Genomic DNA, 115,343 nt, shown 5'->3' on the forward strand with positions numbered 1-115,343 from the left:
GTCCAGGATTTTACCTGGATGTTAAAAGTCGTTAGTAGTCGTTTGTGTTGTATGGTCAAGCGACTAAGCGTATACGGTGGATGCCTTGGCAGCTGGAGGCGATGAAGGACGTAGGAGCCTGCGAAAAGTCTAGGGGAGCTGGCACACAAGCTTTGATCCTAGAATGTCCGAATGGGGAAACCCACTCCTTTTAGGAGTATCCATAACTGAATACATAGGTTATGGAGGCGAACCCGGGGAACTGAAACATCTAAGTACCCGGAGGAAAAGAAATCAACCGAGATTCCCTTAGTAGCGGCGAGCGAACGGGGATTAGCCCTTAAGCTCTTTATGTTTTAGTGGAAGGTTCTGGAAAGTACCGCGATACAGGGTGATAGCCCCGTACACGAAAAGGCATTTAGAGTGAAATCGAGTAGGTCGGGACACGTGTTATCTTGACTGAATATGGGGGGACCATCCTCCAAGGCTAAATACTCCCAGCTGACCGATAGTGAACCAGTACCGTGAGGGAAAGGCGAAAAGAACCCCGGAGAGGGGAGTGAAATAGAACCTGAAACCGTATACGTACAAGCAGTAGGAGCCCTTCGGGGTGACTGCGTACCTTTTGTATAATGGGTCAGCGACTTATTGTCTGTAGCAAGGTTAACCGCTTAGGGGAGCCGTAGAGAAATCGAGTCTTAATAGGGCGTTTAGTTGCAGGCAATAGACCCGAAACCCGGCGATCTATCCATGGGCAGGTTGAAGGTTGAGTAACATCAACTGGAGGACCGAACCCACTAATGTTGAAAAATTAGGGGATGACCTGTGGATCGGAGTGAAAGGCTAATCAAGCCGGGAGATAGCTGGTTCTCCTCGAAAGCTATTTAGGTAGCGCCTCGCGTCTCACCCTCGGGGGTAGAGCACTGTTTGGGCTAGGGGGTCATCCCGACTTACCAACCCCATGCAAACTCCGAATACCGAGGAGTGCAATCGCGGGAGACACACGGCGGGTGCTAACGTCCGTCGTGGAAAGGGAAACAACCCAGACCGCCAGCTAAGGTCCCAAATATCAGTTAAGTGGGAAACGATGTGGGAAGGCCCAGACAGCTAGGAGGTTGGCTTAGAAGCAGCCATCCTTTAAAGAAAGCGTAATAGCTCACTAGTCGAGTCGGCCTGCGCGGAAGATATACCGGGGCTCAAACTGATAACCGAAGCTGCGGATGCTCTTAGGAGCATGGTAGAGGAGCGTTGTGTAAGCCGTTGAAGGTGGATCGGGAGGTCTGCTGGAGGTATCACAAGTGCGAATGCTGACATGAGTAACGATAAGGGAGGTGAAAAACCTCCCCGCCGGAAGACCAAGGGTTCCTGTCCAACGCTAATCGGGACAGGGTTAGTCGACCCCTAAGGCGAGGGCGAAAGCCGTAGTCGATGGGAAACAGGTTAATATTCCTGTACTCGCTATTACTGCGACGGAGTGACGGAGAAGGCTAGGCCAGCATGGCGATTGGTTGTCCATGTTTAAGGTTGTAGGCTGGGGACTTAGGCAAATCCGGGTCCCTAAGGCTGAGAACTGATGACGAAGCCCACTTAGTGGGTGAAGTGGTTGATGCCCTGCTTCCAGGAAAAACTTCTAAGCTTCAGGTAATAGTGAATCGTACTCTAAACCGACACAGGTGGTCAGGTAGAGAATACCAAGGCGCTTGAGAGAACTCTGGTGAAGGAACTAGGCAAAATGGTACCGTAACTTCGGGAGAAGGTACGCCGGTTTTGGTGATGGGACTTGCTCCCTAAGCTGAGGCCGGTCGAAGTGACCAGGTGGCTGCGACTGTTTATTAAAAACATAGCACTCTGCAAACTCGTAAGAGGACGTATAGGGTGTGACGCCTGCCCGGTGCCGGAAGGTTAATTGATGGGGTTAGCTTCGGCGAAGCTCTTGATCGAAGCCCCGGTAAACGGCGGCCGTAACTATAACGGTCCTAAGGTAGCGAAATTCCTTGTCGGGTAAGTTCCGACCTGCACGAATGGCGTAACGATGGCCACGCTGTCTCCACCAGAGACTCAGTGAAATTGAAATCGCTGTTAAGATGCAGTGTACCCGCGGCTAGACGGAAAGACCCCGTGAACCTTTACTACAGCTTTGCACTGAACTTTGAGCCTATTTGTGTAGGATAGGTGGGAGGCTTTGAAGCAGCGACGCTAGTTGTTGTGGAGCCGTCCTTGAAATACCACCCTGGTATGTTTGAGGTTCTAACTCTGGTCCGTTATCCGGATCGAGGACAGTGTATGGTGGGTAGTTTGACTGGGGCGGTCTCCTCCCAAAGAGTAACGGAGGAGTACGAAGGTGCACTCAGCATGGTCGGAAATCATGCAATGAGCATAATGGTATAAGTGCGCTTGACTGCGAGACAGACATGTCGAGCAGGTACGAAAGTAGGTCATAGTGATCCGGTGGTTCTGTATGGAAGGGCCATCGCTCAACGGATAAAAGGTACTCCGGGGATAACAGGCTGATACCGCCCAAGAGTTCACATCGACGGCGGTGTTTGGCACCTCGATGTCGGCTCATCACATCCTGGGGCTGAAGCCGGTCCCAAGGGTATGGCTGTTCGCCATTTAAAGTGGTACGCGAGCTGGGTTTAGAACGTCGTGAGACAGTTCGGTCCCTATCTGCCGTGGGCGTTGGAGATTTGAGAAGAGTTGCTCCTAGTACGAGAGGACCGGAGTGAACGAACCTCTGGTGTTCCGGTTGTCACGCCAGTGGCATTGCCGGGTAGCTATGTTCGGACGGGATAACCGCTGAAAGCATCTAAGCGGGAAGCCTCCTTCAAGATAAGATCTCCCTGAGGCCTTGAGCCTCCTGAAGGGCCGTGGAAGACTACCACGTTGATAGGCTGGGTGTGGAAGCGTTGTGAGGCGTTGAGCTAACCAGTACTAATTGCCCGTGCGGCTTGACCATACAACAGAGATGGTTACTAACGACTAGCTAAGCTAGCGGATTGTGAGTTAGAGACATACGATCGCTTGCGGTGTATTACTACAGATTGTTTTACCGACTTATTTGGGGTTATCGCCGGTCACCAACATGACCGAGGCAAACAGCGATAACGCGGCAGGCCAAGCATATTGCTTATAAGACCAACGTCAACCCAAGCCAGTTTGCCTGACGACAATAGAGTTGTGGAACCACCTGATCCCTTGCCGAACTCAGAAGTGAAACGCAACATCGCCGATGGTAGTGTGGGGCTTCCCCATGTGAGAGTAGGTCATCGTCAGGCTTCTAATCCGAAAGGGCCACCCAATAGGGTGGCCCTTTTTTTATGTTTAAAAAACAAAGGAAATAGAAAATCCCCGCCCACAACGTGCTGAGTTTTGCTCGCTATACAACGTAGATCACGGTACATCCATAACTTATTAAAAACTAAAAAACTCTGACCTGTATCAAGAAAAGTCAGGGAAAAAATTTATAAATCATATTGATCTCTTAGCGAATAATTTTTTATAGAACAATGGTGCAAGATGGGTGTAAAAAACTTGATTTTATTCCATTGATTCTGGATAGTCGCCCGTTGCCTCTTCTTGTTCACTGAGATGATGCTTTTTTAAGCAGCTCTTACGCTAGACACCATAGGTGCAACAGTTGACTTCTGGCTTGGGTGAGTAGTCGACGATAGCTAAAGACGCATTAAGCCGTATCGGGAAAAACTATAAACACCCGATTGGGAGATGATGGCTACTGCCGCTGGGCGCTAAAAATATTGAAGGAAATTTAGATGCACATTCTTACGCTGTACCAATCAATTTTGCGATGGCTTCTATTGATGACCGTTGCTGTCTCACTGGCCGCTTGCGGCGGAGGTGGTAGTGCCGGTGGTGATGATGGCGGTACCCCGCCGGAGCCAGGTACCGATCCCACTTATAGTATTAATGTAGAACTACAAGATTTAGAGACGGGTGAGGTGGTGAAAACCCCGAACCCTGAGGAGCCTGTGCTTGTCCAAGTGACAGTCAAGCTTGACGGAGATCCTGTTGCCTCTAGCAATATTTTGGTTACAACGACTTTGGGTGAGCTGGTGCCTGGCAGTGGAGTTGTGACGACTAATGACAGTGGTGTTGCATCTCTAGAGTTGGACCTTGAAGGAGAAGAGGTCGGGAATGCTGGTGAAATTGTTGTAGCTTATGACGATATCAGTACTGACCAGGATCCATACTCACCGAAGGTATTTACAGTTGGAGAGCCCTCCTTGCAGTTGGGTTATTTGGATGATAACCAACAATTCGTACCTGGTGAGCTGGAAATTACGGCTAGTGAGGACCTTTCCCCTAGAGGCACTACGCCTGTTTATGTCTATGTACAGGGGCCTGATGGCGATCTCTACACTAAGCGGATGCCAGTAGAATTTTCTAGTAATTGCAGCTTAAGCGAACCAGCTGTTGCTACCCTAGACTCTCCGGTAACTACTATCGACGGGAAGGCTACTTCCACCTATGCAGCACTGGGCTGTGAGGGTGAGGATAGTATTACTGCAGTGCTTTCTGCCTACCCAGGTATATCAGCCACTGGTCGTGTTACCGTAATGCCTCTAGTATTCGACTACATTGAGTTTGTGAGCGCTGAACCTGAAGTCATCAATATTCGGGGGACTGGAGGTAAGGAAACATCGGAAGTGCGTTTTAAGGTCCTCAGCGAAGAAGGCCTGCCAGTGAGTGGGGTGGAAGTTAACTTCACTTTGGATGAGGGGGAGGGAAATGTAAGCCTTGCCAGTAGCTCCGAAACAACTGATTCTGAAGGTGAAGTAGTTGCGCTAGTTTCTTCAGGAAGTGTAGCGCTGCCTGTTCGAGTAAAGGCCACGATTACTGATGGTAATGGAGCTACATATAGCGCCGTATCTAGTAGCCTGGTGGTTTCAGCGGGCATTCTTGATCAGAACTCATTTTCTTTGTCTGCTAGCATCTTCAATGTGAATGGTGATGCCTATGATGGAGTCACGTCCGAAATCACTATTAGGGTTGCCGATGGTGACAATACAATTCCTGATGGTACCGCTGTTTCCTTTGAAACGGAGTATGGGCGCATAGCCGGCTACTGCACTACTGTAGATGGGAATTGCTCAGTGGATTGGAATAGCCAGGATCCCCGAGAGCCTTTGGCTTATAAATTCATTGGAGATGATGGTGCGGAGCACTCGCTTCGGACTATTAATAATACGAACTGTCCAGTTACTGGCGAAAGGGGCTATCCATGTCCACAGTCGCTGGGCCAGCCTTATGGCGGCCGCTCTACTATTCTCGCCTATGCACTGGGGCAGGAAAGTTTTACTGATGCGAACAGAAATGGACAATATGATGCCGGCGAAACGTTTGTAGATTTGCCAGAAGCATTCTTAGACCACAACGAAGACGGGGCCTTTGGCAACTCCAACAGTACTGGTAGCTGCTACCCCAATTGCCCAGATGTGGCTGGCGATGAAGAAGTGTTTATCCCTTTAAATGATAATGGCGAGTACGATAGTGGTAACGGTATTTATAATGGACTTAGCTGTTCCGACGCTGCTGAAAATGCGGGAGCTTGCTCTAAAGAGTTAGTTCATGTGCGCGATGAACTCGTAGTTCGCTTAGCGGGAAGTGTGCCCTATGGAATATTTCAAACTTTAGATGGTAATTATGATTCTCAGCCAGAGGTTGAAATTGAATTAGGTAAAGCGACTAACCTTTACTTTTATGTTTCCGACGTCTACAACGGGCGCTTGCCTGTCGGGACGACGGTGGAGGTTGACTCAGAGAATTGCGAAGTAACTCCAGAGTCCACTGAGGTTTCGAATGGCGGGACTGCATCTCCGCTTCCCGACATGTTTAACTTTGGTATCATTGCTGATGCTGATGCTGAGTTAGGATCTGAGTTCGTAAAGGTTGAGGTCCATGTCCCAGCGCCAGGTGATGATTCGGATGGCGGCGTTACGATAACCTTCCCGTTCATATGTACCGTTACTTTACCTAGCGAGAGTTAGGATTTTAGTAGCGATTTTGACTTATAGCGGGCCGCAATAGCGGCCCGCTTTCGTTTGGGAGGTGCAAACTCCCAAATTGGTTGACTTCAAATCTTATTCTGTACTGAAGCTAGTCGTAATTTCCCGGGATTTGACCGGTTCAGGCATTAGAAAGCTCTAACAAGCTTGTCCGAAATCGAGAACCGATAGGTTGCCTTTCTGGGCGCACATGGTGCCTTCCTAAACTATCCTCACTCACCAGTTTTCCCCAGTACCCTTCCCCCCTGTGAGAAATAATTGTTTCTCCAGTTCCTAGATTGTTGGCTCTGGTGCCAAAAAGCATGTCTAGTTCCCATTTTGTGATTGCAGCAGCGACAAATGTCGATGTAAGAGACTGAAATGAGAATTGGGCGGTAAGATTGGTCAAAACCGGTAAAAGGAGAATTGCCAGTGAATGGGCTAGGACGCATTTTAATAATTTTAATGGTTTCCGGGAGTTTGGGTGTAATTAATGGTTGCGCCGAGGACAAGAAAGCGATTGTAGAGGGGAGGGTAGCTGATCAGCATGCTGTCGCTGCGAGAATAGGCGGGAAGGAAGTTACTGTACAAGAACTGGACAGAGATCTTCAGTTTGTTTTGTACGATATCGCGGAGATGGAACACAAGCTGCGCCTGAATAAGCTTCATGAATTTATTTCTGACACCTCAGAGGCTGGTACAGATGTTGAAATTCTTCTGCCTGTTCCTAAGCCGCCGCGTATAGAGCTCTCCTATGAGAACAGGGCTGTACGTGGTAATCCTGAAGCGCCTGTAACAGTAGCCGTTTTTTGTTCTTTTCAGTCTCCTCACTGTAAGTCTTTCCAGCCTGTACTGAGGCAGTTACTAAGTGAATATCCTGGTTGGGTGCGGCAGGTTAATTTTGATTTTCCCTTAAAGTTTCACCGCGAGGGCGTTAGGGCGGCAGTTTCCGCTCGATGTGCTGGGGATCAAGATACTTTCTGGGAGTACCACGATGCCCTTTATGCAAGAACTCCAAATTTAGGAGGTAGCGCATACATTCAGACGGCCAAGCACTTGTCAGTTGATAGCGCTTACTTTGCAAGTTGTGTAGAAGGTGAAAGTTACAGGGCGCTAGTCCTCAAGGATCAAGAAACAGCTTTACAGCTGGGGCTCAAAAACGTACCGGTGGTTTTTATCAATGGGCTCTACTTAAAGGGGAAGCGATCCTTTGAGCAGTATTCTTATTGGGTAGAAAGGGAGTTGGCGAAACTTAATATAGATCAAAAACAAAAGCATACCTGGGAGCAACAGAGAAATAGTAAAAATAGACTTCCCGTAACGAATCTTCCTCTTGCACTATTGGGTATTAGTGAGTCGAGCATAGAAAGTAAGTCTAAAGCTCTAGTAGAAGTAGAGGGGCAGAAGGCTCGATATTATTCCTTGGGACAGCCACTTCTCAAAGATGTTTCCTTGAGAAGTTTGGAGGGTAACTATGCTGTTATTAACAATCAGGGCACACTGGAGCGTTTATTGCTTCAAGGGGAGGAAGGTAATAGGGTGTCTTTAACTTATTCTCGTCAGCACACTGAGGAACTGCGCCAGCGTATTGAACAGCCTCATGGTGAGAAAGGAAAAAAATTAATTGAGCCAGCGGGAGTGTTGACTCTTGGACAAGAGTGGCTATCGAAACAGCTTGAGCAGCGGGAATCCTTAGAGGCCAAATTTACCAAGGCGGAATTAGAAGTTGAAGGGCACCATTTGATACGTCTGGAGGGTGTGGCTGGCAATGAATTTTTTACTGCGTTGGGATTTGAGGATAATGATGTACTATTGAGAGTCAACGATAGTTGGGTTCACAGTGGTCAAAATGGGTTGTGGGGTGCCCTTGCCAGTGGAAAGGTAATAGATGTAGCTTTTATGAGGAAAGGTTTGCCACACCGATTACAGTATGTGGTTGAAGAGCTTGGCTACTTTGAAGAAAAGTCAAAATAGCCAGTTGTACGAGGGGACGTTGGTCATCACTAGGGTTGTATAAATGGTGATAACGTAGCTAGCAGGACAGTTGTTAAAAACAGTTCCGCAAGGCCAATACCCCCTTGTCAGGCAAGTTGGAGTGTTTATTTTGGGGGCTTTGATGTTAAAAGAACCATTCAATTAAAAAGCTGCCTAGTTTATCAATGTTGCAGGCTTAAATTTCAGAAGGGTAGTCTAAAAGCAGTTGCTAACTCAATTTGTGTAATAGTGAAACATTGGCGATGATGGTTGAAATAGTGAGAAAAGCTAGTGGGTACATTTTACGCCAACGTTAAAACTATAAACAAAAGACCTATCGCTATTGCCAAGCTCTTCTTCTAAGGCCGGGTTAAAAATAAACTTACTTTTAAAGAAATCGGGAATTCTTCTCTTTGTAATAAAGTGGCGCATACATAATATACAGTTTTCATTGCCAGCTGAGTGTATTGAGTTTAGTAGGGAAATGAAGTTTTCTTCGTTGAGATAAGCGGAAACGTCAGAAATCGAAAATTTGTCAATCTTGGTTTCTAGTCGATCTAAATATGCTTCCAGTGGTGATGTTACTGTTTCTATGATGGAGTTATTTAATGCATCCTTTATTGCCGGATAATTTTTTTTCTCTAAATATATAGGTAGTCCATGTTCTGGGTTATATTTTCCCGTTAATAAGAAAGTCATAAAGAAATTTTCAAGGATCAGGTGATGCATTAGGGAGTGATCCATCCTGCTTATCAAATACTTGGGAATCGATACTTGTTGAGGAACATGCTGGTAGAATCCGGGGTCTTTCAGGAAAAGCCTGAAGATAGACTCGCTGGTTAGAAAGTGCAAAAAGTGTTTCCAGGCTGGGGTATTCCATTTTTGTTCAACAAATTTACGTTGCTCTTCAATGTTCTTGAATGTGACTAACGTTCTTATCTTGCTTGGGCGAATAGTTTTAATGATGGTACTAATCAATTTAAAGTGTTTCTCAAAGGCTCCTTCGAAGATAGCTCCCCTCTTGATTGTTTTTGTATTTTCTGTCCAAAATGATTCTGCTTCTTTTGAGAGGTGATGTTTTATTTTGTTGTAAGTATGTAATCTTTTATTGCATGGAAGAATCCCTATAAATTTCAGGAAATCCTCATAATTTAACTCCTGTATTCCGGCTTTTTTAAGTTCTAAGAGATGGTTTTGGCAAGGGTTTAGATCGATTGCGGTTATTTTTTTAGGTTTGTCTAACAAGAGGCTTAATACGCGATCTCCGCCGCCAGTAACACATAAAATATTGTCGTTTTCATTTATATTTAAGGCTTTTAATTCGGATCTGGAGTCTTCATTTGGGCCGGAGTAACTGATTCTGTTTGCGTAAGTGGATTGTAATATGTCATTGGGGCTATTCATGATATATTTGATTTGGGGGTTGTTTCAATAACTTGTTTGGTTCAAAAAGTAGTCCACAATCTTGGTTAGGTAGCTATTGCTATTGCGCCATTGGTTTTGTACAGGGTGGCCTAATACTCTTTGGCTATTTTTACTACAAAATCTAAAGTCACTGTTCAAAAAGGGACCGTTTTGCATTCTATTAATGATCTTAAGTAGGCGCTTTTCCAATTCAGACAAGTTATTTAATGCTGTGTGATCATCTTGGAGCTGTCTTAGGTCTAGATTAAAGTAAATCCGATTAAATTGAACAAAATCATCGATTGTCATTGGCTTGGAATCTGCAATGTTAAAATATTGACTTGCTGTGGTTTCATGGTTGTCTGAGATGTTTAATATCGCATCGCAACAAATATCTACAGGGATAATGTTAATGGGTCGACCTGAAAGATACTTTAAATGAATGGGTAGTTTTACATTTTTTTCTTTTAATCGATTTAGCAGCTTCACATATTCATAGTAGCCAGACTGGGAATTTGTATAACCGGTCACTGAGTCACCTAAAACAATCGTAGGCCTGTAAATCGTATACTGTAGGTTTTTGGATGCCGCGATTAAGTTCTCTGCCATATTTTTAGTGTAATCATAGGCGTTAAAAAACTCTTTTGGCTGATAGAGGGTCTCCTCGATTCTCTCCCCGTTGGCGTAGTCTTTACCACCAATAAAGCTAGTCGATATTTGATTGAGTCGACATCTGGTTGTTACCGCGATGTCAATGAGTCGCTTTACACCATTGACGTTAGTATTCATACTTTGCTGCAAATTGTTAAAGCTGTAACGCATATCTGCTGCACAATTCCATATGGAGTCAATGTTTAAGGAGCATAACTGGCTGTAAGATGTAGAAGACAGCCCCAAGCTGGGTTTGTTCAAGTCACCTGATATGATTGTAAGCCGATTGAAGTCATTCTCTGTGAGCTTATAAATAGGATTGACAGCGCTATTTTTTTGCTTGAGTTGTTCGAGTCGATTGTGGATATCACTTCGAGCAATCAAAACTACATTGAAGCCTTTTCTTAATAATCCCCACGTCAAGTATTGGCCTATAAAGCCAAAGCCACCGACAATGAGCTGTATTCTTTTTAATTCTTTTATTTTAGAAAATTTTTTCAAAACATATTGATCTTGATTTATTAAATTATGCGAATCAGTCATGGGGTTGAAGTGGGATTTTTCTATAGGCTAAGTAGTATTGCTCTTCCATTAAATTATTTATGGTTGCTGCTTTTTTTATTAAAAAATACAAAATATGTACTAAAGCAGATTTTTTCACAAGGGCGCCTGTTACTGAAGTAGCGAGATTGTTCATCCGGTTTCAGAGGTTAATAGGCTGTAGGTAAAATTAGAAAGTAGTATTGAGCGGTGGACACAGCACAACGTGATTGTCCATGGTGATAGTTGTACCACTAACTCCAACTATGGAGTTTCAGTTGGGTATCGTAGAATAATTGTAGTAGATCTGAGTAGATCGTTCATATATTGACTGCATATCCATTTGTCCCAGCAGTCGAGATCGAGAATAATTCAGGTGCTTTTCCTTGAGCCTTGAGTGCATTAATTTCTTGTCCCAATTGCTTATGGAAGGCTTGGTGTTTATTGTAAAAGAAACTTTCGCTAAACCGATTTTCATACTTGTTTAATTCGGATAAATAATCTTCTAGGTTCATGATGGCCTGAGTGGTTTGTCGAGGTTGTAGTATGTGCGGGCTAGTAAAATTTGAATAAGCTGGTTTTACGAGATCGCTCTCAATTAGCTTAAGGGACTATTTTCTCTTGTGACAGGAATGGGGTGAGGAGTGCTCTTACCAGTGGAGAAGTAATTGATGTCGCCTTTATGAGAAAGGGTTTGCCGCATAGATTGCAGTATGTGGTTGAAGAGAATGGTTACTTTGATGAGGATTTAGGTAAGTGAATTGATTAGGGCCCGCGGTACTTTATTGCGGGCCCTGAATTTACCGAGCAGTAAAAGTTACTTATTTATCCGGATTTCCTTGCCACAGTAGGTCAGCGACAATATTTTGTCCTTGAATGCTTGGGTGGAAACAGTCTCCACCATCAATATCGTCTTTATTAAACTGAAAAGTCCCGGCATTTAACTCATCCTCACCGGTATATTCAGCAACAACTTCTACCCCATTCATACCGTTGTAACTTTCTGCTTCCTCAACAAGGATTTCGTTATAACGTTGTTGGGCTGCGGCTATTCCGTTATAACGAGTGGCAAAGCTCTCTCCATTCATCGAGCCGCCATTTGTTGCAATTCGGCAGATTCCGAAAGTCGACCAGACACTCTCGCAATCTACGCGGGAATTACCGCTTTGCTTATCCAGACCCGCTGCCCGGAGATCGTGTACTCGCGGTACTGAGCCGAGTACTATCGTTGAGCCGTTAGGGAGTCCATCGACTAATTTGTCCAGTCCAGCTTGAACTGCCGAGCGCCACTCACTATCGGTGTAGAGTGGATCGTTACAGTTGGCTGGATCGACGCAATCCCTGTTACAGATGTCATTACCGCCCAATACTACCTCGACATGATCAGGTAAATTACTTTGGGATAGAATCCGATCGGCTTGAGTGGAGAAATTGTCGCCTCCACTACGCATCTCAGCACCGGATTCCGCTGCGCTTTTATTGGCAGCCATATTGGGGTAGTTAACTTTATATTTATCGTGAACACTCTCCACTGAATTGTCGTCGCCGTCAAACCAGGAATGCTCGGGTTGGTCCCCGCCGAGAAGACAAAACAGGTCCCAGAAATACTTATTGCGGGTACAGTCTGCACCGAATGCCATGGTAATACTGTCACCCGCAGCAACAGACTTGGAGGGGGCTGCCATTGCTGGCTGTATCGACAAGATGCTCAAACAGAGCGTTACTAGAACTCCATATTTATTCAACATTATATTTTCTCCCACACCGACTTTCGCCGTAAGTTGTTATCGTTTTATTCACTGCTCCGGTAAACGAGAAGGAGTGTAGGACGCACTCAGATATTGTGAGTGGTGAATGCTTGAGACCCTTTGGTCAGTTATCAATAAATTGAAGTCTGTTGGAGTTTTGTCGCCGAGAGCATTGATTACTTTATTGGCGTTTCAAAGCTTCAGTTTTTCTGGCACAGTTTTATGCCATCTGTTTTTCTTCTGGTGCTTCCACTATACTGCGCTCTACTTGTCGGAGTGCCTGTGGGCTGAGATCGCTGTTGCGAGATCCGTTGAACCTGATCGGGGTAACCCCCGCGTAGGGAACAAGATCTGAAGTCGCCTGTTTTGTTACAGTTTGGCGTCTTTTCTCTTTGTATGTGCCCTGGATGCTGCGACCTTTAAATTTCCAAGTTTTAAGGTTACGCATGTCTGAGATCATTGAACAATCCGGTAAAGCCGGAAAGTCCTCCCGCGCTACCAGTCGCGATTCCGCTAAAGAATTTCTTGAAAATCTCACGGTTCAATCTTTCCCCAACTCGAGCAAGGTGTATTTGCCCGGTGAAACTCCCGACATTCAGGTTGGTGCTCGTCAGATCTGTTTGGGAGATAGTTTGGTAGGGGGGAATGCAGAGAATCCGGTGTTTGAACCCAATGAGCCCCTCACCATTTACGACACTTCGGGCCCCTATTCCGAGCCCAATTTTAAAGTGGACGTACGGGAAGGGTTGCCCAAATTGCGCCAGGGCTGGATAGAGGCCCGCAGAGATACTGAACTGCTGGACTCTCGCCAAGCGGCCTACAGCCAGAAGCGTATGGCGGACCAGGGGCTGGATCATATCCGCTTTGAAAACCTTCCCAGCCCTCGCCGGGCCAAACCGGGACAGAATGTATCTCAGATGCACTATGCCCGCCGCGGCATTATTACCCCAGAGATGGAATTTATCGCAGTGCGCGAAAATATGGGGCGAGCCAAGTTGGCAGCGGAAATGAGTGAAAGTGAATACCAGAAGGCACGTGATGGTATTTACATCCCCGAGCAAATCACGCCGGAATTTGTGCGCCGGGAAGTTGCAGAAGGGCGGGCAATTATCCCGGCGAATATTAATCACCCGGAAGTGGAGCCGATGATTATCGGGCGCAACTTCCTGTGCAAGGTGAATGCAAATATTGGTAATTCTGCTGTGACTTCTTCCATTGAAGAGGAAGTGGAGAAACTGGTTTGGTCTACCAAGTGGGGCGCGGACACGGTGATGGATCTGTCTACCGGTGCCAATATCCACGAAACCCGCGAGTGGATTCTGCGAAACTCGCCAGTGCCCATCGGTACTGTGCCGATTTACCAGGCGCTGGAGAAAGTAAACGGAATTGCTGAAGATCTTAACTGGGATGTGTTCCGCGACACCTTGATTGAGCAGGCGGAGCAGGGGGTGGATTACTTCACTATTCATGCTGGCGTGCTTTTGCGCTATGTGCCGCTCACTGCCAAACGTATGACCGGGATTGTCTCTCGCGGTGGTTCCATTATGGCCAAATGGTGTCTCGCCCATCACCAAGAGAATTTCCTCTACACCCACTTCGAGGAAATCTGCGAGATTATGAAGGCTTACGATGTGAGCTTTAGTCTCGGTGATGGCCTGCGCCCGGGCTCCATTGCGGATGCTAACGATGAAGCCCAGTTTGGCGAGCTGCACACGCTTGGCGAGCTGACTGAAATTGCCTGGAAGCACGATGTTCAGACGATGATCGAAGGCCCCGGTCATGTGGCTATCCATAAGATCAAAGAAAATATGGATGAGCAGCTGAAGCACTGCCACGGCGCACCTTTCTACACTCTGGGTCCATTGACCACGGATATTGCTCCCGGCTACGACCACATTACTTCCGGCATCGGCGCTGCACTTATCGGCACCTACGGTTGCGCCATGCTCTGCTATGTGACCCCCAAAGAGCACCTGGGTCTACCCAATAAAGAGGATGTTAAAGAGGGCCTTATGGCATATAAGATTGCGGCTCATGCCGCAGACTTGGCCAAAGGGCATCCGCGGGCACAGAAGCGCGATGACGCCCTGTCAAAAGCCCGCTTTGAATTCCGTTGGGAAGATCAGTTCAACCTCGGCTTGGATCCGGAGCGGGCACGCACCTATCACGATGAAACCTTGCCAAAGGAATCCGGCAAGGTAGCTCACTTCTGCTCCATGTGCGGCCCGAAATTCTGCTCCATGAAAATCACCCAGGATGTGCGCGATTATGCGGCCAAGCAGGAAGCGGCACAGGGCATGGAGGAAATGTCGATTAAATTTAAGGACATGGGTAGCGAGATTTATCACAAGGGCTGATGAGTATTTTGGGGGAGAGTCCTCTCCCCCAAGAATCGGATAGCAAAAGTACGGCGAGTGCATAGCGCATATCGCTGGGTGTCGATTTGGATTTGCGAAGATAGGTGGTCTGTGACAAGCGAAACCAAAGCCAAAGTAGCTATTGCCGGTGGCGGCCTGTTAGGTCGCTTACTCGCCTGGCGGCTCTGCCAACGGGAACTGGATATTACCCTGTTTGAAGCGGGTGATCTGTCGGCACCAGTCGGGGGAGCTTGCTGGACGGCAGCGGGAATGATCTCACCACTATCGGAATTGGTGCACAGCGATAAACAGGTTTACAACCTGGGGCTGAAAAGCCTTGAGATTTGGTCTGAGTGGGCTCGGCAGCTGGAGGAGCAGAGCGGGCGGGACGTGGAATACCGCCGAGCGGGCTCAGTCCTGGTTGCTCACGGCAAGGATAAAAGTGAGCTGCTGCAATTCCTGCGGGAGCTGCAGGGCAAGTTGGGCGAGTCTGCCAGGGAGCAGGTGCAGCCCCTCGATTGCAATACTTTAGCGAAATTAGAGCCCTCCTTACACGGCTTTGAGCAGGGGCTTTACCTGCGGGGTGAGGCGGATATCAATAATCACCGCCTACTGCCCGCGTTACTCAGCGTATTGCACCGAGGTGCAGTCACTCTGCGAGAGCAGAGCAAGGTAAATTGCGAAGCCGGGTATATCTCTGTGAACTCGGAGCGCGAACAATTTGATTGCGTGATCGACTGCCGTGGTCTCGGTGCCAAGGGGCAGATTGAAGGCTTACGCGGTGTCCGTGGCGAGGTGATGGTGGTGGAATCCCGGGAAGTGGTTTTGCAGCGTCCAGTGCGACTGCTCCACCCGCGCTATAAGCTCTATGCCGTACCCCGAAGCGATGGACGCACAGTAATCGGCGCTACGGAAATTGAGAGCGAAGACCAGTCGCCCATTTCCGTGCGCTCCAGTATGGAATTGTCTTCCGCGCTTTACTCCCTCAACCCGGCTTTTGCCGAGGCTCGTATTGTTGAGACCCGCGTAAATTGTCGCCCCGCCACTATGGATAATATGCCTTATATCCACAGCGAGGATGGGCTGATTAGGGTGAATGGCCTTTACCGTCACGGTTATCTTTTAGCACCGGCAGTAGTGGAGCAAGTGGAGAATCAAGTGGCACAACAACTGTTACAGGTGGTTTGATGCAGGTACTAATTAATGGGGAAACACAGAGCCTTGAATCCCCGCTAAAACTCTCTGCGCTTTTACAGCAGCTCGGCTATCGCGGAGAAACGTTTGCCGTTGCGATCAACGGTGGATTTATTCCCCGTACGGAATATAGCAATACACAGATAAATAACGGCGATAGCCTGGATATTGTTGCTCCGGTAGTGGGGGGGTAAAAGTGAGCGATCTATTAACACTTTACGGAAAAACATTTAACAGCCGGCTTTTGGTGGGCACCGCCCTGTATCCCTCCCCAGCGATTATGCGCGAATCCGTGCAAGCCTCAGCTTCGGAAATTATTACTTTGTCTCTTCGCCGGCAAAATCCGGCACAGCAGCAGGACAATCGATTTTGGGATTATATTCGCGAGTCCGGTTGTCAGTTGTTGCCCAATACCGCCGGTTGTAAATCGCCGCGAGAAGCGGTGGAGCTGGCAAAAATGTCCCAGGAAATTTTCCAGACCGATTGGCTCAAGCTGGAAGTGATTGGTGATGATTACAATTTGCAGCCAGACCCCTTTGGTCTGGTAGAAGCTGCGCGGGAATTAATTCAGTTAGGCTTCAAGGTTTTGCCTTATTGCACAGATGACCTGGTTCTGTGTCGAAAACTTTTGGATGTGGGTTGCGAGGTATTAATGCCCTGGGGGGCTCCCATCGGTACCGGGCAGGGCCTGCTCAATAAATATAACCTGCAAACACTGCGCGAGCGCCTGAGTGATGTACCGCTTATTATTGACGCCGGAATCGGTGCGCCATCACAGGCGGCAGAAGCGCTGGAGATGGGCTTTGATGCGGTGTTATTGAATACCGCGATTGCAAAAGCCCAGGATCCGGTACTGATGGCTAATGCCTTTAAACTGGCTGTGGAATCCGGGCGCGCCGCCTTTAATGCCGGCTTGATGCTCAGGCGTCAAACTGCCAGCCCCAGCACCCCCACCCTGGATATGCCTTTCTGGCAGCAGGCAGAGAGCATATTGCAGGATTAGTATTTTTATGCGCGATCAACTCCAATTGAAAAAGCCAATTGTCTGGACCATTGCCGGCAGTGACTCCGGCGGTGGCGCCGGCATTCAGGCGGACCTGCTGACTTTTTCCGACCTCGGCTGCCATGGTTGCAGTGCTATCACGGCCAATACTGCACAGAATACGGTGGAAGTTACTGCAATTAATGCAGTTTCCCTAGAGGTCTTGGGTTCTCAGTTGCAGGCTTTACAGCGGGATCTATTTCCTGCCGCAATTAAAATCGGTCTGCTAGCGAATGCTGAACAAGTTGTTGCGGTGGCAGATTTCCTGCGCCAGCTGAAAGCGGTGCAACCGGTTCCGGTTATTTACGACCCGGTTGCTGTTGCTACCAACGGAGCCGGGCTCACCGAAGGGAATATTACCGCAACGGTGTTGGCTCAGTTGATGCCACAGTGTGATCTGGTTACTCCCAATTTACATGAATTGGAATGGCTTACCGGAGCCAGTGTCACGGGTGCGGAATCTATTGTGCAAGCTGCGCGTCAGTTGCACGCCCACGGCGGTACTGCAATTTTAGTTACCGGCGGCCATACGCAATTGCGTGCGGGAGAAGTTTCCGACTTACTGTGGGATGGTGAAAAGGCCGATTGGTTTATTGGTCGGGAAGTGTCCAGTGCAGGCACACATGGCACTGGCTGCACTCTGTCCTCCGCTATTACCGCTTGTCGCGCTTTGGGCTACCCGTTGCGAGATGCCTGCGTTGTGGGTAAAGCCTATGTTCAGCGGGGCTTGCGCCGGGGAAATAATGCACATATCGGCGCTGGTGCTGGACCTGTAGGCCACTGTGGCTGGCCCCTGGATTTAATCGACTTCCCGGAGATTTTGGTGCCGGGAGAAGAGCGTGCGCTGGATTATGGTTTTGGTGCGGCCCAGCCTCTTGTTCAAGGTTTTGCCCAAACAGACTCTCAAGCATTGGGTTTATATCCGGTTGTGGATACAGTGGAGTGGTTGCAGCGCCTGGCTGAGCTGGGGGTGCGTACTTTACAGCTGCGAATAAAGAATCCGGGTGGGGACCTGCGCGCACAGATTGAGAGGGCAGTGGCTATTGGCAGGACATATAACCTGCGCCTGTTTATCAATGATTACTGGCAGTTGGCGATTGAGTGCGGCGCCTACGGCGTGCATTTGGGCCAGGAGGATTTGCAGTCTGCTGATCTGAGGGCAATTCAAGCGGCAGGATTGAAGCTGGGTATCAGTACCCACGGCTTCTATGAATTACTGTTGGCCTACCGTTATCGCCCCAGTTACCTGGCCATTGGTGCAATTTATGCGACCAACACCAAGGATATGTCGGATCAGTTGCAGGGTGTGCAGAAACTTGCGCAAATGGCAGCACTATTGCCCGATTATCCACTCGTGGCAATTGGTGGTATTAATATGCAGCGAGCCAGTGAGGTTATCGCTAGCGGCGTTGGCAGTATCGCCGTGGTCAGCGCTATTACTAAAGCAAAAGATTACAAGCAGGCGGTTGCCGATTTTAATGTCCTGTTGAAAGGTAAGCATGCGGAAGTAGAGCCATGTTAAGTAGTAAGGAATTACAGCGTTACAGTCGCCAGATAATGTTGCCCCAAGTGGGTGAAGAGGGGCAGAAAAAACTGTCTTCTGCGCGAATTCTGATTGTTGGCTTAGGTGGGCTCGGCAGCCCGGCAGCGATGTATCTGGCCGCAGCCGGTATTGGAGAGTTGCACCTGGTGGATGGTGATCATATCGATCTCTCCAATTTACAGCGCCAGGTTTTGTACAAAACCAATCACCAGGGAAAATCCAAAGCCATGGTGGCTGCACAACAATTGGCTGCAGCCAATCCAACTATTCGCATTCACCCCCACAGCCAAATGGCGAATGAATCCTGGCTGCGCGAGCAGGTAAAACAGGTGGATCTGGTGTTGGACTGCACCGATAACCTGGAAATCCGCCATACGATCAACCGGGTTTGTTATCAGGCAGGGTGTCCGGTGGTAATGGCATCGGTGCAGGGGTTTTCCGGCCAGCTGATTAGTTTTGATTTTTCTGAAAGAAAAGGTCCCTGTTATGCCTGCCTGTTTCCGCCCCAGGAGCAGGCTGAAGTCCAGAACTGCTCTACAGCAGGTGTGATCGGTCCGGCGCTGGGTGTGGTTGGTAGCATGCAGGCTCTGGAGGCCATGAAATACCTGATGGATTTGCCGGTATCGAGCTTGAATAAATTGCACTTAATCGAGACGGAAACCTTAGCTCTGCAAACTTTGCAGCTGCCGAGCCATAGTAATTGCCCGGTTTGTAGTGCCTGATTTCTTGTGTTGCCAACAGGGGGCTCGATAAATAGTTTTGTTTGGAGAGTCCCTTATTGGCAATGTCTTGTCGCAAAATTTTCTTCCAATAGCCGGGTTAAAATTCACGCCATTTTTGCACCTTATAAATCTTACTTGTCTATATAAATAAGCTATTGGCTCGATAGCTTGTGAGAAGTGAATAAAGGTACCAAAATGGCCTTATAACCATTTCGGTGACAACAGTTTTTGGAAGAGGGATTTGTATTATGAAAAAAATCGATATTGGTATCAGTGAAAAGGATCGGGAAAAGATTGCTGCCGGCTTGAAACATTTGTTGGCAGATAGCTACACCCTTTACCTGCAAACCCACAACTTCCACTGGAATGTTACTGGGCCTCTGTTCCGCGAATTACATCTGATGTTTGAAGAGCATTACACCGAGCTGGCCACTGCGGTGGATGATATTGCCGAGCGAATTCGTACCCTCGGGGTTTCCGCTCCCGGTACTTACCAAGCGTTTGCCCAGCTCAGCTCCATCAAAGAAGTGGTTGAGGTACCACCGGCGGAAGAAATGGTAAAAATTCTCACTAAAGGGCATGAACAGGTGATCAAAACCTGTCGTGAAGTTTTAAAAGATGCCCAGGCGGGAGAAGATGAATCCACAGTTGCCCTGGTATCTGATCGTATGAGAGTTCACGAGAAAACGGCTTGGATGCTGCGCGCAACCAGCAGTCACTAGTCGCTCAAATAAGTAGAGGCACTTTTATAGACCTCAACCAGTAATCGCGGATAAAAACGCGGTTGCTGGTGCCGACAAGGTGCCTCGGCTCTTTAATAATATCCCCACCTCCTGACTCACTACTGGTGCCGATAGCGGCAGGCATTCCAGCCCATATTCCCGAACCTGTGTTTCGCACAAGCTCGGCACTGCACTAATCCCCATTCCCGCACGTACTAACTGGCCGATTGTGCTTAATTGATTAGCTTCGCAGATATAGTGAACGCCTTTGCCACTTTGCCCGAAGGCCTCATCAGTCCAGCGCCTCACCGCTGAGCCGCGGTTCATAGCAATAAAAGGAAAACTGGTCAGGTCACTCCAGCGCACTTTTCCTTTTTCGCTGAGGGGGTGCTGGGATGGTATGACTGCGATAAAACGATCCCTGTGTAGGGGCACAAACTCAAGCCCGCCTAAATCCTCGGGGCGAAAACTGATGCCCAGCTCCGCCCGGCCATCCTGCACCGCTTGGGTTACTCGTTCCATCACCACATCTTCCAACAGGATATTGATTTGTGGGTGTTGGCGGTGAAAATTGGCTAATAATTGGGGGAGTTGGTTGAGTGCATAGGCGGGAATTACTGCCAGGCGCAACTGCCCACGCTCCAGGCGAAAGGCCTGCTGTACCGCATCCAGGGATTGATCCCAGTTGTGCAGTAGTTGTTCGGCGCGGGAGAGAAATTCTTCGCCCTCCGGGGTGAGAGTGAGTTGGCGGGCTTCTCGACTGAAAAGCGGGCCGCCAGTCGCATCCTCCAGGTTGCGGATGGCAATGGACAGGGCTGGCTGGGAAGTGTGCAACTGAGCGCTGGCCTGGGCCAGGCTGCGGCTGCGGGCCACTGTGACAAAGGCGCGTAGTTGTTTGATCGTGGCACTCACAGCGGCAGGTTCCTGGGGAATTGATAGATTTGGCTATGTTAACTTTTATTTAACAAATCTAAAAAAGATTAAAATAGTTTTAAGTGGTGGGGCAGGGCATGATTGCTCCCCTTGTGCCCGAGAGGGCGATTTGAAAACACAATAATGAGCCACAAGGTCTGTTGAAATGAAGGACAACTCCCAACCGCTCTGGCAACCCAGCGCAGAGGCTATTGCCGCCACTCAGATGGATGAATTTCGTCGCAGGGTCAACCAGCAATACCAGCTGGATCTCAATGATTATGCGGCTTTATACCAGTGGTCAGTAGATAATCGCGAAGCTTTCTGGCGGGAGTTGTGGGATTACACCGGAGTTATTGCTGCAGATAAGGGTGATGAGACACTCGGTAACGATTCCATGCCCGGTGCGCAGTGGTTTCCACAGGCACGCCTGAACTTTGCTGAGAACCTGCTGCGATATCGCGATGACAAGGCTGCCCTGGTCGAGCGCCTGGAGAACGGTAGCCGCCGCGAGCTGAGCTACAAGGAGCTGTACGATCGGGTGGAGCGCCTGTCAGCGGCCCTCGTTGCCCAAGGCGTTGTTGAGGGAGATCGGGTAGCGGGCTTTATGCCCAATGTGATCGATACCGTAGTAGCCATGTTGGCCACCACGAGCCTCGGTGCTATCTGGACCTCCTGCTCACCAGACTTTGGTATCAATGGAGTATTTGACCGCTTTGGCCAGGTGCAGCCGAAAGTGCTATTTGCCTGTGAAGGATACTTCTATAACGGCAAGGTTATTGATTCATTGCCGCGTCTGCGCGAGATCATGCAGCGAATCGAATCCATAGAAACTTTGGTAGTGGTACCGGTTGCGCGCTCAGAAGAGGAAACTGCTCAGGTACTAGCGGCAGAGCCGCTGGGTAAGGCGGTACTACTGCAAGCTTTTGAAGCTGCGGCGCCCGCTCGCGAACTCTCCTTTGTACAAACAGAATTTAATCACCCCCTGTACATCATGTACTCCTCAGGTACTACTGGTGTACCCAAGTGCATCGTCCACGGAGTGGGGGGCACTTTGCTCCAGCACCTGAAGGAGCATCGCTTGCATGGCGATCTGCGCCGTGAGGATACACTTTTCTACTTCACCACCTGTGGCTGGATGATGTGGAACTGGCTGGTGAGTGGCCTGGCTTGTGGGGCGACTCTAGTGCTGTTTGATGGATCACCTTTCTTTCCTTCATCCCAAAGTCTATGGGATATGACAGATGAAGAGGGAATCAGTGTGTTTGGCACCAGTGCCAAATATATTGCTGCGCTGGAGAAGAGTGGCTGCAAACCCCGGGAGACCCACAAACTGGAGAAATTGCGTGCGGTGCTCTCCACAGGCTCTCCGCTGGCCCACGAAGGCTTCCGCTATGTCTACAGAGATATAAAAGCAGATCTCTGCTTATCCTCTATTTCCGGCGGCACCGATATTGTGTCTTGCTTTGCCCTTGGCAACCCAACTCTACCGGTCTATGCCGGTGAATTGCAGTGTCGCGGCTTGGGTATGGCGGTGGAAGTCTGGAATGATACAGGCAGTGCAGTGGTTGAAGAGAAAGGGGAGCTGGTTTGCTCCAAATCCTTCCCCTGTATGCCGATTTGCTTCTGGAACGATCCAGATGGAGCCAAGTACCGCGGTGCTTACTTTGAAAATTGGCCTGGTGTTTGGGCGCATGGGGACTATGCCGAGATTACGGCACACGGTGGTGTTGTGATCTATGGCCGCTCCGATGCAGTACTTAATCCCGGCGGTGTGCGTATCGGAACCGCAGAGATTTACCGCCAGGTGGAGAAAGTCGAGGAGGTGCTCGATAGTATCTGTATCGGCCAGCCTTGGCACGACGATGTACGGGTAGTGCTGTTTGTGGTTTTGCGAGAGGGTGTTGTACTGGACGAGGATCTGACCCAGAAAATCCGCTCCACGATTCGCGCCAATACCACGCCTCGCCATGTACCGGCGAAGGTGATCCAGGTGGCGGATATTCCTAAAACTATCAGCGGTAAGATTGTGGAACTGGCTGTGCGCAATGTGGTGGAGGGTAAACCGGTTAAAAATAAGGAGGCCCTGGCCAACCCTGAAGCCTTATCGCTATTTGAAAAGCTGCCGGAGTTGGCAGAGGAGTAAAGTTTAGTTAGGAGTAAGGGAGCGTAACCCGGCGCCATTTAGTTTGCTGCGGTTCTGCGCTACCCTTCACTTTATAAACACCAATAATTCACGGTAGAAAAACAGTCATGGTTACTTATTTGTACTGGGCAGCGGTGATTGCCCTGGTTATTGCTTCTCTTTTTATCGGCAGTCGCCTGGGCAGCCTTAAGATCGGCGCAATCGTGGCTGCGGTTTTCTTTGTTGGCGGCTGGCTTGCCTACTACTTTCACTATGAGCAGGTTTTCGTGAAGCGTTTTGGCGGGGTCATGCGTATCTCTGTGCCCGATGGGTACCGCCATATCGGCGCCACCTGGAAAGAAGATAATTTGTGGATCGAGAATTATAACCCCAAGACTAACCAGTGTATTTTCACTGAGTATTCCAAAGGAAATATTCTGGAAGGACGGGTGATTATCCAGGATTGTAATCCCTTAATGCCCAGCCAAGGCACTCAGCCATAGAAGTCCCAAACGCCGAATCGGCTTATTGGCTGCTCAATAAGTCGATTTAATTATCCAAGCTGTTGTCATCAGCTGGATATTCCAGCCTACGGAGGGAACGGATACCCGGATTTTTTGCGGAGTAGCCGCTACTGACATTGGATAAAGATCTTGCGAATTCTCTTTGTCTCCCTACTTGTTGCCCTTCTAGCGCTGCCAATGCAGCTGGTAGCAGCAATCCCATTTTTTGATCGTTTGCCGGGTTTTACCCTGCTGGTGCAGGGCGATCCCCAGCTGCAGGAAAAATTGACCTCCGAGCTCAACGAGTTGCGCAAGAACAGTAGTGCGCTGGAAAACTACGAAGATCCGGCAGATATTGCGCACTATGAGCGGGGTAACCTGGAAAAATTACTGCGTGCGCAGGGATATTATGATGCCACTGTGTATGAGTCTGTTTCTGGTAACCAAATTTTCTATAGTGTCACTCCCGGCCCCCAATACCATATCAAGAGCCTGGATATTGATATGCCGGCCGGTTTGCGGGCAGGCTTTAGCGGCTTACCTATCCATGTTGGAGATCCCCTGATTGCCAGCAAGGTACTTGAGGGCGTAGAAAAAATTACCAAGTACCTCAATGAAAATGCCTGTCTGCTGAATGTGGATGTCAGCTACCAGGCAACGGTGATTCACCGGGAAGCTGCTGCGAGACTGGAATATCGGGTGGCCCCCAGCCCCGAAGTCCATGTTGGCCAAGTCCGCATTGAAGGAGTCACCTCTATCGAAGAGGACTACCTGTTGGATAAGGTCAAGATTAAATCCGGGGATTGCTTCAGCCGCAGTAAACTGGATGCTGCGCAGTTGCGTCTGCTGCGCACCAACTTAATTGCCAATGTAAATACTGAAGTTTCTGAACCTTACGATGGGTTGGTGGATGTTACTTTTGTTATTCAGGAGCGCAATCACCGCACCATAACCTTGGGGGTGGGGTACACCTCCGATGAGGGAGCCGGTATTTCAGCAGCCTGGGAACACCGCAATGTTTTCCATCGTGGGGAAAAAATTGAAGTCGAAAGTAAGCTGAACGAGGTAAAGCAAACCCTGGAAGGCAAGCTCACTATTCCCCGTTTCTTCCATGACAAGCAACGCTTGACCGCCAGTATTGCTTTGGAAGGAGAGGATGTTGATTCCTACCGTTCAGAGTCCCTGACATTCAGTGCACTGGTATCGAGAAAAATCAGTAAGCATCGCACGCTGAGTGGTGGCGCCGAGCTGAAATTCAGTGAAGTGGACGAGAAGGTGGAAGGGGCAGTTGAAGCAGATGATCCCGATGAAAACTACACACTGTTAGCTTTCCCCCTGGGCTTTAAATTAAACACGACAGACAAACCCCTGGATGCCCGTCGTGGCGCCACTTCTGCGCTGGAAGTAAAACCCTATATCGATCTTAGAAATACCAATACCACCTTTATTAAAAATACCCTACAGCTCACTGCGTATAAAACAGCCGATGACTGGCGTTATAAGCCCACCTTGGCAATAAGGTTGAAAGCCGGGGCAATTACAGGGGAGTCGAATCTTGAGCTGCCTGCGGATGAGCGCTTTTATGCCGGTGGTGGTGGCTCCGTGCGGGGTTATGGTTACCAGGAGTTGGGTCCGCGACTTATTGAGATTAATGATGAGGGTGAGGAAACCCTCTCCGATGCTATCGGTGGTCGGGGACTCAGCGAGATTTCTTTTGAGGGCCGTTTTCGTTTTACGGATACCTGGGGAGGTGTGATTTTTCTCGATGGCGGCAATGCCTATGAGGACGCAGCGCCCAAGTTTTCCGACCTGTTTTGGGGAACGGGGTTTGGCGTGCGCTATATCACCTCCTTTGCCCCCATCCGCATGGACATCGCCTTTCCCCTCGATCGCCGTGAGGGCATCGATGATCGCTATCAGGTGTATGTGAGCTTGGGGCAGGCATTCTGATGCGCTGGTTGGGCCTGTTTGCGCTGGGCGTTGCCTACTGGGTGGGTGCTTTCCTGCGTGGGCTCTGGCGCTCCCTTGGTGCTGGGGGTTCCCTGGTAACAGGCATTTGTCTGTTCCTCCTGATGTCCGCTATCTATTTCCTCAGCACGGAACCTGGGCGCGTCGGCCTTACTCGCGGGGCTTTTTACGCTGCCGAGCAATTGGTGGACGATCTCGAAATTGAGGCAGAAGGAATTCGCAGTGAAAAATCAGGATTTTGGTTTTTCGAGCGACTGAGAATTGACTATCGAGCTAATACGCTTGCCGAAGCCCAGGACCTGGAAGTCAACCTCAACAGCTTGTCCCGAAATCCCATCGATATTGAGCGAGTGGGGGCCAAAGATTTACTGCTCAACCTGAATATCCTCAATGAACTTCTCTCTGCGCTAGCGGATTCTGGCGAAGAGGAGGTTGAGGTTGTCAGTGAGGAGCAGCCATCGACTACTTGGGAATTATTAGTTCCCGGGTTTCGTTTGGCGCAGCTGGATATAGCTCGCCTACAATTGGTGGACAGCCGGTTGATCGCTATTCCCCCTGTTGCTATTCAAGCTAACGCCCTATATCAATGGCAGGATCAGCCGGCGCAGCTATTTATCGAAGTGAGTGAGCTGAATGGTTCCGAGTTTAATCTCACTGTAAATGGCCGGATGCAGGGCGAGCGCTTTGTAATCAATTTCTCTACTAGTGAGGTGGGCCAGGGGTTTGTCAGCCGACAGCTGCATCTGCCGGAAAATCAGGTATTGGATGCTCGCGGCGAATTATCCCTACGCAAACAGGGCGAAAAACTGCTGCTGGATATTAATTCAATCGCAGCTCCTCTAGCAGAACATCAGCTGGATCTGACAGGGAGTATCGAAGCCGATATTAATCCCTGGCGCTTGTCTTCAACGGGGATTTGGCTGCGAGTGGATGAGCGGCGCAGTACGATTAAAGGCAGTATCAGCACGGACGGTGTCAATGGGACAGTTAATCTCAATCAAATCCCGCTAACACTTTCCCGCCCTTGGCAGGATATCCTGGACAGTGGTTGGCTCAGCGCAGATTTTTCAGTGCAGGGCTCCCTGCAACAGCCGAATATTAATGGCAGCTTACAAGTGGAAAGCAGCTATCGGCAGCAGCCCCTGCAATTGGAAGGCCGGGTCGATACCCAAGCAGGTGTGATTGACTTGCAAGCCTTGTCTTTGCACTTTGCCGGTGCACGGATCGAAGTGCTCGGTAGTGTAGATACGAATTTGAAAGCACTGGATTTGGTAGGAGAGATTGATGAGTTGGGTGTTGAAGAAATTCGCCGGCTTGCAGCTTCGCTACCCCGGGCTGATAGGGTAGATATCCCCACTGCTTTATCCGGCACCTTGCATCAGTTGCGTGTGGAGGCAATCGGCTCATGGAAAAACCCAAACCTCAATTTGTTTCTGAGTGCAGTGAGTGCTTACCACGACTTACAGGGTGAGTTGACGGTGGCGATAAGTGGAAACCTGCACGCGCTGACCATTGATGAAATGGTGTTTACCGGAGAGAAGCTCAATCTGGAAGTGATCGGTCAGCTTGATATTGAACAGAAGCAGTTGGATTTACACGGGCAGATCGATGGCAAAAATATTAGCTTGCGCGATGACCTTGGAGTTGCCGCAGCAGAGGGGGTAAGCTTAGGGGGATCTTCCGAAGTAACGGTCCAGGGGGAGTGGAGTAATCCCCAGGTAAGTATTTTACTGGATTCCAATGGCGTCGCGCAGGATTACCCCTTTAACTTAAAAGGGGAAGCCAGTGGCGATATGGACCTGATAGAGGTCAGTGACCTGCGATTGGAGTTATTTACCAACGGTAATGGCAACCAGTTTGGTTCATCCTCGAGTAGAGGCCCTCAGTCCCCCGTGATTGCCTCAGGTTTTGATAAAGGGGAGCCGGAGCCCCTACAGAGCCAGAGCCGTCTGACAGCTCTCGCTGAAGATGCCCAGCAGTTGGGTCGGGTGGGGGTGGCATTGTTGCAGGCCGATGGCTCCATCGAACCTAGGCAAGACCGATTACAAATTGATATGGGCGCGCGCAATCTACCGCTGTTCCTGGTAGATCTCGTCGGTCTCTCTCTCCCTAACTCGCTTGAAGGGGAGTTGAGCTTGGATGGCAGGATTGATGGGGCTATTTCAAACCCGCAGATTAAAGCCAACCTGATCGCCCAGGGAGAATTTCATCTGGAGCCCTGGCATTTACAGGGTACTTTGGACTATGCAGACAGGAGTCTGGTAACTGATGGTATCGAGCTGCTATGGGCGGGTCGCAACCAATTATCGATACTGGGTAGCTTGAACGCAGAGCGACTGGATTTAGAGTTGCGCGGCCAGGGTGATCTATCGGATCTGGCGAATAGTTTTTCCAGCGGTAGGGCGGGTAATGGAGATGTCAGCCTTTATGCCAGTATTGGTGGAAGCCCCAAGCAGCCTGAATTCCAAGGGGAATTGCGCGCTACTGGAGAAGCCCTGGGGCGAGGGCAGCGCGGAATCCAGGTTCAACCGCTTTCGATAGTATTGGATTGGCAGACAGATAATGGAGAGCTGGACGCATCCCTGATTGCCCAACACGGCGGTAGCAACGCAGTAAATAGCCAAGTAAGTGTCTTGATTGCGCCGATCTTCGAACAATTATTTGCTGATAATAATCAAACTGGTGGCCTGCGAAATGTGCCCTTTCAATTGCAGGGGCGCGGTACGGCCGATTTGTCAGTGATTGCGGAATATATTGATCCCCGTGTCCACCGTATGCGCGGTTTGCTCAGTTTCAATGTTGACGGTACTGGAAATTGGCAGCGTCCTCTATTAACCGGTGATATCGAATTGAGTAATGGTCGCTATGAGCACCGACCGAGCCATACTCGCATTGCGGATATTAATTTCTACGCGCAGCTGTCTCCTGAGGAGTGGCGGATTGTGCGAGGAAGCGCTACCGATGGTGATGGTGGGCGGATAAACCTGGGAGGGGCGGTCTTTTTACCTCCGGATAGCTCGCCCAGTTTTGATATCGTATTAAGTCTCAGTCGGGCCCACTTGCTTAACTCACCGGGAGTACGCGGTGCAATATCCGGCGATGCCCGTTTGTCGGGCTCAACCCAGGATGCAGAAATTACCGGGCGATTCACTTTGAAGCCGCTGGCTGTACAGATTGAGCAATGGATCGGCAGCAGTGTTCCAGAAATCCAGGTGGTGGAAGTTCAGGTCGATGGCCCACAAGTGCAGCGATCTTCTCCCCTGTTTAGCAAAATTGGATTGGATGTAGAGATTGTTTTGGACCAACAATCCTATGTGCGCGGACTTGGCTTAAATTCTCAATTGCGCGGCGTGGTGGATATTCGAGGCACCGCAGATAAGCCAAAAGCCTCCGGCGAATTAACAATTGTTCGCGGCAGCTTTGATTTATTCGGTAAGAAATTTGATCTAGAAGATGGCGAAATTCGCTTCGAGAATAATGAGGTCGCTATCCTGGTTGAAGGTATCTATGAATATAGCGATGGAGAAATAACCGCGCAGATATCAGGCACTGCTGCGGACTTGGATATTACATTTACCTCTGACCCCTCGGCCTCTCAGGATGAAATTCTGGCGCAGTTGCTTTTTGGGAAGTCATTATCAGATATTTCACCTTTACAAGCTGTTCGTTTGGTTAGTGTCGTACGCAGTTTGCAGTCGGGTCGAGCGGTATTGGACCCTATCGCCAAGACACGCGAGCTGTTGCACCTGGATACACTCAATATTGAGCAGGAGGAGGGAGATGAAGGTGATGAGTACGCATTAAGCTTGGGCAAATATATTACCAATCGAATTTATGTGGAATTACAGAGAAGTACCGATCCTCTCAGTCCATGGCAGGCAGAGATGCAAATAGAACTTAGGGATAACCTCAACCTGGAGTTTAAAAGTGCCGATGACGGTGACAGCGGTTCCGGTAGTGTAGAGTTACAGTGGAAAAAAGATTATTAGGGTTTTCGCCACTAACCCCCTATCGTTGTAAGAAGCATCGCTAATATTTGCTGATCAGCATATCCGTTATTTTTAACGTGCAACCTGGCTGGGGTGGATTGTTGACGCCCCAGTTGTCGATCACGATCATCATGGATTCATCAAAAATTGCAGGCCCCTTTTCCCGGTAGGCATGCCAAAGCTGATTTGAATCATCGCACTTAGACGCAGATGCTCCACACACTCTTATATCCCATTGATAGGTTCCACTAGCTTCACCCGAAATGATTTTCCGGGATGTAAAAGTTATATGCTGTTGGGCACCACTCTTCACCTGTAGGGGACCTGTTTGGCTTGTCCACGCCGCCTGTTTGGGAAGCCCTCCCCAATTGGAAGCGAAACCTCCCGGACCATTGGAGCCTATTGTTTCTACAAAATCGACTTCCCGCTGCCCCCCGGCCCAACATCCACCGGGTTGTTCACACCAGGGAAACATATAAACGGCAATCCACTCTTTAGCACCACACTTACCTGGAGGCACGTCAACCTTAAAGTCAATTGCAGAAATATCTTTCATTCTAATCTCGGTATTCCCGCACTTAACCGCAGATGTATAAGCGCAGGAGCCTTTGGTATCGCCATCCATAATAATAACAGCAGATCCTTCCGTATTGCTTGGTTGAAAGCTGATTTTAGTGCAGCGATTGTTCTTGGCCACTTTGTCATCTTGATGATTGAATATGGGCTTACATGTTGTTGCTGATGCCAGATTTAAGGAGGATAGGGCAGCAAAGATCAGGAAGAGTCGGGTTGCTTGTAGCATGGTGTGGAGCTTGCAAACTATAAAACTCAATAAATTATAGTTTGTGTCTTGATGATCAGGCTTTAGTAGAAATGTTTAGCCTGTCAATAAGATCAATTTTGGCTGGTAGCACAAAGGTCACTTTCACTTATCTAGAAGGTAACCTTTTTATAGATGAAATCCAATGATCATTGAGTGCTTACAAATGATTCTGAACGTAACTTAAAACATCTGTTGGAGTGCAATTGTCCATAAATCTATCTTGCAGGCTGTAGGCCATTTTTTCCAGAGGTGCACCGTTGTAGCCGTAGGTCTGAATTTCACTGATATAACGTTTGATAAATGACTCTGCTCCCAAGAGAGACCATTGGTGGACATGGACTAACTCATGGAAATGGAGGGAAATGTCCGCAGCAAAAGGTGTTTTGACAAAGTAGGTATCTTTGTAAGTGATACCGGCTACTTCCATGTCGACAAAGCCACCCAGATCAGCCTGGTAGAGCTCGGGAAACCTCGGTTTTGGAATATTATCAACCACTACAAAGTAGCTTTTGCTAAGAAATTCTTCCGTATAATACCCTGAAAACTTCTCTGTGAACCTCGCGCAAGATTGTCTCTCTTCTTTGAAGTCTATCAGTGTTTGATCAATCCAATGGTCTATTTTTTGCAACATCTATATCGTCCTGATTGGGAGGCAACTCTGGGGCTTTGCTCACCCCAGAACAGAATTTTTAATATGCGAAATAAAGTTGTGCTGAGAGTTATACGTAGGAGTATATCACCGATCCACTTTCTTTTTTCTTTTGAAGATATTTCTTGCAGGGATAGTAAAGTATCGCAATCAGAGCAATCCAGTAGGCATAGGTTCTCAGTAAATTAGGTGTGTAGCCCTCAGGCCATACTTTGGAGCCGTTGAAGAAGTTGGTTGCTACTCCAAACTCTAAGTAGCTCCATAGATGTGCGGACAGATTGATCACTGGGACATGGAGTAAATAGAAGAACAATGAGGCCTGCCCAAAGAGGAGCAATACATCCAGTATTCGGTTTTGCCGATTTTCAACGATAGCCATGATCAAGAAAACTATACTCATTGTCATAAGGATATAGCTGAACGACATTGGGTATTTGGCGGTGTTGATAAAGCCCAGAAGCCCCTGCTGTGAATTCCAATCATTGGGATCGCCAAAGCCTATTAGTCTAACCGCAATAAATATAATCGATAGCGCAGTTGCTGTTGTTATTAGTAGACGCACTCGTTGCTTGTTTGCCATCTCGTAAAGAGGCCCAAATACATAACCAAGGTACATAAGAGCAAAGAGGGGAATAATATTGTAAGCAGCAAAAATCCCGGTGTTAAACTCGAAAAGTCTAAAACTAGTGCGTACATGCGCAAGAATCCAAAGCCATTCATAGCCACCTAATAGCTGGCGCATGAAGTCATCATTCAGGTATCCATGTAAGGATATTACGGCCAGGCAAACGATAGTGGTCCATATCATTGGCAAATAGATTAAGCCCGCCAGTATGATCATGGATACGCCCAGTGCCCAAATTACCTGTACAAAAGCGTAATTATAAGCAAACTGCCAAGAGAGGTTTACCAAAGTTAGTTCGAGGATAACTAGTACTAACCCTCGAAGTATTAAGAATTTTGCCAACTCCGGCTTGGAGTTAAGTTTTTTACCGTGAAAGTAGGCACTCAATCCTGTAAGAAATATAAATCCAGGGGCACATATATGCGTGATCCAACGAGTTAAAAACAAAGCGATGGACGATTGGGATAGGTCCAATGGGTCAAACTGGGTCGAAGTCCAATAATCTCGAGTATGATCGAGGGCCATAATAATTACTAATATACCTCTAGTAATGTCTATTGCTGGATATCGCAATTTGTTATCTCCAAAGTTAGTGGGTTTTATAGCGTTTTCTCTCTAAGGGTTCTTGTTACCTTGAGGTTGGAATGTAGAGGCGGTTAAAGAGAGCTATAAATGATGTCTCTCGGTCTTTGTTTATTGTTGTTTAGGGGCAGGTGGGAGCTGTCTGCCTTGCATATTGTACATATATTCTTCAGGCAACCAATTGCTTTTTAATTGTGTGATATGTAGGTGGAGGGACGATAGTGCAGGCATTTTGGTTCTGGCAAGTCCAAGAAATTTTGCCCACCTAATAATCAATATTATTTAATTTGTTTGGTTTTGCTTTTAGCCTGGGGGCAGCTAGAGGCCGGATCATGGATTTGAAAGTAAGACAAAATCAGTGATCGCGGCCTGTTCCCAGTGAATATATTTTCCTGTGGTTAAAAGAGGGGTTTTGTTAATAACTGCTTCAAAATTATATAGCTACAGGTGGGGCTTATCAGTTTACTTTGATATTACCATGCCTCGCCTGAGTCACTACGGTATACGGCAAAACAACGGTATCAGCGGCTACAGAAAAAACAGCATCTATAGCTACCAGTGGAACACGGTTGATAGTTGATCCTGTATTTACAGTCTGACTGGGTTCGCTATTTAGCAAGCAAAAGGAGTAAGAGGTTCCGCTATAAACTCTTGGAATACTTTCGCAATAGCTTTTGTGGCCTCTATGAGTAATATCTACCTGATTATTCTTAGGGTTAACTGTCTTCACTGTGGCGCATGAGACACAAACTAGAGAGGCTGATACTAAAGAAATAATACGTTTCACAAACTAATCCTTACTGATGTGATCTTTTGCGGGGCTATAGAGTAGTGTTTTCTAAATTGGTTCCAGATTTTGTGTGTACTATAAGTATTATCTGTACTCAATTGGAAGTGAAGAAAGTCAAAATTTTCACATCTGAGGTTTACTTTGTCGCTGCTTGGCGATATCTCAAACTCAGAACATTAGTTTCAAGTAAAGGGCGGACTGATATACGATATTGGTTAGAATTTAAATATTTTTTGCCTGATAGTAATTTTTTAGAGTTATACCCATTTGGCCTCTATGCCTTTTCTTTTGAAATCTTCTAAAATTTCTGGATTTTCTTCATTGTAGAAAAGTATGAGCTTTTTCAGGTTTGGTAGGAGGTTTGTGTCTTCGGTGGAATGGATATCAAAGTCGTCAGTAGTTCCACACCAGAAGGGAATGATTTGTAACCAGATATGGCCACCCCCATCCTGATGAAGGTCAGTAATATCGTTTAGCCATTCTTTCTTAATTGGAATGGACCGGAAGTGGTCGAGAGCTTCGGGGATAGGCTCGTACCCTTCTTCTTCTATATCTATATTTCTTTTGGTGTAACTATCGGCAAACTGAAAAATATCGAATTCAGGCTGTATTACCTTATAATGGTACATTAACTTATCTAGGACTAATAACCTGAAGTTTTCATCCTTGAATTCCACATATTCACTCATTTTTAAGTCTACCTTTACTTTCCATATAAGTATTGTGAGATCCATTTTTTTCATTGTCTACAATATATTTCGTAATAGGGGAAGTTCTTTCGGCTTGAGAGAATAAAAGTAGTTTTTACTAGGTCAATCAAGAATTTTAGGTATATCTTTGGCGGTTAAGTAATGCCGATAAGTTAGAGAATTTGAGTTATCGTACTAATTGCGAATGTTGCTTGTTTCAAATGCCCGCCAAAACTCCCGTTCATAGGCTTGGATTAACCGCACGCGAATGGCAATATCATTTTCTCGAACACCTGAAGCTAGTCCTCTTGCAATTATATCGATAGCCTGTTCCCTAAACCCTTCTGGAAGTTGGCTAAAAGTCATTAAGAAACTGAGCTGTTCATTGGTAAAGCGTTTATTTTGTTTGAGAGCTTTTGCAACGCGCTCAGCATTTTTGCCAAAACTCTGAAAGTTGATTAACAGGGCAGCGGCAATTTCGGCGGGTGTAGCGTAGTTGGCTAGCCAGGTAGTATAGGCTGGATAGGCTTGGGCACCTGCGAGTGGTTGGTATTGGGCGATCTGCTCGGGTGAGATACCCAATGCTTGAATCAGGTTAGGTAACAGGGTATTAGCTTGAATTTCTGCTGTCGTAATTCGAGTAAAAAATGCTCTCGTACTATGTCCCGGTAAGCCACCAAAACGATGCAGAGATAGTGCATTACTTCTCAAGTCCGATAAGTTAATAAGGCGTTGCTCCATTGCAAAAGCCTGTAACTTAGCATCCGGTAGAGTATTTTTTTCCAGCTGTAGAACAAAGACAGGAGTAGGGCCCTTGAGATACAGTTTTTCAAGGCGCTCTATCAGAGCCTTTGCATCCTGTTGATTTGTGGCGATATCTGCTGTGGCCGGTTGAGTCATGGCCAAAAGAACAACCAGTCCCACAAGAGCGAATCTTAAACAATGCGTATTGGCCACTATTCCAACTCCGCTGGTGCACGAAATAAGCATAGCAGGAGGACAGAAACCGGACTGGTAGCGTATTTGTCAGGCCACGGTACTTTTTCCGCGTATTAGTTCGGCGGGATCAATTCGATAGAAATGACTTAACTCCTTATAGAGCTCCGGGTGTAAGGCGTGCATAGCCGTTGGGATCGTATAGAAACTTTCTGTTGCTACAGCAAAGAACTCAGCGGGAGACTGGGCGCCGTATAAATCGAGCACAGAGGGTGTATCACCAGGAAACTCACCGAATTCGGCTCTTTGTCTCAAACGGTGGAATTCCCGGCTCATAACCTCAGCCCAGGTGGCCCCTTCATCACTGCTTTCAAATAGAGGGCGGCCATCAAAGTAACCATCCTCTTCGTCGACTTTGTGGGCGAACTCGTGCAGGGCGACATTGTGGCCCCGTTCAGGCGATTGCAGATCTTTCTCTAGGTCACCCCAGGAGAGGACTACGGGTCCACGATAATGAGCCTCCCCTTCACGGGCACTGTGCCTGGCTGTTTCTATATAGCCTTCCCGACGGGTTTCGTGAGCGACATAGGTGTCCGGGTAGAGCAACAGGCTGTAAAGGTTGGGGTAGCATTCATTCTTGCGGCCCAATAGGAGTAGGCAGGCATGGGCAGCGATGGCCACCTTCATGCGTTCATTGACCTGAAGCCCCTCGCAACCGACAAACTCTTTGCCGTGGAGAAATAGGGCGATATTACTGCATAACTCTTGCTGTTGATTGGAGTTAAGGTAGTGATAGAGAGGAAGATTTTCCCTAATGAGTTGTAGCTGTTCCCGCGTTAAGGGTTGTGAGCGGAGGTAAAAAATGCGCCACTGTCGGTAGAAGTGGGGAACCAGCCATATCGCCAGGGCTAGCAGGATAATTGCGATAAAAGCACTCACAGCTTAAACGCCGGTTGTTTGCGTGAGATATTATCTTCCAGCTTAAATTCTTGGCAGGGAGTCCCCTGGTGAAATTTCATTTGCCACTGCCCTTTACTTCTAACCCAAATAGATGATCGCTTACAAAATCCCTTGTACTCCCCTTGCTGGCCTCGCCGTGCAGATTTATACAACAGCATAATGACTGTGTCAGAGAGAGGAATGCATTCATAGTTTTGGCTGTGAATTTCCCAGCCCGTATTTTCCTCCTGTTGTATTGATCGCACTATTGCCTTGAAATCAAAGGTCCGCCCGGATTTCCCTACCTCTATAAAATCAGGGCTCAGTAGCTTGCTAATGACTTCAGGGTCTTTGCGTATCTCGAATTGATGCAGCTTTGTTTCATTCTCAATCAGAATATCGGAAATCTCATGTATCACTGTTTTACCCGGTATGCCCCAGTTGCGACAAATTACTATTTGCCTGGTTTTAGAATGGGGAGTTTACTGCCGAATTCAAGGTTTCGGATGGATACAGTTATCCGAAAGCGAAGCTTGATAAATGGGGGATGTATGCCAACACTTAGAGCGTCTGGGTGATTTTCCTGTCACTGTGGAGAAGCTTATGCGTTCGCTATTGGCCCTTCTTATTTTGATGTTTGGAGTCTGCACCCAGGTGCTGGCCCAGTCCGGTGAAACCCCGTTAAAAGTGGCGATCGCCGGGGATGCACCGCCCTATGTGATTGACGGTGCGACCAGTGGTTTGGAAATAGATATCGTTCGGCAAGCTCTCCCTGGCTATAAGTTGGAGTTCGTACAGATGGGGTTTGCGGAGACGGCCCCGGCGCTTGAGCAGGGTATGGTTCAGGCAGCGGTGAATGTACTCAAGAAGAATGATGGCCTATTTTACTCGAACAGTATGATCAGCTTTGCCAACTATGCCATTGCTAAAGCCAGTGCAGAAATGAAGATTGGCAGTATTGCAGATCTGGCGGGTAAGAAAGTGATCACTTGGCAGGGCGCTCCCATGGATCTTGGGCCCGAATTTGAAAAAATGTTTGGGCCCAACGGCACCCAGAAACAGAATGTTATGCAGGCGCCAACAGCTCGTGACTTGGTTGCCCAATTCTGGAAAATGCCAGATGCGGTCGCCGTGGTGGATATGGAGCTATTTAAGTACTACAGCAATAAAATGGGTCATACCATGGCTCAGGTTGACCTATTCCAGATATTTCCAATGATGACAGACTTTCGAGTCGGTTTCCGCGATGAAAAAGTGCGGGATGACTTTAATCGCGGGCTGGCAGAGCTGTGCAGCAGTGGCCGCTACAAAGCCCTATTGCAGAAATACGATGTGGTGCAGAAGCAGGATATTTGTAAATGACCCCCTGTTACTGATTACCGATAAGACTGTATTGCATTAGGAGAGCCGAGTTTCCCTCGGCTCTTTTTTACTTGAAGAGTTCAGTGTCAGGTTGCCACGCTTGGCTTTACATTCCACTCAAAGGTCCAGCAGGATTTCTCCTGCTGAAGTACATGAAGGATTTGTCTGGATAAGGCCGCTTGATCGATAAAGTGCTCATTTCCCAGGTCTTCATTCCCAGGAAAATTACGACTTCGAGTATTATCAAGGATACCTTCAATTAATAAGTGAGATACATGTACTCCCTTTGCCCCAAGTTCTGCAGCCAGGGACTGGGACATCATTCGTAGAGCTCCCTTGGCAGCAGCGAAGGAAAAAACATGAGCAAAGCTATCTACCGAAGCTGAAGCGCCAATATTCATAATGGCTAAGGGTGGCTGTCCATCCAGCTTCCATATCGAGAGAACTTCTTGGGTGATATGGAAAGCGGTTTTAAAATTTAGGGTAATCGATCGGTCGAAGTCCTGCTCGCTGATATTGGTTACTGTATCTCCACCTGTCCAGGTTCCGGCATTATTTACCAGTGCAGAGATGCCACCGAATTTGCTGCGAATAGCTGCGACTGCTTCCTTTGTGGCTTTGGGGTTAGTGATATCAACTTGCAAAGCTAGCACTCTTGAGGGATCGTCAAATTGCTCGGAAACTTTCTGAAGGTCCTGTGAATTGCGGGCCAATAGGGCAACGGGGAAGCCTTGTCGGTAAGCCTCTGCAGCGATATCCACTCCCAGCCCACGACTTGCACCGGTAACTATAAGGGCATTTTTTTTCTGGAACATAGTAAAACTCCTAATGTGAATTTCTTTTTTCTTGCGGTTTATACTGGTGAGGAGGCTTCCGCAGTGAATGTGGGATAGTCGATATAGCCTTCAGGGCCATTGGTGTAGTAAGTGGATCTGTTCCCGGTGTTGATTGGCCAGCCATGGCGAAATCGCTCAACCAGATCCGGGTTGGCGATAAAGGGTTTTCCGAAAGAAACAGCATCAGAGCCATCATTGAGAATCATTTGCTTGGCTGAGGCGGCACTGTGACCGCCGTTTGAAATTAGAATGCCGTTATATATCTGACGTAGATTTGGGGTTTGGTAATCGATAGTTTGAATATCATGACCTGAGTCAGGACGAGGTTCGAGTAAGTGCAGATAGGCTAGGTCGAGAGGATTAAGTAGCTCTACTGCTCGCGCGTAGGTGTCCCGGTACTGGCTGTCTTTCACTTGCCAGATCTCATTGCTCGGAGATAGCCGAATACCGACCTTGCCACTTCCGATAGCATCGCAAACAGCGTCAGTAACTTCGCTAAGAAACCGTAGGCGTTTGTCGATAGATCCACCGTATTCATCAGTACGCAGATTGCTGCCATCTCGCGTGAATTGATCGATCAGGAAGCTGTTTGCGGCATGTAGTTCGATGCCGTCGAGCCCTGCAGCAATGGCGTTCTTTGCTGCCTGGGCAAATTCAGTAATTATTTTTCGAATTTCTGTTTTGCTGAGGGAACGTGCTTGCTTGAAAGGGCGGTCGCGCCCAATGGGGGTCGGAAGTGTGCCTTCAAGGGTAATCTGTGAGGCTGAAACCGGTTTGTTCCCGCCAAGAAAATCTGGGTGCACAGCGGCACCCATATGCCATAGCTGTACAAAGATAACTCCTTCATCTCTGTGGACTTCTTCACTGATTTGCTGCCAGCCTGCTATTTGTTCTCGAGTGTAGATACCGGGCCCGTTGATCCAGCCGCGTCCAGTTGGGGATGTTGCTGTAGCCTCAGCGATGATCAGCCCCGCACTCGCTCTCTGCCGATAATACTGAGCAGATATGGGTTGGGGGACGCCATTACTGTTGGCGCGGCTGCGGCTCAGTGGAGCCATGACTACTCGGTTTTTAAGGGTGTAATCACCCAAGGATAAAGGGGTAAACAGGTCGGGCATGGGAGTCTCCTCGCCGTGTTGTATTTGGTACAGCGCAGAGGTTATCCAGCTCAAGTCTGATAATAAATAATCGATTCTTAACAGCCTTTGTGCAAATATGCACAGAAATAAGAAAGAGTGGACGAGAGAAGAGGCAAAATGACTAATTGGGATGATATCCGCTACTTCCTTGCACTTGCGCGCAATGGCACGGTGTCTGCGGCTGCCAAGGTGTTAGATGTTAATCACGCTACGGTTTCCCGGCGTATTCAATCTCTGGAGCAGTCTCATGGTGTGCTTTTATTTCATCGCACGCCGAGGGGCTATGCCCTTACAGAGGCGGCAGAGGCAATTTTGCCGATAGCCGAGAAATTGGAGGTTCAAAACTTAATGCTGGAAGAGCGGATCAGTGGGGCGGATAGCCGCATGGCAGGTCCCCTTGTTCTTACGTTACCCCATGATTTACTCAACCAGTTACTGCTAGAGGATCTGTGCCAGTTCCAGGCTGATCATCCAGACATATCCCTGAGGGTTTTGGCTTCCAGTAGCTTGAAGGACCTGGCAAATATCGAGGCAGACGTCGCTCTAAGATTTACGCCTGAGCCACCTGACCTTCTTACTGGTATTCAGTTTGCCCAGCTGGAAATGGGAGTTTACGCTCATCGTTCACTGGTCATCAGCAATGAAGTTAAAGCAGTACTTTGGTCGGCGGAAGAGCAGTTGCCAAGGTGGTGTGATGATCTTCCCAAGTGCAGTGCGGGATTAAGAGTGGATGACCTGCATGCCATGTTTCTGGCGGTAAAGAATGGATTTGGGGTGGCTCGAATGCCCTGCTGGTTTGTCAATGCGATAGGGCACCCTTCGGTGATTCAGCTTCCCCTACGTCAAACTCCCTCCTCTTGGGCTTTGTGGTTATTAAGTCGCACTGACTCACGGCATATGGTGAGAGCAAATAAGTTAAAAGAATTCCTGCGGGAAAGATTGGAAGAAAAGCGAGCTTTATTTGAAAACCCCTTTCCAGTTCAATCTTAAACCGTTTTGAACTGGCTCCATTCGGGCTTGGATAGGGCTCCAGAAAAATAGAAGAGACTATTTCCTGTGATATAAGGCCTTCTTATGTGGATTGCCCGGGAAAGTTCGAACCTCCAATTGCCTGGCCCGTTGCCAGCAAATTGAAATTTATTGTTTATTAAATTTCAGTGGCGTAACTCGCTGTATTTGTCACTACCTGGGCGTGCCGTTTAGCAGTGAAAAACGCAAATGGATTACTTAGGGTTGGCAAGTTTTTCTGTGCGGGCGTGTTTGCGGGTAGTGGAAAGGTCCGTACTTCGTAAATATTTTTCACTCTATGGTGACTGTTCAAACTGCTACCTGAGTAAACGGTAAATCTCACCAGCATTAGGCTTTAGTTTCTGAGTGCTCATAACCTCTGGCCAGTTTGATAAAAGCGCTCAGGTATTCAACTTCGCTATCGTCTTCACGAGTTCCTAAGAAAATCTGTTTGGCAATACCTTGTCGCCCGAGGCGCACCACCGATAGTGCCAGCTTGGTGGAGTACTCCTCTGCAAGCCAGCGAGGCAGGGCTGCGACCCCGCGGCCGCTGGCCACCATCTGTAGCATGATATCGGTAGTTTCACTGGTCTTGTGGCGCAGTGGCACCACGCCCGCAGGGTTGAGAAACTGGGTATAGATATCCAGGCGGTCCGGCGGCACGGGGTAAGTTAACAACACCTGATCCCGTAGGTCTTCTGCTGTCAGGTACTTTCGCTTTGCCATCGGGTGATCTCGAGGGACTACCAGCACCTGCTCGTAATCAAATACGGGATCGAAGCGCAGTCCGGCTTTATAGAAAGGGTCAGGGGTAACTAGCAGGTCGATCTCGTAACCCAGTAAAGCGCCGAGACCTCCAAACTGAAATTTCTGCTTAACATCCACATCCACGTCCGGCCAATCTTCCAGAAATGGCGACACTACTTTCAGTAACCACTGATAGCAGGGGTGGCATTCCATACCGATACGCAGGGTACCGCGCTCACCTTGAGCCATTTGCTTTAGCTTGCTCTCAGCATGTTCCAGTTGTGGCAGGACACGGTTGGCCAATCCAAGCAGATACTCACCGGTCTGGGTCAAGCGCAAGCTGCGGCCCTCACGCAACCAGATAGGGGCCCCGAGGTTCTGTTCCAACTTGCGCACAGTATGGCTCAGCGCCGACTGGGTTAGGCAGAGGTGCTTGGCCGCTGCGGTTAGCGAACCGTGATGGTCTACGGCCTGGATTATTGTTAAGTGCGTGCGCTCTAGCATAGCTGTAACCGAGCAATCCATGAATAAATTTAATGGATAGTTGAAAATATACCATTTTTGTTCATTTATAAAGAAGCTTATCCTGCCTGGCAATGTCAATCACCAAGCAAAGAACTCAGTTTTTGCCTTAGGAATCAGGATACCAGGCCGCAATGAATAAAGAGTTTGCATTCAGCATCAAGAACTTACGCTTTGATGAAAACTATCGTCCAGCGGATAGCACGCGGATCACCACCAATTTTGCGAACTTGGCGAGAGGGGAGAGCCGTCGGGATAACTTGCTCAACACCTTGAGAATGATTGATCGTCGTTTCAATGCCTTGGCGCATTGGGACAACCCTAGTGCAGATCGTTACTCTGTAGAGCTGGATATTATTTCCGTTGATATTGATATTGAAGGCAACGGAGAAGCCTTTCCTACCATTGAAGTATTGAAGACGAATATTGTTGATCGTAAAAACAATCAACGGATTGAGGGCATAGTAGGAAACAACTTTTCTTCATATGTGCGGGATTATGATTTCAGCGTGTTGTTGTTGGAGCATAACGAGAAGCAAGACAAGTTTAGCCTTCCTGAAGGTTATGGCGATCTTCACGGGAAAATTTTTCAATCGTTCCTGAATTCAAGTGCCTACAAGGATAACTTCAGCAAGCCCCCTGTTATTTGTCTGAGTGTATCGAGCAGTAAGACTTATCATCGAACTGAAAATCAGCACCCCGTACTCGGTGTTGAGTATCGGCAGGACGAATACTCTTTAACTGACGAGTATTTTGAGAAAATGGGTTTGCAGGTTCGCTATTTTATGCCGCCGGATAGTGTTGCCCCTTTGGCTTTTTACTTTCAAGGTGATTTGCTTGGTGATTATACGAATCTTGAGCTTATCGGCACTATCAGCACGATGGAGACCTTCCAAAAGATATATCGGCCTGAAATATACAATGCAAATTCTGTAGCGGGGACCTGCTATCAGCCCAGTTTGAAGCACCAAGATTATTCACTCACTAAAATTGTTTATGACCGGGAAGAGCGTAGCCAGCTGGCTATAAAGCAAGGAAAATTTACTGAAGAACAATTTATCAAGCCATACAGAAGCATCCTTGATCAGTGGGCCGCTAATTACGCGCTTTAATTAACAAATACAGATAAGATTATTTTTCATGAATCGCCTATTGCCAACTTCAAGCGCTGGAAGCTTGCCTAAACCATCCTGGCTCGCAGAGTCCGAAAAACTTTGGTCTCCCTGGAAATTACAGGGGGATCAATTACAAGAAGGTAAACAGGATGCCTTGCGCCTGACATTACAAGAGCAACAACAAGCCGGTATCGATATCGTTAGTGACGGGGAACAGACCCGCCAACATTTTGTGACTACATTTATTGAGCACCTCAACGGCGTTGACTTCGAGAAGCGGGAAACCGTTAAAATCCGCAATCGCTATGAAGCGAGCGTGCCGTCAGTTGTTGGCGAAGTATCTAGGCAACAACCAGTATTTGTTCAAGATGCCAGGTTTTTGCGCAAGCAAACCAGTCAAGCTATTAAGTGGGCATTACCTGGCCCCATGACAATGATTGATACTCTCTACGATAGCCACTACAAAAGCCGCGAAAAGCTCGCCTGGGAATTTGCCAAAATTCTCAATCAGGAAGCGCGTGAGTTAGAGGCTGCGGGTGTTGATATTATTCAATTTGATGAGCCTGCATTTAATGTTTTTTTTGATGAGGTGAATGACTGGGGGATTGCCACTTTAGAAAAAGCCATCGAGGGGCTGAAATGCCAAACTGCCGTACATATTTGCTATGGCTACGGTATCAAAGCCAATACAGACTGGAAGAAAACTCTGGGGTCAGAATGGAGACAATATGAAGAAGCGTTTCCAAAACTGCAAAAATCCAATATCGATCTAATTTCCCTCGAATGCCACAACTCCCATGTTCCAATGGATCTCCTTGAGCTTATTCGTGGTAAAAAAGTGATGGTGGGCGCTATTGATGTGGCAAGCAACACGATTGAAACACCGGAGGAAGTCGCCGATACCTTGCGAAAAACACTCAAGTATGTGGATGCTAAGGATCTCTATCCCTGTACGAACTGTGGTATGGCGCCTCTATCCCGTCAAGTTGCGAACCGTAAGCTCAATGCGTTAAGTGCAGGTGCAGAAATTGTTCGAAGAGAGCTCTCGGTTTAGCTGTCTACAATATTTAGGTGCTCCCATGTCACTTTCCAGTACAGCCATAGAACCGTTGCGCTTTCGCGAGGCACTGGGGCATTACGCTTCCGGTATTACCGTGATCGCATCGCGCCGTGAGGGTGAGCCGATAGGCTTTACCTGCCAGTCGTTTTATAGCGTATCGACGAGCCCGCCACTAGTGTCATTCAGTGTTATGTCGAGTTCGTACAGCTACCCCAAAATTCGCCAGGCAGGCCGATTTTCGGTCAATATCCTGTCGGATGATCAGGTTACGATTTCCAACCAGTTTGCTCGTCAAGGCGCGGACAAATGGAGTGAAGTCGAATGGCAGGAATCGCCGCTGGGGAATCCCATTATCGCCGGCAGCCTGCATTGGCTTGACTGTGAAATTCATGCTGAACACGCCGCCGGAGATCACCTGATTGTGATTGGTGAGGTGAAGGCGTTAAACCTACAAAAAGCTGCTGCAAGGCAGCCACTTCTGTATTTTAAAGGCCAATATCGCAACCTTACTGCGGTGTCCCCAGCCGGGTAATACATGTGAGCAGCGGGTTGCGGACTTGCAACCCCATCGCCTGCTTCCAGAAGAAACCCGCATGAATCAATTCGAGGAATTTATGGAATTTCTACTCTACCTGCTGCTAGGGGCTGTGGCTGGGGTGCTGGCTGGTCTGTTTGGTGTCGGTGGTGGCATCATCATCGTACCTGTGCTTGTATTCAGTTTTACTGCCCAGGGTGTCGATCCGCTTGTGCTGACCCACCTGGCTGTGGGTACTTCGCTAGCGACTATAGTCTTTACTTCGATTAACTCGGTTTTGGAGCATCAACGCAAAGGCGCGGTGCTATGGCCGACTTTTGCCTGGATGAGTCTGGGTATTCTTCTCGGTGCAAGTCTCGGCTCGTTCACAGCGGCAGCTATCCAGGGGCCGGTACTGCAAAAGATTATTGGTGTATTTGCTATTACCATTGCCATTCAAATGGGACTGGAGCTTAAGCCCAAGGCCAGCCGCGCTGTTCCCGGTAAGCTGGGGCTGACAGCGGCCGGCGGGGTAACAGGCTGGGCTTCTGCCATCTTTGGCATCGGTGGCGGCACACTGACGGTACCCTTTCTAACCTGGCGCAGCGTGCCGATGCAGCAAGCAGTGGCAACTTCCTCAGCCTGTGGTTTGCCGATTGCTGCTGTCGGCGCTCTTAGTTTTATGGTTATTGGTTGGCAGCAACCTGAACTGCCGCAGTGGAGTTTTGGTTTTATCTACCTGCCAGCCATGGTCGGTATCGCCATCACCAGCATGTTCTTCGCCCGTTTTGGGGCGCGACTGGCCCACAAGTTATCTCCGCGATTGCTTAAGCGTTTGTTTGCCCTGCTGTTGCTCTGCGTGGGTGGAAGTTTTCTTCTCTGAGGCATCAATGAATTGCAGTCTATCGATTGCTATCTTGGCGTAGGTGCAGCTGCAAAAGTGGAAGGGGGCTTCAATCCTTTTCCAAGTGCGATCGGGCCCAAGTGAAGAGTATTAACTCCTAACTTTCTTTTGTGTGTCGAAATCTCTGGTCGAGCACAGGACCCTAGTGAGATGAAAATGGATTAACGTATCTGGAGGTTGCACAGTTGGTGCAATTGCTCCCGCTGACTGATGTGCGTATATCTATCCGCTGTATGGAACGAATGAAGAGATTGCTTCTAACCCTGTTGGGTCATTCAAGCTGTTTGTGATTGCTTAAAGTGAATAGGAGTTGCTGGGGGGGGGCGAGGCCGCGAAGAATTAATTGTGCAAAGAGCAGTTCGGCACTAGCTGTTCTATAACAAAAAAGGGCTTACGTCGTGAGACATAAGCCCTTTTCTTTGTATGGCGCGCTCGGGAGGATTCGAACCTCCGACCGCCTGGTTCGTAGCCAGGTACTCTATCCAGCTGAGCTACGAGCGCGTCGTTATGGGTGCGAACTATAGAGAGTTGATTCGTTGCCGTCAACCTCTTTTTGGAAAAAATCCTTAAAAATCCGCAACTTATCGAGTTTCTGGGCCCCTCTGGGAGCGGTCGACCAGTCTCGACAGGGCGCGAATTCTGCCGTGCCTCTCCTCAATTTGCAAGCCTTACTTTGAAAAATATGCCTTGGGTACCGATTGCGCCAGTGATCCAGGGGCGGGGCATTAAATTCCTCGGTGTGATTGGCGGCGAACTATACTCATTACTCTACCGGGATTCCGATGATTCGCACCTTTTCCATTGCCCATTGCCAGGTCCGGCCTATCTTCCGGCGGCAGGCTTCTCCAGAGATATAGTGAGAATATATGGCGGACGAGCAGGACCAAGAGCGAAAGCTGCCGCAGGGGGAGTCTCCTTCACCGCCATCGGGAAAGCCGGTTCCGCAAGGGCCGCTGAATTGGCTTCAGTATTTCCTGTGGATTTTCCTTTTAATACTGACTGTACAGTACTGCACTAACGGACAGCTTTCTGGCAAGCGGACTGAGTTAGCTTACAGTGACTTCAAGAAAGAGGTCGCCGAAGGCAAAGTTGCCAGCGTGGTTATCGAGGGGGATAGAGTAAGCGGCACTTTTAAGCCGGAGGCGGGCAAGCTGTCGGAGTCAAACACTGGCGAGAAAGAAAAAAAGGCTCCACAGCCTGAGCACTTCACAACCATTCTACCTTCCGTTCAAGACCCCGAACTGCTGCCCCTGCTGGAAAAGGAGAAAGTGGAAATCCTGGCAGAGTCTCCGGGAGGGGGCTTTATGCAGCGGATGTTGATTCTGCTTCTGCCCTGGATACTGATTATTGGGCTCCTGGTTTGGATGGGGCGGCGAATGCAGGAAAAGATGGCCAGTGGGGCTCCCGGCAGTCCCTTCGGTTTTGCTCGATCACCAGCAAAGCGGTTTGAGCGCAGTGAGTCCCAAGTGACTTTCGATGATGTGGCCGGGTTGGCAAATGCGAAGAAGGACCTGCAAGAAGTGGCGGGGTACCTCAAGAACCCGGAGCACTATCGCAAGCTCGGAGCGAAGATCCCCCGGGGCATTTTGCTAATGGGGCCTCCCGGTACGGGCAAAACCCTGATGGCGAAAGCGCTGGCCGGTGAGAGTGAAGCGCCATTTTTCAGTATTAGTGGCTCTGAATTTATTGAGATGTTTGTAGGAGTGGGTGCTTCCCGTGTGCGGGATATGTTTGCCGAAGCCAAGAAAGATGCTCCTTCAATTATCTTTATCGATGAGATTGACTCCGTCGGCCGGGCGCGGGGGACGGGTGTTGGTGGCGGACACGATGAGCGGGAGCAGACGCTCAATCAGATCCTTGGGGAAATGGATGGCTTTGACCCCCAGGAAGCGGTGGTGGTGGTGGCGGCAACCAACAGGCCCGACGTTCTCGATGCGGCGCTGCTAAGACCGGGGCGCTTTGACCGAAAAATTACTCTGGACCTTCCAGACAAGGCCGCACGCAAGGAAATTCTTGAGATTCATTCCCGCGATGTCCCATTGCACGGCAAGGTGGATCTGGAGCGGCTCGCGGCCCTGACCGCAGGTTTTGCCGGCGCGGATCTGGAAAACCTGATTAATGAGGCTGCACTGTTGGCGGGGCGAGAAGATAAGTCCGCAGTGGATATGGATTGTTTGTTGAGGGCGAGGGATAAAGTGGTTCTCGGTGGCGAGCGCGAAATGGTTATCAGTGAGGAGGACAAGCGGATTATCGCCTATCACGAAGCGGGACACGCGTTGGTAGCAACGCTATTGCCCAATGCAGATCCTTTGGAGAAGGCAACTATTATCCCCAGGGGGCACAGTCTCGGCGCTACCGAGCAGATTCCCACGGAAGAACATCACAGTATGCAGGTCAGTTATCTCCGCGATCGTATCGGCGTAATGCTTGGGGGGAGGGTTGCTGAGCGGGTGGTGTTCAAGGAGGTGAGCACTGGTGCTGAGGCAGATTTAAAGCAGGCGACGCGACTGGCCCGTCACATGGTGACGCATTGGGGGATGAGTGAAAAATTAGGCCCCGTTGCTTTCCGCCGGGGAGAGGAGCATATATTCCTGGGGCGCGAGATGGCCCAGCAGAAGGACTTCAGCGAACACACCTCAGAGATTATTGATGACGAAATTATTGCTTTGATCAGCGGTATTGAGATGAAAGTAGATCAGTTGCTGACAAAAAATCGCAAGAAATTAGATGCATTGGCTGGGGCTCTTTTGGAAAAAGAAACCCTCGATGCAGCGGAAATAAATGAAATACTTTCCCATGTGGCTGCGGGTGGTGATGACACATCTATTGCGCCGAAATAGCTCCTGGCTTTAATGGAAATTTATTTTTCAGGTAGACCCGCTGGTCAAATTTAATGTATTTAAATGTACCAGGTTAATTGAGTTTATTAGTTTTGAATTGCCGTATACCTGAAATATCGAAGGGCACTTTCAGGCTAATCTAAAAGAGCTGAGAGCGCATCAATTTAAAATAGACAAAAAGTTTTGTGTTTTTGGGGTGGTTTAGATACATATTGTCATTGGCTTTTTTGAAAATAATCAATTTTCTAAGTAAAAGGGCAACTTAAGGTATCGCCCTTAAACAGTGCATAATTTTATTTTTTCCATTCCCGTTAATTTTTTTCTTCAAGTTGAAAGAACTTTCCAGACTAATTGAGTTATTTTTACAGACATTTACGTTAAATAGACTTCCACACACGGTTGCGAGCCTGTAACCTGTCCATGTCACAGATTCACAACGAAATCTGTGCATCTTTATCAGCGCGGTCTTGAATCGGAGTTTCACTTAGTCGGAGCCTCTTTATAGAGGTAGAGCGGTGGGGCCAGGCAGTACCGATTGCGATAAGTCCGTTGTTGTACATAAAAAAAATAAAACAATGGAGAGAAAACATGGGAAGTCCGTCAAAACCCAAGCAGCACTCTGCTCTGCTTTCCGCCTGTTCCGTAGCAACTCTTTGGTTAGCCAGTGGTATTAGCCCCAGTTATGCCGCAGAGGGAGCAGTCGGCACCCTTATGGAAGAAGTGCAGGTAACAGCCCGTAAGCGTGCAGACGCAGAATTACTTCAGAATGTTCCGGTAGCGGCTACCGCTTATTCCGGTGACCAGCTGGAGGCTCTGCAAACTAAGGATTTACAAAGCCTTTCTTTCAAAATGCCCAATGTCCAGCTGGAGGATGTGGGTACTGTAAAAAATACGGCAAATTTCACTGTTCGAGGTCTTGGAGTGAATAGCTCTATTCCATCAATTGATCCCACTGTTGGGGTCTTTGTCGATGGTATGTACCTCGGTGTGAATGCGGGTGTTGTTACCGATGTGTTTGATCTGGAGGGTATCGAAGTTCTCCGTGGTCCCCAGGGCCTATTATTTGGCCGTAATGTTACCGGTGGTGCTGTCGTTGTTAAAACAGCGCGCCCAACCGATGAGTTCTCTGCTCGCTTCAAGGTGTCCACAACGGACAATCTGGATGTGGTGACTGCGGGTTCAATCAATGGTGCCATCTCTGACGATGTTAACGGCCGTCTGACCGTTTATTACAACGATGACCGTGGCTGGTTCGAAAATGTTGCCACCGGCAATGATAATGCCGGTGCCTCTGACAGCTGGTTTATTCGCCCAAGCTTTAGTGTTCAACTCAATGAAACGGCAGAACTGCTTGTGCGGATGGAGCACGGGCGCATGGACTCCGATGGAGTGGTTGCGCAAAACCGTGGCAATGAACCTTATGTAGTTGATACTGGAAACGGTTTTATTGCCTATCCCAGCGCGACCCAGATTGCTGAGGCTTACGGTATTCCTGATTGGGACAATAGTGAGGACTCTTTTGAGGTAGCCCAGGACGAAGAGGGTTATCAAAAAGATGAGTGGACCCAGATCATTACTGAGTTTAATAAAGATGTTGAATTCGGTGATGGTACCATCACAAATATCCTGGCTTGGCGTGAATATGAGGCGCGGGGCTTGGGGGATATTGACTCCCTGCCTTTTGTCGGTTTCCATGCAGACTCTAGTGTGGATCAGAGCCAGTTGAGTAACGAGCTGCGCTATGCCGGCCGTTTCGGTCGCACGGCCATCACTGCCGGCGCTTATTGGTTCTCTCAGGATGTAACCTACCTGGAAAATCGTTTATTAGCCGATGGTTATGGTGGCATTATCGATTGGACCGGTGGTGGTGTGCAGGATCACAGTACTTATGGATTCTTTACCCAGGCTGATATCGATTTGGACGAGGCTTGGGTGCTAACACTTGGTGGACGCTACTCGAGTGAGGAGAAAGACGCGAAGATTGCCTCTATTCCCCTGAATCTCTGCACACTGGACGGCTGTGCTGCCTATGACTTTAAAGATAGCGAAAGCTGGAATGCCTTTACTCCCAAGATTGGTTTACAGTGGACTGTCTCAGATGAGACGCAGCTCTACACATTCTGGACCAAGGGTTTCCGCAGTGGAGGGTATAACTTCCGCAACGCAGGCATAGATCCGACCACAGGAATGCCCTACACCCCGCAGGTAACGGACCAGGAAGAGCAAAGCAGCTTTGAAATTGGGGCCAAGGTAGATTGGCTTGATGGCCGCCTGCGCACCAATATGGCTGTATTCCACAACACTATTTATGATATGCAGCGGGAGGAGAACCTCGCCGATGCAGTGACTGGTGTGGCCCAGATTATCCGCAATACCGCTGATGCCACTATTCGCGGTGCGGAATTGGAGGCAATGGCGGCACTGAGTGATAACCTGCTATTTACCTTCAATGTGGGTTATGTGGATGGCGACTACGATAAGGTGCTGGGTGACCTGAATGGTGATGGTGTTGTGGATGATGAAGACCTGGGCCTAGAAATTCCTCGCCTGGCGCCCTGGACTTATGGTGTTGGGTTGGTGCATGACCTGTCCCTGGGCTCCCTCGGAACCCTGACTTCCCGCATCAACTTTAATCATCGCGATGAAGCGCCATATACGGATGATAACAAGGGTATGCTGTCTGAAGTAGAAATGCTCGACTTCAGTATTGGATTTACCCCTGATAGTGGTCAATACACAGTTTCTTTGTTCGGCAAAAATATGCTTGATGAAGTGAATGAGGCCAATGATACCCAGCTACCAGTAAAACTAGGCGGTATCGGTGCCAGCTTTACCCCACTGAATAAAGGTCGCGTTATGGGGGTTGAGTTTCTTTACGAACTGTAACTACAGCTAAAAATTGCTAGCTTAAAGGGTATATTTTTAAGTTAACAAACTTCGAAACGGCCAGTTCCTTTTCACAATTAAAATTTGTGATGGGGCTGGCCGTTTTTTATTGGGTTGCGTGTTGAATAAAAGCTGCTTGATGATTTTTGATACTCTTGTTTTGTTAGCGTGGCAATAAAAGTGAACCTATAAAGGGGAAAAATATGCGGTTTATTGATCTGCCTACATTTGGTGGGCCTGAAGTCATGCAATTGCAGGAGATGGATAAGCCTGCTCCCGGCGCAGACGAAGTCCTTATCCGTGTAGCCGCAGCTGGGGTTAATCGCCCTGATCTTGTGCAGCGCCAAGGGCATTATCCGGCACCTCCCGGAGCATCGCTGGTATTGGGATTGGAAGTGGCTGGTGAGGTTGTTGAAGTCGGGGAAAAAGTTGTGCGCTGGCAGGTGGGGGATACAGTTTGTGCCCTGACCAATGGTGGAGGTTACGCAGAGTTTGCAGTAGCTCCAGAGGGGCAATGCCTCCCGGTCCCCGCAGGCCTTAGTCTTATTGAGGCAGCTGCATTGCCGGAAACTTTTTTCACCGTATGGACTAATGTATTTGACCGCGCCGGTTTAAAACCGGGCGAGGTGATTTTAATCCATGGTGGTTCCTCTGGCATTGGTACCACGGCGATTCAGTTGGCCCATCAATTAGGAGCCAGGGTTTTCACTACTGCGGGAACAGAAGATAAATGCGCAGCCTGTGTGGCTTTGGGAGCGGAGAAGGCGGTCAACTATCGGGATGAGGATTTTGTCTCCGTTGTGCGCGAGATGACAGATGATCACGGAGCTGATGTTATCTTGGATATGGTGGGCGGTAGCTATATCAATAGCAATATTCGTGTGGCCGCTAACGACGGCAGAATAGTGAATATTGCCTACCTGGCAGGCGCTAAAGTAGACGTAAATATGATGCCGGTGATGTTGAAACGGCTTACATTGACCGGCTCAACATTGAGGGCTCGCTCGCCAGAAGTGAAAGCCGGTATTGCGAAATCGCTGGAACAGAAGGTTTGGCCGCTAATTGAAGCGGGTAAAGTGCGGCCGCAACTAGCCGCTGAGTTTCCTCTGCATCAGGCGGTTGAGGCCCATAAATTACTGGAGTCCGGTACTATCACCGGGAAAATCGTTTTAACCTTGTAAGGACTTGTGGCTGCCTAGGGCGAGGAGTAAGTGGGCATCCGCTGAATAACGCCCTCAGGCACATCCCCGGGTTCACAATAGATTTTGCCGGGCAGGCGCTGTAGAGGTGGGCGGACTGTCACATCATCGCTCATCATTTCCACATAGGCTTTGTATAGATTGCTGATATTGCGCACATACTGCACGGGCTCGGAGCCTCTCACATAGCCGTATCTAGCCCGTTTAAAGTACTGGGGCTGGGCCAGTTTCAGCATGGCGACTTCCACATTGTCGAACCACACATTGGGATCCAGTCCCAGTTCTTTAGCCAGCCGCTGGGCATCGAGTAAGTGGCCGTATCCTGCATTGTAGGAAGCGAGAGTAAACCAGAGTTTATTTACGGTTGGCAAAGCGGGATTAAAGCGATCGCGCACCCAATCCATATATTTTACCCCCGCTTTAATACCTCTTTCAGGTTCGAACAGCGGCGGAGGAAATCCCATTTCCTCGGCTGTGGCAGGCATTACCTGCATCAATCCCTGCGCGCCAACTGGAGATACGGCTTTAGGGTTGAAATTGCTTTCCTGCCACATCTGCGCGACGATCATGCGCCAATCAAAATCGTATTTAAAGGCGGATTCCTTCACCAACTCATCGTAAGGAGAGAGGTTTTCTCCCGGTATTACCCGGGAACTTACTCGCTGGGTAAATCGTTTGTTCGGCTCAAAATAAGCCTGGTATTGTTTTTGGTATTGGCTCGTTTTTCTGTAATTTTTCAAAAACTTATTCAAGTTCTGTAACAGGTGCCAATTTTGTCTTAATACCATCCAGCCCTGTGGACGTGGGTCACCGATAAGAGTTCCGAGTACCAGTTGTGGCTGAACGGATGCCTCAATCTTGGCTCGACCGGAGTGGGATATAGTCGCATCTACCAGTCCGTCGGCGATTAATGAGAAGATTTGTGACTGGGAAATATCTGGCGGCGCCACACGAATATCGACATCAATACCTGCTTCTTTCAGTGTTTCAGCGGTTTCAATAAATGATGAATAGGCGCGTAGAGTTAATTTACGGCCATTAAGATCCTGAATCTGGGTAATAGGGGGGCTGCCTTTACCACTGACGATTTGGTCTGTGGATTCGACATAGGGCTTGGTGAATACCATGCCCTGGTCTTCACGGGCACTGGTAATATTGAGTTCAGCCCCGGCAAAGTCACCGCGACCCGCCCTCAACCAATCGGCAAGGTCTTCTTCGTAGGGGACAACAATAACCTGGAGTTGGAGTTTGTGCTTATTGGCAAAAGCCTGGGCAAGATCGTAGTCAAATCCCATTAATACCCCTTTCCATAAGAAATAGGTTGTCGGCCCATTGTAAGTGAGTAGCCTGATTACCCCCGATTTTTTAATACCCTTCCAATCGGTAATACGTTCTTCCTGGGACTTAACCAGGTTGCGGGTCAAAAAATTATCGAGAGTGGTATGTAGGCGTTTGGAGTCTTTGCGTACACCCCAGGCAATATTTTGCACTTCAGATACATCTGCACCAATCCGCATGTCATCGCGGTAATTGCGCAAATCCTGGGCTGAAAAATCCTCCAAAATAGCAACCCGGTTCTTCTGGCCATTGATGATATCCAGCAGGGTATCTCGATTACCATTAATATCAATTTCTCGAATAGTTAGGTTTGAGTTTGGATTTTCGGCAACAAGTTGCTCTGCAGTTTCTTTAATAGAGGAGCCGGCGGGGATAATAAATTCCAGGTCCTTTAATTTGCTCGCATCTGAAATATCTGGACCCTCAGGACCAGTGACGAGTACTAACCGCGAATGGCGAAGAGGAACCGTGAAGTCAATAATTTCTTCACGGGCGTCAGTGACAGTCAGGTTATAGGCGATTACATCTGCCTGGCCATCGATCAGCATTTGCACCGCATCATCGGGCGTTTCAGCTTTTATCCACTTGGGTTCCAGCTTTAACTGTTTGGCCAGTTTGTTGGCAAGTTCGAAGTGACGGAGACTCACCACATCGTCACGAGGTAGCAGGTCCTCGGAAGCGCCGGTTAAATTAACGAACCGAATTGTGCCGTGTTTTCTTATGTCCCTAAGGTCACCGGTTTCGATGTAGTTGACTTGCTGTTCTTTAGCGGGGGTTACTTCAGGCAGTTGCCCTGATCGCTTGTCGGCATCCTGCGCTTCGGCAGCTGACATGGTGACTGATTCGGCTACTCCAGAATCACGCTCTGGTTCCGTGCAGGCTGCAAGGGCAAGCAGTAGTACTGAAAGTAGTATCAAGGTCCACTGGTTGAGGTGGATAGCAGTAGATTCACTATCCATATATTGCTCCGAAGGCACTCTACCTCAACCATTATAGTGTCGCTTGATTTGCGCTCTTTAATTGTTAAAGAAATCAGTTTTCGATGGTATTAACTTTTGCAGTGAAGTTCCCTTTGGCCAGCTTAATATGGACTTGCTGGTCGGTATCCAGTTCTGAACTATCACGAATTGCGCGATTTTCTGAATCCAGAACAATGGCATAGCCTCGCTGCAATACTGCCAGAGGACTGATGTTTTGTAGTAATTGGGCCCCGTGGGAAAGTTTGTCGCTGCCGCGCTGTAATATCAGTTGTATCGCACGCTCTAGGTTTCCCTTGAGTTGGATTAACTGCTTTCGACTGTTGTCGAGTCGGCGTGTCGGTAGGTTGTGGGCAAAAGCTCTGGAGGCGGAATCCAATTGGGATTTGCGACTTTGGATTTGTTGTTGGCAAGCTGCTACCAGGCGCATCTCCAAATGATCCAGGCGCTGGGCTTGGTTGAGGAGCTGCTCCTTGGGATGGCGCAAACGGTTGCGTCGCAATTGAACCTGTTGAGATAAATGTTTTAGCTGGTTGTCCATGGCGCGGTGCAATCTGCGCTGGACCTGGTCAAGCCGCTGTAAAATTTCTGCAGCATTGGCGCTGGCTATTTCCGCCGCGGCAGAGGGGGTGGGTGCGCGCAGGTCTGCGGCTAAATCTGCAATAGTCGTATCGGTTTCGTGGCCGACTGCAGAAATAGTGGGAATAGGGCTTGCGGCCAGTGCGCGGGCGACAATTTCTTCATTAAAAGACCACAGGTCTTCCAGGGAACCTCCGCCGCGACCGACAATTAATAAATCGTGGCGACCACTGCGGCCCGCTTTTTCAATCGCTGCTGCGATTTGCTGAGCGGCATCCTGACCTTGAACGGCTACGGGCCAGATTTCAATTTGTGCAGAAGGGTGTCTCCTGCCCAATACGTGAATCATATCCCGTATTGCCGCGCCTGTCGGCGAAGTGACAATGCCGATATTGGTTGGCAAAAACGGAAGAGAGCGTTTTCTGCTTGTTTCGAACAGGCCCTCAGCATTCAGTTTTGCTTTGAGCTGTTCCAGCTGGCGCATCAGGGCGCCAAAGCCGGCCTCCTCCATATGCTCAACGATTAACTGAAATTCTCCGCGCCCTTCGTACAGGCTCACCCTGGCCCTGATTAAAACCTCGCGACCATTTTGCGGCCGAAAGGCGACACTGCGATTGCGACCGCGAAACATGGCGCAGCGCACCTGGGCCCGCGCATCTTTAAGGCTAAAATACCAGTGCCCGGAGCTGGGTATGGAAAAATTGGAAATCTCCCCACTGATCCATAGAAGGGGCACACTGCTTTCCAGAAGATGTTTAACTTCCCGATTCAGGTCACTTACCGACAGCACGCTGCGCTTGGCATTTTGACTAGGGGGAATTGTCTGCATCGGTGAATCTCGTCGGGCGTATTGGGCGGAGCAATATTGCAGTATCGCCCTTATAGGTAAAGAGCTTTACCGTACAAATCCGTTTTTCTGCAAATTGATGTTTGCGCTTTGGGCGCGTAGAGGTATAATCGCGCCGATACCCAATCCCGCCTATTCGAGGTTTGAGTGTCAACAATGTCTGAATCCAATCTGCGCATCGCGCGCGAAGCCCTCACTTTTGACGACGTCCTACTTGTGCCCGGATATTCCGAGGTCACGGCCAAGGATGTGAGTTTAAAAACCCAACTCTCCCGCAACATTACCCTGAACATCCCCATTGTGTCCGCTGCTATGGATACAGTGACGGAAGCTCGCCTGGCCATTGCGTTGGCCCAGGAAGGGGGTATCGGCATTATTCACAAGAGTATGTCGATAGAAGAGCAAGCTCTTGCCGTTCGCGCGGTGAAGAAGTTTGAAGCCGGTGTTGTAAAAGACCCTATTACTATTGAGTCCGATGCCACTGTGCGCGAGTTGATCGCGCTGACCAGTCACCACAATATTTCCGGTGTACCGGTAATGGATCGTGGCGATTTGGTAGGTATCGTCACCAGCCGCGACGTTCGCTTCTTGACTGATCTCGACGTCAGTGTCGCCAGCATCATGACGCCGAAAGAGCGTCTGGTGACGGCCCACGAAGATGCGAGCCCCGACGAAGTACGCGAACTGCTGCATAAGCACCGTATCGAAAAGGTACTGGTGGTTAACGACAACTTTGAGTTGCGCGGCCTGATCACTGTTAAAGACTTTAACAAAGCAGAGCAGTACCCGAACTCCTGTAAGGATTCCGATGGTCGCCTGCGTGTGGGCGCGTCTGTGGGCACCAGCCCGGACACCGATGATCGCGTAGCTGCATTGGTAGAAGCCGGCGTTGATGTGCTGGTAGTAGATACCGCCCACGGCCACTCCCGCAACGTGATCGAGCGCGTGCGCCGCATTAAGGAAATGCACCCCCAGGTGGATGTGATCGGTGGCAACATCGCTACGGCTGACGCAGCGCGTGCACTGGTTGAGGCCGGTGCGGATGCGGTTAAAGTGGGTATCGGCCCCGGTTCTATCTGTACCACCCGTATCGTAACGGGTATCGGCGTACCCCAGGTGACGGCAATTGCAGAGGTTGCCACAGCCCTTAAAGAATTTGGTGTGCCCATGATCGCCGACGGTGGTATCCGTTACTCCGGCGATATCTCCAAGGCAATTGTTGCCGGCGCCTCATCAGTCATGATGGGTTCCATGTTCGCTGGTACCGAAGAGGCGCCGGGCGAAGTTGAGCTCTATCAGGGCCGTACTTACAAGTCCTATCGTGGGATGGGTTCTCTCGGTGCTATGTCTCGCACCCAGGGTTCTTCCGATCGCTATTTCCAGGATGCGAGCAAGGGCGCTGAAAAACTGGTACCGGAAGGTATCGAAGGTCGAGTGCCTTATAAAGGTCCGCTGTCAGCCATTGTTCACCAGATGATGGGTGGTTTGCGTTCAGCCATGGGTTACACCGGCAGTGTCGATATCGAGACCATGCGCACTCGTCCTGAGTTTGTGCGGGTCACGGCAGCCGGTATGGGTGAGTCCCATGTCCACGACGTTCAAATTACCAAAGAAGCCCCCAACTACCCGGTGGGCCGACGCTAAGCCTTCGACCTTCTCCAGGTGAAAAAATTTAGACGGAACAAGCAGCAAACGGACCTTTAAGGTCCGTTTGCTGTTATTTAATCCAGTTATCGAGTAAGTCATGAGCCAAGATATCCATTCCAGCCGAATACTCATTCTCGACTTCGGGTCCCAGTACACACAATTGATTGCCCGCCGTGTTCGCGAGCTGGGCGTATTTTCTGAAATTCGCGCTTTCGATATGACCGAAGAGGAAATTCGTGAGTATCAGCCCAAGGGCATTATTCTCGCCGGCGGCCCCGAGTCGGTACCGGAGGAGGGCTCCCCGCGCGCGCCGGAAGCGGTTTATAACCTGGGCGTGCCGGTACTGGGCATTTGCTATGGCATGCAGACCATGGCCCATCAGCTTGGAGGTACCGTACAGGGTAGCGATATTCGCGAATTCGGCTATGCCCAGGTAAAAGTTGAAGGCCAATCCAACCTGTTGAGCGATATCAAAGATCATATCGCTGATGATGGCAGTTCCCTACTGGATGTTTGGATGAGTCACGGCGACAAGGTAGTGGCGATGCCTGAGGGCTTTGAACTGCTGGCTTCCACTGATTCCTGCCCAATTGCCGGTATGTACAACGCTGAGAAGAATTTCTTCGGTGTACAGTTCCACCCGGAAGTGACTCATACCCTGCAAGGCATGCGTATTTATGAGCACTTTGTGATTGATATTTGCGGGTGTGAGAAGCTCTGGACTCCCGCGAACATTATTGAAGACTCTATTGCTAAAGTCCGCGATCAGGTGGGCGAGGGCAAGGTGCTGCTCGGTTTATCCGGTGGTGTCGACAGCTCTGTGGTAGCCGCTTTGCTGCACAAGGCTATTGGCGATCAGCTGACCTGCGTATTTGTAGATAATGGCCTTCTGCGTAAAAATGAAGGCGACCAGGTAATGCAGATGTTCGCCGACAATATGGGCGTCCGCGTTATCCGTTCTGATGCGGAAGAGGATTTCCTTGGGCGCCTCCAAGGTGAAAAAGACCCTGAGGCCAAGCGCAAAATCATTGGTAATACCTTTATTGAGATTTTTGATCGCGAAGCTTCCAAGTTACAGGAGGTGAAATTCCTGGCTCAGGGCACTATCTACCCAGACGTTATTGAGTCTGCCGCCGCAAAAACCGGCAAGGCACATGTGATTAAGTCTCACCACAATGTGGGCGGTTTACCGGAGGATATGCAGTTTGAGCTGGTAGAGCCCCTGCGTGAACTGTTCAAAGACGAGGTTCGTAAGATCGGTCTGGAGCTGGGCCTGCCTTACGACATGGTTTACCGTCACCCCTTCCCGGGACCGGGTTTGGGCGTGCGGATTCTCGGTGAGGTAAAGCGGGAATATGCCGATATTCTGAGAGAGGCGGATGCGATCTTTATCGAGGAGCTGCACAACGCCGATTGGTATCACAAAACCAGTCAGGCCTTTGCCGTATTCCTTCCAGTAAAATCTGTGGGTGTTGTCGGTGATGGCCGTCGATATGAATACGTGGTTGCTCTTCGCGCGGTAGAGACCGTGGACTTTATGACAGCGCGCTGGGCGCATCTCCCCTATGAGCTGATTGAGAAGGTCTCCAACCGTATTATCAATGAGATAGAGCACATCTCTCGTGTGGTCTACGACGTTTCCAGCAAGCCTCCCGCGACAATTGAGTGGGAGTAACTGCAGAATCGAGAGGGGGTGCTTAGCACCCCTTTCTTTTTTTGTTTTGGGCTTCGCGTCTCATTTTCCACAACGGCCCCTTCTCTCTATTCGATCTTTAATTGGTACGGATTGTCGCTAAACGCTTAGCTAAGTTTTCTCTAACTCGTTGATTTTTTGAGCGTTTCCCGGGTTGTTTATTTTTTCTTCATATTGTCACAAAGACCAAATGGCGGGCCTTTGCGGCCTACTACTCTAAGTTAGTCACAGAGATATCCACAGAATCTGTGGGTAGTGGATAATCCTGGTTAGATTGGGGTTGAACTCGTGGGATAAGTTGAGGGAGTGGGAGGAGGGTACCTCCCACAAGGGCAGAGTTAGATTTCTCGACGGAAGCTAATTAGCGCGGCCGTGACCGCCACATTCAGGCTTTCTACATCGTTTTGCATGGGGATACGCACCAGTTCATTGCACTGAGCTGCGACGGCATCGCTAACGCCGTGGGTTTCATTGCCCAGCACAAAAATTGTGGAGACTTTACTGGAGACCTCTTTTAAGGTCGTCTGGGCGTGGGATGACAGCCCACAAACCTGAGCCCCCGCTTCGCGGAACTCCCCCAGGGTGGCTGCCAATTTGTCACAGCGCAAAATCTGGGTTTTAAACAGTGTGCCTGTGCTGGCTTTGATAACCAGGGGGTCTATCTGTGCACAGCCTTTCTTTGGCAGGATGATTCCATCGATGCCGCCGGCACAAGCTGAGCGAATAATCATGCCCAGGTTTTGAGGGTTGGTTATGCCATCCAGGGCCAGAAGTTCATAGGTGTTTTTGTGCTCTGGGGCTGCAACCTTATGTAAAAAGTCCTCCGCTCTGCCGTAGTGGGGCAGGGCCAGGTCGAGGGCTACACCTTGGTCCTGACGGGAATTCTTCGAAATCCGGGACAGGCCCTTGCGATCCCAGTAAGCAATTTCAATCTGACGCTCTTCCGCCAGGGTTTCCATTCGCTGGATTAGCTGGTCGCGCCGGTTGCTGCTGGCCAGATGTAATTTATGGACGGGTACAGATAAATCCTCGAGAGCCTCGAGTACAGGCTTGCGCCCATAAATTGTCAGGAGGCTATCGAAGAAGGCTTTCTTTTCCAGGTATTCGGAGGAGTCTTTCACCGCGTTGGCTCACTCAGCAGTTCGATCAATCTGGCTGCGCTCTCAGGTGAGAGCGAGCCGCGCCGCGCCAACTCTACACAGGCGAGGCCCAGATGGCGATAGCAAAGTGCCAGTTGGCTATCTACTGATGCAAGGCTTTCCACCTGGGCTCCAACGGTTTCCACATCCCCCCTGGCAATGGGACCTGTCAGAGACCTCTCTGGTCCCAGCTCCAAATTGTTTTGCAGAGTCTGTGAAACAATCGGCGCCAACAGGCGAAGAGCACTGTCCCGCTCTATGCCAGCGGCTGCAAAGCTTTGTAAGCTCAGGTCCATTAGGGTGGTGAGGTAGTTGGAGGCGATCACTGATCCAGCGTGGTACAGAGACTTGTTTAGGGGATCAATAGCCAGTGTTTCACAGCCAATGGCTGCAAAAGCCACAGAAATAACCTCTACTGCATGGCTATCCCCTTCGACAGCGACGCTGGTTTTGGCAAATGTTTGCAGCGAGGTTTCCGGTTCGGCAAAGCTGTGGACCGGGTGAGCACTGGCAACCAGGGCGGGTCCCAAGGGGGCTAGTTCTTTAGAGCTGAGAGCGCCACTGCAGTGGAATATAATAGTGCGCTCATCGACCAGCCCGCTATCGGCAAGTTTCTGCGCAAATATAGCGATTTCACTATCGATACAACCAATCAGCCATAGGTCTGCTGAAGGCATCTCTGAGAGGGAATCGACAGCATTGCCTGCACCGATAAATCGACAGGCCCTTTGTCCACTTTCGAGACTGCGGTTATAAATTGACTGTATCTCGAATACACCGCTCTCCTGCCACAGCCGCCCCAGGGTTTTGCCAAGGCGGCCCGCGCCAATAATATTGAGGCTTTGCATCAGCTACCAGCGAGGCAGTCGACGTAGGCGTTAACGGCATTCTCCAGGCCCATGCTGATAGCATCGACAGTAAAGGCGTGGCCTATGGAGACTTCCTGCAAGCCCGGTAACGTGCGATAGCGCGGTAGGTTAACCAGGTTGAGGTCATGGCCGGCATTAATCCCCAGTCCCAGCTGATGTGCGTGCTCGGCGGCGGCACAGTGGGCAGAGAAAATTGTTTCCAGCTCTGGGCTCTGTTTGGCTACGGCTTCGGCATAGGGGCCTGTGTAGAGTTCAATACGGTCAGCACCGACCTGTTTGGCCAGGCTGATTTGGTCCAGGTCTGGATCCATAAACAGACTGACACGTATTCCGGCATTTTTAAGTTGATCAATTATCGGAACTAATCGATCGCCATCTTGCTTGAGGTCAAAGCCGTGATCAGACGTGAGCTGATCATTGGTGTCGGGAACCAAAGTGCATTGGTCTGGTTTGGTTTCCAAAACCAGTGGTATGAGGCCGGGGTAGTCCCCCAGGGGAGCGGCGAAGGGGTTACCTTCAACGTTGAACTCTATGTTTTTGCGGCTGGCGCAGAGTTCTGTCAGGTCGCGCACGTCGCCGGGGCGAATATGTCGTTGGTCTGGACGGGGGTGTACGGTCAGCCCCTGGGCTCCGGCGTCGAGGCAAGTGCGCCCGTGGGCGACCACATCGGGAAAGTTGCCTTCGCGGGAATTGCGAATTAAGGCGATTTTATTGAGGTTTACACTGAGAGCTATCACTGCTTATTCTCCCTTGCTGTGTTCAGCGACACTGTTGTCGCTGGAGGTAACTCGTTTTGCTGAAAGTATGCGGATTGGAATGTTGGGGGCCTCTGGGTGTTGGCGATAGAGGCCGCGGGGTTCCTGTTCGATTTTTTCTACGATATCCATACCCTCGATAACCTTGCCAAAAACCGCGTAGCCAGGCTTGTTCTCGCTGGCATCCAGGCGGGTGTTATCGACCAGGTTTATAAAAAACTGAGACGTGGCGCTATCGGGGTTGTTGGTCCGTGCCATGGAGAGAGTGCCGCGCAGGTTTTGCAGCCCGTTAGCTGATTCATTGGCGATAGCGTCGCGAGTTTCTTTCTTCTGGAAGTCGAAAGTGAAGCCCCCAGCCTGCACGACAAATCCTGGCACAACGCGGTGAAAAATAATGCCATCGTAGAAGCCGCTATCGGTATAGGTGAGGAAATTCTCTACTGTGACAGGAGCTTTCTTGGGGAACAGCTCGACGCGAATAATGCCCAAGTCGGTCTTAAGCTCCACCTGAGGGTTTTGAGCAAATATTGGAAGACTGAACAGAGTACAAAAAAGAAAAGTGAGTAACTTACGCATCATCCGTGTCCTTTGAATGTCCGGGGTCAATCGGTTTACTACTGTGTCAGCGTATGGATAAAGAGAAAGGATAAATATTTGGGTATCGCTGCCTGCGGGTTGCTTCTCAGCACTCCCGCAGTCGTATAGTAAGCGATTTTGGTTGTAGCGAGGGAGATCAGTTGGCCCACTCGGAATTGCGTTTGCGCGGGCGCACATGGGGGGCAATCATCGCCAGAATAGCGCCTAATGCAACGGATAGGGCACCATACAATTGCCATTTGCGGGCATCGCTACCGGACAGGCGCTGAATTTCCGCTTCCGCCATGCTTTTTTCCTGTTTCAGCAACTCGTACTGATGCAGAAGCTTTTGATGGCGATCGTTGAGCGAAATTGCATCGGCAGAAAGGGACTTCAGGCTCTTGAGTTCGGCGGCCAATTCCTGGCTCTGCTGCTGGGCAGAGGTCAGGGCGCTATTCAGTTCGCCGTTTTCTGTCTCCAGCCGGCGAACTTCTCCCCCCAGATTACCTTCCATTTTTTCAAAGCGGGCCAGGTTGGCTTCTGCGGTTGCCAGCTTTAGTTTTGCCACGGGCTCACTGACAAGGTATTGGCGTCTGATCCAGCCCTCAGTGCCGTTGGGGGTGCGCACTTTTGCCCAGCCGTCCGAGGCGGCATCTTCGAGCAGGGCCAGTTCGGTACCGCTGGCCAGGCCGCGGTGCAGAATCCGGAATTCATTGCCTTTGCCGGAGCGCATGGGCACGTGAAGTTGGTCGGTAATATAGCGGGTCTCCGCTGCAAGTGCCGCTGGCGCTGAGTTCAACAGCGCTACAGCGAGCACACCGGACAGTAATTTCTTCATTGTGATGCAGCTTGTTAGTTAGAGTTTTTATCAGGGCAGTACAAGCTTGTAGGGCTTGACTGTAACCGATGCATAGACGCCTGCTTCGATATAGGGGTCACTGTCAGCCCAGGCTTTGGCCTCCTCCAAAGAGGGGAATTCAGCAATTACCAGACTGCCGGTAAAGCCGGCTTCACCGGGCTCTTCGCTGTCGATGCTGGGGTTTGGGCCGGCAGCCAGGAGACGACCTTCATCTTTGAGAAGGTTGAGTCGGGCCAAATGACCGGCGCGGGCTTTTTTGCGTAAAGGGAGACTATCGCTAACATCTTCACTGATGATTGCGTACCACATTGTTTTTAATGCTCTTGTTAGTTTTTTTAAGGTGTTATTGCGCGACCATCACTTCTTCCAGTTTCAACCCGGTCAGCTTGCCGATACGGGAGAACAGGAAAAAGAGTGCACCCATCAGAATCAGGGTTGATGGGATCGCAATAACCAGATATCCATAGGCGGTCATTTCGCCAAGTTCGGTGTTATAGGCCTCGGTGCCCGGCGGGCTGGTGACGATCATTTTGGCGAGAATGTAATTCAGTGCCGAGGAGAAAAAGAATGACCCGGCAACGATCCATGAAGTCTGGCGCAAGGTGCGGTCGAAGGCTGGCTGGTTACCATTGGCCTGTAATGACTCGGCGATCTTTGTCGTATTCAGGATTTGATCGTTGTAAAGCAGGGTTTTGACCAGCGGCCAGCGGGTATAAACGGATAGTGCCGTTGCAACACCCAGTAGGCCAGGGATTGCAGCTTCCTTAATCGCAATATACTGCGGGTCCAGCTTGAGCAAGCTGATGCCGCCAGTGAGCAGGATGCCAATAAACCCGAGGGCTGAGAAGAAATTGACCTTGCCCAGGCGCAGCAGGTCGCGAAGGCCATAACCCAGTGGGAAGGCCAGGGCCACTATCAATGCCCAGGTTGGGCCCAACCAGTCATCCCCGGAAAGCTTGGTCAGTATCAATGTCGGAATAATGACATTGAAGGCGATATTGCTGAGAAACCCTTCCTTTTTAGGCTTCTCGGGAGATGTCGTGGTCGAATTCGTTTCGGTCATACTCAATTCCGGTGATAATGCCCGCTGGAAACTGATGGGGTTGATAGCCCGTTCAATTTCCCCGCTGACAAAACTACTGTCAGACTTCGGCCCTGGCGAGTCACCTGTGAGTGACTGCTAGTTCGGGCCTTATCCCTGAAAACGCCGAGTGCCGCATAGACAGCGCAATAGGGCGATTGTTCCTGAAAAGACGGATATGGCGATCTTTTTCATCGTCGAACTGAGTGAGAGCCTGTTGTTGAAGACCCTTTCAGCCGATTTGAATACAGACCTGGTAGATCTGCACTGCCACAGTACCGCGTCTGACGGTATTTTAAGTCCTGCGCAGCTGGTGTCGAGAGCGAAATCCCAAGGTGTGACGATGCTCGCCCTGACCGACCACGATACGGTGGATGGTGTGCCTGAGGCTCAACAGGAAGGTGACTGTTTGGGCGTAGATGTGGTGGCGGGGATTGAGTTCTCCAGTCTTTGGGGGCGCAGACCCGTACATATTGTGGGCCTGAACATCAACCCCGAATCGGGGCCTCTGCAAGAAGCCATTCAACTTCGTAAGCAGTTGCGTGAGGAGCGGGCAGAGCGTATCGCGGAAAAGCTGGAAAAGCGCGGCTTTAGCGGTGCCCTGAAGGGTGGGCGTGCCCTGGCGGGCGACTCGGTACTGGGTAGGCCCCATTTCGCACGATGGCTGGTGGAAGCTGGGCATATAGATGATACCGGTAAGGCATTTAAGCGTTACTTGGGTGCCGGCAAGGTGGGGGATGTGCGGGTCGAGTGGCCCCAGCTGGGAGAGACTATCGCCACTATTCACCAGGCCGGTGGCTGTGCGGTATTGGCTCATCCCCTCAAGTATGGATTGACCCGCACCCAGTTATTGCGATTGTTGGGGGCATTTCTGGAAGAAAAAGGAGATGCTGTCGAATTGTTGTGCGGTCGGCAGAACCCGACACAGACGAGGGAGTTGAGGAAACTACTATTCTCAGCTGCGGAAGCGGCGGGCAAATCAATGCCATATTGCTCTCTTGGCAGCGATTTTCACCAGCCGGAGCAGCCCTGGCGTGAATTGGGTTGTGTCAGGTTGCCCGCAGACGTCGAGCCGGTGTGGAATCTGTGGCACACTCTGCACCGGGAACAGCGGGGTCACGTTTCGCTGCCCTAATTCCGGCTTGTGAATTGGGGGCCATCGTCCGGCTTTAAGCCTGGTGGATGGCAGTGAGGTATTTTCAATCGGTAAGGCTTTTGGGGGGCTTTGTGGCGCAGTTTTTTCAGATTCATCCGGATAATCCTCAAGGCCGCCTGATCACTCAGGCAGCAGAGATCGTCGCCCAAGGGGGCGTTATTGTTTTTCCCACCGATTCAGCTTACGCCATAGGCTGTCGACTGGGAGAGAAGCTGGCGGTTGAGCGCATTCGAGGAGTGCGCCAGCTGGACAAGCAGCACAACTTCACATTGATGTGCCGAGACCTATCGGAGCTGGCGACCTATGCCAAGGTCGACAACCAGATGTTTAGGCTGTTAAAGAATCATACGCCGGGTTCCTATACCTTTATTATGCCGGCGACCGCCGAAGTGCCGCGCAGGTTAATTCATCCGAAGCGCAAGACCATCGGTATTCGCGTGCCGGATAATCCCATCGCCCTGGCCCTGATTGAAGAATTGGGCGAGCCGTTGATGAGCTGTAGCCTGATTATGCCCGGCGAAGAACAACCCCTAACCGAACCTTACGATATCCGCGATACCCTGGAGCACCAGGTGGAGTTGGTTATCGATGGCGGTTTCTGCGGGTTGGAGCCCACCACCGTGATCGACCTGACGGGTGATGAGCCCCAACTGATTCGTCAGGGATGTGGGGCAACTGACGAAATACTCGGCTGAAAGCTGCGGCGCCGTGTATAATCGCGCGTTTGCACGATTGAGGGTGGGGCAGGGTGTCCAGTGATGAGTTACTAGCAGAGGTCGAGGAGCAAGTGCTGGCCGAGGTTGCGGCGAGCGATGATGAAGCTCCTGCCCAGGCTGGCGATGCGGAATCGCAGGGCCAGGACTCGGATGAGGATTCCCCCCTGGCTTTGGTGCAGGGCGAAATCTTTAACGACCTCCCGCAGGATCTCTTTATTCCACCAGATGCTTTGGAAGTTGTTCTGGAGGCTTTCGAGGGGCCTCTGGATCTCCTGCTATACCTGATTCGCCGCCAAAACCTGGATATTCTCGAGATCAACGTCTCCGATATTACCCATCAATATATGGCGTATGTGGAGATGATGACGGCAATTCGCTTTGACTTGGCCGCCGAGTATCTGGTAATGGCCGCTATGTTGGCGGAAATAAAGTCGCGGATGTTGTTGCCGCGACCGCCTGAAGCGGAGGAGGAAGAGGGCGAGGACCCCCGGGCGGCTCTGATTCGCCGGTTGCAGGAGTATGAGCGTTTCAAAACTGCGGCTGAGGATCTCGATGAAATCCCCCGTGTTGGCCGGGATGTCCATCAGGCCAATGCAGAGGCTCCCGATCGCAGTATCACACGCCCCGACCCTGAAATTGACTTGAAAGAAGTCCTGGTCGCCCTGGCTGATGTGCTGCGGCGTGCGGATATGTTTGAGAGCCACCAGGTTGAGCGGGAGAAGTTGTCCACCCGCGAGCGTATGACCCAGGTGCTGGATAAGATCCGCCACGGCCAGTTTGTGCCCTTTGTAAGCCTGTTTACCGTTGAGGAGGGTCGCCTCGGTGTTGTAGTGACCTTCCTGGCAGTGATGGAGCTGGTAAAAGAGTCACTGGTGGAGCTGGTGCAGAATGAAGCTTTTGGCCCGATCCACGTGCGCGCTCGCGCTGCTACCCACAGCAGTGAAAGCGAAGACGGTGCTGACAGCGAGCCTGAGGACCAGATTCTCGAAGAGGTTGAAGATCCAGAGGACGCTGTAGAGGCCTCGGATAAAGCGTCGGAAATGTATTCGAGTTAGAAAATAGAAGATGACAATCGCCCCCGAATTACTGCGCAAAATCGTCGAAGGCGCCCTGTTGGCCGCGGGCCAGCCTCTCAGTGAAGAAAAGCTGTTGTCTTTGCTGGACGAGGAAGAGCAACCCTCCAAGACTACCCTGAGAGATGTGCTTGAAGAAATCGCCCAGAGTTGTGCTGACCGAGGGTTTGAACTGAAGAAAGTCGCGAGTGGATGGCGTTTTCAAGTGCCGGAAGACCTGGCTCCATGGGTGAATCGGCTGTGGGAGGAAAAGGCGCAACGGTATTCCCGTGCAACCTTGGAGACCCTCGCCATTATCGCTTATCGACAGCCGGTAACCCGTGGTGATATCGAGGATATCCGCGGCGTTGCGGTGAGTTCGCATATTGTTAAAACCCTGCTGGAGCGCGGTTGGATTAAAGTTGTGGGGCAGCGGGACGTGCCCGGTAAGCCGTCTCTCTACGCAACAACCCGGGAGTTTCTCGATTATTTTAATTTGAGCACCCTGGATGATTTGCCGACTCTGGCGGAGATCCGCGATATCGAGAGTCTGAATCAGATTCTGGAGCAGGAAGGTTTGCCTCCAGAGCCGGTTCCCGAGGAGGGAGAGTCCGAGGTGGACAATGGTGCTTTGGACGATTCTGAGTCAGAGCAAGACACCGAGGCAGAATCCTCTACTGAAGCCCCTGCGGCTGAACACGAAGATATAGACGATGCCCTGGTAGAGGCTTTGGCTGAGGAAGTTGCTGCTGAAGCATCAGACGCCGAGACCGAGACCGAGACCGAGACCGAGACCGAGACCGAGACCGAGACCAAGTCTGAGCCCGGAGTAGATGCCGATGCAGTGCCCGCCGAGACGGATGCAGAGGAAGATCCAGTGGAAACTGCGGCAGCAGAGATCCAGTGGGAAATGGAGCGGGAAGACTCTGAAGGTAATTCGGAGTTGGATGTAAATGTTGATCTAAGTGAAGAGAGTGAACTTCACAGTGATGAGGGAAGCAGCGTTGAATCGCTGCAAGCAGAAGAAGAGAGCGAGAACTCTCTAACGGCAACGTTACCACCCAGCAGTATGTTTGCCGAAGACGACACAGTTGAAGAGGTCGCCGAGGAGTCGGTGGAGGCAAATGCTGATGTCGATGAAGATTCCAAAGAAGTAATACAAGTGGAAAGCACCACCCCATGAGTGATGGTACCCCGCCAGCAGGCGAGAAATTACAGAAAGTATTAGCGCGCACCGGCCTCGGTTCGCGCCGTGAAATGGAGCGCGCAATTGATGCGGGCCGCGTAACCGTAAATGGAAAAGTGGCGGAGCTTGGCGAGCGCGTAACTGACGCGGATCATATCGAGTTTGATGGTAGCCGGCTGCCTTCGGCAGAGCAGAATCGCTGCCGGGTAATACTCTACAACAAACCGGTTGGAGAAATATGCTCCCGCCACGACCCGGAAGGCCGCCCGACGGTCTACGATCGCCTGCCGAGACTGAAAACCGGCCGCTGGATTTCTGTTGGGCGCCTGGATTTCAATACCAGTGGTTTGCTGCTGTTTACCAATAGCGGAGAGCTGGCCAATAAATTAATGCATCCCTCCTCGGTAATCGACCGCGAATACTTGGTTCGAATCCAAGGTGATGTGGATGAGGAAATGAGGCGGCGTCTGCTCAAGGGCGTGTTGTTGGATGATGGGTCGGCGCGCTTTACCGACATCGTAGAGAGTGGTGGTGAAGGTAAAAACCGCTGGTTCTACTGCGTAGTGATGGAGGGCCGCAACCGCGAGGTGCGTCGTCTGTGGGAGTCCCAGGGAGTTAGAGTTAGCCGCTTGAAGCGTGTGCGCTACGGCAGCGTCTTTATTCCCTCCCATGTGCGCGTCGGGCAGTGGATTGAGATGGAGCCCCGCGAGATCGATGACCTCTGCGTAACGGCGGGAATGCCGAAACTGGGCCAGCGCCCATTGACCCAGGGTGAGAAACAAAACCTGGAGCGCCAGCGCAGGAAGTTGCGCAAGTCACCGGCGCCAGCCGCGCGACGCAATCGACCGAAGTCGGTTTAAACAGAAAAAGCCCGCAAATTGCGGGCTTTTTTGTATTTCAGTAATCGCTACTCTTAATTGCTGAGTGTTACTGCTGGTTTTCCGGTGTTTCTCCTGCTTCCTCTTCATTCTGGTCTCGCAGTTCACTGGGGACACCCTGAGGGCCATCACCCATTGCATCATCTACATCGGATGGAATATCTGAAACTGAATCGGTGGAGGTTCCGTCGGAGGTGCTATTTTCCGGTGCTGTTTCAACCAGGTTTTTAAGTTTTTCCAACCCTTGTTCATAAGACTCTCCCACCATTTTTTTCACTGCCAAGCCCATCCAGCGTTCTCTGGGACCACCGCCGGTATCGCTGTGGAAGTTCCAGGTAAGAAGGGTGCCGCCATCCTTTGGTTCCAGCTGGAATTCTGCCGTGGCCCGGCTGCCATCACCAAAATCCAGCTTGGTGGCGACTACAGAATCTCGCTTGCTGGCGAAGATAGTTTGACTGCCGCTTCCGGCTTTGGAGTTTTCGCCGCGCCAAGTCATTTTGGCGCCGACGCCTTCCTGGGGACCGCTGTACTCATAGAGTACCGAGGGGTCGATGTGGCGCCATGGGGACCACTCGTTGAATTTGTGGAAATTATTAACGTAGGGGAAAACCACTTGTGGTGGTTTGTTGATAAATACGCTGCGATGAACAGTGACTTCGCGTGGGAATAAGTATCCCGCGAGCACGAGAATTACCAGGGCAATAAGAATATAAATAATCCAGCGCATAGCGGGTTCCTTTGCTATTTGCGGGTGCAAGGAAGCAACCGCCAGAAAACTCTGGCGGTAGAGATGCTTATATTAGCTGCTGCGATGCTTAATCGTCGGCAATATGTAGCAGGGGGAGCTTAATCTCAACACACAGGCCCGCATCCCGGCTGTTTTTGGCGCTGATGCTTCCCTGGTGATGCAGGATGGTGCGCTGGGCGATAGCGAGTCCCAGTCCAAAGCCACCACTTTCCCGGGTGCGTGCACTATCTGTGCGATAGAAGGGGCGGAAAATAGCCTCCAATTCCTCATCTGCCACGCCGGAACCTGAGTCGATGACTGAGATGGTGCAGGATTCTGAGGATTCTTTAATCGACACCTTGACCCGGCCGTGCTCGGGACTGTACTTGATCGCGTTGCGCAGGATGTTCTCCAGGGCAGCGGTCAGGGAGCTGCCCCGGGTTGCGACAAGGAGCTCTTCCCCTTCAGAGCGAATTTCAAAGGACAGGTCTTTGTCAGCAGCTTCGCTGTGGAGGTCTTCCGCCAGGGCGCTTATCAGGGCATTAACTTCCACTACGTCATCCAGGGGACGCTGCTCCTGGCTGCTAATAGGAAGTGATAGCACGTCAGCAATAATATCTTCCAGGTAATCCGCAGCCTTGCCGATTTTATCCAGTTCTGTATCGAGCCCGTTGATTTGCTTTTGGCGGGCGATGGCCAGTGCCACTTGCAGGCGTGCTAGTGGCGAGCGCAGTTCGTGAGAGACATCCTTGATCAGGCGGCGCTGCTCGGACATCGACTCCTGAAGCTGGGCGGTCATGGAGTCGAAGTCCAGGGCCAGGTCAGTCAGTTCATCATTCCGAGACTTCAGGGATGGAGTCACGCGGTAGTCCAGTTCGCCGGCAGCCACGCGCTTGGTGGCGGCGCGCAACTGTTCAAGAGGGCGGCTCAGGTAGCGGGCCAACCAGTAGCAGGCTAAACCTGAGGCGATCATGGAAAGCAGTAACATCGGCCAAAAGTTGCGCCACAGGAAGCGCAGCAATAGGCCTTCCTTGCTATCCCCAGCAACGACGACGATACGCAGGGGGTCTCCGGTGCGCAGTGGTAGGAAGAAGCCTACAGTGGGCTTGTTATTTACCAGTTTGTGAGCTTCGCGATTGCGGTAATCAAGACTGTCGATCAACGAGCCCATATTTGATGGCACTTCGCGACCGAGAATGTCGTTGCCTTGTTGATCAACCGCATAAACCCGCCGTTTGACTTTTTTGGGGGCTTTCTCAAGCCAGTGCTGGAATTGTTCGGGGCCGTGACGGCGGGCGATTCGCATATTTCGCATGACCTCGCGAAATAGGGCGGGGCCCTCCCAGCGTTCCTCTTGTCGGGGATCGCCGAATTCACCGAAGTGGGTAATGTAAATGGCGGCTACAACCATCACCATGGCGGTGATCCAGGCCCCAAAGAACATTTTCCAGAAGAGACTGCGCATCGTGGAAAACCTACTGCTTACTCTGGGTGAGCATATATCCGGCACCTCGGATATTGATAATTAGGTCGCGGCTGGCACCTTTATCCGCGAGCTTCTTGCGAATGTTACTGACATGGACATCGATGGAGCGGTCGTAGGGCATCAGCTTACGGCCAAGGGCACTTTCAGTGAGAACCTCTTTGCCAACCACTTCGCCGGCATGCTGAACCAGTACCTTGAGCACGGCGAACTCTGCGCCGGTCAGAGCCAAAGCCTGATCGTTCCAATAACCCTGATGCTCTGCAGGCAGTAGTCGAATCTGGCCGCTGCTAAGAGTGTCGTCGCTCTCTTCAGCTTCGACTCGGCCGCGGCGGAGTACTGCGCGCAGTCGGGCCGCCAATTCCCTGGGATTGCAGGGTTTGGGCAGGTAGTCGTCGGCACCCATTTCCAGGCCGACGATACGATCCACAGTGTCCCCTTTTGCAGTAAGCATCAAAACCGGTAGGGAGCGGCTTGCTGCTGACGCCTCCTCCCTAAGTTTGCGCAGTACTTCAAAGCCATTGTGAACGGGCAGCATGACGTCCAGAACCAGAGCGTCAAAGCTCTCGCTCTGAGCGAGCTCTAGTCCCCGGCCACCATCATTGGCTGCGGTTACTTGAAAACCCTCTCCGGTAAGGTACTCCCTTAGCAAGTCGGTGAGTTCGGTGTCATCGTCGATTAAAAGGATGCGGCTCATGGCGTTCTCTCAGTTTCGGTGTGGCCATTATATGCAAAGCGCTGGCGCTGGTTACCGCTGGCGATAGGGCTTTTTACCGTTCTTAACAAATGTTTACCGGTGTTTTCCCCCGTTTACACAAGCTGGGCTTACTATGTAGTCACTGAACGCGAACATGAGGACGTAGGAATGAAACACTGGAAACAAGCAATGGGAAGCTTGGCCTTGGTAGGTGTTCTGGTTGCCCCTGCGGCACTTGCTTTCGGCGGTGGTGAAGGTGGTCAGGGGCGTGGATTTGAATATATGGTCCGCCAGCTTGAGTTGACCGAAGGCCAGCAGGCACAGTTAAAGGCCAACCGGGAGAGCAACCGCGAGGCGAGAATGGCACAGCGCGAGCAAATGATCGAGCTGCGCAAGGAATTAAATGCGGCGATTGAGTCGGGCGCTGACCAGGCGACACTGGATCAATTGGGCGAAGAGCTAGGCAAGCTAAAGCTTCAGGAGATGCAGAACCGCAACGAAATGAAAGAACAGTTTAAGGCCATTCTGACTGATGAGCAGAAGGCCAAGCTAGAGCAGCTAAAGAGTGAGCGCAAAGCGCGCCAAATGAAACGGCGCGATGAAAGCTCTGCAAGCCAGGATTCAGAGTCCTAGGCCCCCCAACCAAAGACTCCTTGTGCGATCCGCTGGGTGCACCCTTCCCCAAGGCCCAGCAGGTTCATAACCCTTAGCCCCCGCTGCCCCGGGGGCATTTTTCTTTATTCCTGCCGAAACCTGATCAGATAGGTAACTTGCTGAGCCCGGTTATTGCTGGGAGAATACGCCGCCTTGTAATTTAGTATGTAGCGGCCCGGATTGGGCGGAGAGGGTTGACTGTGAGTAAAATCGGCTTGTTCTATGGCAGTGATGAGGGTAATACCGAGTCTGTAGCTTTGCGCATCCGCGCCCGCCTTGGCGAAGACAACGTAGACCTGTTTGATATTGCCGATGTCACCCAGTTGGATATTGCTAATTATCAGTATCTTATCTTTGGAATCCCTACATGGGACTTTGGTCAGATTCAATCTGACTGGGAAGAGTTCTGGGAGGATGTGCAGGAAATCGATTTTAGCGGAAAGACCGTCGCTTTATTTGGCCTGGGAGACCAATTTGGGTACGGCGACTATTTCCTGGATGCGATGGGCATGCTCCACGATGTTATTGTGGAAAAAGGAGCCACTATAGTCGGTCACTGGTCCACTGAAGGCTACGAGTATGAAGCCTCAAAAGCTGAAGTCGAAGGTGGAGCAAAGTTTGTCGGCCTGGCTATTGATGAAGACCAGCAGGAAGAGATGACCACAGAGCGGCTGAATCGCTGGTGTCTGCAAATAGCTGAAGAGCTTGCGCTTGATAGTGATGTTCTTGAGTTGGATGACTGATTCGTTATGAAAAGCTCCCTGTTGTTCAGCGAGTTTTGGCCCTGGCTGGCAGAGCATACAAATTGCATCGTCAGGGCCGGAAGTAGTGATTCGGTAGTATACGATGATGATGACTACCACTGGCGCTTCACCGCTGAAGATGCCCGTACCAAGTTGGTTCAGGTAATGCGCGGTAAACGACCCGTCGCCGAGCTGTTTATTGAGCCTGAACATATAGCCGCTGTGCGTATTTCTCCCGGGGAGCGGGGAGAGTACAACTTTGACCTGGTAGCAGAAGTCCAGGGGCGCGAGCAGGTTGTTTATTACTTTGTTCTGACTCACTCACTGGAAGATGTGGATACGAAACAAAATCCCTCCTCAGCCGCTCTCCATTAAAAACATTTCGATGTTGTGGAAGTTATACTAGTCAGCCCTGTATAACTTCCGGATTAAATTTCTAATTTAAATTCTATCCCTCTCTTTTATTTCCCTTCACAACCATTAATTTGAAAATTTTTTTACAGTCGGTGCATTTTGTAAGCTGTATTCATTATAAAAAGCGCTTGTTGTGAGTTCTTAACAAAGGTTTACCACAGTTATCCCCCGTTTACACGGCGCCCACTTACTATGTGCTTACTGAATGCAAACGAGAGGGTTGAACGATGAAAAACTGGAAAACTGTAGTAGGTAGTTTGGCTTTGGCTGGCGTTGTAGCAGTACCAGCCGTTGGCATGGCATGTGATGGTAAAGGACGTATGGAAGGTCGCGGCCATGGACCAGAAAAAATTGCTAAAGAGCTGGACCTGACGGAAGCTCAAAAGGATCAACTGAAGGAGCTTCGCGAGTCCAACCGTGAAGGAAAAATAGCTAAGCGCGAAGAAATGCACAAAGCGTATGAAGAGTTGCGTGAAGCAATTCGTTCCGGTGCCGATCAGCAAACACTGGCAAGCCTGGGGGCGGAGATTGGCAAACTGGAAGTTGCTAAAATGCAGAGCCGCAACCAGATGCGCACTCAATTTGAGTCTGTATTAACAGATGAGCAGCTCGCTAAGCTGGAAACCCTGAAGGCTGAAAAAAAGGATCGTCATATGAAGAAGTGGAAGGCGTATCGCGATCACGGTTGAGTGGGTAGCCTGCTTGAGGTGACTGAGCAACTGAAAATATGTAGCCCCTAAATTAACTGGGGCTACATTTTAATTGAACTCTTTACCCTTCGCTAGATTGCGTTTCGCTAGCCCCAACACCAATATGTTGATCTAGGAATTCTAATAGTTCTGTATAGAGCTTCATTCTATTTTCTTCGGTATAAAAGCCGTGCCCTTCATTTTTTACAAATAGAGTTTTAATCGGTTTGTTTTCTTTTCTAAATTCCTTTACTAGCATTTCTGCATGCTCAATGGGGGCTCGCTCGTCTTCCTCTCCATGAATCAAGAAAACTGGCAAATTAAGTTTGCCGGCATTGTGTACAGGAGAGTTGACTTTTAGAAAGTCCTTATCTTTACTGAGTGTCTTTTTCAGGTAAGCAATGCCGCGATCTCTTCTCTTAATATCCCCTTTTGTGTACAACATCTCCAAATCGTATACGCCTACATAACCTACAGCACATTGGTATAAATCAGGGTTGCGGATAGGATTCATCAGAGCCGAATAACCCCCAAAGCTAGTGCCATAGATGCAAATTCGATCAGGATCTGCATATCCTTTCTCTATGGCCCAATGAACGGCGTCGGCAATATCTTGTTGAATTTTTCCTCCCCACTCCCTGAGTCCTGCTGAATAAAATCCCTGGCCATAACCCGTGGAGCCACGAAAGTTAACTTGAAGTACAAGATATCCATTTTGAGACAGAATTTGCGCATTGCGATCATACTCCCAATAATCACGTTCATGGGGACCTCCGTGAGGTAATACAACCATCGGGTGTGATTTATTTGAGCCTTGTGGAAAGGTAAGATAAGTGCCCACTTGCAGGCCGTCTTCTGTGGTGAAGCTATCAGCGAGCATTGGATTTAGTTGGTCTGGTTGTAGCCACTCAGTGGATGTTGCTAGGAAATCGACGGATTTAGATTTCATGTTGACAAGATAGTAATCTCCCGGTAGGCGATCACCATGTACTTTTAATACGCCAAAAGAGCCATCGGTTGTAAAGCTTGTGAAAGCTATATGGAATCCTTGAAAAGCCTTTTTCAATCCTCTAAAAAGTGGAGCAAAGCCGTCGCCTTCATCAAAAAAGTGCTCTGTGGGATAATCAGGTTGCAGGTATACACCTAGAGGTTTATATGAGTTTGGATAATAAATGATGTCGTCTATATCCGACTTTTCATGTTGAAAAATTTGAGAGAAAGTTTCGGAGCCAGGTTTTAGCTTGATTAAAGCTTGAGTCTGTGAGTTTCGAGTAATTTTTAAGTATGATTCACCTGTCTCAGGATTAAAGCCTATCGGAGTAGCGCTGTCTAAAGCAGTATTTTTTACTCTATGCCACTCACTTTTTTCCCGAAAAAATAACTGAGGCCTTCCACTTTTATCGATACCATCAGCGTAGAGAAGTTTGCCTGAACCGTCAGTGTAAGCACGGCCGAAAATTTGTGGTAATCCGATAGAGCTTTTTTTCAACCCTGTATATATATCAAGTCTGATAACCTCTCCTTTGGACTCCCAGTCATTTTTCCAGGGAAAGGTAGAGATAAGTATCTCCTTTTTCTTTTGGGGAAGGGGGTCGATAATAGTTGCATGGGCATAGGTTGACATAGCCTTTTTGAACCGGGTTCCAGTTTGGCGCTCGCCGGCAAGGTGCCCGAAAATTGTTTTCCTTTTAGAACCATCATAATTAACAGCATAAAGAGATCCATAACTGACAGGAGCCTCAAGATCTGCCTTTCGTGACATTACTTCAATCACAACCCTCTCATTATTTGCCCAATAAAAATCACCAACTTCCTCCTTGCCTCTAAATCGAACAAAGCCGGTGAATTCTGATGAATCGATAGACATGAATACTAGTATTCGCTCACCTTCATGCATCTTTCTTATTGCTAGATGTGAACCTGTTGGAGATATTTTAACTTCTTCAATATCTGCATGTCGTATAAGCTTTTCAAGCGGTACCAGGCTTGAGAATACGAAAGTCGGCCACATAAGAAGTAAAAACAGAATTTTACGCATAATTTCGTCCTTGTATTTTGCAGTACTGATTATGCGTTAGATCGGGCAAGTGAAACAGGGGAAAGAAGGCGGCTCCTTAGAGCCAGCCCTGAAGAGTTGACTAAATTGGTGCAAAAGTCCTAATTAATTGCTAAGTCTTCACTCTCTCGTTCAGATTTATATTGATCAAACCAATATAAAATCGATGCAACTTTTGCCACTAACTGACTTGGCCTGGCAGCGATACTGTGGGATGCCCCTGGAATGCGAACCATGGCAGCGTCAACGTCATTAAGTTTTAGTGCTTGATAAAACTGTTCTGTTTCTGACATCGGTGTGCGGTAGTCCTCTTCCCCGGTTAAGAGCATAGTGGGAGTGGTAACGTTTCCGACATAGGTGAGCGGTGAGCGACGGCGGTATTCCTCAGGATTCTCCCAGGGCATCCCTGAGAACCAATAGTTGGTAAAGAACCTGGAATAATCGGCAGTTAAGACAAAGCTTTCCCAGTTGATAACAGGCTTGGCAACAACAGCGGCCCTAAAACGGTCAGTTTTACCAATGATCCAGGCTGTCAATGTGCCTCCGCCACTGCCACCAGTAACAAACAATTGTTCTTCATCAATATAACCTTGAGAAATTACAGCGTCGACGCCAGAGATCAGGTCGTTGTAATCCTGGCTCGGGTAGTTATGGTGAATTAAGTTGGCAAATTCATGGCCGTAGCTGGTGGAGCCACGGGGATTAGTGTACAGAACAACATAACCAGCAGCGGCAAATAACTGGACTTCGGCGGCAAATCTGGGGCCGTAATTAGAGAAGGGACCACCGTGAATTTCCAATAGAAGGGGATACTTCTTCTCGGGGTCGAAATTGGGTGGGTAAGCGACCCAGCCCTGAATATCTCGGCCGTCAAAGCTCGATTTGTAGTTGATCTCCTCAATCTTTGCCATCTCGCGCAGAGGCATCAGGTCGCCATTGAGTTCGGTGAGAGCCTGGGTTTTGCCGCTGCGCGCTAAAGCCAGTTCGGCCGGATTCTGAGGGGTTGTTTGTGTGTAGGCGATGTCCCCGCGTTTGGAGACTGCAAAATTGGCACCGGAGTATGGGCGTCCCAGCGAAAGGCCTCCAGCGTCGCTGGCCATCAGGGTTTCGCTGGAACCAATTTTCTTGATGGCTATTTTGGTGGAGCCGTGATCGTCGTAGCTATAGGCAATTCGCTTGCTATCGCCCAGCCAGTGAAAGTTGGAGATGCTGCGATCCTTGGCAGTTTTTATTTTACGGGACTTCCCGCTATTGAGATCCAGGACGCGCAGAGTATGTTGTTGGTATCCGAGCTTTTGATCCTCAAAGCCTAAATAGGCCAGCTTCGTACCATCTGGAGACATCTGCGGGTGATGGTCGGGACCATAACGTTCGGTAATCTGCTCGATACTGCCGTTTTTTAGGCTTACCTTGTAAATTTCCGAGTTCATCAGCTCGATTTCGTGATCGGGATGACGATTGGCTGAGAAGTAAATTGCATCGTTATTTTTACTCCAGGCGAGACTGCTGTGATGATCGTACTCGCCTTCGGTAAGCTGGCGAGGGGTACCGCCCTCTCGAGGGATCACAAAAACCTGTACATGCCCCTGCTTTAAATAGCCCATGCCATCTGAACGATAAATGCTGCTGTCGATAAACTGTGGTGGCTTAGCCCACTCTGCGCCTTCCGGGGCACTGAGGAGCTTTACTGGCAGAGGTTTGCTTTCCGGTACGAACATAGTGAAAGCTATTTGCTTACCATCCCGTGACCACTGGATATTGGAGGGGGATTTTGGCAGGTGAGTAATCTGCAGATTCTGGCCATTATCTAACCACAGTAGGTGGATCTGCGGGCTGCCACTGCGGGTGCTGATAAAAGCGATGGTCTTCCCGTCTGGGGATAGCTGTGGGGAGTAATCGGAGTAGTCTCCAGAGGTCAGAGGGCGGTGATCTTTGCCATCGGTACCGATACGCCAAAGGTTCGCGCGCTTGCCGTCTTTCATTTTGTTCATTGAGTTTCGGACGTAATAAATACTTTTCTCGTCACTGCTGAACTGAGGGCTACTCGCGTATTCGAGGTTAAATACATCCTCGTAACTAAAATTAGGTAGTTGGTTATCAGCGAGCGCAGGGCTGGCGATAAACATCGCTGCGACAATTTTTATTAGCCGGTTCATGATCTTTAGGCTCCTCCTTCTTGTTTTCTAGAGGATACCTGAGGAAGGGGGGACAAAGGGAGTGATCCGTTGACTGGTGTGCTCGATGGGATAATCCGTGATGGAGCAACAGGGTGGCTGACCTGCTACTCCGTTATTTGGCCGAATATACCTGTAAAATTTTGAATTAGTTGGTTGCCAAGTCCTCGCTTTCATTTTCTCTATCGGGTTTGTGTTGATCAAACCAGTAGAGGGTCGAAGCTACTTTAGAGATTCTCTTGCTGGGTCTATCGGAAAAGTTATGGGATGTGTTTGGAAGGCGCACCATAGCTGCCTCTACATCATTTAACTTTAGTGCTTGGTAAAACTGCTCGGTCTCAGATATCGGGGTGCGATAATCGTTTTCTCCAGTCAATAGCATGGTCGGTGTAGTGACATTGCCAATATATGTGAGTGGAGAGCGGCGTCGATACTCCTCGGGGGCCTCCCAAGGCATCCCGGAAAACCAGTAGCGAGTAAATATTTTGGAGTAATCGGCAGTTAGAACAAAGCTCTCCCAATTGATTACCGGTGCGACAACTACCGCAGCCCTGAATCGTTCAGTTTTACCAATAATCCAGGCTGTCAGTGTGCCGCCGGCACTTCCACCTGTGACAAATAATTGATCCTCCTCGATATAGCCTTGGGCGATAACTGCATCGACACCCGCCATTAGGTCATCGTAATCCTGGCTCGGGAAATTGTGATGGATCAGGTTGGCAAACTCATTGCCGTAGCTGGTAGAGCCACGAGGGTTAGTGTAGAGCACGACATAGCCTGCGGCGGCAAATAGTTGCATTTCGGCAGAAAAGCGCGGGCCGTAGTTAGATAGTGGGCCACCGTGAATCTCAAGTAACAGGGGGTATTTATTTTGGGGGTCGAAATTTGGGGGGTAGACTATCCAGCCCTGGATATTGCGACCATCGAAGCTGGATTTATAGTTGATCTCTTCCACATGGGCCATATTGCGTAGAGGTATCAAATCACTGTTGATCGCCGTGAGAGTTTTTAACTTGCCGCCACGAGAAATTGCAAGTTCTGCGGGAATTTGAGGTGTGGTTTGTGTATAAACTACGTTTCCACGTTTGGAGACAGCAAAATCTGAAAAACTATAGGGCGCGCCTAGTGTCAGTCCACCGGCGTCATCCGCTATCAAGGTTTCCTTTCCGCCAATTTTCTTAATGGCAATTTTGGTTGAGCCATGATCGTCATAGCTGTAAGCAATACGCTTACTGTCAGCTAGCCACTGAAAATCGGAAACGCTACGATCGCTGGCAGTTTTTATTAGCTGGTTTTTTCCACTAGCGAGGTCGATCACTCGCAAAGTGTTTTGGTGGTAGGAAAACCGCTGATCTTCATAGCCTAAATATGCCAGCTTTCTTCCGTCGGGTGAGATTTGAGGTTGAAAATCGGGGCCAAATCTCTCGGTTACTTGCTCAATATTTCCATCGTTGATATTTACCTTGTAAATTTCTGAATCCAGCAGTTCAATTTCATGATTTGGGTGGCGATTTGCTGAAAAGTAAATGGCCTTATTATTTTTGCCCCAGCTGAGTTGGCTGTTGTGCTCGTAGTCCCCACTGGTGAGCTGACGGGGAGTGCCTCCTTCACGGGAAATCATGAAAACCTGTGAATTACCCTGCTCTAAGTATCCCTGGCCCTCAATGCGATATAAGCTCTTGTCGATAAACTGGGGTGTTTCCTCCCACTCGCCCCCTTCTGGTGGTGTGGGAAGCTCCACTGGCAGCGGTTTGCTATCGGGCACGAACATGGTGAAGGCGATATGCTGACCATCGTGGGACCACTGGATATTTGATGGGGCTTTGGGTAGATGGGAAATCTGCTCACTTTTACCATTGTCCAGCCACAACAAATGTATCTGGGGCTTTCCACTCCTGTCGCTGATAAAGGCAATGGTTTTTCCATCTGGAGATAGATGTGGCGAGTGGTCGTGAAAATCTCCCGAAGTAAGGGGGCGATGATCTTTGCCATCATCGCTGATATACCAGAGGTTTGCCCTTGTGGTATCTGCCATTTTGTTCAGGGAGTTGCGCACGTAATAAATATGTTTATCGTTAGTGCCAAACTGTGGGTCGCTGGCGTACTCCAGGTCAAAAATATCCTCGTAGCTAAAATTGGGTGAATGTTCATTTGTATTTGCGTGGGTGGAAAATGCCGGGCTTGCAATAACTGCCGCAGCAATAAACTTTATAAACCTATCCATGGTCCGTGAGCTCCTTTTTATTGTTAGATGCAGCATACCGAAGGGGTGTCAACAGAGGGGATAAATACGCTGAAGTGTAGTATTGAAGGGATAGTCAGTTTATTTGGCGGATAAACCTTTTGGAGTTTTACTTTCTCAAAAAGGAAAGCCGGGGCAGATCAAAATTAAACTTGGTGCTTTCGTCTTTTTTGAGCCTGTAAAATAAGCCAGAATAATCGAAATGGTAGCTATGTTAATACTTTCCGATAAATATCTTTGAGAGTATCAAACTGGTCGATCCCAACCATTTCGTCACACTGTGTGAATAGTAGTTTTTCGGGTTCTAATTCGGTAACCACAATTCTGGTGGGCACGGTACTAATGGGACCTGGGTGTGTATTGGGCTAACGGCACAAAGGGTGACCTACCACTACGATAATAGCGGCTGTATTGAAAAGGAGGTGAGCTACGGTACTTGGTGGCTTTAGGTTTCACTCTGCCATGTGTTGGCCGTTTCCTCTACGAAACTTCGATAGCTTCGCGGGCCCTGCGGCAAAAGTGCGGCCTGAGCCTCGAGATCTTCCTGATGGATTGGATGGCCGTTTGTTTTGAACCAGCGATGCATGACCAGAAGATCGAAATTCAGCCACGGAGGCACCATGGTTTCGATGCTGTTGGCAAATTCTTCCGGCGTTAGGTCGGGGTAGATGACGGCGTGACCAAGTGCTATAGACCAGAGTGCGGCGGTTTCATTGCCGTTAGGGGCATCCAAACTCGACAAAAGAAATACTTCGTTCTTAGCCCTTATGTCTAAGAGTGCTGACGCTGCTGCGAGCGCAACATCACGGATATCAATGCGTGCAACCGGGTGGGGCCCCAACGGCGTTGCATAAGCACCTGCAGTGATCACATCCTTCTGAACAAGATCATTCTGAGCGAAGTAGGTGGGCCGTAGTATCGTGTGCGCGATCCCACTTGCTCGCAGCGCTGTTTCAATGGCGAATTTTCCACCCGCATGGGGAATCATCGGTGCGCGAACTGCAAGATCGCTCGATAGATAAACGATGTGTCTGGGGGGTGATTCAGCGGCTATCGCCAGTGTGGAGAGGCCTTGATGAGTCTCCTTGGGACTATTTGCGATGAGAAGAAAGACACTCTCAACCCCCTTAAATGCGGACCTCAGGGTGGCAGGGTCGTCCATATCGGCAATGACTGTATCAATATCATCGGGGAGACTTGCGGCATAGGCAGTCGATCGTGTGGCGACCCGGATCTTTGCTCCACTCGCATACAAGATCGGAATGAGGGCCCGGCCGACGTTTCCTGAGCCGCCAAAGATGAGGACAGTCATCGATGTGATCCATTGATACTCAGGGCCAGACTGCGCAAAAGAATGCGCGAAAAGGTTTGTCGGCGTGCCACCCTACCGGGGCATTCAATGGTATGAAGAAGCTATCACCGGCGTGGAAGGTCTCCTCGCCGTTTGATGTTGTGACCCGTACCGACCCCTCCAGCATACATATCAGCTCGCTCCGACTGAAATCTGTGATATCGCAATGACAAGGGCCGGATATTAATGTGCCGACCTGGATCCTGCCATCACCAGACTCGTATGCCAGATGTCGGGCCTGGTGTGGCTCTAGAGCGCTGAGACTGGTCTCTCTGCAGTCGTCTTCTGAAATATTTGGAAGCGGGCGCACGACTCTCAGCTTAGACGGATCAGTCTCTGCAGGATACTCATCATTGAATAAATTGATAAAGTACTTGCGGTAGTATACCGGCATGTCCCATGCGCAATTAAGGCCTTGCGGGAGGAAAAATGGCTCTCCAGCAGAGATAACTTCTTTGTGTCCTGTTTCGTCGATAATGCCGACGTGGCCCTCGATCAGAAGCATGAACTCAAAGAGTGGATAGGGATTGAGCCCTGTGCTGCTTCCGCCAGAGCAATCCCAGGTCCCAGTGCAGAGGCCGTTGCGCTCAAAGGCTTTATACCCTCGCTGGATAGGTGTCGGGCCGGTAAGAAAAGAGGGAGGGATGACAGCCCAGGACTCAAGGCCTTCGCCACTTGGGTTGTGCGGGTCCAACTTGATTACGCTTTTCATGGCGTCTTTCTCGAGGGCTCGAGTTGGTGGCAGGAGCCGCGCGACTCGAGAGTCAGTGAGCGGTTGGTGGTCGTCGGCGCGATTCACTAAGTATTTCTGCCGCAACTCATTTAGTAGTTTAATCCAACTTGGCGATAGATGTTGCTCTCGATAAATTGTGTCGGCCCGAGACACCCTGCACGGTCTGGAGCAATGGGATGTTGTATTGGCAGAGTTGGCAAATACGCTGAATAGTAATATTCAAGAGGTAGCCAATTGTTGGCAAGATAAACCTACTGGAGTTTTACTGCCCCAGCCATGAAAACTGGGGCCTCTCAAAAGAATATTTTGATTTTTCGCCCTTTTCGAGCCTCTAGGTTGAGTCGGATTAATTTAAGTGAGTAGCTCTTTTAAGACTTCCCGATAAATATCTTTGAGGATATTCAGGTGGTCGGCCTCAACCCTTTCGTCCACTTTATGAATAGTGGCATTTACCGGTCCCAGTTCTACGACCTGGGCTCCGGTAGGGGCAATAAAGCGGCCATCGGAAGTGCCGCCGGCGGTCGATAGCTCCGTTTTTTCCCCGGTGATGGTGAGAATTGCCTGCTGAGTTGCCTGAACCAGTGGGCCTGCGGCAGTGAGAAAAGGCAATCCGGATAATTTAAAATTCGCCTCGTACTTGAGGTTATGCTTATCCAGGATTGCGCGGGCCCGAGTCTCAAGGTCTTCGGCGGTTAATTCAGTGGAAAAACGCCAGTTGCAGAGTAAATCCACTTCGCCGGGAATAACATTGGTTGCGCCGGTGCCGCCATTGATATTGGAAACCTGGAAGCTGGTTGCGGGGAAGAATTTGTTCCCCTGGTCCCACTCTTCGGCAGCGAGTTCAGCGAGAGCAGGGGCCAGGGTATGAATCGGATTCTCGGCCAAGTGAGGGTAGGCTACATGGCCTTGGGTGCCGAGAACTTTTAGTTCCAGGCCGAGTGAGCCCCTGCGCCCATTTTTGATGATATCGCCAACCCGTTCACTACTGGATGGCTCGCCGACGATACAGCAGTCAATCTTTTCTCCCTGTTCCTCGAGCCACTCGACAACCTTAACGGTGCCGTTTATTGCGGGGCCCTCCTCGTCGCTGGTGATCAGAAATGCTATGCGACCACTGTGGTCTGGGTGTGCCGCAACGAACTCCTCACAGGCAACCACCATGGCTGCCAGGGAACCCTTCATGTCCGCCGCACCGCGGCCATATAGAAAACCGTCACGAATTTCAGGCTCGAACGGGGGGGAGCTCCAGTTTTCTTCTGGGCCTGTGGGTACGACATCGGTGTGCCCGGCAAAGGCGAGTAGGGAGCCTTCACTAGAGCTATCGCGTACTGCCCAAAAATTATCGGTGTCACCTCTGCGCAATTTTGTTACCTGGAATCCTATTTTTTCCAGGCGCTGGATCATAAGGTCCATACACCCCGCATCTTCGGGGGTAACAGAGCGGCGGCGAATCAGGTCGAAAGCGAGTTGGAGGGTGGGAGTCACTTGGGCTTTCCTTGTATAGGGAGATGGGCCGCAAAGAAGCGGCTAGAGGGGTGGGGTGCATCGGTGCGGAACTGAAGTTCCGCACCGTGCAATTTTAATTGCTGTGTAGAGTTTCATTGAGCTCGATAGCACTCTTGTTGGTGAGGCATTCCACTGCACCATTAGTGGAGTTGCGGCGGAATAGTAAATCGGATTTTCCGGCCAGATCTCTGGCCTTGATGTGCTCTACCAGCTTGCCGCTGTCATCGAGCAGGGCGATTTTGGTTCCAGCGGTAATGTAGAGCCCAGCTTCTACAGTGCAGCGGTCGCCTAGAGGAATGCCGATACCGGCATTAGCGCCGAGCAGGCAGTTATCGCCTACCGAGATAACGATATTTCCACCGCCGGAAAGCGTGCCCATGGTGGAACTGCTGCCACCGAGATCGGAACCGGCGCCGACAAATACCCCGGCGGAAATACGGCCTTCAATCATGCCGGGCCCTTCGGTGCCAGCATTAAAGTTAACAAAACCCTCGTGCATGATTGTGGTGCCTTCCCCAAGGTATGCGCCCAGGCGCACTCGAGCGGTGTGTGCGATACGAACCCCAGCCGGTACTACGTAGTTGGTCATTTTGGGGAATTTATCCACGCAGGAGACATCCAGGTACTCACCTTTGAGTCTTGCATCCAGTTGTCGCTGCGGTAATTCCTCGAGATCAATGGCTCCCTGGTTGGTCCAAGCGACATTAACCAGCTTGCCAAAAATACCGTCGAGTTTGATCTCGTGGGGTTTTACCAGGCGGTGGGAGAGAAGATGTAGCTTTAGGTAGGCCTCCGGCACGGACTGCGGGGCTTCGTCAGTAGCCAAAATAACTACTGCGAGTGGTCTTTGAGAATTGGCGAATTGCTGCAGGATTTCCGCCTGGTCAGCGGCGCCTGCACTGTGGAGAGCATCGGCTAATTTCTGTAGCTGGGTGGAGTCCAGAGGCAGGCTGTGATTTCCCTCTGCCACGCCCAGAGTTTCAGCAACTGCGTTAGCGATTTCTGCGCTGGGTTTAAACAGGGGTTTGGGGTAGTAAACTTCGAGCCAGTCGCCCTTGCTGTTACAAGTGCCGACACCAAAACCGATGCTGTAAATATTGCTCATGGTGGTTATCTCCTAATTCGACTAGCTTTGCAGTTGTTCGAAGGTCGCTTCTTTAAAACCGAAAAGGGTTTCCTTTGAGGTGGTGGTGACCGGGCGTTTGATTAAGGTAGGGGTCGCACTGGCCAGATCTAAGGCGAGTGCATTGTCCATTTCGTTTTTCTGTTCATCGCTCAGTTCACGCCAGCTCGTTGAGCGGCGATTTAGGACCTCTTGCCAGCCAAATTTATCCAGCCATCCTTGTAGGGGGACATCTTCCATGCCGTCTACGCGAAAATCGTGAAAGCGATAATCGACTCCATTTTTCTCCAGCCATTTGCGGGCTTTTTTTACGGTGTCACAGTTTTTAATGCCGTACAGAGTAATCACGGTTACGCCTTTTTGGTTTTCTTGGGGTTTTTACGGTTGGGGTAGCAGGTTGTGCAGATTTCACAGACGGTGCCGTCGCAGCCCCGCGCAGAGCAGAACTCGCGACCGTAGAAAATAATCTGCAGGTGCAATTTATTCCACTTGTCTCTTGGGAACAGCCGCTTCAGGTCTTTTTCCGTCTGGGTGACATTTTTGCCATTCGTCAGGCCCCAGCGCTGGGCCAATCTGTGAATGTGAGTATCGACGGGAAACGCCGGGTGCCCAAAAGCCTGTGACATAACCACGCTCGCCGTCTTGTGTCCGACCCCGGGCAGGGTCTCCAGTGCGGCCATATTCTCGGGCACTTCGCCATGGTATTCGTTGATCAGGATCTGCGAGAGCTTGCTGATGGCTTTGGATTTTTGCGGTGAGAGGCCACAGGGACGAATGACTTTTTGGATATCCTCTACTGGGACCTGCGCCATATCCCTGGGATTGTCTGCCAGCTGCCAGAGCGCAGGGGTTATCTGGTTGACCCGCTCATCGGTGCATTGAGCGGAAAGGAGTACCGCAACCAATAGGGTATAGGAGTCTTTGTGATCGAGAGGAACGGGAGTTTCCGGGTAGAGTTCCTCCAGGCGCTGCAAAATATAAGTGACGCGCTCTTGCTTGAGTAGATTTTTTACTGCCATTGTTAAGATATGCCTGGGCGTGGAGTTCCTGTATGTGCTCGAGTTGTCAGTTGTTCTTGAAAAGTGAATTGGCCTTACCTGCAAAATGCCTTTATGCGGTGCGCTGCGTCGATGCACTCTTGCAGTGTCGCTACCAGTGCCAGACGCACATACTCGCGACCGGGGTTCAAGCCGATGCTATCGCGGGCGAGAAATGCACCGGGAAGTACCGTGATATTTTGCGCCTCGTAGAGTTCCCTGGCAAAACGCTCACCATCCCCGACCTTGGGCCATAGGTAAAAGCTTGCCTGTGGCTGCTGTACCTCTAGGCAGCCGTCGAGAATTTCGAGAACTGAAGAAAACTTTTCACTGTAAAGCGCGCGATTCTGGCGGACGTGTTCCTCATCCTGCCAGGCTGCGATCGAAGCATATTGATTGGGCAGCGGCATGGCGCAGCCGTGATAAGTTCGATAGAGCAAAAACTTTTGCAGCAGATCGGCATCACCGGCGACGAAGCCCGAGCGAAGCCCGGGTAGGTTCGAGCGCTTTGATAGACTGTGGAATACTACACAGCGGCGAAAGTCTGTTCGCCCCATTTCCTCGCAGGCCTGTAATAGTCCTACCGGCGGTGATGACTCGTCAAAATACAGCTCCGAATAACATTCATCGGAGGCGATGGTGAAATCGTAGCGGTCTGCCTTCTCTATTAGCTGTTTGAAATCTTCAGCTTCGAGAAGAGCGCCGGTGGGGTTGCCGGGAGAGCAGAGGTAAAGCAATTCGCATTGCTGCCAAACCGATTCCGGCACCGAGGTGAAATCTGGTTTGAATTGGTTTTCTGCCGCACAGTTAATAAAGTGCGGCTGCGCCCCGGCGAGAAGGGCCGCGCCCTCATAGATCTGGTAGAAGGGATTGGGCATCAGGACTTTGCTGCCTGCGGAAACGGTCGCCTGGGCGAATGCAAAAAGTGCTTCCCGGGTCCCGTTCACCGGCAGCACCTGGCTATCTGCGCTCACACTGGCGAGCTGAAAGCGCTGGCTCAGCCAATCGGCGATCGCCTGCCGCAGGGGCTCTATTCCCTTGGTCAGTGGGTAGGCGGCAAGCTTGTCCAGGTGCCGAACAAGCTCTGCACTGACAAACTCTGGTGGGGCATGCTTGGGCTCACCGATGGACAGTGCAATATGCGGTTTGTCCGCCGCTTGGAGGCCCTCTTTCAGGGCTTGCAGCTTGGTGAATGGGTAGGGCTGCAGCTGTTCCAGATTTGGGTTCATGGTCGTGAGCGGGCCTCGGGCGTTTTTTCGGTTAGGCGTCTTGGTTGTTCAGTTCCAGGCAAATGGCTTTTTCCAGTGCGCCGTTGGCCTCGATGTCGGTAAGTGGTGATCCCTCGGCGTCGGTAATATGAAAAATATCTTCGACTCGTTCACCGAGTGTCGAAATTTTTGCATTGTGCAGGCGCAGATCGTGGGAAATAAAAATTCGCGCGATGCGGGCCAGCAAGCCGGGTCTGTCGGCACTGGTAATTTCCAGGGTGCTGTAATGATCGCCGGGCTCAGTGGAAAGGTGAGCCTGGCTCTTCAATTCAAACATTTTAAGGCGGCGGGGCGTACGTCGCTGAATGATCTTTGAGTAGTCCTCAACCAGGGCTAATTCCTGCTGTAGTGTGTCGCGAATCTGCGCTAGGCGCTGGGGTTCGTCCAGTAGCGGTTGGCCCGCTTCATCCAGCACGTAAAAAGTATCCAGCGTATAACCGGAGGCAGAGTTGTACAGGCGCGCATCGTGGACGTTCAGGTTGAGCATATCCAGCCCGGTAACCGCTGCGGCAAATACGTTGGCTCTATCAGGTGTGTAGACAAAAACCTGGGTAGCGCCGTCGTGCTCGCCAGGCCCTGAGTTTCGCGTTAAAACCAGAGTGTCTTTTTGGCTGGTGTCCGGGCTGCTGTGCAGTTCGTGGATGGCTGAAGTGTGCCAGGTGATATTGTCAGCGGTTTCGCGAACAAAATAGTCATCCCCCATTTGTGCCCAGATATTTTCCACAGAGGCTTGCGGAAGTCCCATAGCGTCCAGTTTTTCCATTGCCTGGCAGCGGGTTTCCTCGATGATTTCTTCCCGGTCGATGGGGTTTTCCAGGCCTCGGCGCAGGGCGTGCCGGGTGGCCTGGTAGAGCTGGCGCATCAAACTGGCCCGCCAGCTGTTCCAGAGTTCCGGGTTGGTGGCATTGATATCTGCGACTGTGAGGGCGTACAGGTAGTCCAGATGTTCGCGGTCACCCATTTCACGGGCGAAAGCGTGCACGACTTCGGGATCACTGATGTCCTGCTTCTGTGAAACCTGGCTCATCAATAGATGCTTTTCTACAAGCCAGCAAACCAGACGCCGGTCGCGGGCGGGCAGGTGGTGGCGCTGGCAGAATTCCGCTGCATCCACAACGCCCAGTTTGGAGTGGTCGCCACCGCGTCCTTTGGCGATATCGTGGTAGAGACCGGCAATATACAGCAGTTCCGGTTGGCGCATGCGCTCGAGAATTTCCGCTGCAATCGGGAATTTTTCCCGCGCCTCGGGGCTCCGGAAGCTGCGCATATTGCGCACAACTTGCAAGGTGTGCGCATCCACGGTGTAGATATGGAATAAGTCGTGCTGCATTTGCCCGGTTACCTGCCCAAATTCTGGTAGGTATCGCCCGAGAATGCGGTAGCGGGTCATTCGGGATAGCTGGGTTGACAAGCCCCGGGGTGAGCGAAGCAGCTGCATAAACAACTGGGTATTTTTCGGGTCTGCGCGGAACTGGTCGTCGATCAGGTGTCGGTGTTCGCGAATCAGGCGGATGGTGGAGGCCCGTACTCCGCTAATATCCGGGTTGTTGGCCATCAGCACGAAGATCTCGAGCAGGGCCGAGGGCTCCTGGTTAAATACCTGGGGGTGGGTAACCTCAATATTGCCGTCGCGCAGTTGGAATCGCTCATTTAGCGGAATGACCAGCTGGCTGCCTTTGCGCTGAAGGATGGCTTCGCCGAGATATTGGAGAAGTACATCGTTCAATTCCTGCAGTGCCATCACGATGCGGTAGTAGTTGTGCATAAACTGCTCAACGGCGAGCTGGGTGTCGCTATCCACATAACCGAATTGCTTCGCCAGTTCTCTTTGGTAGTCAAACAGCAGTCGCTCTTCCGCGCGGCCGGCGAGCAGGTGCAAGCCGTAGCGCACACGCCAGAGGAAGGTTTCCCCGGACTGTAATATGGCGAACTCCTCCTCGGTAAAAAATGCCTTGCCCTGCAGTTGCTTCAGGGTGCGCACTTGGAAAAAATACTTGGCAACCCAGGCAATTGTCTGGATATCCCGCAGGCCCCCGGGAGAGTTCTTAATATTGGGCTCAAGAATATATTCAGCAGCCTGCTGATTGCTGTGCCGCTTCTTCTGTTCGGCGAGCTTGGCTTTGAAGAATTCTTCGGTGGGCCATAGCCTTTTGTGTTCCATTTGTGCAGTTAGTTGCTCGCCAACAGTGCTGTCGCCGACAACTGTGCGGGATTCGGTGAGGTTGGTGGCCACGGTGATGTCCTTCGCGGCCAACTCCAGGCACTCCTCGATATTTCGTACAGAGTGGCCGATATCCAAGCCCAGGTCCCATAAAAAGGCTACCAGGCGCTCTATGTTGTCGATGGTATCTGGGTTTGGGTGATCGCTGGAGAGGATGAGTAAATCGATATCGGAGTGGGGGTGCAGCTCTCCGCGCCCGTATCCGCCCACAGCGAGAAGCCCGATACCGTCTCTCCACTCGAACTGGTGCCAGGCGTAATGCAGAAGGCAGTCCACAAACAGGGCGCGCTCGTGTACCAGTGTGACAACGTCCTCTCCTTCGCGAAAGCGCTCTGCCATTTGCCGTTCGGCTGCGCCGACAGCATCTTTGAATATCTCCAGAGTGGGTTTGTCGCCGGAGCTTAAATCCCTGCGAAAACGAGACTGATCAAAGAAAAACAGGGGGCGTTCAAAGTAGGGAGGGCTGACCGGCTGCATGGGAAGTCCGTTTTGCTCTTGGGCTGCCGCAGGTGGGGGCGGCTTGGGTTTGGTTTGCGGAGATTCGCTACTGTGGTGCCGCGAGTAACGTACTTATTTCTCGCGGCACTGTCAGTACGGCTTTAGAAGTTCTCCTCGCTGCGCGCTGTGAGCACTTCTACACCGTCGCTAGTCACTGCCATGGTGTGTTCCCATTGAGCGGAGAGACGGCGGTCCTTGGTTACCGCAGTCCAGCCATCTCCCAACACTCGCGTGGCCGCTTTGCCTGCGTTAATCATGGGTTCAATGGTGAAGGTCATGCCCTCTTTAAGCTCTTCTCCAGTTCCCGGCTGACCGTAGTGAAGAATTTGTGGGTCTTCATGGAAGACGTCGCCGATGCCGTGTCCGCAGAAGTCGCGTACCACTGAGTAATAGTTTTTCTCAGCGTGCTGCTGGATGACGTGGCCAATATCGCCGAGGGTAGTGCCGGGGCGGACAATTTCGATGGCTTTGTACATGCACTCCTGGGTGATTTGTACCAGGCGTTCAGCGTGGGCGGCGGGCTTGCCGGCAAAGAACATCTTGCTGGTGTCACCGTACCAGCCATCTTTGATAACGGTCACATCGATATTAATGATGTCGCCCTTCTTGAGAATTTTGCTCTCGGAGGGGATACCGTGACAGACCACTTCGTTGACGGAAGTGCAGATAGATTTTGGGAAGCCGCGATAACCGAGGCAGGCCGGGATCGCTTTCTGTACCTTCACGATGTGTTCGTGGCAGCGTCGATCCAGTTCTTCGGTAGTGACTCCTGGAACGACATACTCGCCAATCATTTCCAGCACCTCTGCGGCGAGGCGGCCTGCGGTGCGCATCTTGGCGATTTGTTCTGGGGTCTTAATGGCTGAGGTCATGCGTATCCTTTGTTTCTGGGTTGGGGCGGGTAGCGCCCAAGAGGCGGGCTATTGTAGCGGATTGCTGGCTGTAGGACACATTTTGCCGCTATTGGCGCAAGCGTGGCCCAGGCGTCCCGCCAATAGTATTGAGGCGTGATCATTTGCGCGAAATCGGTGCCAATTCTTCACTATGGGGTGCACTTGTGGTATAAAGCGCGCCGCCTGGGGATACTCCCTGGGTGAGTAAAAGCCGCACACGCATCGACACATGTGTCTGGGTGCCCTGCGAAGGGTTGACGCATGGGATACGTGGAGGACTAACCCGTATATATAGAGGTTTATTATGCCGCAAGTAAGTATGCGCGATATGCTGCAGGCTGGTGTTCACTTTGGTCACCAGACCCGCTACTGGAACCCGAAGATGGGTCAATTCATCTTTGGTGCCCGCAACAAGATTCACATCATCAACCTTGAGCACACTGTACCGGCTTTCAACGAAGCCCTGCAGATCATCAAGGGCATGACTGCTCAAAAGAAAAAGATTATGTTCGTTGGCACCAAGCGTGCTGCACAGAAGTCTATCAAAGAGCAGGCAGAGCGTTGTGGCCAGCCTTACGTCAGCAACCGCTGGCTGGGTGGTATGCTCACCAACTACAAAACCATCCGCGCTTCCATTAAGCGTTTCCGTGAGCTGGAAGCCCAGTCTCAGGACGGTACTTTCGAGAAGCTGACCAAGAAAGAAGCTTTGATGCGTACCCGCGCCATGGATAAGCTTGAGCGCTCCATCGGTGGTATCAAGGATATGGGTGGCCTGCCTGACGCGATCTTCGTAATCGACGTTGAGCACGAGCGCATCGCTATCCAGGAAGCTAACAAGCTGGGTATCCCCGTAATCGGTGTTGTCGACACCAACAGCGATCCCGCTGGTGTTGATTACGTGATCCCCGGTAACGACGACGCTATCCGCGCAATCAAGCTGTACACCACAGCTGTAGCCGACGCAGTACTTGCTGGCGCTGCAGAAGCTGGTAACACCGTTGCGAAGGACGAGTACGTCGAAGCTAACGATGACGAAGCCGCTGCAGAGTAATTTGCAGGGCTAAGTGGTGTAACACAGTCGTTTTACACTGCGAACTCAAAAAGGGGCCCGAATTACGGCCCCTTTTTTCTAATTTTTAGTGACAGAACCCCGAGGATTGAATCATGGCGATTACCGCGTCTATGGTAAAAGAACTGCGCGAGCGTACCGGCCTGCCGATGATGGAGTGTAAGAAAGCTCTGACGGCTGCTGATGGCGACATCGAAAAGGCGATTGAAGACCTGCGCAAAGCCTCCGGCCTGAAGGCCGCTAAGAAAGCTGGCCGCACCGCTGCTGACGGCGTTGTTGCCGCTAAAGTTGCAGAAGATGGCAGCTACGGCGTACTGGTTGAAGTGAACTCCGAGACTGACTTCGTTGCTCGCGATGAAAACTTCCAGGCGTTTGTTGCCAAGGTTGTGGAGAAGGCATTTGCCGATCGCCAGCAAGACGTAGCTGCCCTGATGGAAGGCGAGCTGGAAACTGCTCGTGAAGCTCTGGTTCAGAAAATCGGTGAGAACATCGGCGTGCGTCGTATCGAGCTGGTTGAAGCTCCAGTTGTAGGTGCTTATGTTCACTCCAACAACCGCATCGCTGCCCTGGTAGCTCTGAGCGGTGGAGAGGTCGAGCTGGCCAAAGATGTTGCCATGCACGTGACTGCGGTTAATCCGCAGGTGAACAAGCCGGAAGATATGCCTGCTGACGTCCTGGAAAAAGAAAAGGACATCATCAAGGCTCAGCCGGATATGGAAGGCAAGCCGGCTGAAATCGTAGAGAAAATGATGGGTGGTCGAATCAAGAAGTTCCTGAAAGAGAACAGCTTGGTAGAGCAGCCTTTCGTTAAGAACCCGGACGTAAGCATTGGCAAACTGGTTAAAGATGCCGGTGCCGATGTGGTTTCCTTTGTTCGCTACGAAGTGGGTGAAGGTATCGAGAAGGAAGAGGTGGATTTCGCAGCGGAAGTTGCGGCCCAGGTTAAGTCCTCTTCTTAATCGCATATTATTGGGTGCCCTCGGGCACTCAATCGCAGTGGGGTGCTTCCGCTGGGGTTTCTTACCTGCAGTGGAGCACCCCTCTGTGTAAATGACTGAAATTGTTGTAATGTTCAGCGGCAAGGCCTGGCCACTAACAGGTACATTGAAGGGGACTAACGAATGCCCGGTATTAAAGACCGCAAGTATAAGAGAATTTTGTTAAAGCTCAGCGGCGAAGAGCTGATGGGTGATCAGGGTTTCGGTATCAGTCCCAAGGTGCTGGACAAAATGGCCCTGGAGATTGGGCAGCTGGTCGGTATTGGGGTCCAGGTGGGTTTGGTTGTTGGCGGCGGCAACCTGTTCCGTGGGGCTGCTCTGAGCGCTGCAGGTCTCGACCGTGTGACCGGTGATCACATGGGAATGCTGGCCACGGTAATGAACGCCCTGGCACTGCGCGATGCCCTGGAAAGATCTGACATCTCCTCAAGAGTGATGTCCTCGATTCAAATGAGCGGTATTGTCGATCACTACGATCGCCGTGCGGCTATTCGCTATCTGGAGCGTGGCGAAGTTCTGATTTTTGCTGCCGGTACCGGCAACCCTTTCTTTACCACTGATTCTGCAGCTTGCCTGCGTGGTATCGAAATTGAGGCTGAGCTGGTTTTGAAGGCCACCAAGGTCGATGGTGTCTACTCTGCTGATCCCAAGCTCGACCCGACAGCAACTCGCTATGACCAGTTGACTTACGATGAGGTTCTCGACAAGAAGCTCGGCGTGATGGATTTGACCGCTATCTGCCTGTGTCGCGAGCACAATATGCCTGTACGTGTATTCCGCATGGATAAGAGCGGGGCGCTGTTGAATATTGTGGTTGGCGGCGTGGAAGGCACCTTAATTGAAGAGGAAGTGAAATCGTGATTGAAGATATAAAAACAGACGCGAAAGCTCGTATGGGTAAGGCACTTGATGCCCTGGCTGGAAATTTCAACAAGATTCGCACCGGCCGTGCACACCCGAGTATTCTCGATGGCATCCACGTCTCCTATTACGGTTCTGATACTCCGTTATCTCAGGTTGCCAATGTTACTGTTGAGGATGCGCGCACTCTCTCCGTAACTCCCTGGGAGAAAAACCTGGTCCCGGATATCGAAAAGGCCATTATGAAGTCCGATTTGGGCCTCAACCCCAGCACAGCTGGTGCGGTTATCCGTATTCCAATGCCTATGCTGACCGAAGAGACTCGCAAGAACTTCACTCGTCAGGCAAAAAGTGAGGCTGAGACCGCGCGGGTTTCCATTCGCAATATTCGTCGCGATGCGCTGGCGGACGTGAAATCACTGGTTAAGGATAAGGAAATTTCTGAGGACGATGAGCGTCGCGCAAGTGACGACATTCAGAAAATTACCGATCAGTTTGTCGCTGATGTGGATAAAGCATTGGCAGCGAAAGAAAAAGATCTGATGGAAATTTAATGAGCATCGGTGGTACCGAGCTACATGCTCCCGGCCCACGTCACATCGCCATTATTATGGATGGCAATGGGCGCTGGGCTGCCCGCAAGGGCCTTTCCCCTTCAGCCGGCCACAAGGCCGGTGTCGAGCGTATCCGCGACCTGCTTTCAGCTTGTAAAGCCCGCGGTGTTAAAGCGCTTACTCTGTTCGCCTTCTCCAGCGAGAATTGGCAGCGCCCCCCGAAGGAGGTCGAGCTGCTGATGAGCCTGTTTAACTCCTATTTGCGCAAAGAGGCCCGGCGGATGCGGGAGGAGGGGGTTCGCCTGAGAGTTATTGGTCGACGGGACCGATTTTCTCCTCGCTTGCAGCGCGCTATAGCCGAAGCGGAAGATATCACCCGCGAAGGGACTGAGGGCGACCTGATAATTGCGGCTGATTACGGCGGGCGCTGGGATATTGCCCAGGCGGCCCGCAGATTGGCTCAAGAGGTTGCCGATGGCACGCGCTCCCCAGAGTCGATTACTGAGGATGGACTTGGCGAATACGTACAACTTCAAGATCTGCCGCCGGTAGACCTTTTGATCCGCTCCAGCGGTGAGCAGCGTATTAGCAACTTTATCCTCTGGCAGGCCGCTTACAGTGAATTCTATTTTACTGATACGCTTTGGCCCGACTTTGACGAAGCCGAACTGGATAAGGCTATCGCAGAATATGAGTTACGTGATCGCCGCTTCGGCGGTCGCTCGGAGGGGGATGACGCGATCGCTCAGGCGTGATCCGGGCAAGTCTGCGGCGCCAGGCTTGCTATACAAGTTGGTTGGAAATCTTTGCCGACACGCTCTTGATCTGTACAGAGTATCCAGACAGAGTGGTCAAGTTACTAACAAAGGGGTTTGCGGTGCTAAAACAAAGAATAATTACTGCTTTGGTGCTATTGGCACTGTTTATGGGGGTATTGTTTTTACTTCCAATGCAGTGGTTTTCACTGATATTTGTGGCGGTTATCTTGCTGGCGGGCTGGGAGTGGGCCAACCTCTCGAATTTGAATCGAGCCTTGCGCTTCGTTTTTTTGGCCGCATTGGGGTTAACCCTAATGGTCACGGCTCAATACGTCTTTTCAATGAATTTTGATGATCCGGATATCGATCGCGGTCGCCAGATTCTGGCCGTGGCCTGTGGTTGGTGGGCGCTCGCTTTCTTGTGGGTGCAGAGCTACCCGTCCAGTGCTGCTCTGTGGGGCAACCGGTGGGTACGCGGCCTGATAGGTCTTGTTGTGTTAGTTCCAACTTGGTTGTCACTGGTAGTTTTACGAGGCTTGGATCACGGCGCCTGGCTGGTTCTTTATGTGGTAGCGATCGTTGCAGCGGCGGATGTCGGTGCTTATTTTGTCGGTCGTAAATTTGGTAAGCACAAGTTGGCTCGAGAGGTTAGCCCTGGTAAGTCGTGGGAGGGCTTTTTCGGTGGCTTGGGTGCTTGCTTGATTTTGGCCCTCGTAACTTCCTACCTATTTGAGCTTCCAGTGAAAAATACTGTTCTATTTACTTTTGGTGTTCTTGTTACTGCGTTGGCCTCGGTTATTGGTGACCTAGTGGAAAGCATGTTCAAGAGGCATCGGGGGATCAAGGACAGTAGCCATATGTTGCCTGGTCATGGCGGTATTCTTGACAGGGTAGATAGCCTTTCCGCTGCTCTGCCGGTGTTCGCAATGGCTGCACTGGCCAGCGAATTACCGAAATACCTATAAAGGCTTTTCCACTCCAGCTTCTGTATTTAATTCGATAGCGCCCAGTTTAATGCTGGGCGTGCAATTGTTTGGTGGCAGCAATATTGCTATCAGAGGTACGAAAAGGGCCTATGCAAGTAATTCCCCCGCAACAAATTACCGTTCTCGGCTCCACTGGCTCTATCGGCGTGAGCACCCTCGATGTGTTGGCGCGACACCCGGAAAAATATTCTGTTTTTGCTCTTACCGCCCGTGAAAGGGTTGCCGACCTTGCTCAGCAGTGTCGGCGGTTTAAGCCTCAATATGCTGTTGTTATTGATGAGGCACGAGCTGACGAGTTGCGAGTATTGCTTGGCGGTGAAGTCGATACGGAAGTCCTAAGTGGGGTGGAGGGCTTGTGTCGTGTTGCCTCCGATACTCAGGTCGATACAGTCATGGCGGCGATCGTAGGAGCTGCGGGACTGCGCCCAACCTTGGCGGCAGTAGACGCGGGCAAGAAAGTGCTACTGGCGAACAAGGAAGCGCTTGTTATGGCGGGCCCAATATTTCAGAGGGCCTTGAATAAGAGTAGTGCGCAACTGTTGCCGATTGACAGTGAGCACAATGCAATCTTTCAATGTTTGCCATTCCCCTGTGAGAGTCTCGAAGCTGCGGGCGTGGAAAAAATACTGCTTACGGGTTCGGGCGGGCCATTTCGCACACGGGCTGCAAATGAGTTGGGGGCGGTGACGCCGGATGAAGCTTGTGCACACCCCAATTGGTCGATGGGCCGGAAGATCTCTGTTGATTCCGCCACAATGATGAATAAAGGGCTCGAATTTATAGAAGCGTGCTATTTGTTTAATGCGCGCCCTGAGCAGATTGAGATAGTCGTGCACCCCCAGAGTATTATTCACTCGATGGTTCAGTACCGGGATGGCTCTTTACTGGCACAGATGGGTAATCCGGATATGCGCACGCCTATCGCCCATGCCCTGGCTTTTCCCCAGCGCATTGATGCAGGGGTGCCAGCTTTGGATCTGATTGCGCAAGGCAGGCTGGATTTTGAGGCCCCGGATTTTAATCGTTTTCCTTGTCTGCGTTTGGCGCGAGAGGCTGTTAATGAGGGAAAAAGTGCTCCAACAGTCTTAAATGCAGCGAATGAAATTGCAGTAGAAGCCTTCCTGGAGGGGCGTCTAGCATTTACTGATATTGCATTGGTGATAGAAAAAGTGATGAATAGGGCTCCCGTTGTTGAACTGTCGGGGCTCGAGGCAGTCGAAGCCATTGATTTCAATGCGCGAGAACTGGCCAAGCAGGCGCTTGCCGCCCTATAAACACATTGCCCGGCGTATAATGGCCGCTAAATTGCGTATGACAAGAAGTTGTAGCTGAGTATGGATCTAATTCAGACGGTAATCTGGGCCTTGGTGGCTCTCGGTGTACTGGTATCTTTCCACGAGTTTGGGCACTTTCTTGTAGCACGTCTGTGTGGTGTTAAGGTGCTGCGCTTTTCTGTGGGGTTCGGCCGCCGGTTGATCTCCCGCTATGATCGCCACGGTACCGAATTCACTATTTCCGCTATCCCCCTCGGTGGTTACGTAAAAATGCTCGATGAGCGCGAGGGGCCTGTAGCGGCTGAAGAGCTGGATCAGGCGTTTAACCGCAAGAGCGTATGGGCGAGGATGGCGATTGCCGCTGCCGGCCCTGCCGCTAACTTTCTTTTGGCGGTAGTCTTTTTCTGGGCTGTGTTCCTCGGTGGAACAGCGGGCCCGGTTCCTATTGTGAAATCCGTTGAGCCCGGGAGTATTGCTGCGTCGGCAGGCCTTGAGTCCGGGCAGGAAATTGTTGCTGTTGATGGTGAGGCTACCCCCACTTGGCAGGCCCTCAATTGGCGCCTGGCAAACCGCCTGGGTGATAGTGGCACCATAGAATTCTCTGTGCGCTATCCGGATTCCAACCTCGAATACCATATGGTGGCGGATATCAATCGCTGGCTTGCCGGCCGTGAAGTTCCCGATCCGCTCGGGGAGATTGGACTGCAGCTGTGGACTCCACCGGTGAGTATGACTCTTCATAATGTGGTGGAGGGAAGCCCGGCAGCCTCAGCTGGGCTAAAGGCTGGAGACAAGATTGTCTCGACCGATGGCCGTGACTTCTCATCTTTTCAAAGCTGGACCGATTATGTGAGAGCCCGCGCTGGTGTTCCAATGGATATCACTGTTGAGCGTGGAGGTGAACCGCTGACGGTGTCCGTAACACCGGCGGAGGTCAAGCTGGACAGCGGTGAAACCATAGGGCAGGTCGGAGTGCAGCCGGTATCAGAGACTTGGCCGGATGATCGAGTACGGATTTACCACTATGGGGTGGGCGGTGCTTTAGTAAAGGGCTTGCAGGAGACCTGGGATAAAACAGTCTTTACCCTGAATAGCTTGAAGAAACTATTATTTGGTCAACTTTCGACCAAAAACTTGAGTGGCCCCATTACCATTGCTAAAGTGGCGGGTACTTCCGCGGAAGCGGGATGGCAGTCATTCCTGTCATTGCTGGCGTTGCTCAGTATTAGTCTTGGTGTACTCAATCTGTTGCCTATCCCGGTACTCGATGGTGGTCACCTCCTTTACTACGGTATTGAGGCGATCAAGGGGTCCCCTGTTTCAGAGAGGGTGCAGGTGATTGGTTTACAAGTGGGCATGGCCCTGGTGCTCTGCATTATGGGGCTGGCTCTGTACAACGATATTTTACGTTTGTAGTGCCCTGGATTAACTTTTTTCCGGGCTGATAATGTGAGTGAGATTTTTATACGTGTGAGACGTTTTGTCTTGGCACGATTTTGTTGTGAGTAAAGGCGACTCGGAAGCGGTATGAAGTATTTGCTGAAAGCGATCTTTCTGGGCCTGGTGCTGCCTCTCAGCGCTTTGGCACAGTCGTTCGTTCTCAGCGATATCCGAGTAGACGGGTTACAGCGGGTTTCTGCAGGTACAGTTTTTTCAGCGCTTCCTATTCGGGTGGGCGACGAAGTTGAGCCTGGCGAGATTCAGAATGCAACCCGAGTATTGTTCCGTACAGGTTTTTTTGAAGATATTCAGATTGGCCGCGAAAACAGCGTTCTTGTTATTACCGTGAGAGAACGACCGGCTATATCAAAGATAGATATATCAGGAAACAAAGCGATTGCCACTGAGGATCTACTGAAGGCGATGCAGGAATACGGTCTCGCCGAAGGCCAGATCCTAAAGCGTTCGACCCTCAGGGGGTTGACCCAGGAGTTTGAACGCCAGTACGTGGCGCAGGGCCGATATGGCGCCAGTGTTAAAGCGGAGCTCAAGGAGCTGCCGCGCAACCAGGTTGAACTGCGGGTTGCTGTTGATGAAGGGGCTGTTGCTGCGATTAAGCATATTAATGTTGTAGGAAATCGTGCCTTTTCTGATAAAGAGCTGGAAGAGATTTTTGAGCTTAAAACTACAGGCTGGCTCTCTTGGTTGCGCCGTGATGATAAGTATTCTAGTGAGAAACTCACTGGTGATTTGGAGCACTTAAAGTCCTATTACCTAGATCGTGGATATCTTGATTTCCAGATTGATTCGACACAGGTATCTCTAGGGCCGGACAAGAAAAGTGTATTCATTACCGTTAACGTGATTGAGGGTGGTGTTTACACGGTTAGTGAGGTGGAAATTGCTGGAAACCCGATAGTAGCGGAGGAGGAAATCAACCGCCTGCTATTGGTACGAGAAGGTCAGCGGTTCTCTCAAGCGAGGGTAACGACCACTTCAGACTATATTGCTAAACGCTTGGGCAACAAAGGTTACGCTTTTGCCGAAGTGAATGGTATTCCTGAGGCCAATGAAGAAAAGAGTACAGTAAAAATTACCTTCTTTATTGATCCGGGAAAGCGCACTTATGTGCGACGTATTAGTTTTCGCGGGAACACTCGCACCGCAGATGAAGTCTTGCGGCGTGAACTGCGCCAGATGGAGTCAGCTTTGGCTTCCTCTGCGCGTATAGAACAATCCAAAGTGCGTCTCGAACGCCTTGGATACTTGAAGGTAGTGAAAGTTGAAACAACTAAGGTGTCCGGCACCTCAGACCGGCCCGATGTTGATTACATGGTAGAGGGGCAACCCTCTGATTCTGGGGGAGCGGGGCGCTAGTTGGCGCTGTAACTCCTGGATTGCGAATAAAAACACCTGGAATTAGTAGATGAAACATTTCCTGAAAGCGGCTTCTCTTAGTCTGGCACTGCCTCTCAGTGCTTTAGCACAGTCATTTGTAGTTGATGACATCCGTGTGGAAGGGCTGCAGCGCGTCTCTGCCGGTACCGTATTCTCAGCTCTCCCTGTGCGAGTGGGGGATGAGGTGGAGACTCTGGAAATTCAGAGTGCCACTCGGGCGCTGTTTCGCACTGGTTACTTTGAGGATATTCAAATCGGCCAGGAGAATGGTGTCCTGGTTATCACTGTGCGCGAGAGACCTGCAATTTCCAAGATTGAAATTACGGGCAACAAGGCGATTGCAACAGAAGACTTGTTGAAAGGCATGCAGGAGAATGGCCTTTCAGAGGGGCAGATCTTCAAGCGCGCTACCCTTGAGGGGCTGGCCCAGGAGCTACAGCGCCAATATGTTGCCCAGGGACGCTATGACGCCAGTGTTAAAACTGAAGTGAAAGAGTTGCCACGCAACCAGGTTGAGCTTCGCGTAATTGTCGATGAAGGCTCAGTGGCCGCTATTAAGCACATCAATATTGTCGGTAACAAAGCGTTTTCCGATGAAGAGCTTGGGGAGATTTTCGAGCTGCAAACTACCGGTTGGTTGTCGTGGCTGCGCAGTGATGACAAGTATTCCCGAGAGAAATTGACCGGCGACCTGGAGCGTCTCGAATCCTATTACCTGGATCGTGGGTACCTGGATTTTAAAATTGATTCCACCCAGGTTTCCCTGAGTCCGGATAAAGAGAGTGTATTTATCACTGTCAATGTGTTTGAGGGCGATGTTTACACCATTAGTGAAGTGGATCTGGCGGGTGATCCTGTAGTTCCAGAGGAAGAAGTTAAGCGTTTGCTGTTGGTGCGGGAAGGGCAGACGTTTTCCCAGGTTCGCATGACAACAACCTCAGATTATATTACCAAGCGTCTGGGGAATGAGGGTTATACCTTTGCTGAGGTTAATGGTATCCCGGAGCCCAATAAAGAAGAGAAAACGGTAAAAATCACCTTCTTTATTAACCCCGGCAAGCGGGCTTACGTTCGCCGAATTAATTTCCGAGGTAATACTCGCACTACAGATGAGGTTTTGCGCCGCGAGATGCGTCAGATGGAGTCAGCTTCTGCTTCGTCTGCCCGTATAGAGCAGTCTAAAGTCCGCCTTGAACGCTTAGGCTACTTCAAGGAAGTAGAGGTGGAAACCAGTGAAGTGCCGGGTACTTCTGACCAGATTGATGTCGAATATACGGTTGAAGAGCAGCCTTCGGGGTCTATCGGTGGCACCATTGGTTGGGCCCAGAGCAGTGGCTTAGTGTTGGGGGCCAATATCCAGGAAAATAACTGGTTGGGAACGGGTAAATCTGTTGGTATAGGCTTAAATGCTTCTACTTACCAGACCTCTGTTAATTTCTCTTACCTGGACCCCTATTTCACGCCGGACGGTGTAAGCCGTGGGTTTAATGTTTTCTATACCGAGAATGATTACTCAGAGGTAAACCTATCTGACTACAACACCACGACTTATGGTGGCGGGGTTAGTTTTGGTTACCCAATGTCAGAAATTTCTCGTGTCGGCTTGAATATTAATTTCAATCACCTGGAGCTCTCAGCTTCGAATTCTTCCGTTCAAGAAATAGTCACTTCTCCCACACCAGTGGATGGGGTTACCAAAACTGTTACTTTGGCTGATTACGAGCAAATCCTTTTAGATGAAGCAAATGGAGTTACAGCTGATCTCTCCATGACTGCGATGGATGATCTTTTCCCTACCGCTAGCGGTTTTATTGATCGCTATGGAGATGCGTTTAATAATCTTGGACTAACGGCTTCTTATGCGCGTTCTACCCTGAATAGAGGTATTTTAGCAACGCGAGGTGCCTCCCAGAACCTTTCTCTGGAATTTACGCTTCCGGGTAGTGACCTTGAATATTATAAGCTTGTGTATACCGGCCAGTATTTCCGTCCTTTAACTAAAAGCCTAACTTTGCGCCTTCGCACCCGATTGGGGTATGGTGATGGTTTCGGAGATCTTGACGGGTTGCCGTTCTTCAAGAACTTCTATGCCGGTGGCTTTGGATCAGTGCGTGGATTTGAAAGAAACTCTTTAGGTCCTCGCTCAAGCCCGGCTGAATATCTCTCTGGACTTAATTACGAAGGCCAAGAGGCTGGCACCTTGCCCTGTGCGACGGCTGATGGAGAAATTACCCAATATTGTTATTTGGTAGACTCTAATGGGGATCTACTTGTTACTGATTTTGGAGCTGATGCCGACCCCTTCGGTGGAAATATCTTGGTTGAGGGCAGTGCAGAAGTTATCTTCCCGTTGCCGTTTATCAAGGATCAGCGCTCTCTGCAGACAGCTTTCTTTGTTGATGCGGGCAATGTTTTCGATACCAGCTGTGATGAAAGTCAGATCAACTGTTACGATGTGGATTTTGGTAAGATGAATGTGTCTGCCGGGGTGGGCTTGACCTGGATTACCGGTTTTGGTCCGCTGACATTCAGCTTGGCGAAAGCCCTTAAGAAAAATGAAGATGACGATGTGGAAGTATTCCAGTTCACTCTGGGTAACAGCTTCTAAATTTGTCAGATAAACGAATTAGGCGTGTATCAGCGCAATTAAAATAAAATCTATTGGAGAGATCGACGTGCTTAAGAATGTAAAAATTGTTGCAGTATTACTTGCAGGTATGACCTTGTCCGGCGCAGCGCTGGCGCAGACCAAGGTTGCGGTACTTAACCTACAAGCTGCGATCATGAGCACAGATGCAGCCAAAACCAAAGTTAACTCTTTGAAGACCAGCTCTGAGTACTCGAAGCTGCAGAGCAGCGCCGAGTCAATTCGTTCTGAATTGCAAAAAATGGCTGAAGATGCCAAGAAAAATAGTGTGACCTGGTCCGATGAGCAAAAGACTGAGTACCAGCGCAAAATGAACTTCCAGCGCTCGGACTTCGAAACGACTGTGAAGAAGTTGCGTGCAATGGAAGCCCAGGTGGGCCAGGAAATTCAGGCTTCTATGGGGCCGAAAGCAAGAGATGCCCTGGACGCGCTGATTAAAGAGCGGAAGCTGGACGTAGTGCTGGATTCCAATACCTCCTACTACGTAAGCCCGAGCGTCGACCTGACAGAAGCTGTTGTTGAACGTATGAACGCAGCTAAGTAAGTCGATAGTCTTTATATGAAAGATTGCTTTTCCCTTGCCCAATTGGCGCAAGAGCTGGGTGCCGACTTGAGGTTGGCGCCTGATACAGACCCCAGTCAAGAGATTCAGGGTTTAAGCACGTTGCAGGAGGCGGGTGCCGAGCATCTGACTTTCCTTGCAAGTCCTAATTATCGGCGCTTCCTGAAAACGGCCAGGGCTGCAGCTGTGCTGCTTTCTGAGGAGTTCGCTGAAGAGTGTCCGGTAACAGCCCTAGTTGTTGCTGATCCTTACCTGGCCTTTGCCCGCGCGACCGCCCTGTTTGATAGGACCCCCGACGGCGCTCCCGGTATCCACCCCACAGCCGTTGTTCACCCCACAGCAGAGGTTGGTGAAGGTGTGAGTGTGGGCCCTGGGGCTGTAGTTGAGGCCTATGCAAGGTTAGAGCCTGGAGTGACTGCTGGGGCTAATTGCTTTATTGGTGAGGCTAGCTTAATTGGTGCTGGAACACGTCTATATGCGGGTGTGGTTATCCATCACGGTTGTTCTATTGGTGCGCGGAATATTATTCATAGTCAGACGGTCGTTGGTGCCGACGGCTTTGGGTTTGCACCCCAGAAAGGCGGGTGGGTAAAAATCCATCAGCTTGGCGGGGTTCAAATTGGTGATGATGTGGAAATCGGAGCCAATACCTGTATAGATCGCGGCGCTTTGGGCGACACGATAATTGGGCGAGGAGTCAAGATCGACAATTTGGTCCAAATCGCGCACAATGTGCGGATTGGTGACTACACGGCCATCGCCGGATCTACCGTGATTGCCGGTAGCGCCGTGATAGGCAAACACTGTCTTCTGGCCGGTTGCAGTCGCATTAACGGGCATATCACGATTGCAGATGGTTGTCGCCTAACAGGCAATACGTTTGTGACCAAATCCATAAAGGATACTGGTAGCTACTCTGGAGCGCTATCCTTTGCCGATAGTTCTACCTGGCGTCGTAATGTTGTGCGTTTTGGTCAGTTGGATCAAATGGCGCGCAGATTGAAAGATTTGGAAAAACAGGTTCAGGCACTGTCCCAAAAGAGTGGGGCAGACGATTGAACTTTAGTTATTAATTAATTTGACTTTGTTGTTTTCGGGGCGTTTTACGCCCCGAAGTGGTTTCTGGGGGCATTTGGAATGATGGATGTACGTGAAATTCGCGAGTACCTGCCGCACCGTTATCCTTTTTTGTTGGTGGATCGTGTAGTAGAGCTCGAAGAAGGGAAGTATATAAAAGGCTATAAAAACATTTCTGGAAACGAAGAAGTTTTTAATGGCCACTTTCCGGAAATGCCTATTTTCCCGGGAGTGATGATTGTTGAAGCCTTGGCTCAGGTCTCGGGAATCCTAGGCTTTAAAACGTTTGGCAAAAAACCGGAAGATGGGTATCTGTATCTGTTCGGTGGGGTTGATAAGGCGCGTTTTAAGCGTCAGGTGATCCCGGGTGATCGCCTTGAGCTCGAGTCTGAAGCGGTATCTGTTCGCAGAAATATCTGGAAATTCGCTTGTAAAGCCAGTGTTGATGGCGAGCTGGCGGCTTCTGTTGATATCCTATGTGCCGTCAAAAAGGTTCAGTAATTCTGTAAAGCTCGCTGGAGAGTTAGATTCAGGATTTTCCGGGTAGCCTTTGTTTTTAAGGGTACAGGTTACCCAGTACGATTAATGCCGAGGAGTAGATCCCAGAATGCAGACAAGTATCCACCCTACAGCTATTGTCGACTCTACGGCAGTAATTGGTTCCGGGGTGAGTATTGGTGCTTACACCATTGTTGGAGCCGGCGTAGAGATAGGTGATGGCTGTGATATTGCCTCTCATGTGGTGCTTAGTGGGCCGACCAAACTGGGGAAGAACAACCGAATCTACCAGTTTGCTTCCGTAGGGCAGGATACCCCGGACAAAAAGTATCGTGGTGAAGAGACGACACTAGTTATTGGCGACAATAACGTGATTCGCGAGGGGGTTACGATCCACCGTGGTACCGTTCAGGACCGAGGTGAGACCACTATTGGTGACGAAAACCTGATCATGGCCTATGCCCATATTGGCCACGATAGTGTTGTTGGTAATCACACTATTATGGTGAATAACTGTGGTTTGGCCGGTCATGTTGTTGTTAAGGACTGGGCGATTCTGAGTGGTTATAGTTTGGTTCACCAGAACTGTACTGTGGGAGAGCATGCTTTCCTGGGAATGGGCGCTGCTATCGGTAAAGACGTCCCTGCTTATGTTATGGTTGCTGGAAACCCTGCTGAAGCAAAGACCGTTAACTCAGAAGGGCTGCGCAGACGGGGCTTTTCTAGAGAAGATATTGCCCTGATCAATAAAGCTTACAAGACCGTTTATCGTCGCGGTCTTACTATGCAAGAGGCGCTGCAGGCCTTGATGGAGTTGCGTGAACAATCTCCAGTTATTCAGCCGTGGATAGAGTCTTTGCAGTCTTCCACCCGCGGCATTGTTCGCTAATTCACTTCTCTTTGGAGCTGTTTCGTGCGGCTCCGATTGCACTTTATGCAACTCCCATTTAATTCCAACGTAAACAGCTCCCCAAGAGGAGGGATTTAGGCGTGTCAGAAAAAAATAAGCCGATACGAATTGGTATTGTTGTCGGTGAGGCGTCAGGAGATATCCTCGGTTCTGGTTTGATGGCCGCATTAAAAACTCGGCTTCCTAATGTAGAGTTTGAGGGAATTGCCGGGCCGCGCATGCTGGAACTGGGTGCTAAAAGTTTATTTCCTATGGAGCGGCTATCGGTAATGGGGCTGGTGGAGCCTTTGAAGCGCCTTCCAGAACTGTTGAAAATTCGCAGATCTCTCCGTTGCCACTTTACTGATAACCCTCCCGATCTATTTATTGGTATAGATTCCCCGGATTTTACATTGACTCTTGAGGCTGCACTCAAGGCTGAGGGTATACCCACCGTCCATTATGTCAGTCCTTCGGTTTGGGCTTGGCGGCAGGGTCGAATTAAAAAGATTGCGCGGGCTGTCGACCATATGTTGACCCTGCTTCCATTTGAAGCGAATTTCTACCGAGATAACCAAGTACCGGTGACCTTTGTTGGCCACCCTTTGGCTGATGAAATTCCCCTGCAAGTGGATGTCGCCGGCGAGCGCAAAGCATTGGGCTTTGAGAAAGACGACCGGGTAATTGCCCTTTTGCCTGGCAGTCGTGGAGGTGAGGTTCGCATGCTGGGGCCGTTGTTTCTGCAGACGGCCCGATGGTGCTATCAGCGTCATTCGGATATTAAATTTGTTATTCCCGCTGCCAACAAGCAGCGTATGGATGAGATTCAAGAGCAGCTAAAAGATTACCCTGAACTCCCTATCACTTTACTTGAGGGGCAATCGAGACGGGCCGTTTCAGCGGCAGACTGTGTGCTTATTGCATCGGGTACAGCAACCCTTGAAACGATGTTGCTTAAAAAGCCCATGGTCGTTACCTACAAGCTGGGCAGATTGACGTCTATGATCGTCTCGCGGATGCTGCATACCCCATGGGTTTCGCTACCAAATTTACTTGCCCAAAAAGAACTGGTACCGGAAATTTTGCAGAATGATGCTATTCCGGAGAATCTTGGCGCGGCGGTGATGCAGTACTTTGAAGATCCGCTTCTTGGGGATCATTTAGAGCGCGAGTTTTTCGAGATGCATCAACAGTTGAGACGCAATGCTTCTGAGCGGGCTGCCGATGCCGTGGTGGGGCTGCTGGAAGCTAAGCCTGAATCTGCCGAGTAGTATAAGTTATGAGTAGTAAAACAGAATTGCCCCCCTATGTTTGCCCTTTCAAGGGTGATTTGATTGCAGGTGTCGATGAGGTTGGGCGCGGCCCCTTAGCTGGTGATGTAGTTGCCGCAGCTGTGATTCTTGATCCTAACAAGCCAATCGCCGGGCTTGCCGACTCCAAAAAGCTGACTGAAAAAAAGCGCGAGCAGTTGTTTGATGAGATTTGTGAGCGAGCGCTCAGTTACTCCATAGCTCGTGCAACAGTTGAGGAAATTGACCAGCTAAATATTTTGCAGGCAAGTTTACTGGCGATGCATCGTGCAGTTGCACAGCTATCCGTGCAGCCTGAATTTGTGTTGGTGGATGGCAATAAAAAACCGAACTGGGATTACCCTTGCGATACCGTTGTAAAGGGCGATGGTCGTGTCGCTGCAATTGGGGCGGCATCTATTTTGGCTAAGGTGACCCGTGATAGGGAAATGGTGGTGCTGGACTCTGAATATCCCGGTTACGGCCTTGCAGGTCATAAAGGGTATCCCACCAAGGCGCATATGGAAGCTTTACAGTTGCAGGGTCCCACTCCAATACACCGCACCAGCTTTGCGCCGGTAAGGCGCTTGCTAGAAGAGGTTGAGTGATAAACGGTTGTAGCGCTATTTATCGATTCGCTTGATTCTGGCCCGGGTAATCATCTTGTCTGAGACCTCCTCAATTTCCACCAGGTAATTGAGGATGTACAGGCTGATATTGCCGTCGGGGATGCTCTCCAGGTGTTCCATTGCCAGGCCGTTAAAGGTTTTCGGCCCGTCAGTGGGCAGTTCCCAGCCCAGGGTGCGATTAATATCGCGAATAGAAGTGCCGCCCTCGATCATGTACCAGCCATCTTCTATGGCGACTATCTCCTCGTCATCGCTGGGTACTGGACTTGCGGTGAAGTCGCCGACAATTTCCTCCAGCAGATCTTCCAGGGTAACGATACCCATTACCTCTCCGTACTCATCAACTACCAGCCCCATGCGGCGCTTGGTTTTCTGGAAGTTCATCAGCAGTGTAGGGAGTGGTGTTGCCTCGGGTACGAAGTAAGGTTCATCGGTGAAGGAGTTGAGCCGCTCTGCCGTTAAATTTTCCGGTCCGTCGCGCAGTATTTGCGCCGCTTTTCGCAGGTGAAGTATGCCTACTACTCGATTGATGTCACCGCGATATACGGGGAGGCGAGTGTAGGAACTTTCCGCTAGCTGCTGCAGGATCTCTTCGGCGCTGTTTTCCAGGTCAACACCCATGACTTCATTGCGCGGAATCATGATGTCTTCAACGGTTGCCTGGTCCAGGTCCAACACGTTGAGCAACATGCCTTTGTGCTTGCTGGGAAGCAGGGCGCCTGATTCGAATACAACGGTTCGGAGTTCTTCGGGGGCCAGGTGTTCCGCTTCGCTATTCGCTTTTGTTTCGACTCCCAACATACGCGCCAGGCCGTTGGATATGCCACCAATCAACAGCACCAGGGGAGTGAGCAGCCATTGCAGTGGGCGCAAAATAAATGAGGCGGGGAAAGCAATTTTTTCCGGGTGTAGAGCGGCAATAGTCTTTGGTGTGACCTCAGCAAAAATCAGCAGGGCAAGAGTTAAGACTATGGTGGTGAGTATTTCTCCGTATATCTGCGCGAATACCGAGCCGGCGATTACAGATACAAGAACGTTAACGAGATTGTTGCCGATTAGAATTGAACCGATCAGCTTGTCCGGGCGTGCGAGCAGCTCTGTGGCGCGCTTTGCCCCGCGGTGCCCGCTTTTGGCTTGGTGCCGCAGGCGATAGCGGTTAAGCGCCATCATGCTGGTTTCGGAGCTGGAGAAGAAGGCGGATATCAGTATCAATAGGGCCAGCAAACCGAATAGCAGGCCCGTGGGCATCTCGTTCAAGGGAGAACTCTTTTTATTTCCAAGCGGAGATATTGGAACATATTGCCGACCTCCGCAAGCTTTGCAGTCGTATATTCGATTACCCGCGCTGGAGAATGACTTCCATAACCAGCTTACTACCAAAATAGGCAAGTAGTAGGGCGGCGAAAGCGCTTAAGGTCCAACGCACAGCGGTATTGCCTCTCCAGCCCAACCTCCAGTGTCCCCATAGGAGTATGGTGTAGAGAACCCAGGCGACCATAGAGAGGATGGTTTTGTGTATTGGCCCCTCTTCAAACAAATTACCAACAAAGACGAAACCGGTCAGCAGGGAGGCGGTGAGCAGTAGTTGCCCGAAAGTGATCAGACCGAACAGCAGTGATTCCATGCTCTGCAATGGTGGCAGAAGGCGGGTGGCGCCTACGGGTCTGTGATTGTGCAGCTGCTGGTTAAGGTAATAGAGGTAGATTGCCTGTAAGGTAGCCAGGGTTAGCAGCGAATAGGCGGAAATAGACAGCAGAGCGTGTACCGCAATGCCGGCAGAGATCTGTTGATGTGGCGTTACGGTGCCCCAAATATGGGATGCGGCAAATTCAGTGGCGGCTCCCACTGGTGCGAAAATAAGAATAAGTAGAGTAAGTGGCCGGCCAACGGCCAGGATCAATAATAGAAAGTTAACTACCCAGGAAATCAGCGAGAGCATTGCCAGCAGGTCAAAGCGATAGCCTTCGGGTGAAAAGAGAACATGTCCCAGGGATATTCCGTGGGTGACAAGTGCACCCGCCAAAAGGCTGAGAAGCAGTTTGGAATTCGGCTGTTGTTTTCGGGCCAGAGCCGCACCTGCAACTATGGTTGTGGCCAGGTAGAGAGCGATAGCTGTCCAGTGGGCGAAAGCCGCCATGGGTAAATCCGTATCTTCATTATTGCGTTAGGGCAGGAGTGTGTCATAGCCAGTTGAAACAAGGAAGACTTGCGATATTTCGGCTGTGGCGAGACCTGGGCTATACTGCCGCGCCTCAGAGAGGGAGTTGCAGTTTGCTCCCCCCTAATTTCGCGCCCCTCCGCACTGGGGTTGAGTCCGTAAACGGAGAGATCGAGACGAATTTATGTTCGATAACCTGAGTGACCGCTTATCGGCGGCCTTAAAGAAAGTTACCGGTAAAGCGCGCCTTACGGATGACAATATCCGCGATACTTTGCGCGAAGTGCGCAAGGCGCTGTTGGAGGCGGATGTCGCTCTGCCAGTGGTTAAGGCATTTGTTCAGCAAGTGCGCACCGCTGCGGTAGGACAGAAGGTTAGCAAGGCTCTCAACCCGGGCCAGCAGTTCGTCAAGATTGTTCAGGATGAGCTGGTCAAGGTGATGGGTGCGGCTGCAGAGCCTCTCAACCTCGCCGTACAACCTCCGGCGGTAATCCTGATGGCGGGCCTCCAGGGCGCTGGTAAAACCACCAGTGTGGCCAAATTGGCCAAATACCTGCAGGAGCGTGAAAAGAAAAAAGTCATGGTGGTGAGTGCGGATGTCTACCGCCCCGCCGCTATCAAACAGCTGGAGACCTTGGCCGGTGAAGTGGGGGCACAGTTTTACCCCTCTACAGCTGAGCAGAAACCGCTGGATATTGCCAAGGGTGCTGTGGACGCTGCCCGCAAACAATTTGCCGATGTGCTGATTGTGGATACTGCTGGTCGACTGCATGTGGACTCCGAGCTGATGGATGAGATCCGTGAGCTGCACAGCGAGTTGGACCCGGCGGAAACCCTGTTCGTGATCGACGCAATGATCGGTCAGGATGCGGTAAATACCGCAAGTGCCTTTAATGATGCACTGCCGCTGACCGGTGTGATTCTCACCAAGGCCGATGGCGATGCCCGTGGTGGTGCCGCTCTCTCCGTGCGTCACGTCACCGGTAAGCCAATCAAGTTTATCGGTGTTGGTGAAAAGACCGACGCCCTGGAAACCTTCCACCCGGATCGTATCGCCTCCCGTATCCTGGGTATGGGTGACATTCTGTCTCTGATTGAAGAAGCAGAGCAGAAGATTGACAAAGAGAAAGCCGAAAAGCTGGTTAAGAAGGTCCAGAAGGGTAAAGGCTTTGACCTGGAAGACCTGCGCGATCAGTTGCAGCAAATGCAAAACATGGGTGGCTTTGGCTCCCTGTTGGAGAAAATGCCCGGCATGGGCGGTGTAGCGCAGGCTGCACAACAGGCCGATATGGGCAAAGAATTTAAGCGTATGGATGCCCTGATTTCCTCCATGACGCCGGCCGAGCGCCGCAATCCTGACCTTCTTAACGGTTCGCGCAAGCGCCGTATCGTTGCCGGTTCCGGCACCCAGCTGCAGGACTTGAATCGCCTGCTCAAGCAGCACAAGCAGATGGGCAAGATGATGAAGAAGCTCAAAGGCGGCGGCATGGGCAAAATGATGCGCGGACTCGGCGGCCTGCCCGGTATGGGCGGTGGTATGGGCGGCATGGGTGGTATGCCTGGAGGCCTGCCACCGGGCCTCAAAAAGAAGTAGAGAACCGCGGTTCTCCGGGCGGCTTGGCGACCCTATACAAATCTGGGGTGGTACATTAGAATACGCCGCCTTTCTGCCGGCCCTGCTGCCGGTAAAAAGTTGTTGTGGTGACTGCTTAGTGCGGTTGCCTAGTGTTGAACCTATAGGAAAGTTACATGGTAACCATTCGTTTGGCCCGTGGTGGTGCTAAAAAGCGCCCATTTTATCATCTGACCGTTACCGACAGCCGCAAATCTCGCGACGGTCGTTTTATTGAGCGTGTTGGTTTCTTCAACCCGGTTGCCCGTGGTCAGGAAGAGCGTCTGCGTGTTGATCGCGAGCGTGTTGATTTCTGGCTGGGTCGTGGCGCACAGGTTTCTGACCGCGTCGGCAAGCTTCTGAAAGAATCTGCTTAATTTGCGCGTAAGTGGTGCTCCTGTGACAGATAACGGAAAACCTTCCGAAGAGTTGGTCACGGTTGGGCGCGTTACTACCGTTTATGGTGTGCGCGGCTGGGTCAAGGTTCACTCCTATACCGAGCCGATGGACAACATCCTGCAGTTCCCTAATTGGCGCTTGCAGGGGCCGAAAGGTTGGGAAGCTCTCGAAATTGACGCTGGTAAGCGTCACGGCAAGGGCTTGATCGTACATGTGAAAGGCATTGATGACCGCGATTTGGCGGCTCGACTTTGCCAGCGCGATATTGCTGTAGCTCGTGAACTGATGCCTGAGCTTGAGCACGGTGAGTATTACTGGCACCAGCTCGAAGGGTTAAAGGTTGTCAGCCATTTCGATGGCGAAGATCACGACTTTGGTACCGTCGCTCGCATGATGGAAACTGGCGCCAACGATGTAATGGTGGTGCGCGGTGGAGCGGATAAGCGCGAGCGCTTGATTCCCTATCTACCTGATCAGTTTATTACCAATATTGACCTGGAAGTCGGTGTAATAACCGTCGACTGGGACCCGGCTTTTTAAGGCGTAGGAGCGATGACAAAACGAATCGCTCTGGTAAGCATTTTTCCGGAAATGTTTGCCGCATTGACCGAGTATGGCGTCAGTGGACGGGCTGTGAAAGATGGCCTTTTAGAAGTTCGCTGTTGGAATCCTCGGGACTTTACCAGTGACAGGCACCGGACTGTGGACGATCGCCCTTACGGCGGCGGACCGGGAATGGTGATGTTAGCTGAGCCTCTTTACCAGGCTCTCGAGGCTGCTCGAGCTTGGGCTGGTGAAGATGGTGAATCTGTACGCAGTATCTACATGTCTCCCCAGGGTCGACAGCTCGATCAGGGTGGAGTGGAGCAGCTGTCTGCAGCTGGCAACCTGGTGTTGTTGGCGGGGCGCTACGAAGGTGTGGATGAGCGTATCGTCGAATCTATGATCGACGAGGAGTGGTCCATTGGTGACTATGTCCTCAGCGGTGGCGAACTGGCTGCTATGGTGATGGTGGATGCTATTACCCGCTTGATTCCCGGCGCACTTGGACACAACCAATCGGCGGTTGAGGACTCTTTCTCCTCTGGCCTGCTGGACTGCCCACACTACACCCGACCGGAACAATATCGGGGAGTAGCGGTACCGGAAGTTTTGCTTTCCGGCAACCATGAAAGAATACGCCGCTGGCGCCTGAAACAGGCATTGGCGCGCACGCAACAGCGACGCCCGGACTTATTGCAAGGGTTGGAGCTGAGCGATGAGCAGAAGTTGTTGCTGGATGAGATCCAGCGGGAACAGAAGCTCGAAGAAAATTGAGGCCGAATTCGCCGGGAGGCGCGAGTAGTTCGGTGAACTAGCTGAGAAGCTACACAATCTGTATTTGGGAGCGATCCAAATGACTAACAAAATTATCCAGCAGCTGGAGCAGGAACAGCTGAAGAGCGAAGTACCTCCCTTCGCACCGGGCGACACTGTAATCGTTCAGGTAAAAGTAAAAGAGGGCAACCGTGAGCGTCTGCAGGCGTTCGAAGGCGTGGTTATCGGTAAGCGCAACCGTGGTCTGAACTCCTCCTTCACCGTGCGTAAAATTTCCCACGGTGTTGGCGTTGAGCGTACTTTCCAGACTCACAGTCCGATGGTTGACAGCCTCAAGGTTAAGCGTCGCGGTGACGTGCGTCAGGCCAAGCTGTACTACCTCCGCAGCCTGACTGGTAAAGCTGCACGTATCAAAGAGAAGCTCAACTAAGCTCTCCTTGATCGCAGAAAAAGGCCGAAGCGTACGCTTCGGCCTTTTTTGTATGTGGGTTAGGAGCAGCTTATTTGGTGTCCCAGATTGGGTCTGCTTGCCTTAACTGACATAAATGGACACGGGCTTGCCCTGGCGCGGGGATACAGTCAATTTCGCTAAAGCGCTCACGTCTTGCGGTGTTTTGCGTAGTCCAAGGTGACTGGATATGTTAAAACGTGCCAATTAGGTTCGCAGCGGCAAAGAGCTGCCATACTGGCTGGAACTGAAGGCCGATGATTAAGTCGAAGCCCAATGAGAATTTAAGGAGCAATTGGTAATGACGCTTATCAAGAAGCCGCTGGCAATCGCTGGCGCGCTACTCAGTCTGGTGGGCTCTGCAGCGTTGGCAGAAGTCGATACCAACGTTGTAAAAACCATCAAGACACGCCTTGAGGCGAGTAATCCCAAAGCAACCTATGGAGAGGTGCGGGAGAGTCCAATTGAGGGGCTTTACGAAGTGGATGTCGATGATGGCAACACGACCCTGTTCGTTTCTGCTGATGGTAATCACTTTGTTTACGGCGATCTCTATCAGGTGAAGGCTGGCGGTGTTGCCAACCTTTCCGAGCAGCGTAGAGCGACGCGCCGCGCTGCGGTTATGGGCGCCCTTGATACAGACGATATGATTGTCTTCTCCCCAAAAGGTGAAACCAAGGCAAGCGTTTATGTATTTACCGATGTGGATTGCGGTTACTGTCGCAAGCTGCACCAGGATGTGCCCGAGCTGAACAAGCGCGGTATCGAAGTGCGCTACCTGGCATTCCCGCGCGGTGGCCTGAATTCCCTGGGGTATCGCAAGCTGGCAACTGCATGGTGTGCGGAAGACAGCAACAAGACGCTGACTGCACTTAAGAACCGTGAAAATGTGCCTTTGGATGTCTGTAAGACAAACCCGGTGGCAGCTCAATACAAGCTGGGCAACGAGGCTATCGATGTGCGCGGTACGCCGACTATCGTGATGGAAGATGGTCGGGTTGTTCCCGGTTACTTACCACCGGATCGCCTGCTTAAAGAGCTGGGAATTTAAGCCCGGCTGATAGCTAAAAAACCGGCAGCCGA

96 protein-coding genes, 1 tRNA gene, 2 rRNA genes, 1 pseudogene and 1 riboswitch are annotated in these 115,343 nt (G+C 50.5%); of the genes and pseudogenes, 58 read left to right on the plus strand and 42 right to left on the minus strand.

From position 1 onward, the window contains the following. Positions 1-53: 53 nt before the first annotated feature. From ACJJI6_RS00020 to ACJJI6_RS00035, 4 genes are all read left to right on the plus strand, one after another. Positions 54-2,935 (plus strand): 23S ribosomal RNA (locus tag ACJJI6_RS00020). Between the two features lie 203 nt (positions 2,936-3,138). After that, positions 3,139-3,254 (plus strand): 5S ribosomal RNA (gene rrf, locus ACJJI6_RS00025). Positions 3,255-3,749: 495 nt separating this feature from the next. Beyond that, positions 3,750-5,984, plus strand: a complete 2,235-nt coding sequence (locus ACJJI6_RS00030) for an Ig-like domain-containing protein (protein ID WP_475712125.1) — start codon at positions 3,750-3,752, stop codon at positions 5,982-5,984. 429 nt (positions 5,985-6,413) lie between these two features. After that, a complete protein-coding gene (locus ACJJI6_RS00035; protein WP_475712126.1) occupies positions 6,414-7,955 on the plus strand; it encodes a thioredoxin domain-containing protein in 1,542 nt (513 codons plus the stop codon). Positions 7,956-8,243: 288 nt separating this feature from the next. Here the strand turns inward: ACJJI6_RS00035 and ACJJI6_RS00040 are convergent, their stop codons facing one another. The 3 genes from ACJJI6_RS00040 to ACJJI6_RS00050 all read right to left on the minus strand — a co-directional run bounded on the left by ACJJI6_RS00040 (position 8,244) and on the right by ACJJI6_RS00050 (position 12,298). After that, a complete protein-coding gene (locus ACJJI6_RS00040; RefSeq protein WP_475712127.1) occupies positions 8,244-9,359 on the minus strand; it encodes a DUF3419 family protein in 1,116 nt (371 codons plus the stop codon). 24 nt (positions 9,360-9,383) lie between these two features. Further along, positions 9,384-10,511 carry an SDR family oxidoreductase gene (locus ACJJI6_RS00045; RefSeq protein WP_475712128.1) on the minus strand — a complete coding sequence of 376 codons (1,128 nt, stop codon included), beginning with the start codon at positions 10,509-10,511 and terminating at the stop codon, positions 9,384-9,386. Positions 10,512-11,371: 860 nt separating this feature from the next. Next, a complete protein-coding gene (locus ACJJI6_RS00050) occupies positions 11,372-12,298 on the minus strand; it encodes an SGNH/GDSL hydrolase family protein (protein WP_444907600.1) in 927 nt (308 codons plus the stop codon). A 262-nt stretch (positions 12,299-12,560) separates the two neighbouring features. Continuing rightward, positions 12,561-12,659, plus strand: a riboswitch (TPP riboswitch). Positions 12,660-12,744: 85 nt separating this feature from the next. Between ACJJI6_RS00050 and thiC the strand changes: the two genes are divergently transcribed. From thiC to ACJJI6_RS00085, 7 genes are all read left to right on the plus strand, one after another. After that, positions 12,745-14,655 carry a phosphomethylpyrimidine synthase ThiC gene (gene thiC / locus ACJJI6_RS00055; RefSeq protein WP_445362185.1) on the plus strand — a complete coding sequence of 637 codons (1,911 nt, stop codon included), beginning with the start codon at positions 12,745-12,747 and terminating at the stop codon, positions 14,653-14,655. A 111-nt stretch (positions 14,656-14,766) separates the two neighbouring features. After that, positions 14,767-15,843: a glycine oxidase ThiO gene (gene thiO, locus ACJJI6_RS00060; RefSeq protein WP_475712129.1), complete on the plus strand. Its 1,077-nt coding sequence runs from the start codon at positions 14,767-14,769 to the stop codon at positions 15,841-15,843. Further along, entirely contained in the window at positions 15,843-16,043 is a 201-nt protein-coding gene (thiS, locus tag ACJJI6_RS00065) for a sulfur carrier protein ThiS (RefSeq protein WP_108734077.1), read from the plus strand. The genes thiO and thiS overlap by 1 nt, the downstream gene beginning before the upstream one ends. Before the next feature lie 2 nt (positions 16,044-16,045). Next, the gene (locus tag ACJJI6_RS00070) at positions 16,046-16,852 is read left to right on the plus strand and encodes a thiazole synthase (protein ID WP_108734076.1); all 807 of its coding nucleotides are present in this window, start codon (positions 16,046-16,048) and stop codon (positions 16,850-16,852) included. Positions 16,853-16,859: 7 nt separating this feature from the next. Next, complete coding sequence (gene thiE, locus ACJJI6_RS00075) at positions 16,860-18,413, plus strand: thiamine phosphate synthase (protein WP_475712130.1); 1,554 nt, start codon at positions 16,860-16,862, stop codon at positions 18,411-18,413. Continuing rightward, positions 18,407-19,156 carry a HesA/MoeB/ThiF family protein gene (locus tag ACJJI6_RS00080; RefSeq protein WP_444914413.1) on the plus strand — a complete coding sequence of 250 codons (750 nt, stop codon included), beginning with the start codon at positions 18,407-18,409 and terminating at the stop codon, positions 19,154-19,156. Before thiE ends, ACJJI6_RS00080 begins: the two co-directional genes overlap by 7 nt. A gap of 248 nt (positions 19,157-19,404) precedes the next feature. After that, positions 19,405-19,878 (plus strand): Dps family protein, encoded by a 474-nt coding sequence (locus tag ACJJI6_RS00085; protein WP_108734073.1) that lies wholly within the window; start codon positions 19,405-19,407, stop codon positions 19,876-19,878. Positions 19,879-19,911: 33 nt separating this feature from the next. Here the strand turns inward: ACJJI6_RS00085 and ACJJI6_RS00090 are convergent, their stop codons facing one another. Further along, positions 19,912-20,790 carry a LysR family transcriptional regulator gene (locus ACJJI6_RS00090; RefSeq protein ID WP_475712131.1) on the minus strand — a complete coding sequence of 293 codons (879 nt, stop codon included), beginning with the start codon at positions 20,788-20,790 and terminating at the stop codon, positions 19,912-19,914. 166 nt (positions 20,791-20,956) lie between these two features. On the opposite strand from ACJJI6_RS00090, the gene ACJJI6_RS00095 reads away from it, so the two are divergent. The 4 genes from ACJJI6_RS00095 (at position 20,957) to ACJJI6_RS00110 (ending at position 29,375) form a co-directional block, all read left to right on the plus strand. Then, positions 20,957-22,936, plus strand: coding sequence for an acetoacetate--CoA ligase (locus ACJJI6_RS00095; RefSeq protein WP_475712132.1), 1,980 nt, complete (start codon positions 20,957-20,959; stop codon positions 22,934-22,936). 107 nt (positions 22,937-23,043) lie between these two features. After that, positions 23,044-23,418: a hypothetical protein gene (locus ACJJI6_RS00100; protein ID WP_108734070.1), complete on the plus strand. Its 375-nt coding sequence runs from the start codon at positions 23,044-23,046 to the stop codon at positions 23,416-23,418. Between the two features lie 150 nt (positions 23,419-23,568). Then, complete coding sequence (locus tag ACJJI6_RS00105; protein ID WP_475712133.1) at positions 23,569-25,368, plus strand: autotransporter assembly complex protein TamA; 1,800 nt, start codon at positions 23,569-23,571, stop codon at positions 25,366-25,368. After that, on the plus strand, positions 25,368-29,375 hold the full coding sequence (locus ACJJI6_RS00110; protein ID WP_475712134.1) for a translocation/assembly module TamB domain-containing protein: 4,008 nt from the start codon (positions 25,368-25,370) through the stop codon (positions 29,373-29,375). Before ACJJI6_RS00105 ends, ACJJI6_RS00110 begins: the two co-directional genes overlap by 1 nt. Before the next feature lie 40 nt (positions 29,376-29,415). Here the strand turns inward: ACJJI6_RS00110 and ACJJI6_RS00115 are convergent, their stop codons facing one another. From ACJJI6_RS00115 to ACJJI6_RS00150, 8 genes are all read right to left on the minus strand, one after another. After that, entirely contained in the window at positions 29,416-30,177 is a 762-nt protein-coding gene (locus ACJJI6_RS00115) for a hypothetical protein (protein WP_444917855.1), read from the minus strand. Between the two features lie 178 nt (positions 30,178-30,355). Then, complete coding sequence (locus ACJJI6_RS00120; RefSeq protein WP_475712135.1) at positions 30,356-30,829, minus strand: hypothetical protein; 474 nt, start codon at positions 30,827-30,829, stop codon at positions 30,356-30,358. Positions 30,830-30,917: 88 nt separating this feature from the next. Then, a complete protein-coding gene (locus tag ACJJI6_RS00125; protein WP_475712136.1) occupies positions 30,918-32,045 on the minus strand; it encodes an acetyltransferase domain-containing protein in 1,128 nt (375 codons plus the stop codon). Positions 32,046-32,511: 466 nt separating this feature from the next. Next, on the minus strand, positions 32,512-32,841 hold the full coding sequence (locus ACJJI6_RS00130; RefSeq protein ID WP_475712137.1) for a YceK/YidQ family lipoprotein: 330 nt from the start codon (positions 32,839-32,841) through the stop codon (positions 32,512-32,514). 260 nt (positions 32,842-33,101) lie between these two features. Next, positions 33,102-33,587 carry a DUF6892 domain-containing protein gene (locus ACJJI6_RS00135; protein WP_475712138.1) on the minus strand — a complete coding sequence of 162 codons (486 nt, stop codon included), beginning with the start codon at positions 33,585-33,587 and terminating at the stop codon, positions 33,102-33,104. 141 nt (positions 33,588-33,728) lie between these two features. Then, positions 33,729-34,457, minus strand: a complete 729-nt coding sequence (locus tag ACJJI6_RS00140; protein WP_413662862.1) for a thiaminase II/PqqC family protein — start codon at positions 34,455-34,457, stop codon at positions 33,729-33,731. A 102-nt stretch (positions 34,458-34,559) separates the two neighbouring features. Next, a complete protein-coding gene (locus tag ACJJI6_RS00145; RefSeq protein WP_413662861.1) occupies positions 34,560-35,408 on the minus strand; it encodes a M90 family metallopeptidase in 849 nt (282 codons plus the stop codon). Further along, positions 35,405-35,827: a nuclear transport factor 2 family protein gene (locus tag ACJJI6_RS00150; protein ID WP_475712139.1), complete on the minus strand. Its 423-nt coding sequence runs from the start codon at positions 35,825-35,827 to the stop codon at positions 35,405-35,407. Before ACJJI6_RS00150 ends, ACJJI6_RS00145 begins: the two co-directional genes overlap by 4 nt. A gap of 184 nt (positions 35,828-36,011) precedes the next feature. On the opposite strand from ACJJI6_RS00150, the gene ACJJI6_RS00155 reads away from it, so the two are divergent. Further along, positions 36,012-36,770 carry a substrate-binding periplasmic protein gene (locus tag ACJJI6_RS00155; protein ID WP_475712140.1) on the plus strand — a complete coding sequence of 253 codons (759 nt, stop codon included), beginning with the start codon at positions 36,012-36,014 and terminating at the stop codon, positions 36,768-36,770. A gap of 86 nt (positions 36,771-36,856) precedes the next feature. Here the strand turns inward: ACJJI6_RS00155 and ACJJI6_RS00160 are convergent, their stop codons facing one another. Both ACJJI6_RS00160 and ACJJI6_RS00165 read right to left on the minus strand, forming a co-directional pair. Then, positions 36,857-37,585 carry an SDR family oxidoreductase gene (locus ACJJI6_RS00160; RefSeq protein WP_444917847.1) on the minus strand — a complete coding sequence of 243 codons (729 nt, stop codon included), beginning with the start codon at positions 37,583-37,585 and terminating at the stop codon, positions 36,857-36,859. Between the two features lie 38 nt (positions 37,586-37,623). Then, entirely contained in the window at positions 37,624-38,724 is a 1,101-nt protein-coding gene (locus ACJJI6_RS00165; RefSeq protein WP_445361336.1) for an alkene reductase, read from the minus strand. 138 nt (positions 38,725-38,862) lie between these two features. Between ACJJI6_RS00165 and ACJJI6_RS00170 the strand changes: the two genes are divergently transcribed. Continuing rightward, complete coding sequence (locus ACJJI6_RS00170) at positions 38,863-39,735, plus strand: LysR family transcriptional regulator (RefSeq protein WP_475712141.1); 873 nt, start codon at positions 38,863-38,865, stop codon at positions 39,733-39,735. Between the two features lie 366 nt (positions 39,736-40,101). Here the strand turns inward: ACJJI6_RS00170 and ACJJI6_RS00175 are convergent, their stop codons facing one another. After that, on the minus strand, positions 40,102-41,004 hold the full coding sequence (locus tag ACJJI6_RS00175) for a LysR family transcriptional regulator (RefSeq protein WP_444893151.1): 903 nt from the start codon (positions 41,002-41,004) through the stop codon (positions 40,102-40,104). Between the two features lie 152 nt (positions 41,005-41,156). Between ACJJI6_RS00175 and ACJJI6_RS00180 the strand changes: the two genes are divergently transcribed. From ACJJI6_RS00180 to ACJJI6_RS00195, 4 genes are all read left to right on the plus strand, one after another. Further along, complete coding sequence (locus ACJJI6_RS00180; RefSeq protein ID WP_475712142.1) at positions 41,157-42,134, plus strand: DUF1852 domain-containing protein; 978 nt, start codon at positions 41,157-41,159, stop codon at positions 42,132-42,134. 28 nt (positions 42,135-42,162) lie between these two features. Continuing rightward, a complete protein-coding gene (locus ACJJI6_RS00185; RefSeq protein WP_444917844.1) occupies positions 42,163-43,191 on the plus strand; it encodes a methionine synthase in 1,029 nt (342 codons plus the stop codon). Between the two features lie 25 nt (positions 43,192-43,216). Continuing rightward, positions 43,217-43,729, plus strand: coding sequence for a flavin reductase family protein (locus ACJJI6_RS00190; protein ID WP_444925575.1), 513 nt, complete (start codon positions 43,217-43,219; stop codon positions 43,727-43,729). A 61-nt stretch (positions 43,730-43,790) separates the two neighbouring features. Continuing rightward, a complete protein-coding gene (locus ACJJI6_RS00195; RefSeq protein WP_475712143.1) occupies positions 43,791-44,594 on the plus strand; it encodes a sulfite exporter TauE/SafE family protein in 804 nt (267 codons plus the stop codon). Between the two features lie 445 nt (positions 44,595-45,039). Here ACJJI6_RS00195 and ACJJI6_RS00200 read toward each other — a convergent pair. Beyond that, positions 45,040-45,116, minus strand: a tRNA-Arg gene (locus tag ACJJI6_RS00200). A 365-nt stretch (positions 45,117-45,481) separates the two neighbouring features. Here ACJJI6_RS00200 and ftsH point away from each other — a divergent pair. The 3 genes from ftsH to ACJJI6_RS00215 all read left to right on the plus strand — a co-directional run bounded on the left by ftsH (position 45,482) and on the right by ACJJI6_RS00215 (position 51,522). Next, a complete protein-coding gene (ftsH, locus tag ACJJI6_RS00205) occupies positions 45,482-47,455 on the plus strand; it encodes an ATP-dependent zinc metalloprotease FtsH (RefSeq protein WP_475712144.1) in 1,974 nt (657 codons plus the stop codon). A 588-nt stretch (positions 47,456-48,043) separates the two neighbouring features. Beyond that, positions 48,044-50,341: a TonB-dependent receptor gene (locus ACJJI6_RS00210; RefSeq protein WP_475712145.1), complete on the plus strand. Its 2,298-nt coding sequence runs from the start codon at positions 48,044-48,046 to the stop codon at positions 50,339-50,341. 203 nt (positions 50,342-50,544) lie between these two features. Further along, the gene (locus ACJJI6_RS00215; protein ID WP_475712146.1) at positions 50,545-51,522 is read left to right on the plus strand and encodes an NAD(P)H-quinone oxidoreductase; all 978 of its coding nucleotides are present in this window, start codon (positions 50,545-50,547) and stop codon (positions 51,520-51,522) included. A 14-nt stretch (positions 51,523-51,536) separates the two neighbouring features. Here ACJJI6_RS00215 and ACJJI6_RS00220 read toward each other — a convergent pair whose 3' ends face one another. Both ACJJI6_RS00220 and xseA read right to left on the minus strand, forming a co-directional pair. Then, positions 51,537-53,837 (minus strand): transporter substrate-binding domain-containing protein, encoded by a 2,301-nt coding sequence (locus ACJJI6_RS00220; RefSeq protein ID WP_444907620.1) that lies wholly within the window; start codon positions 53,835-53,837, stop codon positions 51,537-51,539. 73 nt (positions 53,838-53,910) lie between these two features. Next, positions 53,911-55,263, minus strand: a complete 1,353-nt coding sequence (xseA, locus tag ACJJI6_RS00225) for an exodeoxyribonuclease VII large subunit (RefSeq protein WP_444941084.1) — start codon at positions 55,261-55,263, stop codon at positions 53,911-53,913. 174 nt (positions 55,264-55,437) lie between these two features. Here xseA and guaB point away from each other — a divergent pair, with 174 nt between their 5' ends. Together guaB and guaA are read left to right on the plus strand one after the other, a co-directional pair. Beyond that, on the plus strand, positions 55,438-56,925 hold the full coding sequence (gene guaB, locus ACJJI6_RS00230; RefSeq protein WP_282933710.1) for an IMP dehydrogenase: 1,488 nt from the start codon (positions 55,438-55,440) through the stop codon (positions 56,923-56,925). A gap of 100 nt (positions 56,926-57,025) precedes the next feature. After that, positions 57,026-58,603, plus strand: a complete 1,578-nt coding sequence (guaA, locus tag ACJJI6_RS00235) for a glutamine-hydrolyzing GMP synthase (RefSeq protein WP_444914393.1) — start codon at positions 57,026-57,028, stop codon at positions 58,601-58,603. 356 nt (positions 58,604-58,959) lie between these two features. Here the strand turns inward: guaA and rlmB are convergent, their stop codons facing one another. The 7 genes from rlmB to ACJJI6_RS00270 all read right to left on the minus strand — a co-directional run bounded on the left by rlmB (position 58,960) and on the right by ACJJI6_RS00270 (position 63,882). Next, positions 58,960-59,742 carry a 23S rRNA (guanosine(2251)-2'-O)-methyltransferase RlmB gene (rlmB, locus tag ACJJI6_RS00240; RefSeq protein ID WP_444941085.1) on the minus strand — a complete coding sequence of 261 codons (783 nt, stop codon included), beginning with the start codon at positions 59,740-59,742 and terminating at the stop codon, positions 58,960-58,962. After that, positions 59,739-60,608, minus strand: coding sequence for a Rossmann-like and DUF2520 domain-containing protein (locus ACJJI6_RS00245; RefSeq protein ID WP_444941086.1), 870 nt, complete (start codon positions 60,606-60,608; stop codon positions 59,739-59,741). The genes rlmB and ACJJI6_RS00245 overlap by 4 nt, the downstream gene beginning before the upstream one ends. Beyond that, the gene (locus ACJJI6_RS00250; protein ID WP_444941087.1) at positions 60,608-61,366 is read right to left on the minus strand and encodes a pyridoxine 5'-phosphate synthase; all 759 of its coding nucleotides are present in this window, start codon (positions 61,364-61,366) and stop codon (positions 60,608-60,610) included. Before ACJJI6_RS00250 ends, ACJJI6_RS00245 begins: the two co-directional genes overlap by 1 nt. Before the next feature lie 3 nt (positions 61,367-61,369). Then, positions 61,370-61,960: a peptidylprolyl isomerase gene (locus tag ACJJI6_RS00255; RefSeq protein ID WP_444898217.1), complete on the minus strand. Its 591-nt coding sequence runs from the start codon at positions 61,958-61,960 to the stop codon at positions 61,370-61,372. Positions 61,961-62,117: 157 nt separating this feature from the next. Further along, entirely contained in the window at positions 62,118-62,798 is a 681-nt protein-coding gene (locus ACJJI6_RS00260) for a TIGR04211 family SH3 domain-containing protein (RefSeq protein WP_444896521.1), read from the minus strand. A 30-nt stretch (positions 62,799-62,828) separates the two neighbouring features. Continuing rightward, complete coding sequence (locus ACJJI6_RS00265; RefSeq protein WP_108734042.1) at positions 62,829-63,128, minus strand: YciI family protein; 300 nt, start codon at positions 63,126-63,128, stop codon at positions 62,829-62,831. 34 nt (positions 63,129-63,162) lie between these two features. Then, a complete protein-coding gene (locus ACJJI6_RS00270) occupies positions 63,163-63,882 on the minus strand; it encodes a VC0807 family protein (protein ID WP_282933704.1) in 720 nt (239 codons plus the stop codon). A gap of 148 nt (positions 63,883-64,030) precedes the next feature. On the opposite strand from ACJJI6_RS00270, the gene ACJJI6_RS00275 reads away from it, so the two are divergent. The 5 genes from ACJJI6_RS00275 to rluB all read left to right on the plus strand — a co-directional run bounded on the left by ACJJI6_RS00275 (position 64,031) and on the right by rluB (position 68,870). Next, positions 64,031-65,035, plus strand: coding sequence for a PHP domain-containing protein (locus ACJJI6_RS00275; protein ID WP_475712147.1), 1,005 nt, complete (start codon positions 64,031-64,033; stop codon positions 65,033-65,035). Positions 65,036-65,127: 92 nt separating this feature from the next. Further along, the gene (locus ACJJI6_RS00280) at positions 65,128-65,751 is read left to right on the plus strand and encodes an L-threonylcarbamoyladenylate synthase (RefSeq protein ID WP_282933701.1); all 624 of its coding nucleotides are present in this window, start codon (positions 65,128-65,130) and stop codon (positions 65,749-65,751) included. Between the two features lie 53 nt (positions 65,752-65,804). Further along, positions 65,805-66,827 carry a segregation and condensation protein A gene (locus ACJJI6_RS00285; RefSeq protein WP_444933846.1) on the plus strand — a complete coding sequence of 341 codons (1,023 nt, stop codon included), beginning with the start codon at positions 65,805-65,807 and terminating at the stop codon, positions 66,825-66,827. 10 nt (positions 66,828-66,837) lie between these two features. Beyond that, the gene (gene scpB / locus ACJJI6_RS00290) at positions 66,838-68,007 is read left to right on the plus strand and encodes an SMC-Scp complex subunit ScpB (RefSeq protein ID WP_475712148.1); all 1,170 of its coding nucleotides are present in this window, start codon (positions 66,838-66,840) and stop codon (positions 68,005-68,007) included. Continuing rightward, positions 68,004-68,870 carry a 23S rRNA pseudouridine(2605) synthase RluB gene (rluB, locus tag ACJJI6_RS00295; protein WP_444907630.1) on the plus strand — a complete coding sequence of 289 codons (867 nt, stop codon included), beginning with the start codon at positions 68,004-68,006 and terminating at the stop codon, positions 68,868-68,870. The genes scpB and rluB overlap by 4 nt, the downstream gene beginning before the upstream one ends. A gap of 67 nt (positions 68,871-68,937) precedes the next feature. On the opposite strand, the gene ACJJI6_RS00300 is transcribed toward rluB, so the two are convergent. From ACJJI6_RS00300 to ACJJI6_RS00310, 3 genes are all read right to left on the minus strand, one after another. Continuing rightward, positions 68,938-69,615 (minus strand): SRPBCC family protein, encoded by a 678-nt coding sequence (locus tag ACJJI6_RS00300; protein ID WP_475712149.1) that lies wholly within the window; start codon positions 69,613-69,615, stop codon positions 68,938-68,940. Positions 69,616-69,703: 88 nt separating this feature from the next. Beyond that, on the minus strand, positions 69,704-71,080 hold the full coding sequence (locus ACJJI6_RS00305; RefSeq protein WP_413662836.1) for an ATP-binding protein: 1,377 nt from the start codon (positions 71,078-71,080) through the stop codon (positions 69,704-69,706). A gap of 10 nt (positions 71,081-71,090) precedes the next feature. Next, a complete protein-coding gene (locus ACJJI6_RS00310) occupies positions 71,091-71,795 on the minus strand; it encodes a response regulator (RefSeq protein ID WP_413662835.1) in 705 nt (234 codons plus the stop codon). 168 nt (positions 71,796-71,963) lie between these two features. On the opposite strand from ACJJI6_RS00310, the gene ACJJI6_RS00315 reads away from it, so the two are divergent. From ACJJI6_RS00315 to ACJJI6_RS00330, 4 genes are all read left to right on the plus strand, one after another. Continuing rightward, positions 71,964-72,428: a Spy/CpxP family protein refolding chaperone gene (locus ACJJI6_RS00315; protein ID WP_444907633.1), complete on the plus strand. Its 465-nt coding sequence runs from the start codon at positions 71,964-71,966 to the stop codon at positions 72,426-72,428. 221 nt (positions 72,429-72,649) lie between these two features. Then, complete coding sequence (locus ACJJI6_RS00320) at positions 72,650-73,192, plus strand: flavodoxin (protein WP_444907634.1); 543 nt, start codon at positions 72,650-72,652, stop codon at positions 73,190-73,192. Between the two features lie 6 nt (positions 73,193-73,198). Next, positions 73,199-73,567, plus strand: coding sequence for a hypothetical protein (locus ACJJI6_RS00325; protein ID WP_444907635.1), 369 nt, complete (start codon positions 73,199-73,201; stop codon positions 73,565-73,567). A 266-nt stretch (positions 73,568-73,833) separates the two neighbouring features. Beyond that, the gene (locus ACJJI6_RS00330; RefSeq protein WP_444914382.1) at positions 73,834-74,295 is read left to right on the plus strand and encodes a Spy/CpxP family protein refolding chaperone; all 462 of its coding nucleotides are present in this window, start codon (positions 73,834-73,836) and stop codon (positions 74,293-74,295) included. An 82-nt stretch (positions 74,296-74,377) separates the two neighbouring features. Here ACJJI6_RS00330 and ACJJI6_RS00335 read toward each other — a convergent pair whose 3' ends face one another. The 5 genes from ACJJI6_RS00335 to ACJJI6_RS00355 all read right to left on the minus strand — a co-directional run bounded on the left by ACJJI6_RS00335 (position 74,378) and on the right by ACJJI6_RS00355 (position 82,830). Continuing rightward, positions 74,378-76,333, minus strand: a complete 1,956-nt coding sequence (locus ACJJI6_RS00335) for an alpha/beta hydrolase family protein (protein ID WP_475712150.1) — start codon at positions 76,331-76,333, stop codon at positions 74,378-74,380. 119 nt (positions 76,334-76,452) lie between these two features. After that, positions 76,453-78,507: a S9 family peptidase gene (locus tag ACJJI6_RS00340; protein ID WP_475712151.1), complete on the minus strand. Its 2,055-nt coding sequence runs from the start codon at positions 78,505-78,507 to the stop codon at positions 76,453-76,455. Positions 78,508-78,673: 166 nt separating this feature from the next. Continuing rightward, a complete protein-coding gene (locus tag ACJJI6_RS00345) occupies positions 78,674-80,749 on the minus strand; it encodes a S9 family peptidase (RefSeq protein ID WP_475712152.1) in 2,076 nt (691 codons plus the stop codon). Between the two features lie 463 nt (positions 80,750-81,212). Continuing rightward, positions 81,213-82,079, minus strand: a complete 867-nt coding sequence (locus ACJJI6_RS00350; RefSeq protein WP_475712153.1) for an SDR family oxidoreductase — start codon at positions 82,077-82,079, stop codon at positions 81,213-81,215. Positions 82,080-82,098: 19 nt separating this feature from the next. After that, positions 82,099-82,830, minus strand: coding sequence for a cupin domain-containing protein (locus ACJJI6_RS00355; protein ID WP_475712154.1), 732 nt, complete (start codon positions 82,828-82,830; stop codon positions 82,099-82,101). A gap of 157 nt (positions 82,831-82,987) precedes the next feature. On the opposite strand from ACJJI6_RS00355, the gene ACJJI6_RS00360 reads away from it, so the two are divergent. Next, positions 82,988-83,131: a hypothetical protein gene (locus tag ACJJI6_RS00360; protein WP_475712155.1), complete on the plus strand. Its 144-nt coding sequence runs from the start codon at positions 82,988-82,990 to the stop codon at positions 83,129-83,131. Between the two features lie 71 nt (positions 83,132-83,202). Here the strand turns inward: ACJJI6_RS00360 and dapE are convergent, their stop codons facing one another. The 7 genes from dapE to map all read right to left on the minus strand — a co-directional run bounded on the left by dapE (position 83,203) and on the right by map (position 91,376). Further along, positions 83,203-84,336, minus strand: coding sequence for a succinyl-diaminopimelate desuccinylase (gene dapE / locus ACJJI6_RS00365; RefSeq protein ID WP_475712156.1), 1,134 nt, complete (start codon positions 84,334-84,336; stop codon positions 83,203-83,205). A gap of 94 nt (positions 84,337-84,430) precedes the next feature. Continuing rightward, positions 84,431-85,462, minus strand: a complete 1,032-nt coding sequence (gene dapD / locus ACJJI6_RS00370; RefSeq protein WP_475712157.1) for a 2,3,4,5-tetrahydropyridine-2,6-dicarboxylate N-succinyltransferase — start codon at positions 85,460-85,462, stop codon at positions 84,431-84,433. Positions 85,463-85,483: 21 nt separating this feature from the next. Further along, positions 85,484-85,828, minus strand: coding sequence for an ArsC family reductase (locus ACJJI6_RS00375; protein ID WP_444917820.1), 345 nt, complete (start codon positions 85,826-85,828; stop codon positions 85,484-85,486). Between the two features lie 2 nt (positions 85,829-85,830). Continuing rightward, positions 85,831-86,499: an endonuclease III gene (gene nth, locus ACJJI6_RS00380; RefSeq protein WP_475712158.1), complete on the minus strand. Its 669-nt coding sequence runs from the start codon at positions 86,497-86,499 to the stop codon at positions 85,831-85,833. 74 nt (positions 86,500-86,573) lie between these two features. Further along, a complete protein-coding gene (dapC, locus tag ACJJI6_RS00385) occupies positions 86,574-87,746 on the minus strand; it encodes a succinyldiaminopimelate transaminase (protein ID WP_475712159.1) in 1,173 nt (390 codons plus the stop codon). 31 nt (positions 87,747-87,777) lie between these two features. Then, on the minus strand, positions 87,778-90,483 hold the full coding sequence (locus tag ACJJI6_RS00390) for a [protein-PII] uridylyltransferase (protein WP_475712160.1): 2,706 nt from the start codon (positions 90,481-90,483) through the stop codon (positions 87,778-87,780). A gap of 122 nt (positions 90,484-90,605) precedes the next feature. Then, positions 90,606-91,376 carry a type I methionyl aminopeptidase gene (map, locus tag ACJJI6_RS00395; protein ID WP_444917816.1) on the minus strand — a complete coding sequence of 257 codons (771 nt, stop codon included), beginning with the start codon at positions 91,374-91,376 and terminating at the stop codon, positions 90,606-90,608. A 325-nt stretch (positions 91,377-91,701) separates the two neighbouring features. Here map and rpsB point away from each other — a divergent pair, with 325 nt between their 5' ends. From rpsB to rnhB, 16 genes and pseudogenes are all read left to right on the plus strand, one after another. Beyond that, positions 91,702-92,448 carry a 30S ribosomal protein S2 gene (rpsB, locus tag ACJJI6_RS00400; protein ID WP_282933677.1) on the plus strand — a complete coding sequence of 249 codons (747 nt, stop codon included), beginning with the start codon at positions 91,702-91,704 and terminating at the stop codon, positions 92,446-92,448. A 113-nt stretch (positions 92,449-92,561) separates the two neighbouring features. Then, positions 92,562-93,425, plus strand: coding sequence for a translation elongation factor Ts (gene tsf / locus ACJJI6_RS00405; RefSeq protein WP_108734016.1), 864 nt, complete (start codon positions 92,562-92,564; stop codon positions 93,423-93,425). A gap of 162 nt (positions 93,426-93,587) precedes the next feature. After that, complete coding sequence (pyrH, locus tag ACJJI6_RS00410) at positions 93,588-94,325, plus strand: UMP kinase (RefSeq protein WP_282933675.1); 738 nt, start codon at positions 93,588-93,590, stop codon at positions 94,323-94,325. Beyond that, entirely contained in the window at positions 94,322-94,879 is a 558-nt protein-coding gene (frr, locus tag ACJJI6_RS00415) for a ribosome recycling factor (protein ID WP_282933674.1), read from the plus strand. The genes pyrH and frr overlap by 4 nt, the downstream gene beginning before the upstream one ends. Further along, positions 94,879-95,634: a polyprenyl diphosphate synthase gene (gene uppS, locus ACJJI6_RS00420; protein ID WP_475712161.1), complete on the plus strand. Its 756-nt coding sequence runs from the start codon at positions 94,879-94,881 to the stop codon at positions 95,632-95,634. Before frr ends, uppS begins: the two co-directional genes overlap by 1 nt. A 122-nt stretch (positions 95,635-95,756) precedes the next feature. Next, complete coding sequence (locus tag ACJJI6_RS00425) at positions 95,757-96,602, plus strand: phosphatidate cytidylyltransferase (RefSeq protein ID WP_475712162.1); 846 nt, start codon at positions 95,757-95,759, stop codon at positions 96,600-96,602. 110 nt (positions 96,603-96,712) lie between these two features. Further along, on the plus strand, positions 96,713-97,897 hold the full coding sequence (gene ispC / locus ACJJI6_RS00430; protein WP_475712163.1) for a 1-deoxy-D-xylulose-5-phosphate reductoisomerase: 1,185 nt from the start codon (positions 96,713-96,715) through the stop codon (positions 97,895-97,897). A 60-nt stretch (positions 97,898-97,957) separates the two neighbouring features. Next, the gene (gene rseP / locus ACJJI6_RS00435; RefSeq protein ID WP_475712164.1) at positions 97,958-99,313 is read left to right on the plus strand and encodes an RIP metalloprotease RseP; all 1,356 of its coding nucleotides are present in this window, start codon (positions 97,958-97,960) and stop codon (positions 99,311-99,313) included. A gap of 111 nt (positions 99,314-99,424) precedes the next feature. Next, positions 99,425-100,702 (plus strand): annotated as a pseudogene (gene bamA, locus ACJJI6_RS00440) (outer membrane protein assembly factor BamA); the annotation flags it as partial. Positions 100,703-100,763: 61 nt separating this feature from the next. After that, positions 100,764-103,343, plus strand: coding sequence for an outer membrane protein assembly factor BamA (bamA, locus tag ACJJI6_RS00445; protein WP_475712165.1), 2,580 nt, complete (start codon positions 100,764-100,766; stop codon positions 103,341-103,343). A 67-nt stretch (positions 103,344-103,410) separates the two neighbouring features. Then, a complete protein-coding gene (locus ACJJI6_RS00450; protein WP_475712166.1) occupies positions 103,411-103,926 on the plus strand; it encodes an OmpH/Skp family outer membrane protein in 516 nt (171 codons plus the stop codon). A gap of 15 nt (positions 103,927-103,941) precedes the next feature. Continuing rightward, positions 103,942-105,003, plus strand: a complete 1,062-nt coding sequence (lpxD, locus tag ACJJI6_RS00455) for a UDP-3-O-(3-hydroxymyristoyl)glucosamine N-acyltransferase (protein WP_475712167.1) — start codon at positions 103,942-103,944, stop codon at positions 105,001-105,003. Positions 105,004-105,081: 78 nt separating this feature from the next. Beyond that, positions 105,082-105,522, plus strand: a complete 441-nt coding sequence (gene fabZ / locus ACJJI6_RS00460) for a 3-hydroxyacyl-ACP dehydratase FabZ (RefSeq protein WP_108734005.1) — start codon at positions 105,082-105,084, stop codon at positions 105,520-105,522. 106 nt (positions 105,523-105,628) lie between these two features. Next, positions 105,629-106,408 (plus strand): acyl-ACP--UDP-N-acetylglucosamine O-acyltransferase, encoded by a 780-nt coding sequence (gene lpxA, locus ACJJI6_RS00465; RefSeq protein WP_475712168.1) that lies wholly within the window; start codon positions 105,629-105,631, stop codon positions 106,406-106,408. Positions 106,409-106,509: 101 nt separating this feature from the next. Beyond that, positions 106,510-107,679, plus strand: coding sequence for a lipid-A-disaccharide synthase (lpxB, locus tag ACJJI6_RS00470; protein WP_475712169.1), 1,170 nt, complete (start codon positions 106,510-106,512; stop codon positions 107,677-107,679). Positions 107,680-107,687: 8 nt separating this feature from the next. Next, the gene (gene rnhB, locus ACJJI6_RS00475) at positions 107,688-108,305 is read left to right on the plus strand and encodes a ribonuclease HII (protein ID WP_282933664.1); all 618 of its coding nucleotides are present in this window, start codon (positions 107,688-107,690) and stop codon (positions 108,303-108,305) included. Between the two features lie 15 nt (positions 108,306-108,320). On the opposite strand, the gene ACJJI6_RS00480 is transcribed toward rnhB, so the two are convergent. Then, a complete protein-coding gene (locus tag ACJJI6_RS00480) occupies positions 108,321-109,583 on the minus strand; it encodes an HlyC/CorC family transporter (protein WP_413662809.1) in 1,263 nt (420 codons plus the stop codon). 79 nt (positions 109,584-109,662) lie between these two features. Continuing rightward, complete coding sequence (locus tag ACJJI6_RS00485; protein ID WP_108734000.1) at positions 109,663-110,463, minus strand: cytochrome C assembly family protein; 801 nt, start codon at positions 110,461-110,463, stop codon at positions 109,663-109,665. A gap of 205 nt (positions 110,464-110,668) precedes the next feature. On the opposite strand from ACJJI6_RS00485, the gene ffh reads away from it, so the two are divergent. The 6 genes from ffh to ACJJI6_RS00515 all read left to right on the plus strand — a co-directional run bounded on the left by ffh (position 110,669) and on the right by ACJJI6_RS00515 (position 115,311). Continuing rightward, positions 110,669-112,078 carry a signal recognition particle protein gene (gene ffh, locus ACJJI6_RS00490; RefSeq protein WP_444896544.1) on the plus strand — a complete coding sequence of 470 codons (1,410 nt, stop codon included), beginning with the start codon at positions 110,669-110,671 and terminating at the stop codon, positions 112,076-112,078. Between the two features lie 155 nt (positions 112,079-112,233). Continuing rightward, positions 112,234-112,473: a 30S ribosomal protein S16 gene (rpsP, locus tag ACJJI6_RS00495; RefSeq protein WP_108733998.1), complete on the plus strand. Its 240-nt coding sequence runs from the start codon at positions 112,234-112,236 to the stop codon at positions 112,471-112,473. A 22-nt stretch (positions 112,474-112,495) separates the two neighbouring features. Continuing rightward, complete coding sequence (gene rimM / locus ACJJI6_RS00500; RefSeq protein WP_108735295.1) at positions 112,496-113,035, plus strand: ribosome maturation factor RimM; 540 nt, start codon at positions 112,496-112,498, stop codon at positions 113,033-113,035. A 12-nt stretch (positions 113,036-113,047) separates the two neighbouring features. Continuing rightward, a complete protein-coding gene (trmD, locus tag ACJJI6_RS00505) occupies positions 113,048-113,812 on the plus strand; it encodes a tRNA (guanosine(37)-N1)-methyltransferase TrmD (RefSeq protein WP_413662806.1) in 765 nt (254 codons plus the stop codon). A 73-nt stretch (positions 113,813-113,885) separates the two neighbouring features. Continuing rightward, positions 113,886-114,242: a 50S ribosomal protein L19 gene (rplS, locus tag ACJJI6_RS00510; RefSeq protein ID WP_282934563.1), complete on the plus strand. Its 357-nt coding sequence runs from the start codon at positions 113,886-113,888 to the stop codon at positions 114,240-114,242. Positions 114,243-114,561: 319 nt separating this feature from the next. Continuing rightward, a complete protein-coding gene (locus ACJJI6_RS00515) occupies positions 114,562-115,311 on the plus strand; it encodes a DsbC family protein (RefSeq protein ID WP_475709664.1) in 750 nt (249 codons plus the stop codon). The last annotated feature ends 32 nt before the right edge of the window (positions 115,312-115,343 follow it).

The sequence above is a fragment of the Microbulbifer maximicatervae (SeqCode) genome, assembly GCF_056232625.1.

Bases quoted from the DNA above. Each gene is read 5' to 3' on its own strand.
- ACJJI6_RS00030 (WP_475712125.1), top strand. From the start codon at position 3,750: ATGCACATTCTTACGCTGTACCAATCAATTTTGCGATGGCTTCTATTG.
- ACJJI6_RS00040 (WP_475712127.1), bottom strand. From the start codon at position 9,359: ATGAATAGCCCCAATGACATATTACAATCCACTTACGCAAACAGAATC.
- ACJJI6_RS00050 (WP_444907600.1), bottom strand. From the start codon at position 12,298: ATGTTGAATAAATATGGAGTTCTAGTAACGCTCTGTTTGAGCATCTTG.
- thiC (WP_445362185.1), top strand. From the start codon at position 12,745: ATGTCTGAGATCATTGAACAATCCGGTAAAGCCGGAAAGTCCTCCCGC.
- thiS (WP_108734077.1), top strand. From the start codon at position 15,843: ATGCAGGTACTAATTAATGGGGAAACACAGAGCCTTGAATCCCCGCTA.
- thiE (WP_475712130.1), top strand. From the start codon at position 16,860: ATGCGCGATCAACTCCAATTGAAAAAGCCAATTGTCTGGACCATTGCC.
- ACJJI6_RS00080 (WP_444914413.1), top strand. From the start codon at position 18,407: ATGTTAAGTAGTAAGGAATTACAGCGTTACAGTCGCCAGATAATGTTG.
- ACJJI6_RS00085 (WP_108734073.1), top strand. From the start codon at position 19,405: ATGAAAAAAATCGATATTGGTATCAGTGAAAAGGATCGGGAAAAGATT.
- ACJJI6_RS00095 (WP_475712132.1), top strand. From the start codon at position 20,957: ATGAAGGACAACTCCCAACCGCTCTGGCAACCCAGCGCAGAGGCTATT.
- ACJJI6_RS00100 (WP_108734070.1), top strand. From the start codon at position 23,044: ATGGTTACTTATTTGTACTGGGCAGCGGTGATTGCCCTGGTTATTGCT.
- ACJJI6_RS00110 (WP_475712134.1), top strand. From the start codon at position 25,368: ATGCGCTGGTTGGGCCTGTTTGCGCTGGGCGTTGCCTACTGGGTGGGT.
- ACJJI6_RS00115 (WP_444917855.1), bottom strand. From the start codon at position 30,177: ATGCTACAAGCAACCCGACTCTTCCTGATCTTTGCTGCCCTATCCTCC.
- ACJJI6_RS00120 (WP_475712135.1), bottom strand. From the start codon at position 30,829: ATGTTGCAAAAAATAGACCATTGGATTGATCAAACACTGATAGACTTC.
- ACJJI6_RS00135 (WP_475712138.1), bottom strand. From the start codon at position 33,587: ATGAAAAAAATGGATCTCACAATACTTATATGGAAAGTAAAGGTAGAC.
- ACJJI6_RS00155 (WP_475712140.1), top strand. From the start codon at position 36,012: ATGCGTTCGCTATTGGCCCTTCTTATTTTGATGTTTGGAGTCTGCACC.
- ACJJI6_RS00160 (WP_444917847.1), bottom strand. From the start codon at position 37,585: ATGTTCCAGAAAAAAAATGCCCTTATAGTTACCGGTGCAAGTCGTGGG.
- ACJJI6_RS00165 (WP_445361336.1), bottom strand. From the start codon at position 38,724: ATGCCCGACCTGTTTACCCCTTTATCCTTGGGTGATTACACCCTTAAA.
- ACJJI6_RS00170 (WP_475712141.1), top strand. From the start codon at position 38,863: ATGACTAATTGGGATGATATCCGCTACTTCCTTGCACTTGCGCGCAAT.
- ACJJI6_RS00175 (WP_444893151.1), bottom strand. From the start codon at position 41,004: ATGCTAGAGCGCACGCACTTAACAATAATCCAGGCCGTAGACCATCAC.
- ACJJI6_RS00180 (WP_475712142.1), top strand. From the start codon at position 41,157: ATGAATAAAGAGTTTGCATTCAGCATCAAGAACTTACGCTTTGATGAA.
- ACJJI6_RS00185 (WP_444917844.1), top strand. From the start codon at position 42,163: ATGAATCGCCTATTGCCAACTTCAAGCGCTGGAAGCTTGCCTAAACCA.
- ACJJI6_RS00190 (WP_444925575.1), top strand. From the start codon at position 43,217: ATGTCACTTTCCAGTACAGCCATAGAACCGTTGCGCTTTCGCGAGGCA.
- ACJJI6_RS00195 (WP_475712143.1), top strand. From the start codon at position 43,791: ATGAATCAATTCGAGGAATTTATGGAATTTCTACTCTACCTGCTGCTA.
- ftsH (WP_475712144.1), top strand. From the start codon at position 45,482: ATGGCGGACGAGCAGGACCAAGAGCGAAAGCTGCCGCAGGGGGAGTCT.
- ACJJI6_RS00210 (WP_475712145.1), top strand. From the start codon at position 48,044: ATGGGAAGTCCGTCAAAACCCAAGCAGCACTCTGCTCTGCTTTCCGCC.
- ACJJI6_RS00215 (WP_475712146.1), top strand. From the start codon at position 50,545: ATGCGGTTTATTGATCTGCCTACATTTGGTGGGCCTGAAGTCATGCAA.
- ACJJI6_RS00220 (WP_444907620.1), bottom strand. From the start codon at position 53,837: ATGGATAGTGAATCTACTGCTATCCACCTCAACCAGTGGACCTTGATA.
- xseA (WP_444941084.1), bottom strand. From the start codon at position 55,263: ATGCAGACAATTCCCCCTAGTCAAAATGCCAAGCGCAGCGTGCTGTCG.
- guaB (WP_282933710.1), top strand. From the start codon at position 55,438: ATGTCTGAATCCAATCTGCGCATCGCGCGCGAAGCCCTCACTTTTGAC.
- guaA (WP_444914393.1), top strand. From the start codon at position 57,026: ATGAGCCAAGATATCCATTCCAGCCGAATACTCATTCTCGACTTCGGG.
- ACJJI6_RS00245 (WP_444941086.1), bottom strand. From the start codon at position 60,608: ATGCAAAGCCTCAATATTATTGGCGCGGGCCGCCTTGGCAAAACCCTG.
- ACJJI6_RS00255 (WP_444898217.1), bottom strand. From the start codon at position 61,960: ATGCGTAAGTTACTCACTTTTCTTTTTTGTACTCTGTTCAGTCTTCCA.
- ACJJI6_RS00260 (WP_444896521.1), bottom strand. From the start codon at position 62,798: ATGAAGAAATTACTGTCCGGTGTGCTCGCTGTAGCGCTGTTGAACTCA.
- ACJJI6_RS00265 (WP_108734042.1), bottom strand. From the start codon at position 63,128: ATGTGGTACGCAATCATCAGTGAAGATGTTAGCGATAGTCTCCCTTTA.
- ACJJI6_RS00270 (WP_282933704.1), bottom strand. From the start codon at position 63,882: ATGACCGAAACGAATTCGACCACGACATCTCCCGAGAAGCCTAAAAAG.
- scpB (WP_475712148.1), top strand. From the start codon at position 66,838: ATGACAATCGCCCCCGAATTACTGCGCAAAATCGTCGAAGGCGCCCTG.
- rluB (WP_444907630.1), top strand. From the start codon at position 68,004: ATGAGTGATGGTACCCCGCCAGCAGGCGAGAAATTACAGAAAGTATTA.
- ACJJI6_RS00300 (WP_475712149.1), bottom strand. From the start codon at position 69,615: ATGCGCTGGATTATTTATATTCTTATTGCCCTGGTAATTCTCGTGCTC.
- ACJJI6_RS00305 (WP_413662836.1), bottom strand. From the start codon at position 71,080: ATGCGCAGTCTCTTCTGGAAAATGTTCTTTGGGGCCTGGATCACCGCC.
- ACJJI6_RS00310 (WP_413662835.1), bottom strand. From the start codon at position 71,795: ATGAGCCGCATCCTTTTAATCGACGATGACACCGAACTCACCGACTTG.
- ACJJI6_RS00315 (WP_444907633.1), top strand. From the start codon at position 71,964: ATGAAACACTGGAAACAAGCAATGGGAAGCTTGGCCTTGGTAGGTGTT.
- ACJJI6_RS00325 (WP_444907635.1), top strand. From the start codon at position 73,199: ATGAAAAGCTCCCTGTTGTTCAGCGAGTTTTGGCCCTGGCTGGCAGAG.
- ACJJI6_RS00330 (WP_444914382.1), top strand. From the start codon at position 73,834: ATGAAAAACTGGAAAACTGTAGTAGGTAGTTTGGCTTTGGCTGGCGTT.
- ACJJI6_RS00335 (WP_475712150.1), bottom strand. From the start codon at position 76,333: ATGCGTAAAATTCTGTTTTTACTTCTTATGTGGCCGACTTTCGTATTC.
- ACJJI6_RS00340 (WP_475712151.1), bottom strand. From the start codon at position 78,507: ATGAACCGGCTAATAAAAATTGTCGCAGCGATGTTTATCGCCAGCCCT.
- ACJJI6_RS00345 (WP_475712152.1), bottom strand. From the start codon at position 80,749: ATGGATAGGTTTATAAAGTTTATTGCTGCGGCAGTTATTGCAAGCCCG.
- ACJJI6_RS00350 (WP_475712153.1), bottom strand. From the start codon at position 82,079: ATGACTGTCCTCATCTTTGGCGGCTCAGGAAACGTCGGCCGGGCCCTC.
- ACJJI6_RS00355 (WP_475712154.1), bottom strand. From the start codon at position 82,830: ATGAAAAGCGTAATCAAGTTGGACCCGCACAACCCAAGTGGCGAAGGC.
- dapD (WP_475712157.1), bottom strand. From the start codon at position 85,462: ATGAGCAATATTTACAGCATCGGTTTTGGTGTCGGCACTTGTAACAGC.
- nth (WP_475712158.1), bottom strand. From the start codon at position 86,499: ATGGCAGTAAAAAATCTACTCAAGCAAGAGCGCGTCACTTATATTTTG.
- dapC (WP_475712159.1), bottom strand. From the start codon at position 87,746: ATGAACCCAAATCTGGAACAGCTGCAGCCCTACCCATTCACCAAGCTG.
- ACJJI6_RS00390 (WP_475712160.1), bottom strand. From the start codon at position 90,483: ATGCAGCCGGTCAGCCCTCCCTACTTTGAACGCCCCCTGTTTTTCTTT.
- map (WP_444917816.1), bottom strand. From the start codon at position 91,376: ATGACCTCAGCCATTAAGACCCCAGAACAAATCGCCAAGATGCGCACC.
- rpsB (WP_282933677.1), top strand. From the start codon at position 91,702: ATGCCGCAAGTAAGTATGCGCGATATGCTGCAGGCTGGTGTTCACTTT.
- tsf (WP_108734016.1), top strand. From the start codon at position 92,562: ATGGCGATTACCGCGTCTATGGTAAAAGAACTGCGCGAGCGTACCGGC.
- pyrH (WP_282933675.1), top strand. From the start codon at position 93,588: ATGCCCGGTATTAAAGACCGCAAGTATAAGAGAATTTTGTTAAAGCTC.
- uppS (WP_475712161.1), top strand. From the start codon at position 94,879: ATGAGCATCGGTGGTACCGAGCTACATGCTCCCGGCCCACGTCACATC.
- ispC (WP_475712163.1), top strand. From the start codon at position 96,713: ATGCAAGTAATTCCCCCGCAACAAATTACCGTTCTCGGCTCCACTGGC.
- rseP (WP_475712164.1), top strand. From the start codon at position 97,958: ATGGATCTAATTCAGACGGTAATCTGGGCCTTGGTGGCTCTCGGTGTA.
- bamA (WP_475712165.1), top strand. From the start codon at position 100,764: ATGAAACATTTCCTGAAAGCGGCTTCTCTTAGTCTGGCACTGCCTCTC.
- lpxD (WP_475712167.1), top strand. From the start codon at position 103,942: ATGAAAGATTGCTTTTCCCTTGCCCAATTGGCGCAAGAGCTGGGTGCC.
- fabZ (WP_108734005.1), top strand. From the start codon at position 105,082: ATGATGGATGTACGTGAAATTCGCGAGTACCTGCCGCACCGTTATCCT.
- lpxA (WP_475712168.1), top strand. From the start codon at position 105,629: ATGCAGACAAGTATCCACCCTACAGCTATTGTCGACTCTACGGCAGTA.
- rnhB (WP_282933664.1), top strand. From the start codon at position 107,688: ATGAGTAGTAAAACAGAATTGCCCCCCTATGTTTGCCCTTTCAAGGGT.
- ACJJI6_RS00485 (WP_108734000.1), bottom strand. From the start codon at position 110,463: ATGGCGGCTTTCGCCCACTGGACAGCTATCGCTCTCTACCTGGCCACA.
- ffh (WP_444896544.1), top strand. From the start codon at position 110,669: ATGTTCGATAACCTGAGTGACCGCTTATCGGCGGCCTTAAAGAAAGTT.
- rpsP (WP_108733998.1), top strand. From the start codon at position 112,234: ATGGTAACCATTCGTTTGGCCCGTGGTGGTGCTAAAAAGCGCCCATTT.
- trmD (WP_413662806.1), top strand. From the start codon at position 113,048: ATGACAAAACGAATCGCTCTGGTAAGCATTTTTCCGGAAATGTTTGCC.
- ACJJI6_RS00515 (WP_475709664.1), top strand. From the start codon at position 114,562: ATGACGCTTATCAAGAAGCCGCTGGCAATCGCTGGCGCGCTACTCAGT.